Genomic DNA, 115,343 nt, shown 5'->3' on the forward strand with positions numbered 1-115,343 from the left:
GCGGAGCGTACTGAACCGGCGCAGGCGGCTTATCTGACGCTGTACACTATGCAACAGGTTGCGGCGCGCGGAACCGCCCGTGCGCTTGGCGCGAAGTTCCCGAGTGCAAACCTTGCGGCGAAAACCGGTACGACCAACAATCAGGTCGACAGCTGGTTTGCCGGTATCGACGGTAAAGAAGTGGCGATTACCTGGATTGGTCGCGATAACAACCAGACGACGAAACTGTACGGTTCTTCCGGTGCGATGCAGATCTATCGTCACTACCTGGAAAATCAGGCACCGATGCCGCTTAGTCTGACGCCGCCGGAAGATATCGCCCCGATGAATATCGACTCTGCCGGTAATTTCGTCTGTGACACCGGTAGCAGCAACTGGCGTACGCTGCCGGTGTGGACCACCGATGCAAATGCGCTTTGCCAGCAGCAACAGCAGCAACTGCAGCAGGTTCAGCAGCAGCAGCAACAAGAACAGCAGCAACAGCAAGAGCAGAAAGACAGCGACGGCGTAGCCGGCTGGATTAAGGATATGTTCGGTAAATAGCGTTGATCGCGGTGGTGGAAACGCCACCTTTACCCTCACCCTCACTGAGGCGGCGTTTTCGCCGCCTTTTTTTTCACCGGCAATCAGCCGGCAACCGCGTCCCTGCTGGATTTTTGTTGCAGAGCTTCCTTCGTTTCGCATATTATCCGAGCTGCATAATAATAATTATCGTTTACATTCCGCATTTAATGTTTAACCGGACGCGGCTCGCTGCTCCCGCCAATCTTGAAGATAATCATGCAATCTCAGCAACAACAGGACACAACCTTCCGGCTTGATAACGTCAGCTTCACCGTTCCTGGCCGTACGCTGTTACACCCTTTGTCACTGACCTTTCCTGCCGGAAAAGTCACCGGGCTGATCGGCCACAATGGTTCCGGTAAATCGACGCTACTCAAAATGCTTGGCCGCCATCACGCGGCCAGTGAGGGGCAGGTATTACTGAATAATACCGCGGTGGCTGAGTGGAACAGCAAAGCTTTTGCTCGCGAAGTCGCCTATCTGCCTCAACAGCTTCCGGCTGCCGAGGGCATGACGGTGCGTGAACTGGTGGCAATTGGTCGCTATCCCTGGCATGGCGCGTTGGGTCGTTACGGTGTGGAAGATCGTGAACGTGTCGAAGAGGCTATCGCGCTGGTGGGATTAAAACCTTTCGCGCAGCGGCTGGTAGACAGCCTCTCTGGCGGAGAGCGTCAGCGCGCGTGGATCGCCATGCTGGTGGCACAGAACAGCCGCTGCCTGTTGCTGGATGAGCCGACGTCGGCGCTGGATATCGCTCATCAGGTTGATGTGCTGGCGCTGATTCAGCGCTTAAGTCATCAGCGTGGCCTGACGGTGATTGCGGTGCTGCACGATATCAATATGGCGGCGCGCTACTGCGATTACCTGGTGGCGCTGCGTGGCGGTGAAGTCATTGCGCAGGGTGAACCTCAGGCGATTATGCAGGGTGACGTGCTGGAGAAGATTTACGGCATTCCTATGGGCATTCTGCCGCATCCGCAAGGCGGTGCGCCGGTGAGCTTTGTTTACTGATTACAGGATGTTCTGATGCCGGATAAACTTCGCCGCCGTTTATTAACCGCAATGGCGCTCTCCCCTGTATTACTCAATTTACCGGCTCGCGCCGGGCTTCCCGATATCCGACGCGTGGTTGCGCTGGAGTGGCTGCCGGTCGAGCTGATGATGGCGCTCGGCGTACCACCAATGGGCGTGGCGGAAATCCATAATTATCAGCTGTGGGTGGGTAAGCCGGAATTACCGGCCAATACTATCGATCTTGGATTACGCACCGAGCCTAACCTCGAGCTGCTGACGCAGCTTAAACCGTCATTAATTCTCTATTCTCAGGGTTATGGCCCGTCGCCGGATAAACTTGAGCGCATTGCGCCGGGGATAGGTTTCAGTTTCAACGAGGGTGATGGTAAACCGCTGACTTCCGCTCGTCACTCGCTGATAAAGCTGGCAAAGGAGCTGGGTATCGAATCCCGCGGCCATCAGCATCTGGCAGAATTTGATCGCTTTATGCTGCAAATGCGCGCCAGACTGGCTCCTCGGGCCACTAAACCGCTACTGTTGATGTCGATTCTCGACACTCGCCATGCGATTGTGTTTGGCAAAGGCAGCCTGTTTCAGGAAGTGCTTGATGAGCTGGGCATTGAAAATGCCTGGCAAGGCGAAACTAATTTCTGGGGCAGCGCGGTAATTGGGATTGAGCGGCTGGCAACGATTAAAGATGCCGATGCCATCTGTTTCGACCACGGCAACGACCTGATGATGGAGCAAGTCACCTCGACCGCGCTGTGGCGCTCTTTACCGTTTGTTCGCCAGCAGCGTTTTAAGCGGGTACCGGCGGTGTGGTTCTATGGCGCAACGCTGACTGCTCAGCATTTCTGTCATACCCTCGACAGTGCGCTGGAGGCGTCATGACATCACGCAAATTGTTCCCGGTTACGCTGCTGGCGGGCCTGTTTATTCTCACGCTGGTGTTAACTCTATATAACCTCGCCAGCCATCTGCCGATGGCGCAATGGCGGATGGCGCTGCGCCAGCCGGATATCGATAACCTCGATCAGATGCTGTTTCATTACAGCCTGCTGCCGAGGCTGGCAATCTCGTTGCTGGTTGGTGCAGGGCTTGGACTGGCCGGTTTGCTGTTCCAGCAGGTATTGCGTAATCCACTGGCAGAACCGACGACTCTCGGCGTGGCCTCCGGAGCGCAGCTGGGGATTACCGTTGTTACATTGTGGAGCTTGCCGGGTGGGTTGTTAACGCAGCAAATGGCCGCAATGGGCGGTGCGATTCTGATCGGGCTGGTGGTGTTCGGTATTGCGTGGGGCAAGCGTCTGTCACCGGTCACGCTGATTCTCGCCGGGCTGGTGATGAGTCTGTACTGTGGTGCGGTCAATCAGATCATCGCCATCTTCAATCATGATCAACTGCAAAATATGTTTTTGTGGGGCACCGGTGCATTAAATCAACAGGACTGGAGCAACGTCATCACGCTGTGGCCAAGATTGCTGCTTGCCTTTGCGCTGGCGCTTCTGCTGCTGCGCCCGATGACGCTGATGGGTCTGGATGACGGCGTAGCGAAAAATCTCGGTCTGGCATTGTCTCTGGCGCGGTTAGCCGCGCTGCTGCTGGCGATTCTGCTTAGCGCTCAGCTGGTAAATACGGTAGGGATTGTTGGATTTATCGGCCTGTTTGCGCCACTGCTGGCGCGGATGCTGGGTGCGCGCCGTCTGATTAGCCGTCTGCTGTTGGCACCGTTGATTGGTGCGCTGCTGTTGTGGCTGGCGGATCAAAGCGTCAGCTGGCTGACCGATGTCTGGCGTGAGGTTTCGACCGGTACCGCTACGGCGGTGATTGGTGCGCCGTTGTTGCTGTGGCTACTGCCACGGTTGCGTACCGGCTCGGTGCCGCCGGCAATGAATCAGGGCGATAATGTCCCTGTCGAGCGTCAGCAAGTGCTGTGGTGGGCACTGGCAGGCGTCGGCCTGCTGCTGCTGTTGATTGCCGTGGCGCTGTCGTTCGGGCGTGATGCCTGGGGCTGGGTATGGGCCAGTGGCGATCTCTGGCAGCAATTACAGCCGTGGCGCGCACCGCGCGTGGGCGCAGCACTGGCTGCCGGGATGATGCTTGGCGTGGCGGGCTGCGTGATTCAGCGACTGACCGGTAATCCCATGGCCAGCCCGGAGGTTTTAGGCATCAGTTCCGGTGCCGCCTTTGGCGTGGTGATGATGCTGTTTCTGGTGCCGGGCGATGCTTTTGGCTGGTTACTGCCTGCCGGCAGCATTGGTGCTGCGGTGACCCTGATGATCATTATGCTGGCTGCAGGGCGCGGGGGATTCTCTCCGGAGCGTATGCTGTTGGCGGGAATGGCGCTAAGCACCGCCTTTACCATGCTGCTGATGCTGTTGCTGGCCAGTGGCGATCCTCGCATGGCTAGCCTGCTGACGTGGATTTCCGGTTCGACTTACCAGGTCGATGGCCCTCAGGCGTTGCGGACTGGGGTGATTGCCGTGATATTGATTGCGCTGGCACCGTTAGCCACGCGCTGGCTGACTATTCTGCCGTTGGGGGGCGCGACAGCGCGTGCGGTCGGCATGGCATTAACGCCTTCGCGTCTGGCTTTATTACTGCTGGCGGCGGCGCTGACGGCGGCGGCAACGCTGACCATCGGCCCGCTGAGCTTTGTTGGCCTGATGGCCCCGCACATGGCACGAATGCTGGGTTTCCGTCGCGCGCTGCCGCAGCTGGTGATCACTGCGCTGTTAGGGGGAATACTCATGGTCTTTGCTGACTGGTGCGGACGGATGATGTCATTCCCGGATCAAATTCCGGCCGGGCTGTTGGCGACCTTCTTTGGCGCGCCTTACTTTGTTTATCTGCTGCGTAAGAGCCGCTAGATGGAGGTAGCGAAAACGGCTGCCCTCCCAATGGTTCGCGGAGTGTCAATCTTCAGCTAAGGCGACGAAAACGCCGCCTTAGCTGAAACACGGTAATGGACGATAACGCCGACCAGAATTACAGCTTAGCGAAGCTCCGCTGCGCAGCATCAATGGTATGCTGGATATCTTCTTCACTGTGAGCCAGTGACATAAAGCCGGCTTCAAATGCTGAAGGCGCGAGGTAAACGCCTTCTTCCAGCATCAGATGGAAGAATTTTTTAAAGCGCTCAACGTCGCATCGGGTGACATCCTGATAGCTGGTAACCGTTTCGGCATCGGTAAAGAACAGACCAAACATCCCACCTACGTGATTAACCACCAACGGAATATTTTCTGCTTTCGCGGCGGCCAGCAGACCGTCGGCCAGCTGGGTGGTCAGCGCGGTCAGCTTTTGATGCGTGCCGGGTTTGGCAATTTCACTCAGGCAGGCAAAGCCCGCAGCCATGGCGATTGGGTTTCCGGACAGCGTGCCTGCCTGGTAAACCGGACCTGTTGGTGCCAGCGCATCCATCACTTCACGACGGCCACCAAATGCGCCGACCGGCATACCGCCGCCGATGATTTTACCGAGGCAGGTCAGATCCGGCTTAACGCCATAATGTGCCTGTGCACCCGCCAGCGCCACGCGGAAACCGGTCATCACTTCATCAATAATCAGCAGCGCGCCGAACTCATCGCAAAGCGCACGCAGGCCAGGCAGGAAATCTGCCTGTGGCGGAATGCAGTTCATATTGCCGGCGACCGGCTCGACGATAATACAGGCAATATCCTGCGGATATTGTTCAAATGCCGCGCGTACCGAAGCGAGATCGTTATAGGTGCAGGTCAGGGTATGCTTAGCGAAATCAGCCGGTACGCCCGGAGAGTTAGGCTGGCCGAGAGTCAGCGCGCCGGAGCCCGCTTTGACTAACAGGCAGTCGGCGTGACCGTGATAGCAACCTTCGAATTTGATAATTTTATCGCGATGGGTGAAACCGCGTGCCAGACGAATGGCGCTCATGGTCGCTTCAGTGCCGGAGTTCACCATGCGTACCATATCCATGGTTGGCACCAGCTTACACACCAGCTCGGCCATTTTTACTTCCATCTCGGTCGGTGCGCCGAAGCTCAGGCCGCGTTCGGCCGCTTCGATAACCGCCTCGCGAATTGCCGGATGGTTATGACCCAGTACCATCGGTCCCCAGGATCCTACGTAGTCGACATAGGCTTTACCATCAGCATCATAAAGGTAAGCGCCGTTCGCTCGCTCGATGAAAAGCGGTACGCCGCCGACACCGGTGAATGCGCGCACCGGAGAGTTAACCCCACCGGGAATTAACTTTTGTGCCTGGGCATACAGGTTTTCAGACTTACTCATGGATCGGCTCCTGGATCGTACGTTAGAAAAAATCATTACCATTCTAAGGGAACATGGCGATCCGTTGAAAGGCAAGTCGCACGATTGATGTCATTGCTGATGATTTTGTTGTCTGAGCACAGAGTGCCAATACTTGATTGCGATACCAGGCTATTAGATAATAACAAAAGCTATGGTCAACGATATCTTTGGGTAGAATGACCTGACAGGCATCAGCCTGAACGCATTACTGGAGTATTTAAATGAGCGACGATGTAGCAGTACTGCCTCTGCAATTTACTGATGCAGCAGCCAGCAAGGTGAAAAACCTGATTTCCGATGAAGATAACCCGGACCTGAAACTGCGTGTGTATATTACCGGCGGTGGATGCAGCGGTTTCCAGTATGGTTTTACCTTCGATGATAAAATCAATGATGGTGATATGACCATTGAGAAGTCTGGTGTGTCGCTGGTGGTTGACCCGATGAGCCTGCAATACCTGGTTGGTGGCTCGGTTGACTACACCGAAGGCCTGGAAGGCTCACGTTTTATTGTGACCAACCCTAACGCTAAAACCACCTGCGGCTGTGGTTCATCTTTCAGTATCTAAGCTGAAAAAAAAAGGGCGAATAATGCTTCGCCCTTTCTGCTTACCATTCCACGGTGATCAGCCGTTGTTCCTGCTGAGTTTTCGCATCCTTGCTTAACACGCTTTCGCTCACCTTAGGTTGTGCCGATGCACGTTGTCCGCAATCAATTTGCGGCCGGGTTTGACTATCACTGGCAGGGCTGTTCACCTGGCAAGGTGAAGCGATGGTTAACCGTACGCCAATACTGCCACTGGTGGTGGCGGCACTGAGTGTGTTAACCATCAACATGCCGGTGGCCAGAATAATGGCCTTCATGTTACTGAGTTTCCTGATGTATATGGCGCGCAAACACGCACCTGAAAGCGTCAGGAGATAACAACATCTCTTAACGGTACTGATTTAATAACGGCAGGTTTTGCTGTTTCTTTAGCCGGATTTTCCGGTCTTAACCGAACAGCTTTTTAATGTTGCAATGCTGCGCAGAGCTGCTCAGCAGCAAGGATTATACGCGGACCCGCGCGGCTGAACCAGTCATCATCTAATGCGATAACCGGAACGGCAAGTTGGGGCTGCCAGAATTGCGCTACCGCCGCGCTGCTTTTGGCATTGCCAGCGATCACTATAGCTTGCGGATGGCGCATCAGCACTTGCTCGCGACTGACCTGTGGCCAGGGTACTTTACTGTCGGCAAAAATATTGTTACCGCCGCACAGCTGCAAAATTTGGTTTTGTAATGTTGCCTGTGACGCAGTAAACAGCGGTTGCAGGCCAAACTGTAAAAATACCGTTTTCTGCTGTGGCTGTGGCTGCGGATAGCGTTGGCGCAGTGCAGTAAAGCGCGCCTGCAGCTGGTCGGCATGCTGTTGTGCCTGCTGCGGATCACTGCTCCACGGTGCCAGCTGCCGGATGGCCGCGATCACCGCCTCGATGGTTTGCGGATCCAGCCAGACGATGTTGATCCCTAAAGCCTGCAGCTGGGCAATCTGCCGCTGCGGATTGCCGCCGCGCCATGCCAGCACCACATCCGGCTTAAGCGCCAGAATGCGCTCAATGTTGATTCCCTGCCAGTTGGCAACCTGCTCAATCTGACGTGCCTCGACGGGATAATCGGAGTATGCACTGACGGCCACCGGCGTAATACCGGCAGCAAAAGCCAGCTCGGTGAGATGTGGAGCCAGCGTAATAACCCGGGGAGCGGTTGCTGCCAATACTGCAACAGGCAGCATCAGCAGCATCAGCAGGGTGATAATCCGCTTAGCCACGCAGATTATTCAGCAGGGTTTCTACCATCAGTGAAGACTGTTGTGCAGCCACCACCAGGAATTCATCAAAGCTCAGATGAGATTCCTGATCGGCTACGTCTGAAATGGCGCGGATCACCACAAACGGCGTGTTGAATTGATGGCACACATGGCCGATAGCCGTTGCTTCCATTTCCACCGCAATGGCCTGCGGGAATGTGCTGCGAATGCGCGCCAGCGGTTCGGCACCATTAATAAAGGCATCACCACTGACGACCAGCCCACGCACCGCGTTTAGATTCAGCTCGGCGATGCAGCTTTCAGCAGCGGCAATCAGTTTCTCATCGGCGGTAAAGGCTGCCGGGCAACCAGCCATCTGACCAAACTCGTAGCCGAAAGCGGTGACGTCAGCATCGTGATAGCGCACTTCGTCAGAAACTACGATGTCGCCAACTTTCAGCGTCGGTGCCAGACCGCCAGCGGAGCCGGTATTGATGACGAAGTCAGGTTTACACAGCTCAAGCAGCAGAGCGGTGCCCATCGCGGCCGACACTTTGCCGATGCCAGATTTCAGCAGCGCCACTTCAACGCCATTCAGTGTGCCGGTATAGATCTCACAACCAGCCAGCGTCAGCGTTTGACGGTTCTCAATCTTGTCACGCAGCAAGGTAACTTCCTGCTCCATTGCCCCAATGATGCCTGCTTTCATAGTGATACTCGCTAATATGGTGGAATTAATCGCTTAAACTGATGCATAGTTTAACATGGTTGGATTCAATGTATTCACGCATCAGGTGAGGGGATTTATGGCAGAGATTAATTTCAGGAAGAAAATCAGTTTTCAGCGGCCATACAATAACCATGACGAACCGGTGGGTGAATATAATATTACCCGCCACTTTGAAAGCGATCGTGGGCGGATTATTAACTCTGCCGCTATTCGCCGCTTGCAGCAGAAAACCCAGGTGTTTCCGCTGGAACGTAATGCTGCCGTGCGTTCGCGCCTGACGCATTCGCTGGAAGTTCAGCAGACCGGGCGCTATATCGCCAAAGAGATTATTGAGACGCTGAAATTGAGCGGTGGGCTGGAGAAATATGGTTTAGCCGATTTTGCCGGGGCGTTTGAGAGTCTGGTTGAGATGTCCTGTCTGCTGCATGACGTGGGTAATCCACCGTTTGGCCATTTTGGTGAATCGGCGATAAACGACTGGTTTGACGATAATTTACCCGCTGAGCTGGTCGATGCGCAGGTTGCAGGCGTATTCAGTGATGAGCAAATGAAAGCATTTAGCCAGCTGAATGGCATCATCCGTCAGGATCTCTGCCATTTCGAAGGTAATGCGCAGGCTATCCGGCTGGTGCACACGCTGCTGCAACTGAATCTTACTTATTCTCAGGTCGCCTGTATTTTAAAATATACCGCTCCCGCCTGGTGGCAGGGCGATAAGCCGGCTGAATTTACCACACTGATGAAAAAGCCCGGCTTTTATCTGTCGGAGCAGGATTATATTGCCGAGCTGCGAGCCGCTACGCAAATTGATGAACACCATCGGTTTCCGCTGACTTATATAATGGAAGCCGCTGACGATATCTCTTATTGCATTGCCGATTTGGATGATGCGGTGGAAAAAGATATCTTTAATGTCGACGCGCTGTATGAATATCTTGAACAGGCGTGGGGTAAAGCAAAACCCGATGATGCTTTTAGCCGAACGGTGGGTTATGCATGGGCGTCGGCAAATGGCAACGGGCGTTTTCGCAGTCAGAGCGATCAGTTTTTTATGTCGTTACGCGTCAGCGTGCAGAATGTATTAGTCAGCTATGCGGTTAAACGCTTTATTGAAAACCTTGAGGCTATCTTTGCCGGAAACTTTAATCATGCATTGTTAGAGGATGACGGTGAAGAAGGGCGACTGCTGGCAATTTTCAAAGCGGTAGCCCGCAAGCATGTATTTAATCATTCGGAAGTGGAACAACTGGAGTTGCAGGGATATCGGGTGATGAAGGGCCTGCTGGATATCTATAAGCCCTTGCTGGAGCTGAACTACGAAGATTTTACCACGCTGGTGAATGACGACTTTCTTAAAGGCCGCCCGATTGAAACGCGCTTGTTTCATAAACTTTCCGGAAAGCACCGAAAAGCCTACCAGCAAAAAATGCGCACTATCACGGTGGAACATAACTATCAGCGGCTGTTATGGGAACGTTATTATCGCGCCCGCCTGATGCAGGATTATATTAGTGGTATGACCGATCTGTATGCGTGGGATGAATATCGTCGACTGATGGCGGTGGAATAAGGCTGGGCTGACGAGTTTTGTAAAGATGAGGAATAAATATTTACCATTTCCAAACACTTAAACATGAACTTCGCGCTAAAAAATAAATCTTATCACCGTGACCACAGCAATGGTCTGCATCATTGTCAGAGACGAGAACAAGATAAATGAAAAAAACAACCTTAGCATTAAGCGCGTTGGCTCTGAGCCTGAGTATGGCGATGAGTCCGGTAACCGCTTCGGCCGCTGAAACGGCCTCTTCCTCCACTCAGCAATTGCCAAGCCTGGCACCAATGCTGGAAAAAGTCATGCCTTCGGTCGTCAGCATTAATGTTGAAGGTGTGACAACCGTGCGTACCCCGCGTATGCCACAGCAATTCCAGCAGTTCTTTGGCGGGAACTCACCGTTTTGCCAGGACGGTTCACCTTTCCAGGGTTCACCTATGTGTCAGGATGGTGGACAAAATGGCCAGGGCGGGCAGAGTGGTGGCAACGCACAGCAAGAGAAATTCCGCTCACTTGGCTCCGGCGTAGTCATTGACGCAGCGAAAGGCTATGTGGTGACCAACAATCACGTAGTGGATAACGCGACTAAAATTCAGGTGCAAATCAGTGACGGGCGCAAATATGAAGCCAAAGTGATCGGTAAAGATCCGCGTTCGGATATCGCGCTGATTCAACTGCAGGACTTTAAAAACCTGACGGCAATCAAAATGGCGGACTCCGACGACCTGCGGGTTGGCGATTATACCGTGGCGATTGGTAACCCGTACGGTCTGGGTGAAACCGTGACTTCCGGTATCGTGTCGGCGCTGGGTCGTAGCGGCCTGAATGTCGAAAACTACGAGAACTTTATCCAGACCGATGCGGCGATCAACCGGGGTAACTCCGGCGGTGCGCTGGTTAATCTGAACGGTGAGCTGATCGGAATTAATACCGCGATCCTTGCGCCGGACGGCGGCAATATCGGTATTGGGTTTGCCATCCCAAGTAATATGGTGAAAAACCTGACGTCTCAGATGGTGGAATATGGCCAGGTGAAACGTGGTGAGCTGGGCATTCTCGGCACCGAACTGAACTCTGAGCTGGCGAAAGCGATGAAAGTTGACGCTCAGCGTGGTGCCTTCGTCAGCCAGGTAATGCCAAATTCATCCGCAGCCAAAGCCGGTATTAAAGCGGGTGATGTGATTGTTTCATTAAATAAAAAACCAATCTCCAGCTTCTCGGCGCTGCGTGCGCAGGTCGGTACGCTGCCGGTCGGTTCAAAAATGGAACTTGGCATACTGCGTGATGGCAAAACGGTAACGGTGAATGTTGAACTGCAGCAGAGTACGCAGACTAAAGTTGATTCCGGCACTATTTATACCGGTATTGAAGGGGCGGACCTGAGCAATGTCGAAGGTGATGGTCATAAAGGCGTTAAAGTTGACAGCGTGAAGCCGGGTACTGCGGCAGCGCGCGTTGGCCTGAAAAAGGATGATGTGATCCTTGGCGTTAATCAGCAGGCGGTAGCCAATCTGGGTGAATTACGTAAGATCCTTGACAGCAAGCCTTCGGTACTGGCGCTGAATATTCAGCGTGGTGATGCTTCTATCTATCTGGTTATGCAGTAAACCCTGTTCGTGCCGGTGCCTTGTGCACCGGCACGATCTTTCTGCTCTTATTCCCCGCTTTTTCTGCCTCATTTGTGATACCCACCGCAATTTTCGCAACTGCTGCCCTGCTCTGTGCATCTGCACAATGTTTCGCGCCATTCTCCCGGCTATGCTGATTATCCCTATGCTTTGCAGGAGTGTTTGATGGCCACCTATCATCTGGATGCACGTCTGGCCCAGGAGATCGTTGCACGCACCATGAAAATTATTGACAGCAATGTCAATGTGATGGATGCACGCGGTCGTATCGTCGGCAGCGGCGATCGTGAACGCATTGGGGAAATGCACGAGGGAGCCTTGCTGGCGCTCTCGCAGGCGCGAGTGGTGGACATCGATGATGCAGTGGCGAAACATCTGCATGGCGTACGGCCGGGAATTAACCTGCCGCTGCGCATCGACGGCGACATTGTCGGGGTGATCGGCCTGACCGGCGATCCGCAGGCGTTACGTCACTATGGTGAACTGGTTTGTATGACCGCAGAGATGATGCTGGAGCAAGCACGCTTACTGCATATGCTGGCTCAGGACAGCCGCCTGCGTGAAGAGCTGGTGCTTAATCTGATACGCAGTGAGACCCTGTCGCCAGCCCTGATGGACTGGGCACAGCGGTTGGGGATTGACCTTCAGCAGCCGCGCGTGGTGGCGGTGGTAGAAGTTGACAGCGGCCAGCTCGGCGTCGATAGCGCGATGTCCGAGTTACAGCAGCTCCAAACGCTGCTGACCACGCCGGAGCGCGATAATCTGATTGCGATTGTCTCACTCACCGAAATGGTGGTACTGAAACCGGCGCTGAATGCCCACGGCCGCTACGACCAGGAAGATCACCGGCGGCGGGTTGAGCAGCTGTTGTCACGTATGAAAGAGAGTGGTCATTTGCGCATCCGCATCGCATTAGGTAACTATTTTACCGGTGAGGGCAGCATTGCGCGATCGTACCGTACGGCACACACCACGATGTTAGTGGGTAAACAACGGATGCCCGATCAGCGCAGCTATTTCTATCAGGATCTGGTGCTGCCGGTGCTGCTGGATAGTTTGCGCGGTGGCTGGCAGGCCAACGAACTGTCGCGTCCACTGGCGAGATTAAAAACGCTGGATAATAACGGCCTGCTGCGCCGCACGCTGATTTCCTGGTTCAGCCATAACGTGCAGCCATCGGCTACGGCAAAAGCGCTGTTTATCCACCGAAATACGCTGGAGTATCGTCTGAATCGTATATCAGAGCTGACCGGGCTGAATCTGAGTAACTTTGATGACCGGCTGCTGCTGTATGTGGCGCTGCAACTGGATGAGCAGCCGTAACCGGGGGCGATTACGGCATGAAACGGGCAGAGAGAATTCCGCCCGCGGAGCAAATCAACGACCGTTACGGGTAAGCTTTTCGAGGTCAGATTCGATCTCGGTGATCTTGTTTGAGACCACACTTTCCAGATGACGCAGATCGTCAAGGATCTTACGTTTCAGATCGACTTCAACCTGGTCACGCTGACAAATCTGATCGAGCTCGTCGATCACATAACGCAGGTTAGGGCTGATTTCCATAATTTCTTTGTAGCCCTGGCCCAGGCTGTCACCGACCACTGCTTTACGCTGACGCGGATATTTAAACTTCACGCTCTTGGCGAAAAACTCACCTTTGTCTTTACGGAAATAGATTTTCAGGATGTCGTTATTGGCTTCCTGACGCAGGCTGTAACGGTCAATATCTTCAGGGTTGGCGATGCCCAGACTTTTCAAATTATCATACATAACAATAGTTTCCTTTATAAGTTGGTGTCGATCCGGCTGCGCGTCGTGAATACTGCGTTGTGCAGTGCTCGCAATCCTCATGGACTTCAGTCCACTGCGGTTGCTGCGCGCTTACGCTTTGTCTTCACTTAGCTCATTCGTCTCGTACTCATGCGATCAATATAGTCGTAATGGTCGAAACGGCAGAAACAGTTATCGAAAGAGTGGTCATTAACTGGCGCGGATTATCGCTTGAAATGTGAGCAAGATCACCTGTTAATTCATCACGCGAAACAGGTTTTGAGACGGGGAAGTGTAAAGATAAGATTACGGACCACGGCGGTGGTCCGTAACAGTCAAACTTAGTCGATGGTGCGCAGCAGTTCGTTGATGCCGGTTTTGCCAAGCGTTTTCGCGTCGACTTTCTTGACGATCACCGCACAGTACAGGCTGTAGCGGCCGTCTTTCGATGGCAGGTTACCGGAAACAACCACGGAACCAGCGGGTACGCGACCATAATGCACTTCGCCAGTTTCGCGATCGTAGATTTTGGTGCTCTGGCCGATGTAGACGCCCATTGAGATCACCGAGCCTTCTTCAACAATCACACCTTCAACGATTTCAGAGCGCGCGCCGATAAAGCAGTTATCTTCGATGATGGTTGGGTTAGCCTGCAATGGCTCCAGTACACCACCGATGCCCACGCCGCCGGACAGGTGAACGTTTTTACCGATCTGCGCGCAAGAGCCAACGGTTGCCCAGGTATCTACCATTGAGCCTTCATCAACATATGCGCCGATGTTGACATAAGAAGGCATCAGTACGGTGTTACGCGCGATAAATGCGCCCTGACGCACCGCAGCAGGCGGCACGACACGGAAGCCTTCTTTTTTGAAGCGGGCATCGTCGTAGTCAGCAAATTTCATCGGTACTTTGTCGTAAAAACGGCTTTCAGCGCCATCAATCACCTGATTGTCATTGATGCGGAACGACAGCAGTACCGCTTTCTTCAGCCACTGGTGCGTAACCCACTGACCGTCGATTTTTTCAGCAACGCGCAGCGCACCGCTGTCCAGCAGGCTGATAACCTGATTGACGGCTTCGCGAGTGGCGGTATCAGCGTTAGCTGGCGTAATGTCGGCACGGCGCTCGAACGCCGCTTCAATAACACTCTGTAATTGTTGCATTAAGTTACTTTTCCTGTATCAATTAATTCGCAGGGAAGCCGTGGTGAGCTCCCAATACCTGTTTAAGGCACGGACGGCAAAACGCCGCCCCTGCTGAGGGTAAAAAACAAATCTTCGTCACACTTTATCGTTTGGATTAAGTGCCTCTGTCAACCGTTGTTGCAATACATCGCGCAATTCGGCATCAAGTGCGCGACGATCGCTGTTTGCCAGAATAAATAAATCCTCAACCCGCTCACCGATGGTGCTGATCCTCGCGCCATGCAGCGACACGCCCAAATCGGAGAAGACTTCACCCACGCGTGCCAGCAGGCCAGGCTGATCGAGCGCGATCAGTTCAAGATAGGTTCGGCGATCGGTATGGGTCGGCAGGAAATTAACCGCGGTATCGACGTTAAAGTGTTTCAGCCTGGCAGGCTGACGGCGGGTGCGCGGCGGTACCCAGCGGGTCTGCGTAATCGCCTGTTCCAGCGCCTGGCTGATCATCAGGTGGCGATCCGGCGACAGCGGGCTGCCATCCGGCTCCAGCACGATAAAGGTATCCATCGCCATACCGTCACGGCTGGTAAAGATCTGCGCATCGTGCACGCTGAGGTTACGGCGGTCCAGCTCACCGGCGACCGCCGCAAACAGGTAAGGGCGGTCCGGGCTCCAGATAAAGATTTCTGTGCCGCCGCGCGTGGCTTGTGGGCTGACCAATACCAGCGGTTTTTTCAGATCGTGATTCATCAGATGGCGCGCATGCCAGGCCAGCTGATTCGGCGTATGACGCAGGAAGTAGTCGGCACGGCAGCGGCCCCAAATCTGATGCAGCGCCTCTTCGTCAATATTATCCATCCGCAGCAGCGCCAGCGCCTGTAAACGGTGATGACGCACCCGTTCGCGCAGGTCCGGGCTGTTTTCCATACCGCGGCGCAGCTGTTTCTCAGTGGCGAAAAACAGTTCACGCAACAGGCTCTGTTTCCAGCTGTTCCAAAGGTTTTCATTGGTTGCGCAGATATCCGCCACGGTCAGGCACACCAGATAACGCAGGCGATTTTCATTCTGCATCACCTCGGCAAACTGCTGGATAACGGTCGGATCCTGGATATCACGGCGCTGTGCGGTGACGGACATCAATAAGTGGTGACGAACCAGCCAGGCGACCAGCTGAGTTTCACGCGAGTTCAGGCCGTGCATTTCGGCAAATTCGAGCGCATCCTGCGCGCCCAAAATCGAGTGGTCGCCGCCACGTCCTTTGGCGATATCGTGAAACAGTGCGGCCATCAGCAGCAGCTCAAGTTGCGGCAGGCGCGGCCAGAGCTCAACGCACAGCGGATGTCGCGGACGGGTACTCTCGTCGGCAAAGCTTTCCAGCTTTTGCAGCACGCGAATGGTGTGTTCATCAACGGTGTACGCGTGGAACAGATCAAACTGCATCTGGCCGACAATATTGCTCCACTGCGGCATATAGGCCCACAGCACGCTGTGACGATGCATTGGCAACAGCGCCCGGCTGACCGCGCCGGGATGGCGCAAAATGGCGAGAAACAGTTTTCGCGCCTCGGGAATGGTACAGAGTGGCTCTTTCAGATGACGGCGCGCATGGCGCAACTGGCGTAGCGTGGTCGAATAGATACCGCTTATGTTCTGATTGCGCACCATGTTGTAAAACATGCGCATAATCGCTTCCGGCTGGCGCTCAAACAGCGTCTCATCACGCAGATCGATGAGGGTGCCGCGCAGCTGGAAGTCATCATCAATCGCCCGCGGTTTTTCATCCGGCCCGAGTGCCAGAATCGCTTCGTCAAACAGCTGCAACAGCATCTGATTCAGCTCACTGATGCGGCGGGTGACGCGATAGAAATCTTTCATCATGCGCTCTACCGGCTCGTTGCCTTCACCCTGATAGTTCAGTCGTTGAGCAACATTCAGCTGGCGGTCGAACAGCAGACGATTGTCATAGCGCGGTAATGTCAGGTGCAGCGCAAAGCGTATGCGCCACAGCAAACTCTGACACTCATTTAACTCGTTGCGTTCGGCCTCGGTTAAAAAACCAAAACCGACCATTTCATCCAGCGAAGTGGCACCAAAATGACGTCGGGCGACCCACAGTAAAGTGTGGATATCACGCAGGCCGCCGGGGCTGCTTTTGATGTCCGGCTCCAGGTTATAACTGGTGCCGTGATAGCGTTTGTGGCGCTCTTTTTGCTCTTCAATTTTGGCCGCGAAGAAGCAGGAAGAAGGCCAGAATCCGTCGCTGAATACATTCTTTTGCAATTCAAGGAAAAGCGCGACATCACCGATTAGCATGCGCGATTCGATCAGGTTGGTCGCGACCGTCAAATCGGAAAGCCCTTCCAGCAGGCACTCTTCCAGCGTGCGCACGCTGTGGCCCACTTCCAGCTTCAGATCCCACATCAGCGTCAGCAGCTCGCCGGTACGCAGTGCCGCCTCTTCAGACAGCGGCTTGCGGCTAAGAATCAGCACATCAATATCCGAGAGTGGGTGCAGCTCGCCGCGGCCATAGCCGCCGACGGCAACCAGTGCAATATCGGACATCGATTCGAAACCGTAAAAACGCCAAAGCCGACGTAGCAGACGATCGATAAACAGGGTGCGGGCATCGATTAAATCTTCCGCATTTTCACCGGCGTCAAAGGCGTCAGCCAGCTGCTGCTGAAAGGCATCCAGATGCTGTTTCAGTATCTCGCGGGTAAGTTGCTCATCATCCCAGCAGGCGGGGGAGTCTGACAGTCCGAAATTTAATTTTTCCGTCACGCTATTACTCATCTGCGCTCTCTCCTGGTGATGTCAACGGCACACGGCCTGCGGTTTCAGACATAAAAAAGCCGGCTACAGAGCCGGCCTTCGTTAACGCTGGGAAATGAAAGACCACTCAGCCTTCATTCACTAACACTTGTTCGATGGTGTCATCTTTGCGCAGGGTTAAAATTTCACAGCCGTTTTCTGTCACCACAATAGTATGCTCGTACTGTGCGGACAAGCTGCGATCTTTAGTTTTTACCGTCCAGCCATCTTTCATGCTGCGAATACGGTAATCACCGGCATTGACCATCGGTTCGATGGTGAAAGTCATACCCGCCTGCAGTACTACGCCGCCATCATCCGCGTCGTAGTGCAGCACCTGAGGCTCTTCATGGAAGCCTTTGCCGATGCCGTGCCCACAGTATTCGCGTACTACTGAGAAATCTTGCGCTTCGACAAACTTCTGAATTTCACGACCAAGCGTGCGCAGGCGAATACCGGGCTTCACCATCCGCAGTGACAGGTACAGGCTCTCCTGGGTCACGCGGCACAGACGCTCGCCCTGTATAGTGGGTTTGCCGACGATAAACATCTTCGAGGTATCGCCATGATACTCATCTTTGATCACGGTAACGTCGATATTGACGATATCGCCATCGCGCAGGATTTTGTCGTCGCTTGGAATGCCGTGGCACACCACTTCGTTAACCGAGATACAGACTGATTTCGGGAAGCCGTGATAGCCGAGGCAGGCAGACACCGCCTGCTGTTTGTTTACGATATGATCGTGGCAAATACGATCCAATTCAGCGGTGGTGACACCCGGTTTGACGTGCGGCTCAATCATTTCCAGCACTTCGGCTGCCAGACGGCCTGCAACGCGCATCTTTTCGATTTCTTCAGGGGTTTTTATTGAAATAGCCATTAAATTTTTTCCGCGAATGTCGTCATTTTCGACAATAATATAGGCTGCGCTGCGTAATTCTGGCGTGCACCAGCGCGCTGCATGACCTTAGTACTGTAATGTTAACAGCCTGCCCAGGCGCTGCCAAATGCAGTTTGTGGCGCGCCAGCGCTGACAACATTTATTGGCGTCAGGGGCTGGATTGTGGTATAAAGCGCGCCGACGATTCTATGTACGATGATGTCTGTTGTACGAGAAACGCATAAATCTCATTATGTGTAAATAACACACACGTATCGACACATACGCCGGGGTGCCTGCGAAGAGCGTTATCGCTGTTCAGGGTCGGTTGTATGGGATACGTGGAGGCCCAACCCCAAATAATCTATATAGAGGTAATCATGGCAACTGTTTCCATGCGCGACATGCTCAAGGCTGGTGTTCACTTCGGTCACCAGACCCGTTACTGGAACCCGAAAATGAAGCCATTCATCTTCGGTGCACGTAACAAAGTTCACATCATCAACCTTGAAAAAACTGTACCAATGTTCAACGACGCTCTGGCTGAACTGAACAAGATCTCTGCCCGTAAAGGTAAGATCCTGATCGTTGGTACTAAGCGCGCTGCAAGCGAAGCGGTAAAAGATGCTGCTCTGAGCTGCGACCAGTTCTTCGTTAACCATCGCTGGTTGGGTGGTATGCTGACCAACTGGAAAACCGTTCGTCAGTCCATCAAACGTCTGAAAGATCTGGAAACTCAGTCTCAGGACGGTACTTTCGAGAAGCTGACCAAGAAAGAAGCACTGATGCGTGGTCGTGAACTGGCCAAGCTGGAAAACAGCCTGGGCGGTATCAAAGACATGGGCGGCCTGCCAGACGCACTGTTTGTTGTTGATGCTGACCACGAACACATCGCAATCAAAGAAGCAAACAACCTGGGTATTCCGGTATTTGCTATCGTTGATACTAACTCTGATCCGGATGGCGTTGATTTCGTTATCCCTGGTAACGACGATGCGATCCGTGCTGTAAGTCTGTACCTGACCGCAGTGGCTACCACTGTGCGTGAAGGTCGTTCTCAGGATCTGGCTCAGCAAGCTGAAGAAACCTTCGCTGAAGCTGAGTAATAAGGCTAGCTCTTAATCGAGCCCTTAATACCAAAAAGCACCCGCAAGGGTGTCTGGTATAGTCAGATAGTGATCTGTAAGGGGCCCCTCAAGGCCCCTTTATTGTTTTAAGTCTGCCTTGCCGGGCGTCAGATTGGGCGAGGCGGAGTAAATCTCCTGCGAATTAAACACTGTTGCTACCTTGTGTACGCAGCAGGTTCACAGTTAACCGAGGAATTTAGAATGGCTGATATTACCGCTGCATTGGTAAAAGAACTGCGCGAGCGTACTGGCGCGGGCATGATGGATTGCAAAAAATCGCTGACCGAAGCGAATGGCGACATCGAGCTGGCGATCGAAAACATGCGTAAGTCTGGCGCAATCAAAGCTGCTAAAAAAGCGGGCAACGTTGCAGCTGATGGCGTGATCAAAACCAAAATCGTTGGCGACTACGCGGTGATTCTGGAAGTCAACTGCCAGACCGACTTCGTCGCAAAAGATGCTGGTTTCCAGGCGTTTGCTGACAAAGTTCTGGACGCAGCAACAGCTGACCGCATCACTGATATTGAAGTTCTGAAAGCGCAGTTCGAAGAAGAGCGCGTTGCACTGGTTGCTAAAATCGGTGAGAACATCAACATCCGTCGTGTTGCTGTACTGGAAGGCGAGCAGCTGGGTAGCTACCTGCACGGCGCACGTATCGGCGTACTGGTTTCTGCTAAAGGCGCTGATGAAGACCTGATCAAGCAGGTTGCAATGCACGTTGCAGCAAGCAAGCCTGAGTTTGTTAACCCAGAAGACGTGTCTGCTGACGTGGTTGAGAAAGAGTACCAGGTTCAGCTGGACATCGCTATGCAGTCTGGCAAACCAAAAGAAATCGCAGAGAAAATGGTTGAAGGCCGCATGAAGAAATTCACCGGCGAAGTTTCTCTGACTGGTCAGCCTTTCGTTATCGATCCAAGCAAAACCGTTGGTCAGGCACTGAAAGAAAAAGGTGCTTCCGTGGTTAACTTCATCCGCTTTGAAGTGGGCGAAGGCATCGAGAAAGTTGAAAACGACTTCGCAGCAGAAGTTGCGGCCATGTCCAAGCAGTAATCATGGTTATTAAGAACCGCCAGATGGCGGTTCTTTTTTTGCCCGTCGTCCCTGACGCCTTGCGGCATCACCCCTGACGAAGGGCAAAATAAGTTTTATCTGGTGATGTTTAGCACCACCTATTTTCAGTCTCATCCCAATAGCATTTTTATCTGGCTAAGCGGATGATACATCAGATTTACCTCTTCCAATTTGATGATAGCTTCCAGGAAAAAAGACCATGGCTACCAATGCAAAACCTGTATATCAACGTATTCTGCTTAAACTGAGCGGTGAAGCACTGCAAGGTGCTGAAGGTTTCGGTATCGATGCAAGCGTACTTGATCGAATGGCGCAAGAAGTTAAAGAGCTGGTCGAGCTCGGCATTCAGGTGGGCGTGGTGATCGGCGGTGGTAACCTGTTCCGTGGTGCCGGTCTGGCACAGGCTGGCATGAACCGTGTTGTTGGCGACCATATGGGAATGCTGGCAACCGTGATGAACGGCCTTGCAATGCGTGATGCGTTGCACCGTGCCTATGTCAATGCGCGCCTGATGTCAGCGATTCCACTGAATGGCGTGTGTGACAACTACAGCTGGGCTGAAGCTATCAGTTTATTACGTAACAATCGCGTAGTGATCTTCTCTGCCGGTACCGGTAATCCTTTCTTTACCACTGACTCTGCAGCTTGCCTGCGCGGCATCGAAATCGAAGCCGACGTGGTACTGAAAGCCACTAAAGTTGACGGCGTTTATTCTGCCGATCCGGTGAAGAACCCGGAAGCCGTTCTGCACGATCAACTGACTTATCAGGATGTGCTGGAGCGTGAACTGAAAGTGATGGATTTGGCGGCATTTACTCTGGCACGCGACCACTCGCTGCCTATCCGTGTGTTCAATATGAACAAGCCGGGTGCACTGCGTCGCGTGGTGATGGGTGAAAAAGAAGGCACGCTGATTACGCATTAATATCAGTCACAGCGTAAAATAGGGTATATTCTGTCGGTGCGATACGCTCCGTTCAGGATGTTTGCCAAAATAGTTCGGGTTGCTGCTAACGCCTGGCAAACCGAAGTATGATAGCTCTATCGACGATTATTTAACGGGTCTTAGCTGACTAAGGCCTGCCTGGTAACCAGAATCCAAGGGTTCCAACGTGATTAACGACATCAGAAAAGATGCAGACCAGCGCATGGAAAAATGCCTGGACGCATTCAAAAACCATATCAGCAAAATTCGCACCGGCCGTGCGTCACCGAGCATTCTCGACGGAATTATGGTTGAGTACTACGGTGCTGCTACTCCGCTGCGTCAGCTCGCCAACGTGACCGTTGAAGATTCACGTACGTTGAAAATTAACGTGTTTGACCGCTCTTTAAGTCAGGCCGTTGAGAAAGCGATTATGACCTCAGATTTAGGTCTGAACCCAAGTTCAGCTGGAACTGATATCCGTGTTCCACTGCCAGCACTGACTGAAGAGCGTCGTAAAGACCTGATCAAGGTCGTGCGTGGTGAAGCCGAGCAGGGTCGTGTTTCAGTGCGTAACGTGCGTCGTGATGCTAACGACAAAGTGAAAGCGCTGCTGAAAGACAAAGAGATCAGTGAAGACGAAGAGCGTCGTTCACAGGATGATATTCAGAAAATGACTGACGTCTATATCAAGAAAATTGATACAGCGCTGGCCGAAAAAGAAGCGGAGCTGATGGAATTCTGATTCCCGTCATGCACCGTTGAAACGCCGTACAGATTCCCGTTCAGACAGAATGGTGGGTCTGGCGGCGTTTTGCATTTTGATTATTATAGTTCATGCGGATCATCGCCACGCGCGCCACCGCTCTGCATGGAATGATATTGGGTATAACAGAGCAGCCTTATGAAGCAATTGACCATCCTCGGCTCGACCGGTTCAATCGGCACCAGCACCCTGGCAGTGGTGCGTGAAAATCCCCATTTGTTTGCCGTGAAGGCGCTGGTTGCCGGACGCAATGTCGAGCTGATGGCCGAGCAGTGTCAGGTTTTTCGTCCCGCTTATGCGGCGATGTCTGATGAAGCTTCCGCTCAGGCGCTACGCCAGCGTTTACAGCAGCTGAATGTCGCTACCGAGGTGTTCGCCGGTGAACAGGCAGCCTGCGAGCTGGCCGCGCTGGATGAGGTCGATCAGGTGATGGCGGCCATCGTCGGCGCTGCCGGTCTTTTACCCACTCTCGCCGCCATTCGCGCTGGTAAAACCATCCTGTTAGCCAATAAAGAGTCGCTGGTCACCTGTGGTCGACTGTTTATGGATGAGGTTCGTCACGCCAGCGCTCAATTGTTGCCGATTGATAGCGAACACAATGCCATTTTTCAGAGTTTGCCTGCTTCCATCCAGCAGCAGTTAGGTTACGCTGATCTCGGGGAAAATGGCATCGACAGCATTATCCTCACGGGATCGGGTGGTCCGTTTCGGGAAACGCCGCTGGCCGCGCTTGACAGCGTAACGCCGGATCAGGCGTGTGCACATCCGAACTGGTCGATGGGGCGTAAAATCTCCGTTGATTCGGCCACCATGATGAATAAAGGTTTGGAATACATTGAAGCCCGCTGGCTGTTTAACGCCACTGATGCCCAGATGGAAGTGATTTTGCACCCACAGTCGGTCATTCACTCCATGGTCCGTTACCGTGACGGCAGTGTGATAGCTCAATTGGGTTCACCAGATATGCGCACGCCAATTGCCCATGCGATGGCCTGGCCGCAACGCGTCAGCGCCGGTGTAACACCGCTGGACTTCACGCGTATGGGAGCACTCACTTTCGCCGAGCCAGATTTTACTCGCTATCCCTGCCTGAAACTGGCGATGGATGCCTGTGAAGCTGGACAGTCTGCGACCACTGCACTGAATGCGGCGAATGAAGTCGCTGTTGCAGCGTTCCTGAATACAGAGATTCGCTTCACCGATATTGCCGCACTGAACAGCGCGGTACTGGCGTCGCTTTCCTGTCAGGAGCCGCAGAGCGTTGAGGCGGTGATTGAGATCGACAAACTGGCGCGTGTTGCGGCAACCGAGTTGCTACCTCGCTTTACTGCCCGGCGTTAATTCAACGTTTTGCGGCGTCGCCATTTGTTAGCTGAAGCCGGAAATGGTATAGTCAGCGACTTCCGTTTGGCAGTTACGACCTGCGATAACGGCAGTGAGAGCCGTGTAAAACACGGCTTTTTTGCGCCAGCGTGCAAGGTATTCAGAAACCGTTGTATTTCTGATTAAAGGAAATAATTACGCGTTATGTCGTCCGAAAATCAATTACAAGCCGATGACCAGCTCGGGGCTGGCCCCCACCACGTGGCCATCATCATGGATGGCAACGGTCGCTGGGCAAAGAATCAAGGCAAATTGCGTATCTCTGGTCATAAAGCGGGAGTGAAATCGGTTCGTCGCGCCGTAAGCTTTGCCGTGAGCAACAAGCTCGATGCGCTCACGCTTTATGCCTTTAGTAGCGAAAACTGGAACCGTCCGCCGCAGGAAGTGATGGCGTTGATGGAGCTTTTCGTCTGGGCGCTCGACAGCGAAGTTAAAAGTCTGCATAAGCATAATGTTCGTTTGCGAATTATTGGTGACATCAGTCGCTTTAATTTACGCTTACAAGAGCGTATTCGCCGTGCTGAGGAACTTACTCAACAAAATAATGGACTAACGCTCAACATTGCCGCGAATTATGGCGGCCGTTGGGATATTATCCATGGCGTAAGACAAATTGCTGAACAGGTGCAGGAAGGATTACTTCGTCCCGATCAGATCGAGGAAGAGACCCTGGAGAAGCATCTTTGTCTTAGCAAGCTGGCGCCAGTGGATCTGGTAATAAGGACCGGGGGAGAACATCGCATCAGTAACTTCCTGCTGTGGCAAGTGGCCTACGCAGAGTTTTACTTTACTGATGTTCTTTGGCCTGATTTTGATGAACAAGTTTTTGAAGGTGCAATGAATGCTTTCTCACATCGAGAGCGTCGGTTTGGCGGCGCAGCACCTGGTAGCGCCTGAGCGCACTGGGGGTAACCTTTGCTGAAGTCTCGCTTGATTACAGCGTTCATACTGATTCCGGTGGTGATTGCCGCATTGTTCTTGCTGCCGCCGCTGGGCTTCATGATTACCACTCTGGTGGTATGCATGCTGGCCGCATGGGAATGGGGCCAGTTCGCGGGCTTTGCATCCCGTACTCAACGTATCTGGCTGGCCGTGCTTTGCGGCCTGCTGCTCGCCTTAATGATGCTGACGCTTCCGGTGTATCAGCACTCTGTGCAGTTACCTCAAATCAGTTTCTGGCTGTGGGCGTCGCTCGGCTGGTGGATTGTGGCGCTGGGATTAGTGCTGTTTTATCCGGCCTCCGCGGCGCTGTGGCGTCAGTCGCGCATTCTGCGATTAGTGTTTGGTATCCTGACGATTGTGCCTTTCTTCTGGGGCATGCTGGCATTGCGCCAGTATCATTATGATGTCGATCATTATGCAGGTGCCTGGTGGCTACTGTATGTGATGTTTCTGGTTTGGGGTGCAGATTCAGGCGCCTATATGTTTGGCCGCCTGTTTGGCAAACACAAGCTGGCACCCAAAGTGTCGCCAGGTAAAACCTGGGAAGGCTTCTTTGGTGGATTACTGACGTCAGCGCTGATCTCATGGTTGTTTGGCATGTGGGCACCGCTGGCTGTCCAGCCGGGCACCTTGTTAATCTGTTCAGTCACCGCGGCGTTAGCATCGGTACTGGGCGACCTGACAGAAAGTATGTTTAAACGCGAAGCAGGGATTAAAGACAGCGGAAATCTGATTCCGGGTCACGGTGGCATTCTTGACCGTATCGACAGTCTGACGGCCGCAGTGCCGGTATTTGCCTGTCTGCTGTTGCTGGTTTTCAGGAACCTTTAAGGGACGCAATTGCTATGTTGAGCATACTCTGGAGCCTGGCTGCCTTTATCGTTGCGCTGGGCGTGTTGATTACCGTCCACGAGTTCGGCCACTTCTGGGTCGCCCGTCGCTGTGGCGTAAAAGTTGAGCGCTTTTCTGTTGGCTTCGGTAAGGCGCTGTGGCGTCGCCGTGATAAGCAGGGCACCGAGTATGTGATTGCGCTGATCCCGTTGGGTGGCTACGTTAAGATGCTCGACGAGCGCGTCGAAAGCGTGCCGCCTGAGTTGCGCCATCAATCCTTCAATAACAAAACCGTGCTGCAGCGTGCATCTATTATTGCCGCTGGCCCACTGGCTAACTTTATTTTCGCTATCTTTGCTTACTGGCTGGTATTTATTCACGGCGTACCTGGCGTTCGCCCGGTGGTTGGTGAAATAGTAAGCGGTTCGGTAGCGGCAGAGGCGCAAATTGCGCCAGGTATGGAACTAAAAGCAGTAGACGGTATCGAAACGCCTGATTGGGATGCGGTTCGAATGGCGCTGGTGGCAAAAATCGGCGACGAGGAAACCACCGTTAGTGTTGCGCCGTTTGGCTCATCGCAATCAACGGAAAAAAAGCTCAATTTGCGTAACTGGCAATTCGAGCCTGATAAGCAAGATCCGGTGGTGTCACTGGGGATTCGTCCACGTGGGCCAGAGATAGAATCTGTGCTGGCAGAAGTGCAGTCTGGCTCACCTGCAAGTGAGGCAGGTTTGCAAGCTGGCGACAGGATCGTTAAAGTCGATGGTCAGCTGTTAGAGCAATGGCAGAGTTTTGTTACTCAGGTACGTAATAATCCGGGTAAAGACATTGCTTTAGACGTGGAGCGCCAGGGTGAAGTGGTCCGATTGACGCTGACCCCTGAAGCTAAGCCGGATAACAGTGCTGAAGGTTTTGCTGGGGTAATCCCGCGCATTGTTCCACTGCCGGATGAATATAAAACGGTGCGTCAGTATGGTCCGTTTGCGGCAATTGGTCAGGCCACGGATAAAACCTGGCAACTGATGAAGCTGACGGTCGGCATGCTTGGCAAGCTGATAACCGGTGATGTTAAGCTGAATAATCTGAGCGGGCCGATTTCGATCGCGCAGGGTGCCGGGATGTCAGCTGAGTACGGTGTGATCTATTATCTGATGTTCCTCGCGTTAATTAGCGTGAACCTCGGGATTATCAACCTGTTCCCATTACCGGTTTTAGATGGTGGTCATCTGCTCTTTCTGGCGATCGAAAAGATCAAAGGAGGACCGGTGTCCGAGCGAGTTCAGGACTTCAGTTATCGTATCGGCTCGATTTTGCTGGTGCTGTTAATGGGGCTTGCACTATTCAATGATTTCTCTCGCTTGTAGCCGCCGCAAGGCGCATGCAGGCTCGGGATGTGTTAGGAAGAACGCATAACAACGATGGCGATGAAAAAGTTGCTCATAGCGTCGCTGCTGTTTAGCAGCGCCACCGTATACGGTGCAGACGGGTTCGTAGTGCAGGACATTCATTTCGAAGGGCTGCAGCGAGTTGCCGTCGGTGCGGCCTTGCTTAGCATGCCTGTGCGCGTAGGGGATACGGTGTCTGACGATGACATCAGTAATACCATTCGCTCCCTGTTTGCGACCGGAAACTTCGAAGACGTTCAGGTCCTGCGTGACGGCACTACGCTGATCGTGCAGGTTAAAGAACGTCCGACCATTGCCAGCATCACTTTCTCCGGTAACAAAGCGGTGAAAGAAGACATGCTTAAGCAGAACCTGGAAGCCTCTGGTGTGCGCGTTGGCGAAGCGCTGGACCGCACCACTATCTCGACTATCGAGAAAGGTCTGGAGGATTTCTACTACAGCGTGGGTAAATACAGCGCCAGCGTAAAAGCTGTCGTTACGCCGTTGCCGCGTAACCGTGTCGATCTGAAACTGGTATTCACCGAAGGTGTTTCTGCCAAGATTCAGCAGATCAACGTGGTAGGCAATAAGGCGTTCAGCTCTGAAGAGCTGATCTCCCGCTTCCAGCTGCGCGACGAGGTGCCGTGGTGGAACGTGGTTGGCGATCGTAAATACCAGAAACAGAAACTGGCCGGTGACCTTGAGACCCTGCGCAGCTTCTATCTGGATCGCGGTTATGCACGCTTTAATATCGATTCGACTCAGGTCAGCCTGACGCCGGATAAAAAAGGCATTTATATCACCATCAACATTACTGAAGGCGATCAGTACAAGCTTTCTGGTGTGGTGGTGAACGGTAACCTGGCAGGTCACTCAGCTGAAATTGAGAGCATGACCAAAATCAATCCAGGTGAGCTGTACAACGGCGCGAAAGTGACCCGTATGGAAGACGACATCAAGAAAATGTTGGGTCGTTATGGCTATGCCTATCCACGCGTGGTGACTCAGCCAGAAATTAACGACGCTGATAAAACCGTTAAGCTGCACGTTAACGTTGATGCGGGCAACCGCTACTACGTGCGTAAAGTGCGTTTCGAAGGTAACGATACGTCGAAAGATTCCGTTCTGCGTCGCGAAATGCGCCAGATGGAAGGCGCATGGCTGGGCAGTGACCTGGTTGAGCAGGGCAAAGAGCGTCTGAACCGTACCGGCTATTTTGAAACCGTCGAAACCGACACCCAGCGTGTCCCGGGCTCACCGGATCAGGTCGATGTGGTATACAAAGTTAAAGAACGTAACACCGGTACCTTTAACTTCGGTGTCGGTTACGGTACGGAAAGTGGCGTCAGCTTCCAGGTGGGTGTTCAGCAGGAAAACTGGCTGGGTACCGGTAATACCGTGGGTATCAGCGGTACCAAGAACGATTACCAGACCTATGCTGAGTTCTCTCTGACCGATCCGTACTTTACCGTTGATGGTGTCAGCCTTGGTGGCCGCATCTTCTACAACGACTTTAAAGCGGATAACGCGGACCTGTCTGACTATACCAACACCAGTTATGGTGTTGACGGTACGCTGGGCTTCCCGATTAACGAAAACAACACCCTGCGTGTTGGTTTAGGTTACGTGCATAACGACCTGTCCGATATGCAACCGCAAATCGCGATGTGGCGTTATCTGGACTCTGTTGGCGAGAACCCTAACCGAACCCAGCGCAGTGAATACTCGGCTGATGACTTCACCTTTAACTATGGCTGGACGTATAACAACCTGGACCGTGGATTCTTCCCGACTTCAGGTAACCGTACAAACCTGAATGGTAAAGTCACTATCCCTGGTTCTGACAACAGCTTCTATAAAGTGACGCTGGACAGCCAGCAGTACATGCCGATCAACGACGATCGTACCTGGGTACTGTTAGGTCGTGGTCGTCTGGGCTACGGTGATGGCTTAAGCGGTAAAGAATTGCCGTTCTACGAAAACTTCTATGCCGGTGGTTCCAGCACCGTGCGTGGTTTCCGTTCGAACAACATCGGTCCGAAAGCGGCCTACTACAATAACAACTCGTCAACCTGTTCCGGCTCTCAGCCGATTTGTAACTCTGACGATGCGGTTGGTGGTAACGCGATGGCAGTCGCCAGCATGGAGCTGATTACGCCAACGCCATTCCTCAGTGAGAAGTATTCTAACTCGGTGCGTACATCGCTGTTCGTCGATGCCGGTACCGTTTGGGATACCAACTGGGAAAATACCGCCGAGACTCGCGCTGCAGGCGTGCCGGATTACAGCAAGCCTAACAACGTACGTGTGTCTGCCGGTCTGGCGCTGCAGTGGATGTCTCCACTCGGCCCGCTGGTGTTCTCCTACGCGCAGCCGGTTAAAAAGTATGAGGGAGATAAAGCAGAGCAGTTCCAGTTTAACATTGGTAAAACCTGGTAACTTCCTGCGCATGGAAGCGACTCAAGTGAGTATCGCGTTGTCACACGGCAGCCTCGTTGCTGCCGATGTCACGCAAAACATGTGTCTGTGACACGAACGGTGATGGTAAGGAGTTTATAGTGAAAAAGTTGTTGTGTGCCGCAGGTCTGGGTCTTGCTTTAGCTGTTTCAGCTGGCGCTCAGGCTGCTGACAAAATTGCAGTGGTAAACGTTTCCAGCATTTTCCAACAGTTACCGCAGCGTGCGACAGTTGCGAAACAGCTTGAAAATGAATTTAAAGGCCGCGCAAGCGAACTACAGAACCAGGAGCGTGATCTGCAAACTAAAATGCAGCGTCTGCAGCGTGACGGTTCAACCATGAAGGCCAGCGATCGCAGCCGCATGGAAAAAGACATTATGACGCAGCGCGAAGCGTTCTCCACGAAAGCTCAGGCTTTCGAGCAGGATAACCGTCGCCGTCAGAGTGAAGAACGTAACAAAATCCTGAGCCGTATTCAGGATGCAGTGAAGAAAGTGGCTGACAGCGAAGGTTACGACGTTGTTATCGATGCAAACGCGGTTGCGTATGCCTCTAATTCCAAAGACATCACTGCTGATGTACTGAAACAGGTTAAATAAGACATGTCTTCAATTCGACTGGCTGATTTAGCCCAGCAGTTGGATGCAGAATTGCACGGAGATGGCGATATCGCCATCTCCGGCATTGCTTCTATGCAATCCGCCCAAAACGGTCAGATCACTTTTTTAGCAAACAGCCGCTACCGCGAGCAGCTCGCAACCTGCCAGGCTTCAGCCGTGGTGCTGACGGAAGCGGATCTGGAGTGGTGCCAAAGCGCCGCGCTGATCGTAAAGAATCCGTATCTGACTTATGCCCGTATGGCGCAACTGTTGGATACCACGCCGCAACCGGCCAGTAATATTGCACCGAGCGCGGTTATTGATACTGCTGCGAAGCTCGGTAACAACGTCTCAGTGGGCGCAAATGCGGTCATCGAATCCGGCGTTGAGCTGGGTGACAATGTGGTGATTGGTGCCGGCTGTTTTATCGGTAAAAACACCCGCATCGGTGCTGGCACACGGCTTTGGGCCAATGTTTCTGTCTATCACGAAGTACGCATCGGTGAACAATGCCTGATCCAGTCGGGGACGGTGATTGGCGCAGATGGCTTCGGATACGCTAACGATCGCGGCAATTGGGTTAAAATCCCCCAGCTTGGCACCGTGATCATCGGCGATCGGGTAGAGATAGGTGCCTGTACCACTATCGACCGTGGTGCGTTGGATAACACTCAAATCGGCAATGGTGTTATCATTGATAACCAGTGCCAGATTGCACATAACGTTGTGATTGGCGACAATACCGCAGTTGCGGGTGGCGTTATCATGGCGGGCAGCCTGACTATCGGGCGCTACTGTATGATTGGTGGCGCAAGCGTAATTAATGGTCACATGGAAATTTGTGACAAAGTTACGGTCACTGGTATGGGAATGGTGATGCGACCAATCACTGAACCTGGGGTATACTCTTCAGGAATTCCGCTGCAACCCAACAAAACCTGGCGCAAAACTGCGGCGTTGGTGATGAACATCGATGAAATAAGCAAACGCTTAAAAGCCATCGAGCGCAAAGTCGACAAAGACTAAGCAAACATCCCGCGTCTGACCGGCTTTCATAATTAAAACATGCTAAGCAGGGAAAGCTACGCGCACGGAAACTGAATTTGCGGCCTGCGGACGATTCTGATCGTTGCAGGCCGTGTTATTGATGCCATCAGATTTTTTTTAGGACAGGAAGAGTATTTTGACTACTGAAACTCATACTCTGAAGATTGAAGAGATTTTAGAGCTGCTGCCGCACCGTTATCCTTTTTTGCTGGTAGATCGCGTACTGGATTTTGAAGAGCACAAGTATCTGCGTGCTGTGAAGAACGTATCTGTCAATGAACCGTTTTTCCAGGGGCATTTCCCTGGCAAGCCGATTTTTCCGGGCGTATTGATTCTGGAAGCGATGGCGCAGGCGACCGGTATTCTGGCGTTTAAAAGCGTTGGTAAACTGGAACCTGGCGAACTGTACTATTTTGCAGGCATCGACGAAGCACGCTTCAAACGCCCTGTGGTACCTGGCGATCAGATGATCATGGAAGTCACGTTCGAAAAAACCCGCCGTGGTCTGACGCGTTTTAAAGGCGTGGCAACCGTTGACGGTAAAATTGTCTGCGAAGCAACAATGATGTGTGCCCGCAGCCGGGAGGCATAATCCGTGATAGACCAAACCGCCGTAATCCATCCGAGTTCAATTGTTGAAGAGGGTGCCGTTATTGGCGCTCGCGTTCATATTGGCCCATTTTGCTTTATTGGCGCTAACGTTGAGATTGGTGAAGGCACCGTACTGAAATCGCATGTGGTGATTAATGGCCACACGCGCATTGGCAAAGATAATGAGATCTACCAGTTTGCTTCGATCGGTGAAGTAAATCAGGATCTCAAATATGCCGGTGAACCGACGCGTGTGGAAATTGGCGATCGCAACCGCATTCGCGAGAGCGTCACTATCCACCGTGGAACCACTCAGGGCGGTGACGTCACGAAAATTGGCAGCGATAACCTGCTGATGATCAATGCGCACATCGCGCATGACTGCGTGGTCGGTAACCGCTGTATTTTTGCCAATAATGCTACGCTCGGTGGCCATGTCACAGTCGATGATTTTGCGATTATCGGCGGCATGACGGCGGTTCATCAGTTCTGCATCATCGGTGCACACGTGATGGTCGGCGGTTGTTCCGGTGTGGCCCAGGATGTACCGCCATTTGTGATTGCGCAGGGTAACCACGCAACCCCTTATGGTATCAACATCGAAGGGCTTAAACGCCGTGGCTTCAGTAAAGAAGCGCTGCACGCGATTCGTAATGCCTACAAACTGCTGTATCGCAGTGGCCGCACGTTGGATGAAGTGAAGCCTGAAATTGCTGAGATTGCGCAGGCGCATCCTGAAGTGCAGCCCTTCTACGATTTCTTTGCGCGTTCAACGCGAGGTCTGATTCGTTAACTCATGCTAAAGCGTCCTTTAACGATTGCCCTTGTCGCCGGAGAAACCTCCGGCGATATTCTTGGTGCCGGATTGATCCGCGCGCTGAAAGAAAAACATCCTGACGCCCATTTCGTCGGCGTGGCTGGCCCGTTGATGCAGGCGGAAGGCTGTGAAGCCTGGTATGAAATGGAAGAGCTGGCGGTGATGGGCATCGTCGAGGTGGTAGGGCGTCTGCGCCGTCTGCTAAAGATCCGTCGCGATCTGACCCGGCGCTTTAGCGCATTGCGGCCTGATGTGTTTGTCGGCATCGATGCGCCTGACTTTAACATCACCCTTGAAGGGCGGCTAAAGCAGCGCGGAATCCGCACTATTCATTACGTCAGCCCGTCAGTCTGGGCGTGGCGACAAAAACGGGTTTTCAAAATCGGCAGATCAACCGACCTGGTGCTGGCATTTCTGCCATTTGAAAAAGCGTTTTATGACCGTTTTAATGTTCCTTGCCGCTTTATTGGCCATACCATGGCCGATGCGATGCCGTTGCAGCCGGATAAGCTTGCCGCACGTCAGACGCTGGGTATACGCGAGGATGCACGTTGTCTGGCGCTGCTGCCAGGCAGTCGCGGGGCGGAAGTGGAGATGCTTAGCGCCGATTTCCTGAAAACCGCGCAGTTACTGCGTAATAAGTGGCCGGATCTGGAAATTGTGGTGCCGCTGGTGAATGCTAAGCGTCGCGAACAGTTCGAGCGTATCAAAGCGGAAGTGGCCCCGGACTTGCCGATGCATTTGCTGGATGGTCATGGCCGTGAAGCTATGGTTGCCAGCGATGCTGCTCTGCTGGCATCGGGTACTGCGGCGCTGGAGTGTATGCTGGCGAAATGCCCGATGGTAGTAGGCTATCGCATGAAGCCGGTGACTTTCTGGCTGGCCGAACGGCTGGTGAAAACCGATTATGTCTCGTTGCCGAATTTGCTGGCCGGGCGTGAGCTGGTACCTGAACTGCTGCAGGATGAGTGTCAGCCAGAGAAACTGGCTGCAGCGCTGGAGCCGTTGCTGTCTGGCGGTGAAAAGCGTGATGCGCTGCTGGCGACCTTCCACGAGCTGCATCATCAAATCCGCTGGAATGCGGACCAACAAGCGGCAGAAGCCGTGCTGGAGTTGGCCAATGTCTGAGTTTATTTATCCACTGGCGCACTGTATCGCCGGTGTTGATGAAGTGGGGCGCGGCCCGCTGGTTGGCGCTGTAGTGACCGCTGCGGTGATCCTCGATCCGGCCAGGCCGATCGTCGGTTTAGCCGATTCGAAAAAGCTGTCAGAAAAGCGTCGGCTGGCATTGTACGATGAGATTAAAGCCAACGCGCTGGCGTGGAGTTTAGGCCGCGCCGAGCCGGAAGAGATCGACCAGCTTAATATCCTGCATGCCACCATGCTGGCGATGCAGCGTGCGGTGGCGGGTCTTTCACTGGTGCCGGATTACGTGCTGATTGACGGTAACCGCTGTCCGGCATTGCCGATGCCTGCGATGGCCGTGGTGAAAGGCGACAGCCTGGTCGCTGAAATCAGTGCTGCCTCAATCATTGCCAAAGTGACGCGTGACCGCGAGATGGCCGAGCTGGATGTGGAATTTCCGCAGTATGGTTTTGCTCAGCACAAAGGTTATCCGACCGCGCTGCATATGGAAAAACTGACGCAACACGGTGCCACCGTGCACCACCGCCGCAGTTTTGCGCCGGTGCGTAATGCGCTGCTGGATGCAGAAGTCAGAAATACACGGTAGCCCATAGCGGCTCCTCTACAAACATGTAGCGGCGGCGTTTTTAGCCGCCCGTGGCGCAACGACTCAAATTACCCGATTTAAGCATTAACCGGAGCTGGAAAGATTTATGGCTGAACCTCGTTTTATTCACCTGCGCGTTCATAGCGATTACTCCATGATTGATGGACTCGCCAAAACCGCTCCGTTGGTGAAAAAAACGGCGGCGCTCGGCATGCCTGCTGTCGCGATTACTGACTACACCAACCTGTGCGGTCTGGTGAAGTTCTACGGTGCGGCACATGGTGCCGGGGTTAAACCGATTATTGGTGCCGACTTTATGGTGTCCAGCGAGCTGATGGGCGATGAGCTGACCCATATTACCGTGCTGGCCGCCAACAACACCGGTTATCAGAATCTGACATTACTGATTTCCCGCGCCTATCAGCGTGGTTATGGCGTGGCCGGGCCGATTATCGATCGTGACTGGCTGGCCGATCTGCAGGAAGGATTGATACTGTTATCCGGTGGCCGCCGTGGTGATGTGGGTAAAAGCCTGCTGCGCGGTAATCCGGCGTTGGTGTCGCAGTGCCTGGAGTTTTATCAGCAACACTTTCCGAATCGCTACTATCTGGAACTGATCCGCACCGGCCGCCCGGATGAAGAGAGCTACCTGCATGCCGCCGTTGAGCTGGCAATTGCTGAAGGTATTCCGGTGGTGGCGACTAATGAAGTCTGCTTTATTAATGCAGAAGACTTCGATGCGCATGAAATCCGCGTGGCGATCCACGATGGTTTTACCCTCGACGATCCCAAACGTCCGCGTAACTACAGTCCTCAGCAATATTTGCGCAGCGAAGAGGAGATGTGCGAGCTGTTCTCGGACATTCCGGAAGCGCTGGAAAACAGCGTAGAAATTGCTAAGCGTTGTAACGTCACCATTCGTCTGGGCGAATACTTCCTGCCGCAATTCCCGACCGGCGAGATGACCACCGAAGATTTCCTGGTGCTGAAATCTAAAGAAGGTCTGGAAGAGCGTCTGGAATTCCTGTTCCCGGATCCGCAAGTACGCGCTGAAAAACGCGTGGAATATGATGACCGCCTCGATATCGAACTGAAAGTTATCAACCAGATGGGCTTCCCTGGTTACTTTCTGATCGTTATGGAGTTTATCCAGTGGTCGAAGGACAACGGCGTGCCGGTTGGCCCTGGTCGTGGTTCCGGTGCCGGTTCACTGGTGGCGTACGCCTTAAAAATTACCGACCTCGATCCGCTGGAGTTTGATCTGCTGTTCGAACGCTTCCTTAACCCGGAGCGTGTGTCGATGCCTGACTTTGACGTCGACTTCTGTATGGAGAAGCGCGATCAGGTGATTGAGCACGTGGCCGAGATGTATGGTCGCCAGGCGGTATCGCAGATTATTACCTTTGGTACTATGGCGGCGAAAGCGGTAATCCGCGACGTCGGTCGTGTACTGGGACACCCTTACGGTTTTGTCGATCGTATTTCGAAACTGGTGCCGCCCGATCCGGGCATGACGCTGGAAAAAGCCTTCGCCGCTGAACCGCAGTTGCCGGAAATCTATGAGGCGGATGAAGAGGTTAAAGCGCTGATTGATATGGCGCGTAAGCTGGAAGGGGTAACGCGTAACGCCGGTAAACACGCCGGTGGTGTGGTGATCGCACCGACGCAAATTACCGATTTTGCACCGCTGTACTGCGATGAAAACGGTAATCATCCGGTTACCCAGTTCGATAAAAATGACGTCGAGTATGCCGGGCTGGTGAAGTTTGACTTCCTTGGTCTGCGTACCCTGACCATCATCGACTGGGCATTGAAAATGATCAATGCCCGCCGTGAGAAGCAGGGTGAGCCGCCGATTGATATCGCTGCCATCCCGCTGGATGACAAGAAAAGCTTCGACATGCTACAGCGCTCGGAAACCACTGCGGTCTTCCAGCTTGAATCGCGCGGCATGAAAGATCTGATCAAACGCCTGAAGCCTGACTGCTTTGAAGATATGATCGCTCTGGTGGCACTCTTCCGCCCTGGTCCACTGCAGTCGGGAATGGTAGATAACTTTATAGACCGTAAGCATGGTCGCGAAGAGATTTCCTACCCGGATATTCAGTGGCAGCATGAGTCACTGAAGCCGGTACTGGAGCCAACCTACGGCATCATCCTGTATCAGGAACAGGTTATGCAGATTGCGCAGGTGCTGGCCGGATACAGCCTTGGCGGCGCGGATATGCTGCGTCGCGCAATGGGTAAAAAGAATCCGGTCGAGATGGCCAAACAGCGCGGTGGCTTCGAGGACGGAGCGAAATCTCGCGGCATTGATGGCGAACTGTCGGTTAAAATCTTCGATCTGGTAGAGAAGTTCGCCGGTTATGGCTTCAACAAGTCGCACTCCGCCGCGTATGCTTTAGTCTCTTACCAGACGCTGTGGCTGAAAGCGCACTATCCGGCTGAATTTATGGCGGCGGTAATGACCGCCGATATGGATAACACCGAAAAAGTGGTGTCGCTGGTGGACGAGTGCTGGCGCATGGGCTTAAAAATTCTGCCGCCGGATATTAACTCGGGCCTGTATCATTTCCACGTCAATAATGACGGCGAGATTGTTTACGGTATTGGCGCGATCAAAGGTGTGGGTGAAGGTCCGATCGAGGCGATCCTCGAAGCGCGTAATGAAGGCGGCTATTTCCGCGAGCTGTTTGATCTCTGCGCGCGCACTGATACTAAAAAAATTAACCGTCGGGTGCTGGAAAAGTTGATCATGTCCGGGGCGTTCGATCGCCTGGGGCCGCACCGTGCTGCGCTGATGAGCGCGCTGGGCGATGCGCTGAAAGCTGCCGATCAGCACGCCAAAGCCGAAGCTATCGGCCAGGCTGATATGTTTGGCGTGCTGGCCGAGGCGCCGGAGCAGGTGGAGAAATCCTATTCCGACGTCACGCCGTGGCCGGAACAGATTCAGCTGGACGGTGAGCGCGAAACGTTAGGGCTTTATCTCACCGGCCATCCGATCAATCAGTACCTGAAAGAAATTGAGCGCTATGTAGGTGGTACGCGCCTGAAAGACATGCACCCGACCGATCGTGGTAAGATCACCACGGCTGCCGGTCTGGTGGTGGCGGCCCGCGTAATGGTAACAAAACGCGGTAACCGTATTGGCATCTGCACGCTGGACGACCGTTCTGGTCGGCTGGAAGTGATGTTGTTCACAGATGCGTTAGATAAGTACCAGCAGCTGCTGGAGAAAGACCGTATCCTGATCGTCAGCGGACAAGTCAGCTTTGATGACTTCAGTGGTGGCCTTAAGATGACCGCCCGTGAACTGATGGACATCGACGAAGCACGCGAAAAATATGCACGCGGGCTTGCTATCTCGCTGACGGACAGGCAAATTGATGACCAGCTTTTGAACCGTCTCCGTCAATCCCTGGAACCCCATCGTTCGGGAACCATTCCGGTACATCTCTACTATCAGAGAGAGGATGCGCGGGCGAAGCTGCGCTTCGGTGCAGCGTGGCGTGTATCGCCCAGCGATCGTTTACTTAACGATCTACGTTCGTTGATAGGATCGGAGCAGGTGGAACTGGAGTTTGACTAAAACAGGAATATTATGAGTCTTAATTACCTGGATTTCGAACAGCCAATCGCAGAACTGGAAGCGAAGATTGATTCGCTTACTGCGGTTAGCCGTCAGGATGAAAAACTGGATATTAATCTGGATGAAGAAGTGCACCGTCTGCGCGAGAAAAGCGTTGAGCTGACACGTAAGATCTTCTCAGATTTGGGTGCCTGGCAGATCGCGCAGTTAGCGCGTCATCCGCTGCGTCCCTACACGCTGGACTATGTCCGTAACGTGTTTACCGACTTTGACGAGTTGGCAGGCGATCGCGCTTACGCCGATGATAAAGCGATTGTTGGCGGTATTGCTCGTCTGGACGGTCGTCCGGTGATGATCATTGGTCATCAGAAAGGCCGCGAAACCAAAGAGAAAATTCGTCGCAACTTCGGCATGCCGGCACCAGAAGGCTATCGCAAAGCGCTGCGCCTGATGGAGATGGCTGAGCGTTTCAAGATGCCGATCATCACGTTTATCGATACCCCAGGTGCTTACCCTGGCGTCGGTGCAGAAGAGCGCGGTCAGTCTGAAGCCATTGCACGTAATCTGCGTGAAATGTCAGGTCTGAAAGTGCCGGTCATCTGTACCGTTATCGGTGAGGGGGGGTCCGGTGGCGCACTGGCAATCGGTGTTGGCGACAAAGTGAATATGTTGCAGTACAGCACCTATTCAGTGATTTCACCGGAAGGCTGTGCGTCGATCCTGTGGAAAAGTGCCGATAAAGCCCCACTGGCTGCTGAAGCGATGGGAATTATTGCCCCGCGTCTGAAAGAGCTGAAACTGATCGACACGGTAATCCCGGAACCGCTGGGTGCTGCACACCGCAATCCGCTTGCTGTTGCAGAGTCACTGAAAGCGCAGCTGCTGGAAGATCTGGCCGATCTTGACGTGCTGAGCACTGAGGAGCTGCTGAACCGTCGTTATCAGCGCCTGATGAGCTACGGTTACGCATAAGCCATAAGCTTTTTCCCCTTTGATGGGGAGCAAGCCAGAGTGGGGGAAATGACTTACCAGCTAAGTCGTTTCCCCCATTTTTATTTTCCGCCATGGTATGGCGGCACAGAATGCCATTTCTGCAATCTGGTTCCTCATTCATATAGTCACCCCGATAAACTTATTGCTCAGCTAATTAACTGCGGATAGTATGCAGACGCTGCTGTTGATAATAATAATCATTGTCTTTTCGGGGTTAATAATGAAATACCTGTGGAATCGAATCACGCTGTTAATTGCCGCGCTGGCGTTAACGCACAACGTGCTGGCCGCCCCCTTTATTGTCGAGGACGTCAGCGGGCGCAAAGTTGAAATCAAATCCGAAGTTAAACGCGTTATTTTAGGCGAAGGGCGTCAGATCTATCTGCTGGCGGCCTTCGACACCGATGCGCCGTTTAAACGCGTCGTCGGCTGGCGTGATGATTTGCCTAAGGCCGACTTCGACAGCTATCAAATCTATGCCAAAAAGTATCCGCAAATCACTGCGCTGCCGACGTTTGGCGGCGCAAAAGATGGCAGTTTTAATGTTGAGCAGGCGCTGACGCTGAAACCCGATCTGGTGCTGATGAATCTCGAATCGAAAGCCGCTATCGATGAGGGTAAGTTAATCGAAAAACTGGACCGTCTGGGCATTCCGGTGGTGTTTATCGACTTTCGTGAAAAGCCGTTTGAAAATGCCGAAAAAAGTATTCATATCCTCGGCCAGCTGTTGAACAAACCCGAGCGGGCCAAAGAGATTATCGATTTTCGCCAGCAGCAGATCGACCTGGTGATTAATCGCCTGAAGGATTACCACGGCCCACGACCTAAAGTGATGATTGACCGTGCCGGTGGTTACGATGATGAGTGCTGCATGTCGTTCGGCAATGAAAACTTTGGCCGCATGGTTGAAGTGGCGGGTGGTGATAATATCGCTAAAAATCTGATTCCTGGCACCTTTGGTACGCTGAATCCGGAGCAGATTATCAGCGCGCGTCCTGATGTAGTGGTAGTAACCGGTGCCAACTGGAAAAACTATAACACCGCCAATGGTTGGGTTGGCGTAGGGCCGGGGGCTGATTTGACGGTCGCACGCCAGCGCTTGCAGGCGCTGATGCAGCGTTCGGCATTTAAAACGCTACCGGTTGCCAGCAATGGTAATGCCCACGCTATCTGGCATCAGTTTTATGACAGCCCGTATCAGTTTGTTGCGATACAGGCGCTGGCTAAATGGATGCATCCTGAGCTGTTTAAAGATATCGATCCGGATGCGACTTTCCGCACCTTCCATCAGCGTTTCCTGCCAGTAGATTATCAGCCAGGCTACTGGGTGACCCTGCCAGCGAAATAAGTTTCAGCGGGCTGGTGATGATGCCAGCCCGCAACACACGCTTACAGCCCGCTACGCTTTATCTGCCTTAAATCAGCCATCTGACTAACCTGATCCGCTATGCTTATTCATTGCATTAATTTCACCAGGAGGTGTGCATTGAATATCATCGCGATTATGGGGCCGCATGAGGTTTTTTATAAAGACCAGCCAATCCGCGAGCTTCACGACGCGTTAACCACGCAGGGATTCCAGCTGATCTATCCGAAAAATGCCGACGATCTGCTTAAGCTGATTGAGCATAATCCGCGTATTTGTGGCGTTATTTTTGACTGGGATGAGTACAGTCTTGATCTGTGCAGCGAAATCAATCAACTGAATGAATATCTGCCGCTGTATGCTTTTATCAATACCCACTCGCAGCTTGACGTCAGTATTAATGAAATGCGTATGGCGCTGTGGTTCTTTGAATATGCGCTGAATGCAGCGGATGAAATCGCCCAACGCATTCGTCAGTACACCAATGAGTATATTGATGCGATTACCCCGCCTTTAACCCGTGCGCTGTTTACCTATGTGAAAGAGGGTAAATATACCTTTTGTACTCCCGGCCATATGGCAGGTACTGCATTTCAGAAAAGCCCGGTCGGGACGCTTTTCTACGATTTCTTTGGTGCCAATACGCTGAAAGCGGATATTTCTATCTCGGTGACCGAGCTGGGTTCGCTGCTCGATCACACCGGCCCGCATCTGGAGGCTGAAGAGTATGTGGCGCGCACCTTTGGTGCTGAACAAAGTTACATGGTGACTAACGGCACCTCGACCTCCAACAAAATAGTCGGCATGTATGCGGCAGCGGCAGGCAGTACGGTTTTAATCGATCGTAATTGCCATAAATCACTGACTCATTTGTTGATGATGAGCGATCTGGTGCCGATCTGGCTGAAGCCAACGCGTAACCCGCTGGGTATTCTCGGCGGCATTCCCAAACATGAGTTCACCAAAGAGAGCATTGCGTTAAAAGTGGCGCAAACTGAGCATGCCAGCTGGCCGGTGCACGCGGTGATCACCAACTCCACTTACGACGGCCTGCTGTATAACACCCAGTACATCAAAGAAACGCTGGATGTGCCGTCGATTCATTTTGACTCGGCCTGGGTGCCCTATACCAATTTTCATCCAATTTATGCCGGAAAAAGTGGCATGAGTGGGGAGCGCACGCCGGGAAAAGTGATTTATGAAACTCAGTCGACGCACAAACTGCTGGCGGCATTCTCGCAGGCTTCGCTGATTCATATTAAAGGCGATTACGACGAGCAGACCTTTAACGAAGCCTACATGATGCATACCACTACGTCGCCCAACTACTCGATTGTCGCCTCAATAGAAACGGCGGCGGCCATGTTACGTGGAAATCCTGGCAAACGGCTGATTAACCGCTCGGTAGAGCGCGCGCTGCATTTTCGCCGCGAGGTGCAGCGCCTGCGCGAGGAGTGTGATGGCTGGTTCTTCGATATCTGGCAACCGGAAGCGGTGGATGAAGCTGAGTGCTGGCCGATTGAGCCGGGTGACGACTGGCACGGCTTTACCGATGCCGATCGCGACCATATGTATCTCGACCCGATTAAAGTGACGATTCTGACACCGGGCATGAACGAGCAGGGCGTAATGGCCGATGAAGGCATTCCTGCCGCGCTGGTGGCGAAATTTCTTGATGAACGCGGCGTAGTGGTTGAGAAAACCGGGCCTTATAATTTGCTGTTTCTGTTCAGTATTGGCATCGATAAAACCAAAGCGATGAGTCTGCTGCGCGGGTTGACCGAGTTTAAACGCAGCTACGATCTTAATCTGCGGGTGAAGAATATGCTGCCGGACCTGTATGCCGAAGATCCTGACTTTTACCGCAATATGCGCATCCAGACGCTGGCGCAGGGCATCCATACGCTGATTCGTCAGCACGATTTACCGCGCCTGATGCTGCAGGCTTTTGATGTGCTGCCGGAAATGAAAATGACGCCGCATCAGATGTTTCAGCAGCAGGTAAAAGGTAACGTGGAAACGGTCGATATCAGCGAGCTGCCAGGGCGGGTTTCCGCCAATATGATCCTGCCGTATCCGCCTGGCGTACCGCTGGTGATGCCAGGCGAAATGATCACCGAGGCCAGCCGCCCGGTGCTCGACTTTCTGCTAATGCTCTGCACCATTGGCGAACACTATCCGGGTTTTGAAACCGATATTCATGGCGCAACGCTGACTGAAGACGGAAGTTATCGCGTTCGGGTGTTGAAAACTGAGCTTCCGGAAGAGTTCCGGAATTAGTCCCCTTGTTGCCAGCATCGTGCGCAGGTAAGGTGCTGGCAACATGGATTAATTAAGGAGTACAGATGCTGGGTCTGAAGCAGGTTCATCATATTGCTATCATTGCCACTGACTACGCACGCAGCAAGGCGTTCTACTGCGATATTCTCGGTTTTACGCTGATTGCGGAAGATTATCGTGCCGCGCGCCACTCGTGGAAGGGGGACCTGGCACTTAACGGGCAATATACCCTTGAGCTGTTCTCCTTTCCGCAGCCACCGGCGCGCGTCAGTCACCCTGAAGCCTGTGGCCTGCGCCACCTCGCATTCAGCGTCGATGATATCGAAAACGCGTTTACGTTTCTGGCTGCTAACGGGGTGAATTGCGAACCGCTGCGCGTTGATCCGCTGACCGGTAAACGCTTTACCTTTTTTAACGACCCTGATGGTTTGCCGCTGGAACTGTATCAGGCGTAGAATAGCCGCTTATTTACACCGGTTTCTCTGAGGTTGTCACCATCGCTATGCCACTGCTTGACAGTATTAACGCCCAGCTTGCCGGGCATCAGCGCCTGCTGGTGGCCTACAGCGGTGGGCTGGATTCGACGGTATTACTGCATCTGCTGGTACAGCTGGCTAACACTTCTCCCGGCTGGCAACTGCGCGCCATTCACATCCACCACGGCCTGAGTCCTAATGCCGATCGGTGGAGCCAGCATTGTCAGCAACAGTGTGACCGCTGGCAGCTGCCGCTGATTATCGAGCAGGTAACGGTAGACGCCCGCGAAAAAGGCATTGAAGCAGCGGCACGTGCCGCGCGCTACGCGGCTTTCCGTCGTCACTTGCAGCCTGGTGAAGCATTGCTGAGCGCGCAGCATCTTGACGATCAGTGTGAAACATTGCTGCTGGCATTAAAGCGCGGCAGTGGCCCGGCCGGATTAGCAGCGATGCCTGCACAGCTGTGGCTGGGGGAAAATCCGTTGCTGAGGCCGTTGCTGGCGCAAAGTCGTCAACAGCTGGAGCAGTGGGCTGAACAACATCAGCTGAGCTGGATTGAAGACGAGAGTAACCAGGACACGCGTTACGATCGTAACTTTCTGCGTCAGCAGGTGCTGCCATTGCTGAATCAGCGCTGGCCGCATTTTGCCGCCGCGACTGCGCGTAGCGCCGCACTTTGTGGTGAGCAGGAGCAGTTACTGGATGAATTGCTGGCTGAATCACTGGCGACGCTGATTCAGCCGGACGGCTCGCTGCACATTGAACCGCTGCAATCGCTGAGCGAGCCACGGCGCTGTGCGCTGTTACGCCGCTGGATTGCCGGGCAGGGCGGTCTGATGCCGTCGCGCGATGCGCTACAGCGAATCTGGCGTGAAGTCATTAACAGTCGTGAAGATGCGGCACCGCGCATACAGCTGGGCGATCATGAAATTCGGCGTTATCGGCAGGCAATTTACTGGCTGCCACTGCGGCCATCATTACGTGACACGGTGGTGGTCTGGCAACGTCCGTGGCAACCGCTACAGCTGCCGCATCAGCTGGGTACGGTTGCGGTTGATCCGCAGGGGGTCGCGCTGCGCCAGCCGCTTGCCGATGAAGCCGTGACTATCCGTTTTTATGCCCGTGGCGAGGTGCATATTGTCGGGCGTGCCGGTGGACGTGCGATCAAAAAACTGTGGCAGGAGTTTGCCATTCCGGTATGGCAGCGTGAGCAGACGCCGCTGCTGTTTTATGGCGAGCAGCTGATTGCCGCTCTTGGAGTATTTGTCACCCGCGCCGGAAGCGCAGAGCATCAGCCTGGCTGGCGAGTCAGCTGGCAGCAATATAATAATAGAGAGCAATGATGAACAAGTTAGTTTTGGCACTGATACTGGCGTCAGTCAGCGTGCCGGCATTGGCCGATGGCGATGTGAATGCCGGTCAGCAGAAATCGGCAGCCTGTGCGGCATGCCATGGCGCGCAGGGAAAAGCGAAACCAGAGCTTTATCCCAATCTGGCCGGGCAGCATGCTGCTTATCTGGCGCAGGCGCTGCGGGCGTATAAAAAAGGCGATCGCAGTGGTGGACAGGCGGAAGTGATGAGGGCGTTTGTGGCGGGATTAAGCGAGCAGGATATCGACGATCTGGCGGCTTACTATGGCAGTCAGCAGCCGTAAAATGACAGGGGCGGAATAAATTCCGCCCGCAGGGTTAGTCAGACTCGCTGACCACAACCACTCCCAACTCTGGGTGGCTAAAGCTGGCAATATGATCCAGTCGCAGTTCGCGCTGTTCGCCAGCCTGGTCTATCGCCAGATACTCAACGTTTTTGCGCGAAACCATATCTTTGGCCTTCGCGCTCAGTTGATCGCCGTTTTTCAGTTCCAGCGTCAGCATCCAGTGGTTTTGGCAGGCGAGTTCAAGGTTGTCGTAATCATCACAATTGATCGGTTTGTACGCTTCATTCGTCAACATAATCGCTCACCAATAAGTTTGCAGCAGCATAAGCCGCTTGTTCCCTGACAGAAGAGTTTAGCTCACTATTTGCCGCTATCTCGTCCAGTGCTTTTAACGCACAGCCTATCGCGTCCGGCACGTATCCCAGATCGCCACTGCCAATTTCGGCATATTTGCGGCGAACTAATTCACAATACTTTTGCACATGCACCTCCTTCAGAGCATAACTCTCTGGCTCATAAGCGACTATAGCACAGGCTTTTACGTGAAATCAGCCCACGGCAGGGTGATTTGCTGTCGCAGCGCGTTACAATGCGCTATCTGACTAATAAGGGATCCCATGGCACTTAAAGCAACGATTTACAAAGCCAACGTCAATGTCGCGGATATGGATCGCAACGTATTCATCGACAGCAGCCTGACGCTGGCGCGTCATCCATCCGAAACGGAAGAGCGACTGATGCTGCGTCTGCTGGCCTGGCTATGCCATGCCAGTGAGCGTCTGCAGTTTACCCGTGGGCTCAGCGCCGAAGATGAGCCGGAAATCTGGCGGATGAACGACCATAACGGTATTGAAGAGTGGATTGATTTAGGCTTGCCGGAAGAGAAGCGCATCAAAAAAGCCTGCAACCGCTCGGCAAATGTTTATTTATATTGTTATAACTCGCGAGCGGCGCAGGTCTGGTGGCAGCAGCATCAGACTAAGCTTTCGCAACAGTCTAACCTGACGGTGCGATATATTGACGATCAGCAGCTCAGCGCACTTGTCGCTTTTGCCGCGCGCAATATGACGCTACAGGCCACGTTACAGGACGGCACTATCTGGCTTTCTGATGAGCAAAACCATCTGGAAGTGCGTTTTACCGACTGGCTGATTGACGGCAAAGCGCCATGATTGTGTTGTCACGCAACGCTACCATCAGTGATGCAGAAATTGAGCTTACCGCCATTCGCGCGCAGGGCGCGGGTGGGCAGCATGTTAATAAGAGTTCCACGGCGATTCACTTACGCTTTGATATCCACGCATCGTCGCTGCCTGAGTTTTATAAACAGCGGTTGCTGGCGGCCAGCCATCATCTGATCACGCCGGATGGGGTGGTGATCATCAAGGCGCAGGAGCATCGCAGCCAGGAGTTAAACCGTGAGGCTGCGCTAAAGCGACTGGAAAACCTGATTAATGAGTTAACCGTGGTGGAAAAAACGCGGCGAGCCACGCGTCCGACGCTGGCATCGAAAAAACGCCGTCTGGAAGGTAAAGCACGTAAAGCGTCGACAAAGTCGTTGCGCGGGAAGGTTCGCGGCGACTAAAGGATAATGTGGGGAACGGGCGGCGATACCAGAACGCCGCCCGTGGGGAAGATTACTTCGCCAGCTCAGCCACGAGGAAATCAACGATCTCGCTGGTTTTGATCATGCGTTTCTCACCTTCACGACGCGCTTTGTACTCAATCTCTTCGCTGTCGAGGTTACGATCGCCAATCACGATGGTGTGCGGCACGCCAATCAGTTCCATATCGGCAAACATCACGCCCGGACGCTCTTTACGGTCGTCCAGAATCACCTCGATGCCTTTGCCACGCAGCGTGTTGTACAGCTCTTCCGCCACTTCTTTTACGCGGAAAGATTTGTGCATGTTCATTGGCAGAATTGCCACCTGGAACGGTGCCAGCGCCGCTGGCCAGATAATGCCGCGCTCATCATGGTTCTGCTCAATGGCTGCCGCCACGATACGGGTGATACCGATTCCGTAACAACCCATGGTCAGAATCTGGTTACGTCCGTCTTCACCCTGTACTGAGGCTTTCATCGCTTCAGAGTACTTGGTGCCCAGCTGGAAGATATGACCAACTTCGATACCGCGTTTGATCAACAGAGTACCTTTACCATCCGGGCTGGCATCACCTTCTACCACGTTACGGATATCTGCAACCTGCGCTTCTGGCAGATCGCGCAGCCAGTTGATGCCGACAAAATGCTTGCCGTCAACGTTGGCGCCGGCGCTGAAATCACTCATTTTCGCCACGGTACGGTCAGCAATGACCGGTAATTTCAGACCGACCGGACCGAGTGAGCCAGGACCGGCACCGACAGCGGCACGAATTTCTTCTTCGCTGGCAAATGTTAAAGGTGCGGCAACGATATCAATCTTCTCTGCTTTGATTTCGTTCAGCTCATGATCGCCACGTACCAGCAGCGCAACCAGCGTGTGACCGCTCTCTTTGGTTGCTTTTACCAGCAGGGTTTTCACGGTTTTTTCAATTGGCAGATTAAACTGCTCAACCAGCGCGGCGATGGTTTTAGCATCAGGTGTGTCGATCTCGCGCAGCGCTTCGCCCGCTGCCGGACGCTCGCCCTGTGGCGCAACCGCTTCAGCCAGTTCGATATTGGCCGCGAACTCTGACTCGGTAGAAAACACGATATCGTCTTCGCCGCTCTGTGCCAGTACCTGGAATTCGTGAGACGCGCTACCACCAATCGAACCGGTATCCGCCTGCACCGCGCGGAAATCGAGACCCATACGGCTGAAGCTCTGGCTGTAGGCGCGATACATCACTTCATAGGTTTCCTGAAGAGATTCCTGCGAGGTGTGGAAAGAGTAGGCATCTTTCATCACAAACTCACGTGAGCGCATTACGCCGAAACGTGGACGCACTTCGTCACGGAATTTGGTCTGGATCTGGAACAGATTCAACGGTAGCTGCTTATAAGAGCTAAGCTCGTTACGAATCAGGTCAGTCACCACCTCTTCGTGAGTAGGACCGAGCACAAAAGGGCGTTCGCCACGATCGACAAAACGCAGCAGCTCAGGACCATACTGCTCCCAACGACCGCTCTCCTGCCATAAGTCGGCGGGTTGCACCACCGGCATAGAGATCTCAATGGCACCGGCGTTATTCATTTCGTCGCGCACGATGTTTTCGACTTTTTTCAGTACGCGCAAACCGGTGGGCAACCAGGTATATAAACCGGATGCCAGCTTGCGGATCATCCCGGCGCGCAGCATCAGCTGGTGGCTGATCACTTCCGCATCGGCAGGGGTCTCTTTCTGAGTGGAGAGCAGGTATTGAGTAGTACGCATGTTGTTACGGTTCCAATTAAACGGAAAACTATCGAAAAAAACTGCCTGAAACGCTGGTGGCTAGTGTACCAGCGTGTCTGAATCCTCAAAAGAGAGAGGGCAATAAATTAGCGTGGATCGACGGCAATGACCTCAGTTCCCAACGCGGTGATGCGCCAGCGCACATTAAATGCCAGCAGCCAGGCGGCATATTCACGATCGGGCTCTTCACCTTTACGGTAAGCTGGTCGCGGATCCTGTGCCAGCACCTGAGTAATAAAGCGCTCAAGTTGAGGATAATGCTGCTGTTGTTGCGCGATTTGTGCCTGCGCCGCAGGCGAAAAACTTACCGGCATATCGGCAGGCGGCGCGTGCTGGGCAAAACCTGCGCGCGCATCGGGCAGCGCCTCGGCAAAGGGTAAATAGGGCTTAATATCGACAACAGGCGTGCCATCGACCAGGTCGAGGCTGCCAAGCTTGAGAATCACGCTGTTTTTATCACAGCGGATATCAAGCAGTTCGACCAGCGACATGCCAATCGGATTTGGACGAAAAGTTGAGCGGGTGGCAAATACTCCCATTCGGGCATTGCCGCCAAGCCGTGGAGGTCTCACGGTCGGACGCCAACCACCTTCCATCGTCTGGTGAAAAATAAACAGTAACCACAAATGGCTGAAGGCTTCGAGACCGCGCACCGCTTCCGCTTGATTATAAGGCGCCAGCAAATGCAGTTCGCCGCCGCCGTCCTGAATCAGGCCGGGCTGGCGGGGAACCGCAAATTTTTCCTTCCAGGGGGAGCGGATTACACCGATTTGCTCGAAGGAAAATTGGCTCATTGATCGGAAACTTTCAGCGCTGAACCCTGACAAATCGCCTGACGATAACAGCCTGGCGCACCGGTGACAATTTCACACTTGTGCAGCAGAACCGCGTTGGCTTTCATACCCGACGCACGAATCTGCATTCTTTTACGCGCCGTATTGATATTGGCAGGCGAGTCCTGATTACTGCTTTGGCAGTCATCGCCGGATACTTCGCCTAAATCACGGAACGGCTTGCTGACCAGGTCCTCAGCATTGGTATACAGTTTTACTGGCGCTGGACGAGGAGCGGGTTTGGCGCGCACCGGTTCAGACTGCGTCGATTGCGTGGTTGAGCCGCTAACCGGTTCTGGAGATTTGTGCAGCATTGAACACCCTGTCAGCGACAGCGCTAACAAACAGAGCGGTAGAACACGCATGGGACCATCCTCATGTTTTTGAAAGAGGCGTTATTGAAGCAAGCTATGGTTGAAATGACAAGCAATCAAGCGGGATGAGGCAGGTATTACCAGTAAAAAAAAGGGCGACGTTGCCGTCGCCCTCTGTCAGGGAGCAATCAGGCGGTAGAATTACCAGCCTTTAACTGCGCCACCGTTAAAGATTTTGTTAGCGGCTTCATAGACTTCGTCCGACTGATACGCCTGGACAAATTTCTTCACGTTTTCCGCGTCTTTATTATCTTCGCGTGCAACCAGCAGGTTAACGTAAGGAGAATCTTTATCTTCTACGAAGATGCCGTCTTTAGCGGGGGTCAGGCCAATCTGGCTGGCATAAGTGGTGTTGATGACCGCCAGCGCAATCTGCTGATCGTCCAGAGAACGAGGCAGCTGAGGAGCTTCCAGCTCAACCAACTTCAGTTTTTTCGGGTTCTCAGTCACGTCCAGTACGGTTGGCAGCAGACCAACACCGTCTTTCAGTTTGATCAGGCCCTGTTGCTGCAGTAACAGCAGGGTACGACCAAGGTTAGTCGGATCGTTAGGAATCGCGACCTGCGCACCGTCTTTCAGCTCATCCAGAGATTTAATTTTCTTGGAATAACCAGCAATAGGATAAACAAAGCTATTACCTACCGGCACCAGCTTGTAACCGCGATCTTTAATCTGCTGATCGAGATAAGGTTTGTGCTGGAAAGCGTTAAGGTCAATATCCCCTTTGCTCAACGCTTCGTTTGGCAGTACATAGTCGTTGAAGGTCACCAGCTCAACGTCAAGGCCATACTTCTCTTTAGCGACTTTTTGGGCAATTTCAGCAACCTGCTGCTCTGCACCAACAATCACACCCACTTTAATATGGTTAGGATCTTTCTCTTCCTGACCGCATCCAACCAACGCCAGTGAACCGATCAGCGCACCCACAGCGGCAAGAGTTTTAAATTTAAAAGACATATCCTTTCCTTCAAAATGAAATTAATGTTGCTTGTTTATTTATGGGTGACGGCGCGAACAATGCGATCACCACAGAACTGAATCAAATACACCAAAATCACCAACAATACTAATACCGTATTCATTACTGTTGCGTTGTATCCGATATAACCGTACTGATAACCAATCTGGCCAAGACCGCCGGCACCGACTGCACCGCCCATTGCCGAGTAACCAACCAGGGTAATCAGCGTGATGGTGGCAGCATTAACCAGACCCGGCAGCGCTTCAGGCAGCAGCACTTTACGGATAATCTGTAACGGCGTAGCGCCCATTGCACGTGAGGCTTCGATCAGGCCGGTTGGCAGTTCCAGCAGGGCATTCTCCACCATACGGGCGATAAATGGCGCTGCGCCCACGGTCAGTGGCACGATGGCCGCCTGCAGGCCGATAGAGGTGCCAACCACCATGCGGGTAAAGGGAATCATCCATACCAGCAGGATAATAAAAGGAATTGAACGGAAGATGTTAACCAGCGCAGAAAGCACGCGGTACAGCTTGCCATTCTCCATGATCTGGCCCGGGCGAGTCACATACAGCAGTACGCCGAACGGCAGGCCAATCACAAAACCGAAAAAGCCGGAGACAAAGGTCATCATCAGGGTTTCCCAAATGCCCCGGCCCAGTAACCACATCATTGCCTCAGACATAACCTAATACCTCAACTTTCACGTGATGTTCTTTCAGGAACGCGATGGCGGCCTGGGTGTCCGCGTCGTTACCGTCCATTTCAGCCAGCATAATGCCGAACTTGACGCCCCCGGCGTAGTCCATCTGCGCGCTGATAATATTGTTATTAACGTTAAAACGGCGAGCGGCTTCTGAGAGCAAAGGCGCATCAACCGATTTACCGGTAAACTCGAGGCGTAATAAAGGTACGCTATCAGTTTTGGCTTCAGGCGTCAGGCGATCAAGATAATCCTGAGGAATATCAAGATGCAGTGTCGACTGAATAAACTGCTGTGCCAGAGGGGTTTTCGGATGAGAGAACACTTCACTGACGCTGTCTTTTTCTATTAACTCGCCATTGCTGATCACTGCAACCTGATCGCAGATGCGCTTTACCACATCCATTTCATGGGTGATCAGCAGAATAGTGATGCCAAGACGACGGTTAATGTCTTTCAGCAGTTCCAGAATCGAACGGGTTGTGGCCGGATCAAGCGCGCTGGTGGCTTCATCGCATAGCAGTACTTTAGGATTACTGGCCAGCGCACGGGCAATTGCCACACGCTGTTTCTGACCACCGGACAGATTGGCAGGCCAGACATCTCTTTTCTCTGAAAGGCCAACCAGCTCCAGTAATTCAGTGACCCGTTTTTTGATCTGCTCGCGCGACAGATTACCCAGCTCCAGCGGCAGGGCGATATTACCAGCCACGGTACGAGAGTTCAGCAGGTTAAAATGCTGAAAAATCATGCCAATCTGGCGGCGCGCCTGAGTCAACTGGCTTTCTGATAACTGAGTCAGCTCCTGGCCGTCTACCAGAACGCTACCGGAAGTAGGACGTTCGAGGAGGTTAACGCAGCGGATGAGTGTACTTTTACCGGCACCTGATGCGCCGATAACGCCATATATTTGTCCGGCAGGAACGTGCAGGCTGACGTCAGACAGCGCTGTAATGGTGCGTGAACCCTGCTGGAACACTTTTGTGATATTTGAAAGTTTTATCATTGATCTATTTATTATCGTGGTGAAAAGTTGTCCGTGGTACTTGTCTGGTGTCAATCATCGCAACCGCGAAATTTGATCGGATGTTAAGGCATCCAGACGTCTAAATCAATCGAAGTCATTCAAACTGAGATTCTCTCTTTTATTGCAATCATGCGATACTGTGCAGCAAATTTAGTAGCAGGAGTTTCTACGTGGCAGAGCTTGTACCCGCAATTTTCCTCGATCGTGACGGCACCATAAATGTCGATCACGGCTATGTCCATGAAATCGATGATTTCCAGTTTATTGATGGCGTAATCGACGCCATGCGTGAACTGAAAAAAATGGGCTTCGCTCTGGTACTGGTCACTAACCAGTCGGGTATCGCTCGCGGTAAGTTTAGCGAAGATCAGTTTATGCAACTGACCGAGTGGATGGACTGGTCACTGGCCGACCGTGAAGTTGATCTCGATGGCATCTATTTCTGCCCTCATCATCCGGAAGCTATAGAAGAAACGTATCGTCAAAGTTGCGATTGCCGTAAACCGCAACCGGGTATGCTGCTCTCAGCACAGCAAGAGCTCAATATCGATTTGGCGTCTTCTTATATAGTAGGTGATAAAATTGATGACTTACTGGCAGGTAAAGCGGCCGGAGTAGGTAAAAAGGTACTGGTTCGTAGCGGAAAGCCCGTCACCGCTGAAGGTGAAGCAGAGGCGGATTGGGTGATTAATAGCCTTGCAGAGCTGCCTGAACGCATTAAACAGGGTTAAAAAACAGCATTTCGTACGAAGTTGCGGCAACCAGTAAAAAAGTTGAGATTTGTGCTTGCTATCCCCGGCGGCGTCTCTATAATGCGCCTCCATCGACACGGAACAACGGCTTACCAGCCACGGTGTTGAGAGGTTCAGGAAGTTCTGAATCGCCGGAGAAAAACTTCTGAAAAAGAGGTTGACTCTGAAGGAGGAAAGCGTAATATACGCCACCTCGCAACAGCAAGCCAAATCGCTGATTGCACTGCTCTTTAACAATTTATCAGACAATCTGTGTGGGCACTCGCAGGGTTGATATCGCAAACCATCCTCGGATGGAAAAAATTTGAAATATCAAGTCTCAAGAGTGACTACTATATTCATTACGAATAACAGTTTTAATTCTTTGAGCATCAAGCTTTTTAATTGAAGAGTTTGATCATGGCTCAGATTGAACGCTGGCGGCAGGCCTAACACATGCAAGTCGAACGGTAGCACAGGGGAGCTTGCTCCCCGGGTGACGAGTGGCGGACGGGTGAGTAATGTCTGGGGATCTGCCCGATGGAGGGGGATAACTACTGGAAACGGTAGCTAATACCGCATAACGTCGCAAGACCAAAGTGGGGGACCTTCGGGCCTCACACCATCGGATGAACCCAGATGGGATTAGCTAGTAGGTGGGGTAACGGCTCACCTAGGCGACGATCCCTAGCTGGTCTGAGAGGATGACCAGCCACACTGGAACTGAGACACGGTCCAGACTCCTACGGGAGGCAGCAGTGGGGAATATTGCACAATGGGCGCAAGCCTGATGCAGCCATGCCGCGTGTATGAAGAAGGCCTTCGGGTTGTAAAGTACTTTCAGCGGGGAGGAAGGGGTGAGGGTTAATAACCTTCGTCATTGACGTTACCCGCAGAAGAAGCACCGGCTAACTCCGTGCCAGCAGCCGCGGTAATACGGAGGGTGCAAGCGTTAATCGGAATTACTGGGCGTAAAGCGCACGCAGGCGGTTTGTTAAGTCAGATGTGAAATCCCCGGGCTCAACCTGGGAACTGCATTTGAAACTGGCAAGCTTGAGTCTCGTAGAGGGGGGTAGAATTCCAGGTGTAGCGGTGAAATGCGTAGAGATCTGGAGGAATACCGGTGGCGAAGGCGGCCCCCTGGACGAAGACTGACGCTCAGGTGCGAAAGCGTGGGGAGCAAACAGGATTAGATACCCTGGTAGTCCACGCCGTAAACGATGTCGACTTGGAGGTTGTGCCCTTGAGGCGTGGCTTCCGGAGCTAACGCGTTAAGTCGACCGCCTGGGGAGTACGGCCGCAAGGTTAAAACTCAAATGAATTGACGGGGGCCCGCACAAGCGGTGGAGCATGTGGTTTAATTCGATGCAACGCGAAGAACCTTACCTGGCCTTGACATCCACGGAATTCGGCAGAGATGCCTTAGTGCCTTCGGGAACCGTGAGACAGGTGCTGCATGGCTGTCGTCAGCTCGTGTTGTGAAATGTTGGGTTAAGTCCCGCAACGAGCGCAACCCTTATCCTTTGTTGCCAGCGAGTAATGTCGGGAACTCAAAGGAGACTGCCGGTGATAAACCGGAGGAAGGTGGGGATGACGTCAAGTCATCATGGCCCTTACGGCCAGGGCTACACACGTGCTACAATGGCGCATACAAAGAGAAGCGACCTCGCGAGAGCAAGCGGACCTCATAAAGTGCGTCGTAGTCCGGATCGGAGTCTGCAACTCGACTCCGTGAAGTCGGAATCGCTAGTAATCGTAGATCAGAATGCTACGGTGAATACGTTCCCGGGCCTTGTACACACCGCCCGTCACACCATGGGAGTGGGTTGCAAAAGAAGTAGGTAGCTTAACCTTCGGGAGGGCGCTTACCACTTTGTGATTCATGACTGGGGTGAAGTCGTAACAAGGTAACCGTAGGGGAACCTGCGGTTGGATCACCTCCTTACCTATGTGAAGATACCCGCGTAGTGCCCACACAGATTGTCTGATGAAAAAGTAACGAGCAGAAAAAACCTCTACAGGCTTGTAGCTCAGGTGGTTAGAGCGCACCCCTGATAAGGGTGAGGTCGGTGGTTCAAGTCCACTCAGGCCTACCAAATTTGTACTCATGCTGCGTTGTTCGGCTGGCTCGCATAGTGAACTATGCGTCGCAACCTCACGCCTTGCCTGAGCACAAATTAGCATTCGTGTTTTTAACGAGTGTGACTCCTGGTGAGTGGTAGTAGATGGTCTCTGCAGTAACTGTATGGGGCTATAGCTCAGCTGGGAGAGCGCCTGCCTTGCACGCAGGAGGTCAGCGGTTCGATCCCGCTTAGCTCCACCATACTGTTTACTCAAAAAATACTTCAGAGCAAACCGGCAACGGTGTGCTGCGAAGTATTATGCTCTTTAACAATCCGGAACAAGCTGAAAATTGAAACGACGCGTCGTCTCATTTCTCCGTAATAAGAAATGAATCGCGATGTGTTCGAGTCTCTCAAATGCTTACAGCCGCAGTGGAAACACTTGTGGGTTGTGAGGTTAAGCGACTAAGCGTACACGGTGGATGCCCTGGCAGTCAGAGGCGATGAAGGGCGTGCTAATCTGCGATAAGCGACGGTAAGCCGATATGAGGCGCTACAACCGTCGATACCCGAATGGGGAAACCCAATGCAATTCGTTGCATTATCATTAAGTGAATACATAGCTTAATGAGGCGAACCTGGGGAACTGAAACATCTAAGTACCCAGAGGAAAAGAAATCAACCGAGATTCCCCCAGTAGCGGCGAGCGAACGGGGAACAGCCCAGAACCTGAATCAGTTTGTGCAGCAGTGGAAGCCTCTGGAAAGTGGCGCGATACAGGGTGATAGCCCCGTACACGAAGCTGCACTTGTTGTGAGTTCGATGAGTAGGGCGGGACACGTGACATCCTGTCTGAATATGGGGGGACCATCCTCCAAGGCTAAATACTCCTGACTGACCGATAGTGAACCAGTACCGTGAGGGAAAGGCGAAAAGAACCCCGGCGAGGGGAGTGAAACAGAACCTGAAACCGTGTACGTACAAGCAGTGGGAGCCTTGATTTATCAGGGTGACTGCGTACCTTTTGTATAATGGGTCAGCGACTTATATTCTGTAGCAAGGTTAACCGTATAGGGGAGCCGCAGGGAAACCGAGTCTTAACTGGGCGTTAAGTTGCAGGGTATAGACCCGAAACCCGGTGATCTAGCCATGGGCAGGTTGAAGGTTGGGTAACACTAACTGGAGGACCGAACCGACTAATGTTGAAAAATTAGCGGATGACTTGTGGCTGGGGGTGAAAGGCCAATCAAACCGGGAGATAGCTGGTTCTCCCCGAAAGCTATTTAGGTAGCGCCTCGTGAACTCATCTCCGGGGGTAGAGCACTGTTTCGGCTAGGGGGCCATCCCGGCTTACCAACCCGATGCAAACTGCGAATACCGGAGAATGTTATCACGGGAGACACACGGCGGGTGCTAACGTCCGTCGTGAAGAGGGAAACAACCCAGACCGCCAGCTAAGGTCCCAAAGTCATGGTTAAGTGGGAAACGATGTGGGAAGGCACAGACAGCCAGGATGTTGGCTTAGAAGCAGCCATCATTTAAAGAAAGCGTAATAGCTCACTGGTCGAGTCGGCCTGCGCGGAAGATGTAACGGGGCTAAACCATGCACCGAAGCTGCGGCAGCGACACTATGTGTTGTTGGGTAGGGGAGCGTTCTGTAAGCCGTCGAAGGTGGACTGTGAGGTCTGCTGGAGGTATCAGAAGTGCGAATGCTGACATAAGTAACGATAAAGCGGGTGAAAAGCCCGCTCGCCGGAAGACCAAGGGTTCCTGTCCAACGTTAATCGGGGCAGGGTGAGTCGACCCCTAAGGCGAGGCTGAAAAGCGTAGTCGATGGGAAACAGGTTAATATTCCTGTACTTGGTGTTACTGCGAAGGGGGGACGGAGAAGGCTAGGTTATCCGGGCGACGGTTGTCCCGGTTTAAGCGTGTAGGCTTGCATTCCAGGCAAATCCGGAATGCTTTAAGGCTGAGGCGTGATGACGAGCCACCACGGTGGTGAAGTAACTGATGCCATGCTTCCAGGAAAAGCCTCTAAGCTCCAGGTAACACGAAATCGTACCCCAAACCGACACAGGTGGTCAGGTAGAGAATACCAAGGCGCTTGAGAGAACTCGGGTGAAGGAACTAGGCAAAATGGTGCCGTAACTTCGGGAGAAGGCACGCTGGCGCGTAGGTGAAGGGACTTGCTCCCGGAGCTGAAGCCAGTCGAAGATACCAGCTGGCTGCAACTGTTTATTAAAAACACAGCACTGTGCAAACACGAAAGTGGACGTATACGGTGTGACGCCTGCCCGGTGCCGGAAGGTTAATTGATGGGGTTATCCGCAAGGAGAAGCTCTTGATCGAAGCCCCGGTAAACGGCGGCCGTAACTATAACGGTCCTAAGGTAGCGAAATTCCTTGTCGGGTAAGTTCCGACCTGCACGAATGGCGTAATGATGGCCAGGCTGTCTCCACCCGAGACTCAGTGAAATTGAACTCGCTGTGAAGATGCAGTGTACCCGCGGCAAGACGGAAAGACCCCGTGAACCTTTACTACAGCTTGACACTGAACATTGAGCCTTGATGTGTAGGATAGGTGGGAGGCTTTGAAGCGTGGACGCCAGTCTGCGTGGAGCCAACCTTGAAATACCACCCTTTAATGTTTGATGTTCTAACCTGGCGCCGTAATCCGGCGTGGGGACAGTGTCTGGTGGGTAGTTTGACTGGGGCGGTCTCCTCCTAAAGAGTAACGGAGGAGCACGAAGGTCAGCTAATCACGGTCGGACATCGTGAGGTTAGTGCAATGGCATAAGCTGGCTTGACTGCGAGAGTGACGGCTCGAGCAGGTGCGAAAGCAGGTCATAGTGATCCGGTGGTTCTGAATGGAAGGGCCATCGCTCAACGGATAAAAGGTACTCCGGGGATAACAGGCTGATACCGCCCAAGAGTTCATATCGACGGCGGTGTTTGGCACCTCGATGTCGGCTCATCACATCCTGGGGCTGAAGTAGGTCCCAAGGGTACGGCTGTTCGCCGTTTAAAGTGGTACGCGAGCTGGGTTTAGAACGTCGTGAGACAGTTCGGTCCCTATCTGCCGTGGGCGCTGGAGAATTGAGAGGGGCTGCTCCTAGTACGAGAGGACCGGAGTGGACGCATCACTGGTGTTCGGGTTGTCATGCCAATGGCATTGCCCGGTAGCTAAATGCGGAAAAGATAAGCGCTGAAAGCATCTAAGCGCGAAACTTGCCTCGAGATGAATTCTCCCTGACTCCTTGAGGGTCCTGAAGGGACGTTGAAGACTACGACGTTGATAGGCCGGGTGTGTAAGCGCAGCGATGCGTTGAGCTAACCGGTACTAATGACCCGTGAGGCTTAACCTTACAACGCCAGAAGTGTTTTTGGTGGTTGTGTGTGAGAGAACCATCAATATTCAGCTTGTTCGAAACGGATTGATTCGCGTGGCCCGCAGGGCGGCGTGGATAACAGAATTTGCCTGGCGGCTTTAGCGCGGTGGTCCCACCTGACCCCATGCCGAACTCAGAAGTGAAACGCCGTAGCGCCGATGGTAGTGTGGGGTCTCCCCATGCGAGAGTAGGGAACTGCCAGGCATCAAATTAGTACCATTTCCCGTGACGCGGAAGTGAGAGAAACACCTGAAGTCAGACGATAAGTCTGGAATCAGTACAGAATCGGTGGAGCGGTAGTTCAGTTGGTTAGAATACCTGCCTGTCACGCAGGGGGTCGCGGGTTCGAGCCCCGTCCGTTCCGCCACTTATTACGATAGCCCTGAGCATAAGCTCAGGGCTTTTTCGTATGCACAGAAAACAACTATTATTGCCAAAGTCAGACGGTTTTAGCCCACTTGATGACTGTTCAAAATCTATTTCACTCCATTAAATTCCCCATCTTAACTTATCCCCACTTCTGCAATCGCGGTGGTTAAACCACTCAAGTCGTATTACTCACAATAAAATCCGGATTATAAGTTCTAAGCTGGCAGCAAATAAATCGATATCCGTGCTCTGATTAATGTGAAAGCAATCACATAATCAGTAAGAGATTATTCATCAGCGATTACCTGAAAGACGGGATATCGATCACACAAATAATTATCTTATAAAACAATAAGTTACAGAAAAATAGTCAAAATATAGCGCCAAAATAAGTGATTTGAATCACAAAATTGAATCAATTTAAACGCTGTCAATCCCTGCCAGTGAGCGAATTCGTTTCATAAATGTGACAAGGTTCAAAAAAATTAATTATGGCATCTTTAACATCATTCACACATTAAACGCTGAGTGATTATCTGAGGTCTGCCATGAAAATAGGATTAGTTTTAAGTGGTGGTGATGTCAGTGGGATGAATAACTTTCTATTTCAGATTAACAGAATGACAGAATCTGAAATTGTAGTTTTTGATGGCGGTATTAATGGCCTGATCGCTAACCGCTGCAAAGAGATATCACGCCGGGACCTGGTGGATTTATCAATCTCTTCTGTACCGTTAATATCCTCCGGCCGTAAAGAAGATAAGTGTAAAAAATCTGACTATGAAAAAATCGTCAAAAATATCCGTCAAAAAAAGTTAGATTGTTTGATTATGGCTGGAGGAGATGGATCTTTTCAGTTTTTAAAAGTACTGAGTAATTATGGTGTGAACTGCTACGGCGTCGGCATGACAATTGACAATGACATTATCGGCAATAGTTATACGATTGGATTTTCCACTGCGTGTGAGCAGGTTATCAGCGAAGTGGAGAAACTACGCAATACCGGACGTGGCTTGCCGGGGCGTATATTTATGATTGAATTATTGGGCGGTTACTGTGGTGAACTGACTTTACAGGCTGCACTAAAAAGTAATTCAGACATAGCGTTGATCCCCGAATCACCATGGGATATTGATGTTTTGGCTGACAGGATTAAACGTAAAATCGACAGCCAGAATAGCGTGATTATCTTATGCTCTGAAGGATATACCAAAGAGTATACTCCCGGCTTTCAGGGGGCGATCGATACCATGATAGGCAAACTTGAGCATAAGATTGGTATCAGAATCAGAAAAACCATTCTTGGCTATGGTCTACGTAACGGCACGCCGACCGGCGAAGAGATAATACAAGGCGCTATTCTGGCAGAAGAAGTGGTCAGGTGTATTAATAGCGGTCTGACGAATAAGATTATTGTTATTAATAATAATAATAAAGCAATACCGATCGACCTTGAAAATTCCGACAAACGTTTAGTGAACAAAGAGAGCAATCTCTACAAACTGGCTAAAGTAAATAACCTTATCTGAGGTGTGAATATGCTTAAAGTACTCTGCGTGTGTGGTTGTGGTCTGGGCTCTAGTTTTGCTATTGAAATGAGCGCAAAATCTGTTTTACAAAAATTATGTATTGATGCTGATATCGATCACACCACGGTATCAGAAGCATCATCCTATAAATATGACATTATTCTTACCCAAAAAATGTTCGCCGATATTCTGACATCAGATGCGAGTGAAGAAGAGAAAAGAAGGGTAATCATATTAAATAAACTCACTGATAAAAAAGAAATAGAAGAAAAAATCCTCGCTTATATGAATTCAAACTGACAATGAGGTGGTAAGTGGACGCAATTATTCATTTTATCGTGAAAGACTTTCTCGGCCAGGCTTCAATACTTATTGCTTTAATCGCTATGCTGGGTCTTATCCTGCAAAAAAAATCTGTCGGTAAAACGGTAGAGGGGACTTTTAAAACTCTGCTTGGTTTTTTGATCATGATGGCCGGTATTAATATCATCGTCGCGGCCTTAACATTCCTGAACGATATCTTTACCAGTGGTTTTGGTATGCAGGGATACATCACGGATGTGGCGGCAATTGCCGGAGTGGCAAATCGTGAGCTTGGATCAGAGGTCGCACTGACGTTACTGGTGATTTTTGCTGTTAACATCATTATTGCGCGTATTACTCCGTTCAAATATATCTTTCTCACCGGTCAGGCATTGTTGTGGATGGCGACCATCGGCACAGTGATTGGCTATAAGGCCGGGCTGACAGGTGCAACGCTGATTCTTACCGGCGGCATCTTCGGGGGCATTATGGCGGTATTGATGCCAGCCATTGCCCAGCCAATCGTTCGCAAGATCACCGATTCTGATGATGTTGCCCTTGGGCACTTCTGCACCATCGGCTATCTGGTTCAGGCGGCTGTAGCTCGCGCCATTGGTAAGAACTCCCGTTCGACTGAAGATCTGGAACTGCCGGATAACTTCAAGTTCTTGCAGGATACCTATTTATCAATGGCGGTCATTATGGTGCCGATGTATATCATTCCTGCTATTTTTGCCGGACCGGAATATATTGCGCAATTCTCGGGCGAAACCAACTACATCATGTATTCATTTATGCAGTCGATGCAGTTTGTTGCCGGAGTATTTGTTCTCTATAGCGGCGTACGTTTACTGCTCAACGAGCTGGTACCGGCGTTCAGAGGAATTGCGATGCGGCTGGTCCCAAATGCAAAACCTGCGCTCGATTGCCCGGTGCTGTTCCCTTATGCACCTAACGCGGTAATTGTTGGTTTCCTTGCCACCACTGTTGGTTCGATTATCGGCATGATTGTGTTCCCGATGTTCGGTCTCGCGATGATTCTGCCCGGACTGCTGACTAACTTCTTCGCTGGCGGAGCGGCCGGAGTATTTGGTAATGCGATGGGAGGACGTAAAGGGGCGATTATTGGTGGCGTGGTGCATGGACTCTTTATCACCTTGTTACCGGCAATGCTGGTTCCGTTACTGGAAACCTTCGGTTTTAAAGGCGTCACCTTTAGTGATTCTGATGTTATCGGAACCGGACTGGTTCTCGGTCATGCTTTCCAGAATGACTGGCCATTCGTTATCGGGTTTATTGCCTTCGTAATACTGATTGTCTGGTTCTCTAACCGAAAGCTAAGTAAATAATTTTTCATATTACTGACGGATATTGCCAGCAGGAAAATTCGATAAAGATATGAGGAGAATTTATGTTTGCAAAGTTAAAGCAGCTGTTTAATCCCGAAAATTCCGCAGCAGAGCAGGATAACAATCATGAAGCGGAATTAATTTCAGCTGAATTAATTCAGCTTGAGTCAGGCTTACAGCATAACCCTGCTGATAATATGATTCAGAAGACATTAATGGTGAAATACAATCAAGCAGTAAAGGTCTATTCAGCTAATAAACAATACCGTAACCGGGTTGATGACCTGTTCGTCAAAATGGATGAGCTAAGGAATATCATACGCAGAAATATATGAGGTGATATGAGTATTAAAGCGTTCCTTTCACAGAACAAGACAATTCAGGTCGGAATGGACGCCGACTCATGGGGTGATGTTATTCAGCAAGCGGCAAAGCCATTAATTAGTGGTGGCTTTATCACTCCCGACTATCCACAGGCCGTAATTAATAACACTATCGAATATGGCGCTTACTATGTTTTTGATGAAGGTATTGCTATTCCTCATGCCAGACCCGAGTGTGGAGTAATCAGCGATTGTTTCAGTATGGTGACGCTCACCAGACCGATGTCAATTAATGGTAGCGATCCTGTGGATATTATCGTCATGTTTGGTGGTGTTAATAGCGACTCCCATATAACTGAGGGAATTGCTTCGATAGTCGGCCTTCTGGAGCAGGAGGAAACGTTATCGCAAATCAGACGAGCCACAACAATTGATGAAATTCTTGGGTTACTATGAAAATACTGATTTTAGTTAATGGTATACCGGCATCAGGTAAAAGTTCTGTTGCCAATAAACTGGCTGCTCACTTTAATTTTCCTGTGCTAAGTATCGATGAAATTAAAGAGCCTTTTATGGTTCAGTTTTCCGAGATTATTGACAGGAAATTAAATCGAAAACTTGGCTATGCCGCTTATGAAGCGATGTTCAATATCGTTAAGAGCTCCCCGCCTGATTCGGTATTTGTGATGGATGCCTGGTTTGGTTTTCGGGAAAAAACGATATTAGAAGATTATTTAGCGATCAGTGGCTGCCAGCGCGTACTGGAAGTCTGGAATAAGATCTCACCTGAGCGGGTTGCGCAACGTTATAAAAATCGTTGTGGTTGCCGTTTAAAAGGACATCCGGGTGAAGAATATATTCCTGAACTAATTTCACTGGCGAAAGAAGCACTGCCGATGGCATTCGGTGACGTCTACACCCTTGATCAGGATAAAGAGTGTAGCGATGAAAATCTGATTGCATGGATAAAAGACCGTCTTAATTAATTCTGATTTTCCATAAATTATCTCTGTATGAGGAGTTAACTAATGAACAAAATGACAACAGCAGAACGTCGTGGTTATCAAATGATTTGCGATGCTACAGGTTCAATGATGGTTGTAGCCTGCGATCAACGTGGTGGCATGCGCACGCTGTTAGCGGCAACGCCGGAAGAACAAGCTGGGATCAGTAATGAGACCCTGGGGCATACTAAATACGATATTACCCAATATCTGGCCGCCGAAGCGGGCTGCGTATTGGTTGATCCGATTTGTGCGGTGCCTGGCATTATTGATGAAGGAGTAGTGCCGCGTAATACCGGGCTGCTGGTTGGTCTTGATGCTTCCGGCTGGGATACTTCGCCACAAGGGTATCGTATCTCTAAAATGGTGGAAGGCATTAATGCGCGTAAGGTGCGCGAGTTGGGAGCCACCGGCGGCAAGATTATGATCTATTTGCGCACGGATACGCCTGCGGCTAACAGCGCTAACTTACAGACACTGCGCGATGTGATTGCCGATTTTGCCCGTGAAGATCTGTTCCTGGTGGTGGAGTTCCTGACCTATCCTCTGGAAAACGAAAGTAAGGAAGAGTACCAGCGCAAGATCCCACAGCTGATTCAGGATGGTTGCCAGGCCTGTATCGACTGTGGAGCCAAGGTATTGAAAATCCCTTATCCAGGAACTGAAGAAGCCTGCGCCAGAGTGACGGAAATTTGTGGTGATATTCCCTGGGCGGTGCTGTCTGCCGGGGTCGATCACAGCACGTTCCTGAAACAGGTAGATATTTCGCTCAGCAATGGTGCTTCAGGGGTGATCGCCGGTCGTTCACTATGGAAAGACTGTATCTCTCTTGACCGCGAGGTTTCCCGTGAGAAGCTCTCTTCGATTGCAGTATCCCGCTTACGGGATATCCAGCAGCTGTTGATAAAATACAGGCAACAGCGGATTAGCGCCTGATTCGTGGATGTGAGCCTGACCTGCCGTGGTCAGGCTATTTTTGCATTTGTTTACTCTTAGTTGCCATGAAATCAGCCGTGCTCATTGAAACTGCGTCTTAAAGCCCCTATAACTGAAAGACAGGACAGAACACTCAGCAGTGATTACGGGGACAGGCGAGAAAGTGCGGAAGAAAACCTATGCCATGAGATACGTTGCAGGCCAGCCAGCGGAGCGAATTTTTCCGCCGGGCGCAATGCTGCATGTAGGTCAGGCACTCCCGCCCGGTGAGCCGTTACCGACCAATAACCGGCTGCGCGTGCTGGTGTGGAATATTTTTAAACAGCAGCGCGCCGACTGGTTATCGGTACTGCAAAACTTTGGTAAAGATGCACATCTGGTGCTGTTGCAGGAAGCACAAACTACGCCGGAACTGGTACAGTTTGCCACCACCCATTATCTCGCTGCCGATCAGGTTCCCGCTTTTGTCCTGCCCCAGCATCCCTCTGGCGTAATGACGCTGGCCGCGGCACATCCAATCTATTGCTGCCCGCTGCGTGAGCGCGAACCGTTGCTGCGGTTGTCAAAGTCCGCGCTGGTTACCGCCTATCCATTGCCCACAGGGGAAATGCTGATGGTGGTGAATATCCATGCGGTTAATTTTAGTTTTGGTGTTGATGTCTATAGTAAACAGCTGGGCCCAATTGGTGAGCAGATCCTGCATCATAAAGGGCCGGTGATTATGGCCGGTGATTTTAACGCCTGGAGCCGTCAGCGTATGAATGCGTTGTATCGTTTTGCCCGCGAGATGACGCTGCGAGAAGTTCGTTTTACCGACGATCACCGGCGCAAAGCCTTTGGCCGGCCACTCGATTTTGTTTTCTACCGTGGAATGAATGTCGCAGAGGCTTCCGTCCTGGTTACCCGCGCATCCGATCATAATCCGCTACTCGTTGAATTCCATCCCGGCAAGCCTGAGCTTCTCTGAGGATGATTCGGGCCTGCCGTCAGGGCAGGCCGGTCACGTCTGCCCTGTTTTTAGAACAAACCAAAAACAGAGGAAACAGAGATATGGCAACGCAAAGTCACCACAACAACGTTGAGAAACAGTTTGGCGAACGTGCCAGTGCATACCTGAGCAGTGCGGTGCATGCCAGTGGCCGTGACCTGCAGCGGCTGGCTGAGCGCCTGTCAGCCACCCCACAGGCGCGGGTGCTTGACCTGGGATGCGGAGCCGGGCATGCCAGCTTTATCGCCGCTGAGCAGGTAAAGGAGGTGGTGGCTTATGACCTTTCGTCACAAATGCTGGATGTGGTAACCCAAGCGGCGCAGGAGCGTGGTTTAGCACATCTGACTACTCAGCAGGGATATGCCGAATCATTACCATTTGCCGACGGCGAGTTCGATATTGTGATTAGCCGTTACTCTGCGCATCACTGGCATGATGTCGGCCAGGCACTGCGGGAAACGAAGCGAGTGCTGAAACCGGGTGGCAGGGTAATTTTTATGGATGTCAGTGCGCCTGGTAGCGCGGTACTTGATATCTGGCTGCAAACGACAGAAGCACTGCGCGACACCTCTCATGTACGCAACTACTCTCCGGGTGAATGGCTGACGATGTTCACTGAAGCCGGTCTGGCGATCGCTGGTATTCTGCAGGATCGTTTGCAGCTGGAGTTCTCCAGTTGGATTGCGCGGATGCGCACGCCTGAAACGCTGGTTGCCGCCATACGCGCTTATCAACAATCCGCCTCCGACGAAGTGAAGCGCTATTATGCTTTAGAAGATGATGGCAGCTTCAGTTCTGATATTATTTTTATCGAAGCTTATAAGCCGTAGGGATGTTTACAGCGTGCGCGCCTGAAGTCAGGCACAAAAAAGCCACTCGGTTGAGTGGCTTTTTATTGGGTATAACGGAACAATTTAGCTATCAGGCGTGTTGCTGTTTTTAACAAACAGCGTCAGCTTATCGCCGGGCTGAATGTTTTTCGCATCACTGAGTACAGTATTCCAGCGCATCACATCTTTGGCGTTAACGCCGTGACGTTTAGCAATGCTGCTAAGGGAATCCCCTTTCCGTACCTGATAAGTGATACTGCTGTTATTAGCCAGTTCGGTGCCTTTGCTACTGCCTGTGCTTAACGTCTGACCCGGTTTAATATTTGCGCCGCGCAAATTGTTCGCGCGCTGCAAATCTTTTACCGAAACGCCCAGTCGCTTCGCGATGCCAGATAAGGTGTCGCCGGAACGAACCTTGTAGCCACCGACATTGCTGCTGTTATCCGCCACCAGGGTGGGTTGAACCGCAGCGATGTCACCTGTCGCCAGTGAGTTACGCAATGTGGCAACATTCGACTTTGGCACCATAATATAATGGGGACCGTTTGGCGCTGTTGTTCCGCGTTTGTAACCCGTATTGAAGCTTTTCAGCTTGTTCAGTGACATGCCTGCCATCTCGGCAGCCTGTGTCAGTTCAATCTGCTGTCCTACTTCCACACGCGCCAATGCACGGCTTTCGTTCGGGGTCGGCAGTTTGATACCGTAACGCTTACTGTTCTTCAGGATTTCACCCAAAGCCAGCATTTTCGGCACATAGACCGTGGTTTCGCGTGGTAACGATAAATTCCAGAAGTCGGTCGGTTTCCCGCGCGCTTTATTCTGTTTTACCGCTTTCATAACGCGGCCTTCACCACTGTTATAGGCTGCAACGGTCAGTAACCAGTCGCCGCCAAACATGTCGTTAAGGCGCTCCATCATATCCAGCGCAACCTTGGTAGATGCGACGATGTCACGTCGACCGTCATACCACTGGTTTTGTTTCAAACCATAATTACGCCCCGTAGCCGGAACAATCTGCCAGATGCCTGCGGCATTGGCGGATGACGTAGCGTGGGGGTCAAAAGCGCTCTCCACTATGGGTAGCAGTACCAGTTCCATCGGCATATTACGTTTTTTAATCTGCTCGACAATCCAGTACATATACGGCTCTGCCCGTAATGTTACATCGTGGAGATAGCTCTTGTTCTTCAGGTACTTCTGTTTTTGGTCACGGATCCGGGAATTTTCCGGAACCTCCATCTTCAGCTCGTCACTAATGAAATTCCAAAGATCCTGGTCTTCTGCGAGGCGGGTTCCATCATCCTGCCAACGCGGAGACAACATCCGATCTGAGTACTTTCCGTTTTCACCTTGACCTGCCGAAGACAGACTCTGTGCATGCTGTTCTGGGATGTTGGCATCATGCCTTGACGCCTGGCAACCCACCAGCAAGACTGAGGCGAGTAATATCGCTTTAGCCTTCATGTGTGTGTCAATAGTTTGCTTAAAAGACGAGCAATCATACGTGGTCAGTCTGCACAACACAACCAGAATATCAAAAACCGTCTTTCAACTCGCGTAAACGCGCAAATACCTGCCACTGAGGTTGTGGAGCACAATCAAAACCTAAAACTTCTTGCAAATCAGTGTCTTCTGTTCTTAAAAATAAATTAATTTTACGCTCCAGAGCCAGTTTTGTTGGCAATGTAATGCGATTTTCGGCGCGTAACTCCTTAATTTGCTGGCAATAGCGTGCAATTTCACTATCTGTTGGCAAAATCGCCTGCGCAAACTTCAAATTGGATAATGTATATTCATGTGCGCAGCAAACCAGTGTGTCGTCAGGTAATTTGCTAAGTTTCTGAAAAGAATTAAACATTTGCTCTGGTGAACCTTCGAATAGCCGTCCGCAACCGCCAGAAAACATCGTGTCGCCACAGAAAAGGTAAGGCGAACTGAAATATGAGATATGTCCTAAAGTATGGCCCGGGGTAAAAATCACGCTAAATTCGCGTCCCAAAATAGTGAAGCGATCTCCCTCACCAACAATGTTGGCAGCTCCTTTATCTTGTGTCTCCTGCGGGCCATACACCACCAGTTGAGGCCAGATTTCGAGAAGTTTTTTTACGCCGCCAACGTGATCGTGGTGGTGGTGAGTGAGCAAAATGGCTACCGGCTGCCAGTGATTTTGTTGTACCGCTGCGATAACCGGAGCCGCTTCGCCCGGGTCAACAATCAGGCAGTGACCGCTTTCATCATTTAGCGTCCAGATGTAATTGTCCTGGAGTGCGGGAATGCTGGTAAGATTCATAGACACCTCTCGAAGGCCGTAAAGGAATGAAGATGGTAAAGCATGAAGCCCGCTAAAACACGCCAAATTCTTAATGCGCCAGACTCCTGGGCGGATATGCCCTGGGGCGACTATTTTCGTGACGCGCTTTCACATCATTTGCAGCCTTGCCTCGCTAAGCTGTATGGCTTTCATCTGCTAAAAATTGGCAACCTCAGTGCTGAAATTGATACCCAGTCCTGCGCGATTTCACATCAGGTAAATGTCGGCAAGCAGGGGGAGCGGTTACAGGTGATTGCCGATCCGATGCGCCTGCCGTTTGAGTCAAAATCGGTTGATGCCTGCTTACTGGCGCATACGCTGGCATGGAGCAGCGATCCGCACTGCATTTTACGCGAAGTTGACCGGATATTAATTGATGATGGCTGGATGATTATCAGCGGTTTCAATCCGTTCAGCCTGTTGGGGATCGGTAAAGCTATTCCGGGATTACATCGTCGTGCGCCGTGGAGCGGGCGCATGTTTAGTCAGATGCGCCTGCTGGACTGGTTGAGTCTGCTGAACTATGAAGTGATACACCGCACCCGATTTCAGGTGGTGCCGTGGAACCGACAGGGGGGGAAAATGATCAGCGCACACTTACCGGCTCTTGGCTGTCTGAATATTGTGGTGGCCCGCAAGCGAACCTTTCCGCTAACCATGACGCCAGCGAAAAAGCAGACCAGCAAAGCGCATCTCCGGCCCGCGGTCTCTGCCACCACCCGACAGTTTCGTGACAGCAAAGATCACGACTCCTGCTGATAACCGACATCGTCAAATGCCGGGCTACCGGCTGCGCTACGGGCCAGCTCGTCGCAGCGTTCATTTTCCGGATGCCCGGCGTGGCCTTTAACCCATTCCCATTTGATATCATGGTGGCTTAACGCGCTGTCGAGCCGTTTCCACAGATCGACATTTTTAACCGGTTTTTTATCGGCGGTTTTCCAGCCACGCTTTTTCCAGTTATGAATCCAGCTGGTAATGCCCTGGCGCACATACTGACTGTCAGTGCTGAGCGTAACGGTGCACGGCTGGGTTAATGCCTCCAGCGCGACAATCGCAGCCATCATTTCCATACGATTGTTGGTGGTCAGGTGATAGCCGGCGCTGAAAGTTTTTTCATGCTGCCCATAGCGCAAAATCGCGCCGTAACCGCCGGGACCTGGATTACCGAGGCAGGAACCGTCGGTGAAAATTTCTACCTGTTTACGCATCTCTGGTAAACTTCCCTCTGACAAAACGCCAAGTCTGACATAAACGAGCCCTATGAGCACAGCAATTACACGCCAGATCGTACTCGATACGGAAACCACCGGTATGAACATGATCGGTGTTCACTATGAAGGTCACCGTATTATTGAAATCGGTGCTGTCGAGGTGGTCAATCGCCGCCTGACCGGCAACAATTTCCATATGTATTTAAAGCCAGATCGGCTGGTGGACCCGGAAGCATTTGGCGTTCACGGTATTGCCGATGAGTTTCTTGCCGACAAGCCAACCTTCAGTGAAATTGCCGACGAGTTTCTCGAGTATATCCGCGGCGCGGAACTGGTGATTCATAATGCGTCGTTTGATATCGGCTTTATGGATTACGAATTCAGCAAGCTGAAGCGTGACATCCCGAAAACCGATACCTTCTGTCAGGTGACCGATAGCCTGTTGATGGCGCGCAAGATGTTCCCTGGCAAGCGTAACAGCCTGGATGCGCTCTGCTCGCGCTACGACATCGATAACAGTAAACGAACGCTGCACGGCGCACTGCTCGATGCCGAGATCCTTGCTGACGTGTTCCTGATAATGACCGGCGGCCAGACCTCGCTGTCATTTTCGCAGGAAGGCGAGCGCCAGGAAGCCGATGGCAGCGAAAGTATTCAGCGTATTGCGCGCCCACTTTCGGCACTGCGCGTGTTGCAAGCCAGTGATGAAGAAGTGATGGCGCATGAACAGCGGCTGGATTTAGTGATGAAGAAGGGCGGCAGCTGCCTGTGGCGGGCATAAGTGTCTCATAATGCGCTAAAAAAGCAGCGCAACGATGAAAAAAACATCAAACGAATAGTTATCTGCTAAAAAGCGTTGACGGAAAATTGCGGTGCCATTAATATTCGCCTCGTTCCCGACGGGGAACAAAGCGCGGAGCGGTAGTTCAGTTGGTTAGAATACCTGCCTGTCACGCAGGGGGTCGCGGGTTCGAGCCCCGTCCGTTCCGCCAACATTCAGAAAGCCTGATTCAGAAATGAATCAGGCTTTCGTCGTTTTAGTCCTTCTGCAATATCATCTTAGCGCCTCAGCCCGATACCGGCGCACGTTCATCACGCACAATCCAGCGATAGCAAATCCCGCTTAACAGCACGCCAATAAACCCGCTAAAGTTGGCGATCGCATGCAGCGATGGCGTAAAGCTGATCGCGAGGCCACCATCCACCGCTGACCGTAAGCTATGTCCCTCTGAAAGAACTTTGCCATGGTGTTTGTGTGGGTATTGTGCTAGATTACCCGGCCAGTGGGTATATTTTTACTGGCACTGCACCATTAATTTTATCTCCCACCATGTCGTAACAGCAAAGCCGCATTACATTTTATGAAGAAACACCTGAATAATAACTAGTGCTGGAAAATTTCACAGCTTAATAATATCGACAAAGCCACTGCATATTGGCGTGCACCTGCGCTGCTAAGTTTGAAGAAAATTGCTCACTGGGCATCGTACGTAAGTAGTTAAAATATCGCAATAATATTACTGTTTGACAATTTTATTTCTTAGAATCAGCGTAAAGGAATTATGTATGAAGTTTAGGAAAAATATATTAACGCTATTTATCATTTCCAGTTTTTATGTTTCTACCACAGTCGCTGCCGATCTGGATGGATACGGAAATGAAACGCCTGACGCGGATAATACGGGTTTTAATTATCCTGACAAATTTAATGATACCAATCCCTATATCGATTATGAAAACGGTTCGTTAATTGGTCCAAATAGCACGGTGCAAAACCCGATTCCTGTTTACAGCACCATTGGCGAGGAGGCATCCAGTTACAGAGATAATTTTAATGCTGAAGGCATTACTTCGCCTCAGGCCTACAACTTCGAGGGAAATAACTTAATCTCTACGCCTGAGGACCGCTCTGCGATTTCTGCCGGCGGCAGTAATACCACCATCGTTTTTTATAAAAATAACGCGAACTATATCTCTCTGGCGGCCACTGACGGGGCGACGCTTTTGGTCGACAGTAACAGCGCTTCCGGGGCCATCATTGACAATGATAACGCCTTTATTTTATTGAAAAATAACTATGCGAATGATGCGACTATAACCAACAAAAATCAGAGCACGATGGTTATTGACGGTAATGCGGTAAACGGCGCTGGTTTGATCAACGACAGCTCGCGTATGGATATCTATCACAACAATGCCGTCGGCGTAACGATCGACAACCTTAACGGTGCATCCCTGACGGCGCTCGGCAATAATATCTCCGACTCAGTAATTAACAATGGGGCGGACGCGACATTTACTATCGGTGACTGCAATAGCAGCGTTTGCGCCGATACTGTCGGGACAACCGCGCAGAACATCACGCTCAATAATGATGGCCAATTCAATCTTTCCGGGGATATAGATTTAAGTGGCTCTGATGTGAATAATCAGGGCAACATCTACGGTACCAGCATTCTGAATCTGACCGGTTCAACAATCAAAAATAGTGGCACTTTCGACCTCGCTGGCGACATTAATCTTGATAATTCAACTGTCAATAACGACGGTGATTTCTTATTGTCTGATGCTACCGTAAATATGACGGACACCAGGATGGAAAATGCCGGTGCACTTACGCTCAGCAACGTAGTTATAACCGGTGGGGCCGTAGAAAACACCGGCACCATTACTCTGAACGGCACCAATAAAGCCAGTATGGATGTGACTAACAGCGCGGAGATGCTGATTAGTGAAAACAGCAGTATCGATATTCAGAATAGTGAATTTATCAACGAAGAATCTGGTCGTGTCAGTTTTTATAACGGCTCTGATATCACTGGCGATATTACTAACCGTGGTCGTATACAGCTCGTTAGCCAAAATGATGACCCGGTACATAGCACGCTTAACGGCGATATCGCTAATTACGGGTTACTCTCATTAGCCTCATCCGAGCGCAGCGTTGGCAATACGCTGACCATCAATGGCAATTATACGGGCTACAGCGGTTCACAGATTATGATGAATAGCGTGCTCAACGACGATAGCTCGACAACTGACAAGCTTCACATAGCCGGAAACGCCGCGGGTGAAAGCGCCGTTTATATTAACAATATTGGCGGTCATGGCGCGCAAACCATTGAGGGACTTAATGTTATTACCGTCGACGGCATCTCTGACGCGCAATTTACTCAGGGGGGAAGGATTGTCGCTGGGGCTTATGATTACTCTCTGGTAAAAGCGGCTAATAACAGCGGTAACTGGTATTTGACCAGCAAAGACAACACGCCGGTTGCCCCGACAGACCCTGTTGATCCGAGCACCCCGGCACCGACAGATCCTGTTGAACCAAGCAACCCGACGGATCCTGCTGACCCGACTACGCCGGTGGAACCGGAAAAACCGAGCGAACCGTCCACCCCGCCGGTAGATCCTGCGCCGTCAGTGAGCCGGGAGCGTCCGGAGGCCGGCAGCTACATTGCGAATATTGCGGCCGCAAATACTTTGTTCAACACGCGGCTTGAAGATCGCAGTGGCGAAACGCATTATCGCGATCTGCTTACCGGCGAACAAAAAACCACCTCGTTGTGGATGCGTAATGAAGGGGGGCATAATCGCTGGCGCAGCGGTTCGGGTCAGCTGAAAACGCAAAGTAACCGTTATGTTCTGCAGTTAGGGGGCGATCTTGGAAAATGGACGCTCAACGGTTCAGACAGTCTGAGCCTTGGCGCTATGGTGGGCTACGCGAACAGCAAAAGCAGAACGCACTCTTCGCTGACCGGCTATGGCTCCAAAGGCAGCGTTAATGGTTATAGCGCAGGGCTGTACAGTACCTGGTATGCCGATGCGCAAACTAAAACCGGCATGTACGTTGATACATGGCTCCAATATAACTGGTTCGACAACTCGGTTAAAGGCGATGGATTGTCCTCGGAATACTATCATTCCAGAGGTATCACGGCCTCCGTTGAAACCGGCTATACGTTAAAAATTCGTGACTTTACACCGTCCACTGGTACTGAACGAAGCTGGTATGTTCAGCCTCAGGCACAGATTATGTGGATGGGTGTAAAAGCCAAAAATCATACTGAAATGAATGGCACGCAGGTAAAAAGCGAAGGCGATGGTAATGTGCAGACCCGGTTAGGGGTAAAAACTTACCTGAGCGGCCGCGCCAGCCAGGATGCGCAGCGCGATCGTTTGTTCCAGCCTTTTATTGAGGCGAACTGGATACATAATACGGAAACCTTTGCTGCCCGGATGGATGATCGCACGGTTAATCAGGCTGGTGCGCGTAATATGGGAGAAGTCCGCGTGGGCGTTGAGGGAACCGTCACCAACAATCTGAATATCTGGGGTAATGTTGGAACCCGCATTGGCGACAAAGGCTATAGCGATAATGCCGCCATGCTGGGAGTCAAATATAGCTTCTGATACACCGTAAAGCGGCCATTTATGCATAAGCAAAACGGTCGCTTACCCAAGACTTCTGCGGACGTCTTTTGTTAACGGGGGCAGTGGCGTTTATCTTCGTTATGCGCCCCCTGTTTCACACAGAAGTTCGTTCCGCCAACATTCAGAAGGCCTGATTCAGAAATGAATCAGGCCTTCGTCGTTTTAGTCCTTCTGCAATATCATCTTAGCGCCTAAGCCCGATACCGGCGCACGTTCATCACGTGCAATCCAGCGATAGCAAATCCCGCTTAACAGCACGCCAATAAACCAGCTAAAGTTGGCGATCGCATGCAGCGATGGCGTAAAGCTGATCGCCAGGCCAATAGCCACCGCCGGCAGCAGCGCCGCAATCGCTTTCGGGTTAAAGCCTCCGCGATACCAATATTTGCCTTTTGGCGTCGCATCAAACAGGTCATCTGTCGAAATGGTTCCGCGCTTAATCAGATAGAAATCTACCAGCAAAATTCCAAACAGCGGCCCGATAAACGCCCCCAGCACGTCCAGCGTGTAGTGAATCAGCTCAGGTGACTGGAACAGGTTCCACGGAGTCAACAGTACCGAACCGACCGCTGCAATCATGCCGCCGGTACGGAAGCTGATTTTCTGCGGCGAACAGTTTGAGAAATCAAAAGCCGGAGAGACGAAATTCGCCACGATGTTAATGCCGATGGTGGCAGTGATCATTGTCAGCAGGCCAATTGCCACTGCCAGATCGTTACCCACCATACTGACGGTTTCGATAGGATCGGTGATCATTTTGCCAAACAGTGACTGAGTTCCCGAGACAATCACGACCGTCACCAGCGAAAACAGCAGGAAGTTAAACGGTAACCCCCAGCGGTTACCGCGGCGAATTTCACCCATGCTTTTGCCGTAGCGCGCGAAGTCACCAAAGTTAAGCAGCGGGCCGGAGAAATAAGAGACCACCAGTGCCGTAGCGGTCAGCATTTGCCAACTCTGTTCACCGATGCTCAGTTGCTTGCTCGCCAGCGTAAAGGAGATACCGTCGAAGCCAGTCTGGTACACAATCCAGCCCGCCAGTGCCACCATCACCACATACACCGCCGGGCCGGCGACATCGATAAAGCGTTTAATCGCGTTCATTCCATGCCAGAACACCATCGCCTGTAGCAGCCACATAATGCCAAAGCAGATCCAGCCAAGTTGCGACAACCCGAGCCAGGCGCTTTGGGTCATTGGCGTCAGCGCTGGCCAGAACTTCAGCAGCACCAGCATCAGCGCATTGGCCGCCAGCCAGGTCTGAATGCCGTACCAGGCAAACGCGATCAGGCCGCGAATCACCGCCGGAATATTGGCACCAAATACGCCAAATGCCTGCCGACAAATTACCGCATAGGGTACGCCAGCCATCTGACTCGGTTTCGCCACCAGATTGGCACAAAGCTGGACGATACAAATGCCGACCAGCAGACAAAGCAGTACCTGCCAGCTGGCCAGCCCAAGAGTGAAGAAGCTGGCGGCGACCACATAGCCTCCCATACTGTGTACATCCGACATCCAGAAGGAAAAGATGTTGTACCAGCTCCAGCTCTGATTGCGCGTCGGGGCCAGATCCTCGTTACACAGCCGTGGACTGTAGCTGGCGTGGGCTTCGGTTGCCGACGCCGGGTTAACACGTTGACTATTTGGCATGAAACCTGCTCCTCTCAATTCATTCAATAACAAACTGCGTTAATGAGGCATTGCAGGAATCAGGCCAGAAATTGATTTGTTGTATACAACAATTGGATTTCATGTATACGATTCCTGTATTCAATGACATTAACCGGAGTCGGTAATGAAGAGTGAAAACGGCCTGAAAACCGCTTCAGACCTGAATGATAAAGATGAGCCGATCTATCAGGCATTGATGACGGCGATTGTTGAGCATCAGCTGCCGCCAGGCAGCAAATTACCGGAAGAGGCGCTGTCGGAGGTGTTTGGCGTCAGTCGCACCGGGATTCGCAAAGTGCTGCAACGCCTCGCGGCGGTGCAAATGATCACCCTGACGCCCAAACGTGGTGCACAGGTGGCGACGCCGACGGTCGAAGAGGCGCAGGATATCTTTCGCAGTCGCTCAATTATTGAGTGTGCCAATTTGCCCTTCGTGCTGGAGCATTGTCAGCCACCTCACCTGGCGGCACTGGAAAAGCTGATACACCAGGAGCAGCAGGCACATGAGGATCATGATGGCCCGGCGGCTATTCGCCTTTCGGCGGCTTTTCATATTCAGTTGCAGGCCATTTCCGGCAATCAGGTGCTGGCCGAAATGGTGACGCGACTGACCCAGCGTTCGTCTTTAGTGGTCGCCGCATACGGTGCACCCTGGCAGCAAGGCTGCCGCTGTAACGATCATCAGAAACTGGTTGATCTGCTGCGTAAAAGAGCGCTTCAGCCGCTAACCGAGGCTTTACAGCAACATTTCGCCCATATTGTGGCAAGCCTGCACTTTGAACGCAGTGGTGAAACTTTACCGGACTTCGTCCGCCTTTTTACTGCGCAGGGGGCGCGTTAATGATGCAAAAACAGATTATTCAGGTGATTAACCCCAATACCAGCCTGGCAATGACGGAAACCATTGCCGTGGCGGCGCGTGCGGTAGCGGCAGCCAATACTGAAATTGTTGCGGTGTCTCCTTCGCACGGGCTGCCTTCGATTGAGGGCCATTTCGATGAAGCGATTGCCACGGTTGGCGTGCTGGAACAGATCAAACTGGGGCGTGAACAGGGCGTCAGTGGCCATGTGATTGCCTGCTTCGGCGATCCGGGGCTGTTGGCTGCACGTGAACTGGCCTGCGGGCCGGTGGTGGGTATTGCGGAAGCCGCAATGCATATGGCAACGCTGGTCGCCACACGCTTCTCGATCGTCACCACCTTACCGCGCACGCTGGTGATTGCCCGTCATTTATTGCGCCAGTATGGCTTTGAACATCACTGCGCAGCGCTGCATGCGATCGATTTACCGGTGCTGGCGCTGGAAGATGGCAGCGGAATTGCACAAGAGAAAGTTCGCGCGCGTTGTATACAGGCAAAACGCGAAGACGGCAGTGGTGCCATCGTGCTGGGATGCGGCGGTATGGCCACGCTGGCGCAGGAGCTGACGCACGAGCTGGGACTGCCGGTTATCGATGGCGTCGGCGCAGCGGTAAAAATGGTTGAATCGCTGGTGGCGCTGGGGTTATCAACCAGCAAATATGGCGACCTCGACTACCCGAGGAAAAAAGCCGCAACCGGTGCTTTTCAGCATCTTAACTGAGTGGATGATTCGGCTCGACGACAGGAAATCTGATAATGAATGATGCGGTAGAAAAGAAAGAATATAGCTTCAATATAAACTATCCGCGCGACCTGCGTGGATATGCCGGTAAGCCACCGCACGCGGCATGGCCGGGCGAGGCGCGTATTGCGGTGCAGTTTGTCCTCAATTATGAAGAGGGCGCGGAAAATAATGTGCTGCACGGTGATGCCGGATCGGAGCAGTTTTTATCAGATATTATTGGCGCGGCCAGCTATCCCGAACGGCATATGTCAATGGATTCGCTGTATGAATACGGCTCGCGCGCCGGTTTCTGGCGTATTCATAATGAGTTCCAGAAACGTGGTTTGCCGCTGAGTGTTTTTGGCGTGGCGATGGCGCTGGCGCGTCACCCGGAAATCGTCGAGGCCATCAAACAGGCTGATTACGATGTGGTCAGCCACGGCTGGCGCTGGATCCACTATCAGGCAATGGATGCCAAAAGCGAGCGCCAGCATATGCAGCAGGCGATTGATGTGTTAACCGATTTGTTCGGTAAAGCGCCGACTGGCTGGTATACCGGCCGTGACAGTCCTAACACCCGGCGGCTGGTGGTTGAGCAGGGCGGTTTTACTTATGACAGCGACTATTATGGCGACGATCTGCCGTTCTGGACGCAGGTGACCTGTCAGGATGGTTCAGTGAAACCCCATCTGATCATTCCCTACACGCTGGAAACGAACGATATGCGCTTTGCGACGCCGCAGGGCTTTAATAACACCGAGCAGTTTTATACCTATCTGAAAGACAGCTTTGACGTGCTGTATGAAGAGGGCGAGAGCGCACCGAAAATGATGTCTATCGGTATGCACTGCCGCCTGTTGGGGCGTCCTGGGCGATTCAGAGCGTTACAGCGCTTTCTCGATTACATCCAGCAGCATGAGAAGGTGTGGATCTGTACCCGCCAGCAGATTGCTGAGCACTGGATTAAAACGCATCCGCTGGCGTAGCGGAAACTTATACGGGCGGCTTAACCCTTTTGTCGCCCGTTACGGTGAAGACCAGGATAGCTTCGTTAGGTCATTAAACTCACCTGTGCCGCCACAATCCGCCAGCCAGCGGGTAACTTCACCCAACTCTGCTGCTGGCGACCAATCTTGTCGCTACCCACGCGGGTAAATTCGGTACTGCACACCGCGTAATCTTCACCAAAGGTGGTGATGACCGTATTGCGTAACTGACGATCAAGACCGGCGGAGGGACGCGCGGCGCGAAAAGCGCGGATCTGCTCAATCCCGTATAAATTCTCACCGGCACCCAACCGCACGGTGCGGTCGTCGTGCCAGAACAGTTCATCCAGCACCGCCGTATCATTGCCAACCAGCGCCTGTTCATAACGGTAAAATGCCGCGGTGACTTCGGCGACAACCGCCGGACGGTTAATCTCTTCACTCTTCATTTTATCTGCTCACTGTAGCGGCTTTTGCGATAACCAGACCCTGCTGTTCCAGCGCACGTGCGGCGCGCAGAGCCATCTCTTCTTTAAACGGTGCGGCAATCAGCTGCAGACCAATCGGTAATCCCCCGGCGGTTTGCAGCGGTACGGTAGTGACCGGCAAGCCGAGGAAGGAGATCGGCTGCGTCAGCATGCCCATGCTGGCACGCGTTGGCAGATCTGTCCCGTTGATATGCATCGTCTCCTGGCCAATAGTGGTGGCGCTGCAGGGCGTAGCGGGGGCAATCAGCACATCAAATTGTGCAAACAGCGGCAGAACCTGCTGCTGGAAATGACGGCGGAAACGTTGGGCCTGAATATACCAGGCGGCCGGGATCATGGCGCCAGCCAGCAGGCGTTCGCGTGATAGTGGCTCAAAGCGTTCCGGGGTGGCACGCAGTGCCGGTAGATAATGATTACCGCCTTCCGACGCGCTAATCAGAAACGCGGAAGAGCGGGCGATTTCGGCATCGGCGAATGTCACCTCATCACTGGCGTTCAGTGCGCGTGCTGCCGTCGCCACTGCGCTGCGGGCATCGTCATTACACCACTGCTGGAAATAGCCGCCGAGCACGCCGCAGCGCAATCCGTCCTGCCCTTTGTTCAGTGCGGCCAGTGTCGGTTGCGGCGGCTGATTGGCCTGGAAAGCATCAGCGGAATCGTGACCCTGTAAGGCGTCATAGATCAATGCCAGGTCTGCCGTGCTGCGGGCAAACGGGCCAATATGATCGAGGCTGGCTACAAACGGATGGCTGCCGCTGCGCGACAGGCGGCCAAAGGTCGGTTTCAATCCCAGAACGCCACACAGTGAGGCAGGGACTCTGATTGAACCATTAGTATCCGTGCCGAGCGAGAAATGCACCAGTCCGGCAGCCACTGCTGCGGCTGAACCACCCGACGAGCCTCCGGCGATCCGGGTGAGATCACGCGGATTGCGCGTCGCACCGTAGTGGCTATTTTCGGTGGTAAAACCGTAAGCGTAGGCATCCATATTCAGCATGCCAGAAAGCATTGCGCCAGATTGTGCCAGTTTGTTCACTGCCCAGGCATCCTCTCGCGCCGCAGGGCGATCGCGGAACAGGCTGGCTCCGGCCAGCGTGCTGTAACCCGCGACATCAAACAGATTTTTAACCGCATACGGCACCGCCGCCAGTGGCGGTAACGGCTGACCGTTACGGCGCTGCCTGTCGATAACATCGGCTTCCTGCCACATGCGGTCGGCGGTGATTTCCGTCCAGGCGTTAAGTGCCGGATTGTGCTGTTCAATTGCGCTCAGCGTATGTTGAGCAATTTCACGCGCGCTGAGATCGCCGCTCGTCAGCGCGTTTTGGAGTTGAGCAATGCTCAGTTCTGCCAGATTCATGCCTGATAAACTCCCGCCACTTCCAGTCGATCGTCGAGGGGATAAGCCATCAGCGGTGCCGACATCGCGGCAATACGACTGAATTGGCTTTGCAGCTCGGCACGGCGTGCATCGTCCAGTTCCAGCGCCAGCAGCTGTTCCATTTGCGCCAGATAAGCGGCCCAGTCAGAGGTACTCGTCATCATCTTCTCCTGTTAAAAACCGGCAGCGCTGCCGTTGCTGCGTGGGTCGAATGCCCCCTCCAGCATGCCGTTGTTATGCCGCACAATGGCGCCCGCATGGCCGACGGCTTCACTGAAATCCGGCAGAATTTCCACTTCATGGCCCAGTGCGCGCAGGGTAGCGACGGTTTCAGCGGAAAAGCGGCCCTCCAGTTTCAACGAGTCGGATGCCTGCCCCCAGGTGCGGCCCAGCAGCCAGCGCGGTGCGCTGATCGCCTGCTGGAGCGGTAAGCCCTGCACCACGTGACGATTAAAAATTGCCGCCTGAGTTTGCGGCTGACCGTCGCCGCCCATTGAGCCATACACCAGCGTGCGACCATCATGCAGCCGGGCTGCCGCCGGATTAAGGGTATGGAAAGGCTGTTTTCCCGGTGCCAGTGCCAGCAGATGATCGGGTTGCAGGCTAAAGGCCGCACCACGGTTCTGCCAGGTAATACCGGTATCCGGCAACACCACACCGCTGCCAAATTCGTGATAGATACTCTGAATAAATGACACCGCCAGCCCGCTGCTGTCCATTACCCCCATCCACACCGTATCGCCAGGCCCGCGCCCGGTTCCCCACGGCGCGGCTTTGGCGTCGTCAACTTGCGCCGCCATGGTGGCGAGGCGATCGGCATCCAGCAGCGACTGCATCTCTTCAGTGATATGGCGCGGATCGGTGATGTATTGATCGCGCAGGCTGAATGCCAGTTTGGTGGCTTCAACAATGCGATGTACGGTTTGCGCATCATCGGCTTCGGCCATATTCAGCCGATCGGTGATGCCAAGGATTGCCAGCGATACCAGTCCCTGAGTCGGCGGCGTCATATTGTAGATTTCGCCCTGCTGATGTGAAACGCGCAGCGGCGTACGGCGCTTCGCCTGATGGTTGTGCAGATCTTCCAGCGTGATCGGCATGCCGAGCCGCGACATCTCCAGCGCCAGCTTAGTGGCCAGTGGGCCACGGTAGAAGCTGTCCAGCCCGTCGAGGGTCAGCGCACTAAGCGTATTCGCCAGATCCGGCTGAGTAAAACGACTGCCGGCGCGTGGTGCTTCACCGTCAGGCAAAAAGGTGCGGGCAAAACCCGGTTGATTGACCAGTTCGCTCAATTTGCTCTGCGTGGCCGAGGCCTGCGACTGGGTAACCGGAATACCGTCGGCGGCATAGCGAATCGCATCGGCCAGCAGTCGGGCAACCGGCTGTTGCGCACCGCCCAGCTCTTTCGACAGCTTCAGCGCTTCCGCCCAGCCGCTAACGGTACCGGCCACCGTCAGCGCCGCTTTAGGACCGCGATGCGGAATGACTTTTTCATCGCTGTAGTAATCGAAGTGTGCCAGCGATCCGGCCGCGCCACTGGCATCAATGGCTATCGGCTCGCCTTTGGGTGGCATAATCAGCCAGAAGCCGTCACCGCCGAGGCCATTCATATGCGGGTAAACGACGGCGATAGTCGCGGCAGCGGCAACCATTGCTTCAATGGCATTGCCGCCTTCGCGCAGCACCGCCAGTGCACTTTCACTCGCCAGATGGTGAGGTGCCACCGCCATACCCAGCGGGGCCATATTACTTTGAATCATCTGTGGCTCTTTTTTTTTCGGATAACAGAGAGCTACAGTGAAGCAAGAGATGTTCCAGTTTTCCAAATTTTTCGTCAGCGGCGCTGAGGCTGATTTGGAGTATGCTATGTTCAGTGAAACGAAAGTTACAAGAGATCGCCATGAAACAGCTTGATGAACGCCTGAAAAGCCATTACCCGCAGTTGTCGCCGCAGGAGCAGCGCATTGCGGACTTTGTCTTTGATCATTTTGACGATCTTATCAGCTATAACAGTGCGGAACTGGCGCGTCTCAGCGGGGTATCGAAAGCCACCGTCAGCCGGTTGTTTAAGCGGTTAGGCTATGAAAAATATAAAGATATGCGCGATGAACTGCGCACTTTACGTCAGAGCGGCATGCCGTTAACCGATAATCGTGATGCGGTGCAGGGCAATACGCTGTTAGCCCGCCACTATAAGCAGGAGATGGCCAATCTGACGCAGTGGGTCAACAGTATTGATGCGACACAGTTTGGTGAAATTGTGCAGGCCCTGGCGCAGGGTAAGCGGATATTTATTGTCGGCCTGCGTAATGCCTATCCGGTGGCATTGCACCTGCGTCAGCAGCTGATACAGGCGCGTTCGCAGGTGTATCTGCTACCTCAGCCGGGGCAGACACTGGCGGAAGAGCTGGTGGATATTACGCCGCAGGATGTGGTGGTGGTGGTGGCATTTCGCCGCCGTCCGCGCATTATCAAGCCGATGCTGCAGCAATTACAGCAGGATAACATTCCGGTATTGCTGATATGTGAACCGCAGGCGCAGGGTGTAATTGCGCTGTCCCGCTGGCAGCTGTGCGCCTCGCTGGACAGCGTTTCCGCCTTCGACAGTTACGGTTCGGCGATGAGCGTGGTCAACCTGCTGGCCAATGCCTTGCTGCACGAATTATTGTCGCAGGGACGTCAGCGCATCCATCAGATTGCCGACCTTTATCAGCATATGGACGAGCTGGAACAACGATAACAGGGCACCATTTTGGTGCCTTGCCTCTTTTTGGTTCATTCTTCCGTTAGCTTTTCTGCGTATTTTCTTACTTACTCTTCATCTAAATCTGCTGGTTAGCTAAATCCTGCCGTCGCTGCGTCGTTGGCACATTAGTTGCAGAATGCATTTACAAGAATCTTTTGTTTCATGATTAACTAACCGGGGTATGATGATGAAAAAAGTATTGATGGCGGCAATGGGCGCAGCGCTGATGTTAAGTCAGGTCACGCAGGTAATGGCCGATCAGTTGCAGGACATCCAGAAACGCGGCGTACTGCGCGTAGCAGTGCCGCAGGATTTCCCGCCGTTTGGTTCAGTCGGTACTGATTTGCAGCCGCAGGGCTACGACATCGATATGGCGAAATACCTCGCAAAACAGATGAAACTTAAGTTGCAGCTGGTACCGGTTACCAGTGCCAACCGCGTGCCGTATTTGCAGACTGACAAAGTCGACCTGGTGATCTCCAGCATGGGAAAAAATGCTGAGCGTGAAAGAGTGATCGATTTCACCCGCGCTTATGCACCGTTCTTCCTCGGGGTGTTTGGCCCGAAAGATACCGCGCTGAAAGATGCTGCTGAGCTGAACGGCAAGTCGATCGGCGTTACCCGCGGCGCGGTGGAAGATATGGTGTTAAGCGAAGTGGCACCGAAGCAGGCACAGGTTAAACGTTACGAAGATAACAATACCACGCTGTCCGCTTATCTCTCTGGCCAGGTGCAGTATGTCGCGACCGGGAACCTGGTGGTTGCCGCAATTTCACGCCAGAACGCGGATAAAGCGCCGGTGGCGAAATTTATGTTGAAGGATTCCCCGTGTTTTATCGGCCTGCGTAAAAACCAGCCGGCGCTGAAAGAGAAAATTAACGCGCTGATTGAGCAGGCAGAAGCAGATAAGACGTTGAATGGCATGTCGGAACTGTGGCTGAAAGCCCCTCTGCCAGCCAACTTAGGCGCGTAAGGACGGGAAGATGATCGGACAACTCGACTTTGCCGCGCTGTGGCCCTACTGGCCGGAACTGCTGTCCGGTCTGTGGGTGACCATCCAGCTCACCGTGCTGGCAACTATCGGCGGCGTGGGGCTGGGCATTTTCGGCGCGGCGCTGCGCAGCGGCAAACCTTGCTGGCTGAGCCGTATCTGGGGGCTGTACGTAGAGCTGATTCGCAATACCCCGTTTGTGGTTCAGCTGTTTTTTATCGTTTTTGGCCTGCCGAATATGGGGGTGAAACTCACCGCTGGCGAGGCCGCGCTGCTGGCGATGCTGATTAATCTTGGCGCCTACAGTACCGAGATTATTCGCGCAGGCATTCAGGTGACGCCAAAAGGGCAGTGGGAAGCCGGACGCGTTCTGGGCCTCAGCCGCTCGCAGACTTTTTTTCGCGTGGTGCTGCCGCCGTCGCTAAAACGCATTTATCCGGCGCTGGTCAGCCAGTGCATTATCGTGATGCTCGGCTCGTCAGTGGTGTCGCAGGTCTCCTATGAAGAGCTGACCTTTTCCGCGAACCTGATTCAGTCGCGGACCTTTTTAAGTTTTGAAGTCTACCTGGTCGCCACGCTGATGTATCTGGCGCTGTCGATTGCCATGCGTCAGATACTGCTGGCCGCAGGGCGTAAATGGTTTGGAGAGCAGCCATGATGACCACTTTTACCGACTGGGACATCCTGCGCAATCTGCTGCTGGCAGCGCGCTGGACCATCCTGCTGTCACTGACAGCTTTTATTGGCGGCACGCTGGTGACCATACCGCTGCTGCTGGTGCGTTTAACCGGTCGCCGCTGGCCGCTGCGTATTATTCGCGGCTACGTTGAACTGTTTCAGGGCACGCCGCTGCTGATGCAGCTGTTTCTGGCGTTTTTTGGTGTGGCACTGTTTGGCATTGATGTGTCGCCGTGGACCGCCGCCTCGCTGGCACTGACGCTGTATACCAGCGCGTTTCTGCTTGATATCTGGTACGGCAGCATTAAGGCGCTACCAAAAGGTCAGTGGGAAGCCTCGCGCTGTCTCGGGCTGAGTTTCGGTCAGACATTGTTTCGGGTGATTGCGCCGCAGGCGGTGCGAATTGGCATTGCGCCGACCGTCGGCTTTGCGGTGCAGGTGATTAAAGGCACCGCGCTGGCGTCGATTATCGGTTTTATCGAGCTGACCAAAGCCGGAACCATCCTGAACAACGTGACGTATCAGCCATTTAAAGTCTTCGGGTTGGTGGCGCTGGGCTACTTCCTGATGTGTTATCCGCTGTCTCGCTACAGCCAGTATCTGGAGAAGAAATTTAATGCCGCTCATCACCATTAATCAGGTGCAGAAATATTACGGGCAGAACCACGTGTTAAAAGGCGTGGATCTGGATATCGAAATGGGTGAGGTGATCTCGATTATTGGCCGTAGTGGTTCAGGTAAAAGCACGCTGCTGCGCTGCATCAACGGGCTGGAAGGTTATCAGGAAGGCAGCATCAAGCTGGGTGGTATCACCATTAGCGACCGGGATTCGCAGGCGCGCGAAATCAGCCGATCAGTCGGCATGGTATTCCAGAGTTTTAACCTGTTTCCGCATATGACCGCACTGGAAAACGTGATGCTGGCACCGCGTTGGGTACTGAAAAAGCGCCCGGACGAGTGTCGCCAGCTGGCGGTGCAGATGCTGGAAAAGGTCGGTCTTGGCGACCGTATCGATTACTACCCGGCCAATTTATCCGGTGGTCAGCAGCAGCGAGTGGCGATTGCCCGGGCGCTGGCGATGACGCCGAAGGTACTGCTGTGTGATGAAATTACCTCCGCGCTGGATCCTGAACTGGTCGGTGAAGTGCTTAAGGTGCTGGAGCAGCTGGCGAAAGAGGGCATGACGCTGATTCTGGTCACGCACGAAATGAATTTTGCCCGCGAAGTCGGTGATCGCGTGGTGTTTATGCACCAAGGGCGGGTATGGGAGCAGGGCGACAGCCGTAAGGTTTTCGCTGATCCACAGACAGCCGAATTAAAACAGTTTATCTCCTCGGTGCGCGGTCTGAGCTAACGCATCAGGAACATTCAATAAGGAACCTAATATGGACATCACTCACTACCCACAAATCAATCCGCCACAGCGACTGCTGATGGGGCCAGGCCCGATCAATGCCGATCCCCGCGTGCTGCGTGCGATGTCGAGCCAACTGATTGGCCAGTATGACCCGGCGATGACTCACTATATGAATGAAGTGATGGCGCTGTATCGCGCGGTATTCCGCACCGAGAACCCATGGACGCTGCTGATTGATGGGACTTCGCGTGCCGGTATCGAAGCGATTCTGCTGTCGGCGATCCGGCCAGGTGACAAGGTGCTGGTGCCGGTATTTGGCCGTTTTGGCCATCTGCTGTGTGAAATTGCCCGCCGCTGCCGCGCGGAAGTGCACACTATCGAAGTTCCGTGGGGAGAAGTGTTTACCCCGGATCAGATTGAAGATGCGATTAAGCGCGTGCGCCCGCGTCTGCTGCTGACAGTGCAGGGTGATACCTCAACTACCATGCTGCAGCCGCTGGAAAATCTCGGTGAGATCTGCCGCAAATATGACGTGCTGTTTTATACCGATGCCACCGCATCATTCGGTGGTAATCCGCTGGAAACCGATGCCTGGGGGCTGGATGCGGTATCGGCCGGAATGCAGAAATGTCTGGGCGGCCCGTCGGGCACCTCGCCGATCACCCTCAGTCCGCAGATGGAGGCGGTGATCCGCAAACGTAAATGCGTCGAGGAGGGGATCCGCACCGCCGACCATCAGAATGGCGACGATGAGATGATCTGGTCCAACTATTTTGATCTCGGCATGATCATGGATTACTGGGGGCCGGAACGTCTTAATCACCATACCGAAGCCACCACCGCGCTGTTCGGCGCCCGCGAGTGTGCACGATTAATCCTGCAGGAAGGGCTGGATAACGGTATTGCCCGCCATAAATTGCATGGTGATGCGATGCTGGCCGGTATTCAGGGCATGGGGCTGGAAACCTTTGGCGATCTGTCGCACAAGATGAATAACGTGCTGGGCGTAGTCATTCCACAAGGGGTGAATGGCGATCTGGCTCGTAAGCTGATGCTGGAAGATTTCGGCATTGAGATCGGCACTTCGTTTGGTCCGCTGGTGGGTAAAGTGTGGCGCATCGGCACCATGGGTTATAACGCGCGCAAGGATTGCGTATTGCAAACGCTGGCGGCGCTGGAAGCGGTGCTGAATCACCTCGGCTTTAACACCACCCAGGGTGCGGCAATGCAGGCAGCATGGGATAGCTACAGTAACGGGAGCCGCTGATGAGTGACTGCCTGATGAATGCAAGCGACGCCGGGCTGGCGGCCAGTCGGGTAATGGCGCGCTGCGATGCGTTGGCCGAAATCAGCGAGAGCACCGGTAAGCTAACGCGCGTCTACCTGTCGCCGGAGCATATGCGTGCCAACGCGCTGGTGGGTGAATGGATGAAGGCAGCGGGCATGCAGGTCTGGCAGGACAGCGTCGGCAATATTTGCGGTCGTTACGAAGCGGCGGAAGCTGGCGCACCCGCGCTGCTGCTGGGCTCGCATCTTGATACGGTGCGTAATGCTGGCCGTTACGACGGCATGCTTGGCGTGCTGACCGCCATCGAAACCGTTCAGTATCTGCATCAACACCAGCTGCGTTTACCGCTGGCGATTGAGATTGTCGGTTTTGGTGATGAAGAGGGCACGCGCTTTGGCATTACCCTGCTCGGCAGTCGTGGCATCACCGGCAGCTGGCCGCAAAGCTGGGTGTCACATCCGGACGGCAACAGTATTACCGTGGCTGAAGCGCTGGCTGATGTCGGGCTGAATGCTGCGAATATTTCGCAAGCGGCGCGTGACGTGAATGCAATTGTTGCCTATCTGGAGCTGCACATTGAGCAGGGGCCATGTCTGGAACAAGCCGATCTGGCATTAGGTGTGGTCACCGCCATTAACGGTGCGCGCCGGCTAAACTGCCGCTTTACTGGCGAAGCGGGTCACGCCGGCACCGTGCCGATGAATCAGCGCAAAGATGCGCTGGCCGCCGCCGCCGAGTGGATGCTGTATATCGAAACCAGCACGCCAGAACATCATCCGCAGCTGGTGGCGACCGTCGGTAGCCTGCAGTGCTCGCCTGGCGCGGTCAATGTTATTCCGGGTGAGGTTGATCTGACGCTGGATGTGCGCGGGCCGGAAGACCAGCCGCTGGCGGAACTGCTGTCTGCTCTGCTGACGCAGGCGGAGGCTATTGCGCTGCGTCGTGGGCTGAAGTTTCATGCCGAAGAGTATTACCGTATTGGCGCTACCCGCTGCGACGCTGGGCTGCAGTCGACAATAACCCAGGCGGTAACGCAGGTGCAGGGCCGCAGTTTATCGCTGCCGAGCGGAGCCGGGCACGATGCGATTGCGATAGCCGAACGCTGGCCGGTCGGCATGCTGTTTGTGCGTTGCGATCGCGGTATCAGCCACCATCCGGCAGAATCGGTTACCAGCAGTGATGTTGCCAAAGCGGTCCAGGCCTATCTGCAAGTGGTTCACAATGTGGCCTGTCAAGGCGATGTTCTCCGCGCCAGTGCCGGAAATTTGCATCAGGAGAACAGATGACACTCGACCAATTTAACCAATTTAACGCCGCCGATGCCCACGCCGCAATCGCCCACTGCGTCGCGATTCCCGGCTGGAGCAGCGCACTGCTGGCCGCTCGTCCTTATGCTTCACTGGATGCGTTACTGGATTATGCCGATGCGCTTGCCAGCCGCTGGAACAGCGCCGACCTGCTTGAGGCGCTTTCGGCCCATCCTCGCATTGGCGAGCGTGCCAAAGGCGAAGGCAAAGAGGCCGCGCTGTCTCGCCAGGAGCAGTCATCGGTCAATCATCACGATCTGCAACTGCAACAGGCGTTGCGCAGCGGTAATGCCGCCTATGAACAGCGCTTTGGTCAGGTGTTTCTGATTCGTGCCAAAGGGCGTACTGGCGAGCAGATGCTGGCAGAACTGCAGCGTCGACTGGCGAATGAACCCTTGCAGGAGCAGCAGGAAGCGCTAATCCAGCTGCGAGAAATCACTCAGCTGCGTCTTCGGGAGAGTTTTCAATGAGCACGATTACCACACACGTCCTTGATACTGCGCTCGGCAAACCGGCCAGCGGCGTGGCCATTTTGCTGGAGCAACAGTGCGCAGACGGCTGGCAGTCTCTGGCGCAGGGACAGACCGACAGCGATGGACGCATTAAAGCGTTAACGCCTGAGCCACTGGCCGCGGGGCATTATCGGCTGACGGCGGCAATCGGTGACTACTTCACCGCCAGTGGGCGTGATGCGTTGTATATCAGCGCGCAAATTGATTTCGTTATCCCGGCAAGCGGCAGCCACTACCATCTGCCGTTTCTGATTTCACCGTGGTCGTGGTCCACTTATCGCGGCTCCTGAAATCGATTATCAGTCCAGCGGTGGCATTCTCGCCGCGCGTGCTAATCATCGCAACGGGAGTCGGAAACGCTCCCCTACAGTTATGTTGAGGTCATCCACCATGAGTCTCACTCGCGTCAGGCCTGAAGACACGCGTTACCCGGCAGGAAAAACTTTCGCCTGGGGACTGCAACACGTATTGACCATGTACGGAGGCATTATTGCGCCGCCACTGATCATTGGCTCCGCCGCTGGCCTGCATGCCAGCGAGATTGGCATGCTGGTAACCGCCGCGCTGTTTGTCAGTGGCTTTGCCACCCTGCTGCAAGCGTTAGGTCTGCCTGGCTTTGGTTCGCGGCTGCCGCTGGTGCAGGGTGTCTCTTTTGCCGGTGTGGCGACCATGGTGACGATTGTCAGCGGCGGCGGCGGGCTGCCGGTGGTATTTGGTGCGGTGATAGCTTCTTCGCTGATTGGCTTACTGATTGCGCCGTTCTTCGCCCATATCATTCGTTTTTTTCCGCCGGTGGTGACCGGTACGGTGATCACCATTATTGGCCTGTCGTTAATGCCGGTTGCGGCGCGTTGGGCGATGGGCGGCAATGCGAAAGCTGCCGACTGGGGCGCACCGTCCAATATTGGCCTGGCGGCGCTGACGCTGGCGGTGATCCTGCTGCTGAATAAGCTCGGCAATGGCGGACTAAAACGGCTGGCGATATTACTGGCGATGCTGGTGGGTACGCTGTTTGCGGTTATCAGCGGCAAAACCGATTTCTCGGCGGTGATGCAGGGGGATTTTGTCGCGCTGCCTGGCGTGATGAGTTTTGGCCTGCCGGTATTTGATCTCGCCGCTATTCTGTCGATGCTGCTGATCGTGCTGGTGTTATTAACCGAAACCACAGCCGGATTAATTGCCGTCAGCGAAATTGTCGAAACCGAGATTGACGGTAAGCGGATAGCCAGTGGGCTTCGCGCCGACATGCTGACCAGCGCGCTGGCGCCGCTGTTTAACTCTTTCCCGCAGAGCGCTTTTGCACAGAATATCGGACTGGTGGCGATGACCGGTATCAAGAGCCGCTATGTCGTGGCGGCGGGTGGAGTTATTTTAGTGATCCTTGGTCTGCTGCCGGTTCTGGGGCGGGTGGTGGCCTGTATTCCGATGCCGGTATTGGGTGGGGCTGGAGTGGTGCTGTTTGGCACCGTGGCCGCCAGTGGTATTCGTACTCTGGCAAAAGTCGACTATAAAGATAATATGAACCTGGTCATTGTCGCCACCTCAATCGCCTTCGGTATGATCCCTATCGTGATGCCAGCATTTTATGACCAGTTTCCGGGGTGGGTGCGCACGTTATTACATTCCGGCATCAGCGCCGCTTGCCTGGTTTCTGTCAGCCTGAATATCCTGTTTAACTGCCTGAAACGCGGCGAGACCATCAGCATACGCTCTTAATTAACACTGTCCGGGGCGAAAAATCAATTTTCCCCCGATCATTACGCATCTCCGTTATAGTTATGGCTAAATAAATCTCAGTCTATTTTGCCACTATATGGAATTTATCGCTTTATTATCCCCAATTGCTGTCCATTATTACTGGCCTTTTCTGGCACTCTGACACTTTTCTGATTGAAAACTAAGGTGGATATAATAATTTATCTTAGTTGCCTGTACCGCTAACAGAAGGGGATCGCTGATTTGCATCAGGCGAATTTGTTGACATAATTGCCCGGTAGCAAAAGTTATTCAGGCCAAACCAGCGGAAGAAATAATGGAAAGCACGCGGTGATATAATATGGTAATAAACTATAAGCCTTATATTTAGTGTGATTCATTATTATTTATGGAAAATACACTTCAGCGGTCCTCCCCCCCCCCTTTGGGCAGCTGCTGTGCTATTGATTACCGTATAACCAGGGCAGATGCAGTAGGCTTTAAAATAATAACTAATGTGCAGGGAGCGCGCTCCCTGCCAATTAATTCAGCTATAAACGAAAGGCATCGGCATCGCGCCAGGCTGGAAACTTTTCACGATATTCACGCAAATTTTCCAGTGACAGCTCTGCATCCAGTCGCGCGGGCTGATGAGGCTCAGCAGTCGCCAGCAGTTCACCCTGCGGGCTGATGATGCGGCTGTCACCGCTGTACTGATGATGATTACCGTCACTACCGGTTCGATTACAACCCGCAATATACGCCTGATTCTCAATAGCACGCGCCAGCAGCAGTGACTGCCAGTGTAACGCGCGTGCGGCTGGCCAGTTGGCAACATACAGCGCCAGGTCATAATCATTTTGATTACGTGAGAACACCGGAAAACGCAGGTCGTAGCAGATCTGTGGCAAAATACGCCAGCCGCGCCATTCAACAATCATACGACGATCGCCAGCCTGATAGTGATGATGTTCATCCGCCATACGAAACAGATGACGCTTATCATAGCTGTGCAGCGTGCCATTAGGCTCAACCAGCATAAAACGGTTAACCGCCCCTGTTGCAGTCTGAATTGCCGCACTGCCACCAACCATTGCATGGGTCGACTTAGCCTGCGCCTGTAACCACTCAAGCACGCGTGCCTGAGGCAGTGAACGCTGCGCCGCTTCCATGGCGAAACCAGTGGTAAACATCTCCGGCAGAATAATCAGGTCGCGTTGCTTAATATCCGCCAGCAGGCTGGCGAAGTGGCGCAAATTCGCTTCGCCATCCATCCACACCAGCGGCTGTTGCAGTAGCGTGAGTTTTAGAGTTGACACAGTCGCTCCGCAGCAGCGTCCAGCGTGGCTTCCTGTTTGGCGAAGCACAGGCGGATCAGTTTATGAGGAAATTCATCAGCGCAGAATACCGACAGCGGAATCGCGGCCACGCCAACTTCTTTTGTCAGCCACTGGCAGAAACTGACGTCATCAAGATCGGAAATGGCGCTGTAATCAGCCAGCAAGAAATAGGTACCTTCGCATGGCAGGATCTCCAGGCGGCTGTCAGCCAGCGCCTGCACAAAACGGTCACGCCGCGCACGGTAGAACGCCGGCAGCTCACGATAGTGTTCCGGCTCAGCACGCAGCATATCGGCGATGGCCAGTTGGGCCGGAGTATTGACTGCAAAGGTCAGATATTGATGCACTTTACGAATTTCTGCACTGATCGCCGCTGGTGCCACGCAATAACCGACTTTCCAGCCGGTCATATGGAAGGTTTTACCGAATGAAGAGACGGCAACCGCCCGCTGACGCAGCTGGGGATGCGCCAGCACGCTGACGTGGCCCTCTGCGGCAAAACAGATGTGCTCGTACACTTCATCACTCAGCACATAAATTTCCTGCTCAGCAATCGCTTCCCACAGCGCGGCAAAATCGCTTTTCAGCCAGACGCTGGCGGAAGGATTATGCGGCGTATTGAGGATGACCAGCCGTGTACGCTCCGACAGCAGTGAGGCAAACTGTTGCCAGTCAACCTTGAATCCCGGTGGTTGCAGCGCGATGCGCTTCATCACGCCGCCGGCCAGCGTCACCGCAGGTGCATAGCTGTCGTAGCTCGGATCGAAGCAGATCACTTCATCACCTGGCCGCACCAGTGCGGTAATCGCGGCATACAATGCTTCCGTCGCTCCGGCGGTGACGGTGATATCGCTGTTGGCGTCAGGCTTGTGGCCATAAAGCTCAGCGGTTTTATCAGCAATGGCTTCACGCAGCGGCTGCACACCCGTCATCGGCGCATACTGGTTGGCGCCCTGGCTGACATGATATGCCAGCCGCTCCTGCAAAAAACGTGGGCCGTCAAAATCCGGAAAACCCTGCGACAGGTTAATCGCCTGATACTGCTGCGCCAGTGCGCTCATTTGCGAGAAAATAGTGGTGCCGAGTGCCGGAAGTTTGCTTTCGGGAATCAAGGGTGTCTGACTCATGGCTGGTTGACCTTTCGGGCTGATGTCTGTGAGGTTAAAGCTGGATTATTGCCACTATAGCATAGTGAATTGGCCTGACGCCTCAGGTTAGCGGGACAACGGCAAAGCCGATTCTGAGGGATTATCCTCAGCCCTATAAAACCGCATCTAAGGGGGATCGACTTAAGTTAGTACTAATCCGATAGGTTTTGATGGCGTGTCAGGGTTAAATGACAGGAGAAAACATCATTTTTTAGGAATAACATTAAATTAATTCGTTAGTGCAGTATGTTTGAAGTGTTTTCTCTATCAGGGCAACTTACCCTTTATCCAGTTATTTCCAGCGAGATACCCTCATCTTTATCAGGAATGAGTGGTTTTCCAGCTTTTCATGAATAATTTAATGCATAGCAGGATAATTAATAACTGACTTCCTTTTGCATTGAGTGCGCCAGGTTAATAGTTATAGTTTAAACCTTCTGATTTTACTCTTATGTTATTACCTAATGATGTTAAAGGATTAAGAACAGTAGAGTCCTGTTCTGATGAATGTCAGGGGAGAATAATCAGAAAAAAAATATCGCAATGACATTTAATTTTTTATGGGTGATCTCTAACTCCTTTATTTGATTGGGTAAAGTAAATCTTTATGCGGAAGGCAGGTGACATTATTATTGTTAAATACACGCTGTTGAGGCTTCATTTATTTTTCTGAACAATGCGCGATTATGGTGTTAAATTTACAGTAATAATCATTTTGCGATACTATGTTTTTAGTTATTTGATATTTATAGATTTTATGGCTGTTATTTTTATTTTGGTTGGTGTTTTATGTTGTATTGAGTGGTGGGGTGGGGGTTATTATTATTTTTATGTGCTTGTGTGATTTTTTTTCTTTGCCTCGCGAAGCAAGTGTGTGAATATGACGCCCCGTCAATCATGATGAAAATATGATTGTGGGTTTAGATACTTCAATATAATCGTTCTGTGAAATGGAAGCTCAAATATTACTTATAACATTGGCTATTAATAAGCCCGATGTTTTGCGTCTGGATTTCTGTAGTTTGGAAAGTCAGGGCGATAAGCAATGTAATGGCTATTATTAAATAAGGAAATTTAAAAAATGAAATTGAATGCAATTATGCTGGCAACAGCAATGACTCTGGTTACCTCTTCTGTTGCTTATGCAGCTGGTCAGGGAAGTGGCACTGTGACTTTCGAGGGCGATATTGTTAATGCGCCATGCAGTATTTCTCCAGGAACGACCGACCAGACTATTGCGATGGGTCAGGTCAGTAACAGGGTGCTGACCACTGTTGGAGAATCCACGCCGCAGCCTTTTAACATCGAACTGCAGGGTTGTGATGTTAACACCACCAATGATCAAATTACCTTTACCTTTAATGGACTGGCCGATCCAGCCAATGCCAATTTATTTGCTCTGAATGGTACCGCAAGCGGCGCGGGTATCAGACTGGTTGACCCAGCTGGTAAGGATATTAAACCGCATACTGCTACCGCTCCGCTCAATCTGGGCAATGGTAATGCCACGCTGACATTTAATGCCTCACTCAAACACAGCAATGCTTCAGCCGCTGTGGTTCCAGGACGCTTTAATAGTACTGTGAACTTCGAAGTCGCTTACCAGTAAAATTTAATGAGGATGTCATACTGGCATCCTCATTATTTCTGATTGGCGAGAACGAACTTAGCCAGATTAATCGCGGGCAGGAGAAGTTAATGAATAAAGTAAATTACTTTATTTAAGTTTTCCCTTAACTGCTTTGTGATTCTTTCTGACGGAAACGGACTTTTAATGATGTTCATGGATTTAGAATGACTGAGTTCATTATGTTTTTTTTTCGCAAGCGAAGAATAGTAAATCTGATTGTTTTAAGTTCAGCATTTAGCGGTTTTCCTGTTTACTCCGTTACTGAATTTAATACTGAAGTGCTGGCGACAGGAAAACGTAGCAAAGTAGATCTTTCTCGTTTTTCCGAGCCGCATTCAGTTTTACCCGGCAGTTATTTGCTGGAAATTAAAATAAATCAACAAACGTTCCCTCAACGCACAATTCAGTACTTAACTGATGCAAACAACCCAGGGCAACCGCGGGTCTGTCTGCCACCAGACCTGATTAAGCAAATGGCACTGAAGCCGGAAGCGGCTAAACAAATTACGCTTTGGTACAACGACGCTTGTGCTGATATCAGCGCATTGCCCGGAATTACGGTATCCAACCGCATAGGTCGCGGTGTGCTGGAGATAACCGTACCCCAGGCATGGATGAAATATTCCGACTCGAACTGGACGCCACCAGAGCAGTGGGATAACGGTCTGCCGGGTATTCTGCTGGATTACAATATCAATGCGTTAACCAGCCGCCAGCAGGACAGCAGTATTACCGCGGATAGCCTTACCAGCTACGGTACGCTGGGCAGTAATGCCGGCCCGTGGCGGCTACGAGCTGATTATCAGGCCAGTCTTCAACGTCAGGGCAGCCAGCACAATACGGATTCATCGCTGACTCAGGTTTATGCCTGGCGCGCTTTGCCTGAGTACGCGGCAAAAGTGATGGTTGGAGAGGCATATCTCAACTCAGCGGTTTTCGACAGCTTCCGTTACACCGGGGCGAGTGTCGCCAGCGATGAACGGATGTTGCCGCCAAAGCTGCGCGGCTATGCACCCGAAGTGCGCGGTATCGCGAGAAGTAATGCCAAAGTGACCGTCTCACAACAGGGACGTACCTTGTATGAAACCACCGTGCCGGCAGGCCCTTTTGTGATTCAGGATCTGAGCAGTTCGGTACAAGGGCGGCTCGAGGTTAAAGTAGAAGAACAAGATGGCTCAATATCCAGTTTTCAGATTGATACAGCGACCATTCCTTACCTGACGCGTCCCGGCTATGTGCGTTATAACGTGGCGCTGGGCCAACCTTCCACGCCTGATCATCAACTTCGCGGGCCGATTTTTTCCTCCAGTGATTTTTCCTGGGGGATAACGAATGCCTGGTCGCTGTTTGGTGGAGCATTGATTGGCGGCGACTATAACGCTGCCTCATTAGGCCTGGGGCGTGATTTAAATGTGTTTGGTGCGTTATCAGCAGATGTGACTCAGTCTTATGCACGTTTGCCAAATGCCCCTGTAGCCACTGGCAAATCATTTCGTCTGAATTATGCCAAACGTTTTGAAGAATTAAACAGCCAGATCACGTTTGCTGGTTATCGATTTTCGCAACGTAATTTTATGAATATGCAGCAGTTTTTGCAGGCAAATTACCGTGACGAAATGTTTACGCGCCAGGATAAAGAGCTTTATACCCTCACTGCCAATAAAACGTTTATGGCAGATGACAGTGCACAGGCAATAACGGTTTATCTGAGTTATTCGCACCAGACTTACTGGGATTCCCGCTCGGTCAATCGTTACGGGCTTTCTGCCAGCAGAATGTTCAATCTGGCGGGAATTAGTGGCATCAGCGCATCGTTATCCGCTTATCGCAGTGATTATCAGGGGCGTACTGACGACAGCGCAATGTTAAACGTTACGCTGCCGCTGGGCGATCATCGACGTATCGGTTATAGCCTTCAGACCAACAATAATGAAATTACCCAGAGTGCTTCCGTGGATGATTTCAGCGACTTAAATAACAGCTGGCAGCTGCGGGCCGGCCACAATCAGACGGGCAAGCTCATGTCGAGCGCCTGGTACTCCCACTCTGCACCTTCCGGCACATTGAATGCCAATGTTGGCTGGCAACAGGATAGTTATACCTCGCTGGGCGCGACCCTGCGGGGCGGCGTAACTGCCACCCGACACGGCATTGCTGCTCATCAGAATAGCGGTAATGGCGGCAGCCGATTGATGCTGGATACCGATGGTGTCGCCGGAGTACCGATTAATAATGGGCGCGCGTACAGCAATCGTTATGGTCTGGCGGTGATCTCTGACGTCAGCAGCTACTACAACGTTGATACACGTATTGATGTCAACCAGTTGAGTGATGATGTTGAAGCAACCCGTGCGGTAGTGCAAAGCACGTTGACCGAGGGGGCGATTGGCTACCGTCACTTTGAAGTGGTTCAGGGATATAAAGTGCTTGCCACCATTCGCCTGGACGACGGCAGTGAGCCGCCATTTGGCGCCACAATAATGACAGCAAAAGGCCGCGAGGCGGCGTTAGTCAACGAAAAAGGCGTGGCGTATCTGACCGGCATCAAGCCCGGAGAGAAACTGACACTTTTCTGGCAGGGCCAACCGCAATGCACCCTTAGCCTGCCTGCAAGCGAAAAGCCTCTTACCCGGCTGTTACTGCCCTGTAATGCACTTTAAATGAAATCACACCCGTGGGAGTCAAATTGTATGATGAAGTCGGTAAACCTCAATTTAATCGCCGCAGGCTTGCTGTGGGGAACTGTGATTCCACATGCCAGCGCAGCTATAACATTGGATCGTACCCGCGTTATATATGTTAGCGATCAGAAGTCTATCAGTATAAATATTACCAATGAGAATAAACAATATCCTTTCCTTGCCCAGGCGTGGCTGGATGATGCTCAGTTACAGTCCATTGACGGCCCATTGATGGTTCTGCCGCCTATTCAGCGCGTTGAGCCGGGTGAAAGTAGCGTGGTGCGGATAACTCAGCTCCCTGAGGCCAGCCAATTGCCGCAGGATCGTGAGTCGCTGTTCTATTTTAATCTGCGAGAAATACCGCCAAAAAGTGAGCAGCCCAATTCTTTACAGCTGGCACTACAGACCAAAATTAAAGTGTTCTATCGACCAAAAGCGATTGTGGCAGCGAAAGATGCAGTGTGGCAGGAGAAGCTGGTATTCCGTCAGACCAGTACAGGTTTGATTGTGGAAAATCCGACACCGTTTTACGTCACGTTGCTTAATATGAAGCAAACAACCAAAAAGTCGGAAGGGGAAAAGGTTGATGAATTTAAAGCGCTAATGATAGCGCCGAACTCATCAGAAACCCTGGCGCTACCCAATTTAAAGCTTAGCAGCTTTACGGTGAGTTATATCAACGATCATGGTGGTTACCCGCAGTTACATTTTACCTGCAGTAACCAACTTTGCCGCGTTACGCCAGCCAGTAAAAAGTAAAAGGATAAACTTATGGGAATTTCTGGCTTGAGAATAAACAAAATTAAATCTGACTGGGGCACAGGGCGGCTGATATTTATTCTACTGTGTTTTCTGGGTGTCAGTTTTAAAACGCAGGCACTGGAATGCTATATGAATGTGCCTGGTGGTACAACGGAAGAAGTTGTGGATATAGGTACGCTGAAGGTACCGGCTACCTTGCCAGTCGGCAGCCGGTTATGGACCTCAGAAGAGAGGACCCGTACCGTGGTTTGTAAGGCATACGAAAATGTTCCTGCGGAATATGTCTATTTTTATCCAACGCCGAACCAGCCTGTTTTCGCGCCGGGGATTAAGATGGGGATTATATATAACGGTGCCGATTTGGGGATCAATAATAATAAGAAGCGAACAGATATATATGCCAATAAGGACAATTGGACGACCGCGACTATCAGATTTCAAATTTATCTTGAAAAAAGCGGAACTATCAATCCCGTTACCACAGACAGGGTGCAAGCTTTACAGTTGGATGGTGAATATGGAATTAATAATCAACCGGGTAAGAACTACAGCTTCTTTTTAACCGGCATGACGAAAATTGAGGTTATTCAATGCGCGGTATCAATCAATCTGGATAATCCCTCAGGCGTGAATTTTGGCACCTTGCCAGTTTGGGCGGCAGGTAAAGGGGAAATCGTTCGGAAAGATTTTAACCTGAGCATCAGCAAAAACAGTTGCTCTGAAGATTTTCAACTGGATGCCGACTTCACTGTAGTCAATGGCAGCCTGCTGGATGCTACCGGTCTGAATATGGATAACGGTTCGGTTATGCGCATCCGTGATAACAGCAATCCAAAGTGGATTGAATATAATCAGTTTCAGCCTTTTGCCGATATGACGGGGCGTGATTCTGTGTCCAAGAATTATTCTGCGGTGTTAGAAGCGACAGCAGATGGTCAGGAAGGCGATTTTAGTAAGAGCCTAATCTTGCGAATTAACTATCTGTAATGGAGCCAGGATGAAACATTTATTGATTAGCGCGATCCTGTTCAACATGGGAACTGTTCTTTCGCCGGCTGCATTTGCCGCCGATCTACAGATAGACTTTAGCGGTAGCGTTGTCGCCACTCCCTGTAATATCGATCCTGCGTCGCAGGCTCAGAAAGTGAACATCGGCTCGGTGGTCGATAAAATTATTTATCGCGATGGTCACACTGCGCAAATACCGTTCGAGATTAAACTTACTGGTTGTTCCACCAATGTAAGACAATCGGTTAATGTCACATTTACCGGTACGGAAGATCCTGTTTTGCCCGGAAAACTAATAATTAATAAAGGCGATAATGGTGTGGCACTGGCATTGTTTGACGAAAATAATGCCGCGCTGAATCTGGGAACTGCCACAGCTCCGATCGGGTTACAGACCGGTGAAACTATCCTCTCATTTTCCGCGAATGTGATCGGGCATCCGGACGCTATTCGCGATAAAACGGTGACGGCAGGGGCATTTAGTTCAGTGGCTAACTTTGAGCTTAGTTATAATTAGGGATAGTTTTCGGTGACAGTAAACATTACGCGAGTGACAGGTTGTATTCTGGCAGGGTATTTATTGATTGCTATGCATATCCACTGGCCGAATCGTGGTGGTAGCGGTTTTTATCTGCCCTGGAATATGGTTGGAATCATAGTGATGATGCTGGTGATAATAATTACCATGCGATTCTCTGGTTCCCCTCTATTCTCTTCGCGGCTATTTTCCGCTTTGTTAGTTGGCGGGGTGATTTTGCTGTTGCCCGCGCTGTGGAGTGCAGAACCGTGGCTTAGCGAAGTGATGCCGCGCCAGCTGGGATTACTGAGCGGTATATTGTTCTACTTTGCTTTGTTGCAAATTCCGCTCGATCATCGCTGGCGTCAGCGGCTGCTTTTATTGCTTCTGACAGCCGTTTTCATTGAAGCTATTTTAGGGCTGGTACAATATATTCTGCTGCAAAATTACAGTGGCAGCTGGATGGGATTTGATACGAACTATACCCGGCCCTACGGTATTTTCCAGCAGGTTAATGTGATGGCCAGTTTTATGGCATCCGGCCTGGCGCTGGCGCTCTGTTTGCTGGGGCGCAGGCAAACCAAAGGCCGCATCAGTCAGGGATTGATTGCTGGCGTGCTGGTACTGGCGCCGCTGCTTTTAATGATGATTCTCTCACGCGTGGGGTTGCTGGCAGCAATCTTACTGACACCCTTGCAGTTGATCATATTGTGGCATAGTCACCCACGCCGCATGATGTATGCCCTGGCGCTGATCGCCAGCGGCGTGCTCTGCGGTGTGGTACTGATGCTGCTTAATGGTGCCGCGCGTGAAGTGACTTCAGCAGCGCCAGTGCTGTACCGGCTAATTTACTGGCAGGAAGCACTGCGGATGATTGCTGAGCGTCCATGGCTTGGATGGGGCTATGGGCACTTTGAGCATGATTTTATTAATCATTTCAATATTAATTACAATATTGAGAGCGTCTCCCATCCGCACAATGAATTGCTGTATTGGGGAGTTGAAGGTGGCCTGTTAAGCCTGACAGGGATTGCCGTCATCACTTGGGGCGGCTGGTTATTGCTGCGCCGTATGCGTCCTCGCTTGCTTCGCCCGGGAGTATGGCTGGCAACGCTGCCGATTTTGCTGCATATGATGTTGGAATATCCGCTGTATCAGTCTGCCGCTCATGCTGTAATGCTATTGTTGCTGCTGCGGGTGTGTGATGTTCGCCGTCAAAATGAGATGCCATTGCAAATCCAGCCGCTTCTGCGCATTGGGATCGGTGCCATCGCCGCGTTGTTAATGCTGTATATGCTGAACGGTTTGCACAGCTCATTAATTATTACCGCAGTAGAAAAAACGGGTTTGCAGCAGTTTGACGCGATGTCAAAGGTGATGACTCCAACCCCCTGGCAAGCTCGTTACGACTTTGATGTTCAGCTTCACCAGATGATGAATTACTCGCAAACTCAGGATCCTGAGATTTTGCAGGGATATCAGCGTTGGGCGGAGAATGAAATCCGCGTGCGGCCCGATGCCAATACCTACTTTAACTTAATTCAGATCAGTAGAGTGTTGAATCAGTTAACACGCGCCGCGCAGTTAAAGCGGCAGGCTCAGAAATTATATCCGCAAGACAGTCGTTTCTGGTAACACGGTTAAGCGACATCGCTTTTTCTCGCTTCATTTCATCAAAGCCCGATGTTAGTATTTGGCAATCAAGACGCTTAGACGTCTAAATATCAAAAAGTATACTACCGCAACTCCCTGAAAAATAAGGAAAGGCATGACGGTTTTAGCGCAATTAGACCAGCTGGTTGAGGCCTGCCACTGGATCGGTGCCAAGGGCTGGGCACCGGCAACCGGTGGCAATATGTCTGTTCGCCAGGATGAAAGCAGCTGCTTACTCAGTGAATCGGGCAAGGACAAAGGCAGTATGACCCGCGATGATTTTATTCAGGTTGAAATCGCCACTAACCGGGTACCATCCGGGCGTAAGCCGTCGGCGGAAACCGGCCTGCATACTTTGATTTATCGCCTGTTTCCTGAGGCCGGGGCGGTTTTGCATACCCATACCGTCAATTCTACCGTGCTGTCACGGGTTGAGAAGGGCGCGGCGCTGGTGCTACAGGGCTATGAAATGCAAAAAACGCTTGCCGGTCAGCAGTCACATCTCGACAGCGTCTCGATTGCACTGTTCGATAACGATCAGGATATTGATGGGCTGGCAAAACGTATTGAGCAGTTTGCCCAGAACAATCCGCTGCGCTACGGCTTTCTGCTGCGCGGCCACGGTTTGACCTGCTGGGGCAAAGACGTCAACGAGGCTAAGCGCCATCTTGAAGGGCTGGAGTTCCTGTTTTTATGTGAGATGCAACGCCGTCTGCTGGAGGCCAAATGATTCGTGCGATTGTCACCGATATTGAAGGCACGACCAGCGATATTCGCTTTGTCCATAACGTACTGTTTCCTTATGCCCGTCAGCATCTGCAAAGCTTTATTGTGCAGAACCAGCAACAGCCAGCAGTCAGCAGCACGTTAAACGATCTGCGTCAGGAGATTGCTCAGCCCGAAGCCAGCATCAAGCAGCTAACTGAGACGCTGTTTTCCTTTATGGATGAAGATCGTAAATCCACCGCGCTGAAAGCGCTGCAGGGGATGATCTGGCGTGAGGGCTATCTGAATGGCGATTTTAAAGGCCATCTCTATCCGGACGTCCTGCCCGCCTTTAAACAGTGGCAATCACAGGGCATTGCACTTTACGTTTATTCATCCGGTTCGGTTGCTGCGCAGAAATTGTTATTTGGATATAGCGACGAAGGTGATATTACTTCGCTATTCAGCGGCTATTTCGATACCCATGTTGGCGCTAAGCGCGAAGTCGACGCCTATCGTAATATCGCCAGCCAGATCGATCTTCCCGCCAGTGAACTGCTGTTCTTATCCGATATCCATCAGGAACTGGATGCCGCACAGCAGGCAGGCTGGCACACCGTGCAGTTAATTCGCGGCGAGGCGGATGCAGAGAGCATCCATCGTCAGGTAAACCGTTTTGATCAGATCAACCTGGAGCTGTTTTCCTTATGAGTGCACTGACTATATTCACCGATACCGAAGCCACGCAGCCGGTGTGGCACAGTACTGATGCTGAAGAAATTCGTCAGCAGCTGAACGCCAAAGAAGTGCGCTTCGAGCGCTGGGAAGCCGATCGCGATCTGGGTGAAAATCCCGATGCAGAAACGGTGATCAATGCTTATCAGCATGCGATCGATCGGCTGGTGGCTGAAAAGGGCTATCAGAGTTGGGATGTGATCAGTATGCGTGCGGATAACCCGCAGAAAGAGGTGCTGCGCACCAAGTTTCTTTCCGAGCATACCCATGGCGAAGATGAAGTGCGTTTTTTTGTTGAGGGGGCGGGGCTGTTCTGTCTGCATCTCGACGGTAAGATCTACCAGATCCTGTGTGAGAAGAACGATCTGATCTCGGTGCCGGCCGGAACGCCGCACTGGTTTGATATGGGTTCCTCGCCGCACTTTACCGCGATTCGTATTTTCGATAATGCCGAAGGCTGGATCGCTAATTTTACCGGCGACAATATTGCTGACGCCTATCCACGCCTGCCTTAATATTTCGGGCGGCATTTTCGCCGCCCGTGCCGCTGGCTAACCGCGCGGCTGAAAAATTCCGTCAGTAACCTGCGCTGGCGTCACCACACCGGTATCCAGTATCCAGCCGCTAATCAGCGCCGCAGGCGTGACGTCAAACGCCGGGTTATAGACGCTGGCATTTTCTGGTGCCCACTGCACATCACCAAAACTGCCAGCGACGCCGGTAACTTCACGCGCATCACGCTGCTCAATGGGAATCGCCGCGCCGTCAGGGCACTGGCTGTCGAGTGTGGTATGCGGTGCCGCGACATAGAACGGAATGCGGTGATAGTGCGCCAGCACCGCCAGACTGTAAGTGCCTATCTTATTCGCCACATCGCCGTTAGCGGCAATGCGGTCGGCACCGACCCAGACAGCATCAACCTGTTGTTGCGCCATCAGGCTGGCCGCCATCGAATCACAAATCAGCTGATAAGGCACCCCCAGCTCACCCAGTTCCCAGGCGGTAAGACGGCCGCCCTGTAACAGCGGACGGGTTTCATCGACCCAGACATTTGCCACTTTGCCCTGCTGATGGGCAAGCGCAATCACGCCTAACGCCGTGCCGACACCAGCAGTGGCTAATCCGCCGGTATTGCAGTGCGTCAGCAGGCGACTGCCGGATTTAATCAGCGCGTTACCGGCCTCGGCGATGCTGTTGCACAGCGCTTTATCCTCTTCCACCAGGCGTAATGCTTCAAAGCTCAGGGCAGTAACGAAATTCTTCTGCGCCAGCGCCTGTTTCATACGATCAAGATTATTCATCAGGTTCACCGCCGTCGGCCGTGATGCACGCAGCACTTCCAGCGCGTCTGCCAGCTGGTTTTGTGGCATGCCACCTTCTGCCAGCAAAGCCAGCAGCAGGCTGGCAGACAGGCCGATCAGCGGAGCGCCACGTACGCGCAGCGCCTTGATATGGCCGACCAGCGTGGCAACGTCGGGCGTCGGGCACCAGATCTTTTGTTGCGGCAGCGCCTGTTGGTCAAGGATCCAAAGCTGATTGTCACGGACTTGTAAGCTGGTAGTGCTGAGTGTCTGCATGTGATTTAAATCCCTGTTGCGTTAATGCTGCATATTGTGCCAACATGCAAAGCGGATGTATAGACGTCTGAACGGCTTGTTCTGATTATAAAAGTATAAAAAGTGTTGAGAGGAAGAAGGCAATGTCGCAATACCGTACGTTCACTGCCACCGATGCTGTGGAATATGCCCGACAATTTGGCGGTCTGAGCGATCCCGCTTCGCTGGTGGACGCACAGGAAATTGGCGATGGTAACCTTAACCTGGTGTTCAAGATTTTCGATAACGCAGGGCAGAGCCGGATTATCGTTAAGCAGGCGCTGCCTTATGTGCGCTGCGTAGGCGAATCCTGGCCGCTGACGCTGGACCGTGCGCGGCTGGAAGCGGAAACGTTGCAGGTGCACGGTAGTTTCTGTCCGCAGCACACCGTCAAAATTCTCCATTTCGATACCGATCTCGCGGTTATGGTGATGGAAGATCTCTCTGATCATGCCATCTGGCGCGGTGAGTTGGTTAAAGGCAGTTATTATCCGCAGGCGGCAAAACAGCTGGGTGAATATCTGGCGCAGACATTGTTCCACACTTCTGATTTCTTCCAGCACCCGCACGCCAAAAAAGCCGATGTGATCCGGTTTACCAATCCCGAGCTGTGCGAAATGACTGAGGATCTGTTCTTTAACGATCCCTATCAGGTGCATGAACGTAATGCTTATCCGCCATCGCTGGAGGAGTATGTTGCCACGCTGCGGGATGATGCCGAGCTGAGAATAGCCGTCGCCGGGCTAAAACATCGTTTTCTGTCGCAGGCGGAAGCGCTGCTGCACGGTGATATCCACAGCGGCTCGATCTTTGTTACGCAGGAAAGCCTGAAAGCCATTGATGCTGAATTTGGTTTCTATGGCCCGATTGGCTTTGACGTAGGCACTGCGTTGGGCAATCTGCTGATTAACTACTGCGCGTTGCCGGGCCTGCTGGCTGCGCGTGAAGCGGCGGCGGGTCGCGAACAGCGCTTAACCGATGTGCGTGAAGTGTGGCAGGCGTTTACCGCACGTTTCCTCGCGCTGGCGGCAGAGAAAACCCGCGACCAGGCTCTGGCGTATCCGGGCTATGCCGAGGCGTTTTTGCAGAAGGTATTGCAGGACACGATTGGATTTTGTGGTACTGAACTGATTCGTCGTACCGTTGGTATCTCTCAAGTGGCGGATATCAAGAACATCGATCACCAGCCGATGCGTGAAGAGTGTTTACGTCATGCGATTAGCTTAGGTAAAACGCTGATTCTGGCGGCACCTCACGTGCAGGATATTGATGCACTGATTGCCCGGATTCGTCAGAACGGTTGATTGGGGTACATATAATTAAAACGGGCGGCGGGAACGCCGCCCTGGAGGAGTATTTACGCCGCCTCAATCTTTCTCGCCGGTTTTTCTTCCTTTAGCGGCTGAGTCGCCAGCGCTTCGGCGTCAAAGTCATCGACGTTAATCGAGCGCAGACGGCTCTGCTCCGCACGATTCAGCGTTTGCGCTTCCTGTTCATTGATCCAGCCTTCCTGCAAACCACGTGTTGCCAGTTTATCCAGCCGGGTAAACGACAGATTTTTCTTCAGCTGTTTGCACAGGCGGTCGTGAATCACTTCTGCCGCCATCACATCCTGCAACGCCTCTTCCAGCTGACCTGCCGGGTTATTTTCACCAGGCGTCAGATACTGACCCCGGCCTAAACGGCTGCGTGTCGCCGACGGCAGTTGCAGAATTCGCGCCAGTTTATGATCGAGACGATCAGACGGGGCGCGACAGTGACGGCCGGTCGGGAAAATCACCACGCGCAGCACGCCAGCCACCAGACGATTCGGGAAGTTGCGCAGCAAGTCATCAATGGCGATCTCTGCCTGATTCAGTGCATCCTGCACGCCCCAGTGCACCAGCGGCAGATCCGCTTCGTTGCGACCTTCATCTTCATAGCGTTTCAGCGCCGCCGAAGCCAGATACAGCTGACTGAGAATATCGCCCAGTCGCGCCGAAATTCGTTCACGACGTTTCAGACTGCCGCCCAGCACCGACATCGATATATCCGACAGTAACGCAAGGTTGGCGCTGATGCGGTTCAGATGCTGATAGTAACGGCGGGTGGCGTCGCGGGTCGGCGTTTTACTGGTGCGCCCGCCGGTCAGGCCCAGCCACAGGCTGCGCATTTTATTACTGCCAACGTGACCAATATGGCTGAACAGTGCGCGATCAAAAGCATTAACGTCATTGCTCTGCGCCGCCGCCATTTCCTGCAATACATACGGATGACAGCGAATCGCCCCCTGGCCAAAGATAATCATACTGCGGGTCAGGATATTGGCACCTTCAACGGTAATCGCAATCGGTGCGCCCTGATAAGCGCGGGCGAGGAAATTACCGCTGCCGAGCATAATGCCTTTGCCACCGGCGATATCCATGGCATCGACAATGGCGCGCTGACCGCGATGAGTACAGTGATATTTAACAATCGCCGACAGCACCGCCGGTTTTTCTCCCAGCACGATGCCATAAGTAATCAGCGATGCCGCCGCGTCCATCACGTAAGCATTACCGGCGATGCGCGCTAATGGCTCTTCAATCCCTTCCATTTTGCCGATGGGCAGTTTGAACTGACGACGAATATGCGCGTAAGCACCTATTGCCAGCGCGATAGTTTTTACGCTACCGGTTGAGTTGGAGGGCAGGGTAATACCGCGACCGACGGACAGGCATTCCACCAGCATGCGCCAGCCCTGGCCGGCCATTTTTGGCCCACCGATGATGTAATCGATCGGAACGAAAATATCCCGGCCCTGCGTCGGACCGTTCTGGAACGGCACGTTAAGCGGGAAGTGGCGACGGCCAATTTCCACACCCGGCGTGCTGGTCGGAATCAGCGCACAGGTAATGCCCAGATCTTCGCTGTCACCCAGCAGATGTTGCGGATCCGACAGTTTGAACGCCAATCCCAGCACGGTAGCAATAGGTGCCAGCGTAATATAGCGCTTGTTCCAGGTCAGGCGCATGCCCAGCACCTGTTGGCCCTGCCAGTCGCCCATGCAGACCACGCCGATATCGGGAATCGCGCCGGCATCGGAGCCCGCTTCCGGGCTGGTCAGGGCAAAGCATGGAATCTCCTGACCGCGCGCCAGCCGTGGCAGATAGTGATCTTTCTGCTCTTCAGTACCGTAATGCTGCAGCAATTCGCCCGGGCCGAGTGAGTTCGGCACGCCAACGGTAATCGCCAGAATACCCGATATCCCGGCCAGTTTTTGCAGTACCTGCGCCTGGGCGTAAGCGGAAAATTCCAGCCCGCCATACTCTTTTTGGATGATCATGGCGAAGAAGCGATGTTCTTTCAGATACGCCCACAGCTCCGGCGGCAGATCGGCCATCTCATGGGTGATCTGAAAGTCATTGGCCATACGGCAGGCTTCGGCTACCGGACCATCAAGGAATGCCTGCTCGGCTTCCGTCAGGCGCGGCTGCGGATAATTGTGCAGTTTTTCCCAGTCAGGATTGCCGCGAAACAGATCGCCTTCCCACCAGGTGGTACCGGCATCAATGGCTTCTTTTTCAGTGCGCGACATGGGTGGCATGACTTTCTGAAAAGTTTGCAGCATCGGTTTAGAGAACATCGCCCGGCGTACCGACAGCAGATTAAACGGCAGCAGGATAAGTACCAGTGGCACCAGTAGCCATGGCGTCCAGAGTGATAACATCGCCATAGCCGCCGTCCACACCAGTAGAATCAGGCTACTGAGCATCAGATTTACGCGGTGATAGAAGAGTGCGCCTGTCAGCACAATCGTCGCGATAATACTGAGAACCATCATAATGAACCGCTCCGTAAGTAGTAAGAGGTCTGACCTGTTGAAACCGTTACTACAGGTTTAGAGCAGATAAGGTTTGTTAGCAATGTGTTTACATAATAATTACAACCTGGCTCACACTCCGGCCGCATCAAAAGTCAAAGCTGCCGCTAGTGCTGCGCGATGCTTTTCGCTTACCCCCCATTCCGGTAAACTTGGCGCTGACTCTCTTTCCTCCAAAGGACATCCCTATGTACCAGGATATTATTCGTTCAGAGCTAAATGAAGCCGCCGATACCCTTAATAAATTTCTGAGCGACGATGCCAACATCCATGCCATTCAGCGTGCAGCGGTGCTGCTGGCTGACTCCTTTAAAGCCGGTGGCAAAGTGCTCTCCTGCGGTAACGGCGGTTCACATTGCGATGCAATGCACTTCGCGGAAGAGCTGACCGGCCGTTATCGTGACAACCGTCCGGGCTACCCGGGGATTGCCATTTCTGACGTCAGTCATATCTCCTGCGTCAGCAATGACTTCGGTTATGATCACGTGTTCTCACGTTATATTGAAGCGGTAGGCCGCAGCGGTGATGTGCTGCTGGGTATTTCTACTTCCGGCAACTCTGCGAACGTGATCAAAGCGATTGAAGCGGCACGGGCGCAGGGGATGAAAGTGATCACCCTGACCGGCAAAGACGGCGGTAAAATGGCTGGATCAGCAGACGTGGAGATTCGCGTACCGCATTTCGGCTATGCTGACCGTATTCAGGAAATTCACATTAAAGTGATTCATATCCTGATTCTGTTAATTGAAAAAGAGATGGTCAAGTAAGCCACGCCTTTCCCCCGCCTGCGGGGGAATTTACTGATTTCGAGGTCATCACTATGTGCGAACTGCTCGGGATGAGCGCAAACGTCCCAACGGACATCTGCTTTAGCTTTACCGGCCTGGTGCAACGTGGTGGGGGGACCGGGCCGCATAAAGACGGTTGGGGAATTACCTTTTACGAAGGTAAAGGGTGCCGCACATTTAAAGATCCGCAGCCGAGTTATAATTCGCCGATTGCGCGGCTGGTGCAGGACTATCCAATTAAATCACACTCGGTAGTGGCGCATATTCGTCAGGCTAACCGCGGTGAAGTCTCGTTGGAAAATACCCATCCGTTTACCCGTGAGGTGTGGGGGCGCAACTGGACCTATGCTCATAATGGTCAGTTGAAAGGCTATCGCGGGCTGGAAACCGGTCAGTTCCGTCCGATTGGTGAGACCGACAGTGAGAAGGCATTCTGCTGGCTGCTGCATAAGCTGACCAGCCGTTATCCGCGTACGCCGGGCAACTGGCCGGCGGTATTTCGTTATATTGCTGAACTGGCGGCGGAACTGCGCGAGAAAGGCGTATTTAATATGCTGCTGTCGGATGGGCGTTATCTGATGGCGTTCTGCTCGACCAATCTGTTCTGGATCACCCGTCGTGCGCCGTTTGGCAAAGCCAAATTGCTCGATCAGGATGTGGAAATTGATTTTCAGAAGCAGACCACGCCAAATGACGTGGTCACAGTGATCGCGACACAGCCGCTAACCGGCAATGAAACCTGGAACAAAATTGAACCCGGAGAGTGGGTGCTATTTTGTCTTGGTGAGCGCGAAGAATGATCCAGATGGTGCTGACGGGTCGCTAATTATCGGGCTGCCATTCAGCACATATTTGCCAGAGTTTACGCTGACGTTGGGCGGCTGGCGATGCTCAACAAAATAGGCATATCCCGGCTGCAACTGCTTCCAGAACGCAGCAAAGTATGAGTTGCGATGGCGCTGCATATTACTTTCCGTCATGCGGAATGGATAAATACTGACGCTAATCTCTGACTGACCGTTTCGCAGTGCCGCATTGACGTAAGTAAAGATCTCATCCATATAGGCGTTTGTCATGGCATAGCAGCCGACTGACACGCAATCACCATGAATCATCAGATATTTACCGTCATAGCCCTGCTGACGATCGTACTCATTAGGAAAACCGATATTGATGGCGCGATAAAATCGACTGTCCGGTTTTAACTGGCGCTGGGTAACGGTGTAGAAACCTTCCGGGCTTTTAAAATCGCCCTGACGCTGCTTTGGGCCCAGCCCGCCGGAAAAATTACAGATGCGATAGCTATCCAGCAGGCGATATTCGTTGCCGATTTTTCCGTACAGTTCCAGCATCCGCTCTTCTTTGAAGATTTGCAGATAAACCGGCGTACCGATTAATTGTTTCTTTAACTCTTTGCTTACCGGAGCCAACGGCTGAACAGGTTCAGATACGGTGGCCATGCTGACGGCTGGCATAAAAATCATCGCAAACAGCAGTGCGATTTTGCCCATTCGTTTTCCCTTGAAATAGAGGGTTTGAAGTGCGACGTCTGGCGACGTCTGGTACATGCATTATCGGAAAAATCCGCTTTCGCTGCGCAACATTAACATTGTCTATTTTTTTATCAAGATGCTGACTGAGAATAATCCCGCCAGCTGTGAGACTTATCCCCTTTACGGCGGGTATTTCGGCCAATTGAATGGTTATCTTACCCACTTGAATCCTGTCTTTTTGACTGTATACTTATACAGTAATGCCGGAGGAGGGATATGCGTAAAATCATTCACGTTGATATGGACTGCTTTTTCGCTGCGGTCGAAATGCGCGACAATCCTGCTTTGCGTGATATCCCGATTGCCATTGGCGGTAGCCAGAAACAGCGCGGTGTTATCAGCACGGCCAATTATCCGGCACGTAAATACGGCGTCCACAGCGCCATGTCTACCGCGATGGCGCTGAAACTCTGCCCGCATCTGAAAGTTGTTCCTGGCCGCTTTGACGCTTATAAAGCCGCTTCCAGCCATATTCGTGAAATCTTCTCGCGTTACACTTCATTAATCGAGCCGCTGTCGCTGGATGAGGCGTACCTGGATGTCACCGACAGTGAGCATTGTCACGGCTCTGCCACCTTAATGGCGCGGGAAATTCGGCAGAGTATTGAGCGTGAGCTTAATCTCACCGCTTCGGCCGGTATCGCGCCGATTAAATTCCTTGCCAAAATCGCTTCGGATTTAAATAAGCCCAATGGCCAGTTTGTGATTACTCCGGAACAGATGCCGGCATTTTTACAGACCTTGCCGCTGGTTAAAATTCCCGGCGTGGGGAAAGTGACGGCAAAGAAGCTGGAAGAGCAGGGGCTTTACAGCTGCGCTGATGTGCAAAAAAGCGACCTGGCGATGCTGCTCAAACGTTTTGGTAAATTTGGTCGGGTACTGTGGGAGCGCAGTAACGGGATTGACGATCGCGAAGTGATTACCGAGCGCGAGCGTAAGTCGCTGGGGGTTGAGCGCACCCTATCGGAAGATATTCACAGCTGGGAAGCCTGTCTGAAGATCCTCGATTATCTGTACGAAGAGCTGGAGCGTCGGCTGACGGCGATTAAACCGGATCGACATATTGCGCGGCAGGGCATTAAACTGAAATTCAGTGATTTTCAACTGACCACCCAGGAGCATGTCTGGCCGGTTCTGAATAAAGATGATCTTATCGGTCTGGCAAAAAAAACCTGGGACGAACGCCGCGGTGGACGTGGCGTGCGGCTGGTGGGCGTGCATGTCACTTTACTTGATCCGCAGCTGGAGCGTCAGCTGTTACTGGGGTTGTAAGATTAAAGGCAATCCCTGTCAGTATCCATTTCATAAATAGCAGTGATAGTTTTTGCCAGATTGCCAGAGATCAAGGTCAGAGCCGACAATAGTATTGATACTTAGCAATTCTATTAATTATCAGGATTACTTTATGTAAACCGTTCTCCATTTCATTCAGAAGAGAGAAACCGCAATGAGCAAAAAAGGCCTCACCACCGCTGCAGGCGCACCGGTTGCCGATAATAATAATTCGATGACCGCCGGACGTCGCGGCCCAATGCTGTTACAGGACGTTTGGTTTCTGGAAAAGCTGGCACACTTTGACCGCGAAGTGATTCCTGAGCGTCGTATGCATGCGAAAGGTTCCGGCGCTTATGGCACCTTTACCGTCACTCATGATATTACCCGCTTTACCCGCGCAAAAATTTTCTCTGATATTGGTAAAAAAACCGACCTGTTTATCCGTTTTTCAACCGTTGCGGGTGAACGCGGCGGTGCTGATGCAGAGCGAGATATTCGTGGCTTCTCACTGAAATTCTATACTGAAGAAGGTAACTGGGATCTGGTCGGGAATAATACCCCGGTATTTTATCTGCGCGATCCGCTGAAATTCCCCGATCTGAATCACGTGGTAAAACGCGATCCACGCACCAACTTGCGTAACCCGACGTATAAATGGGATTTCTTCTCTCAACTGCCTGAATCGCTGCATCAGCTGACCATCGACGCCAGCGATCGCGGATTGCCGAGCTCTTATCGTCATGTCCACGGTTTCGGTAGCCACACTTACAGCTTTATCAACGATCGGCAGGAACGCTTCTGGGTTAAATTCCATATGAAATGCCAGCAAGGCATTCAGAACCTGATGGACGATGAAGCCGAGCAGTTAATCGGTAAAGACCGTGAAAGTTCACAACGCGATCTGTATGACGCTATCGAAGCCGGTAATTTCCCGCGCTGGAAGTTTTATATTCAGGTGATGCCGGAAGCCGAAGCTTCGCAAACGCCGTACAATCCTTTTGATCTGACCAAAGTATGGCCGCACGGTGATTATCCGTTGATTGAAGTGGGTGAGTTTGAGCTGAACCGTAATCCGGAAAACTACTTTGCTGAGGTTGAGCAGGTGGCAATGAGTCCGGCAAATGTGGTGCCGGGCATTGGTTTCTCTCCAGACCGCATGTTGCAGGGTCGCCTGTTCTCTTATGGTGATGCGCATCGTTACCGTTTAGGGGTGAATCATCATCAGATTCCGGTCAATGCACCGCGCTGCCCGTTCCATAATTACCATCGTGATGGCGCAATGCGCATTGACGGTAACAGCGGTAATGGCGCCACTTATGAGCCAAACAGCTTTAACGTCTTTCAGGAGCAGCCGGACTTTAGTGAACCACCACTGTCGCTGGAAGGTGCTGCCGATCACTGGAATCATCGCGAAGATGAAGACTACTTCTCGCAGCCACGCGCGTTGTTCAATCTGCTGAGCGATGAGGAGCATCAGCGTATGTTCCAGCGTATCGCGGGTGAACTGAGTCAGGTGCCGGAGTTTATTCAACAACGCCAGATTGCGCTGTTCAGACAGGTCGATGAGGCCTACGGAGCGGGTGTCGAGCAGGCGTTAAGTCAGCTGAAATAATCTACAGGGCGGCGTTTTCGCCGCCCGCAGTTTTCATTACTTCGCAGGGATTACGCGCAGCAGTTCGGTCAGCAGCGTCCAGTACAGGCCAACGCTTTCGATATGCACTTGCTCATCCGGCGAATGCGGACCGGTGATTGTCGGGCCAATAGAAACCATATCCATTTCCGGGTAAGGCTTCTTAAACAGGCCACACTCCAGACCGGCGTGAATCACCTGAATGTTAGGCGTGCGGTTAAACAGCTTCTCATAGGTTTCACGCACCAGCGCCATCACTGGCGAGCTGGCATCAGGCTGCCAGCCCGGATAACCGCCTTTTGGTGCCGTTTTCGCACCGGCCAGTTCACCAAGTGAAGTCAGCATTTCAACCACGTAATCTTTGCCGCTGTCGATCAGCGAGCGAATCAGACAGATGATTTCAGCTTCGTTATCATTGATTGATACCACGCCGAGGTTCAGCGAAGTTTCCACCACGCCTTTCATCACGTCGGAATTGCGGATTACGCCGTTTGGCGTGCTGTTCAGCAGCGCAAGGAAACGGTCACGGCTGCTGTTGGTCAGCGCCTGAGATTCGCTGGCCAGCGGTTCAATCAGCACATTAACATTCTTCTCTTTGGCGCTCAGTTCATTTTGCAGCGTGGCGAGGAAGCCGGTTGCCGCCGCTTTCAGCGCATCGACTTGATCTGCTGCCACTGCCAGTGTGGCAAAGGCTTCACGCGGAATCGCGTTACGCAGCGTGCCGCCGGTGAAGTCGATAAGACGCAGATCCAGCGCTTTCTGAGTAGCCAGAAAACGCGCCAGCAGTTTGTTGGCGTTACCGAGGCCGACATGAATATCGCAACCTGAGTGACCACCTTTCAGACCTTTTACCGTCAGCTTCAGCGTCTCGTAGCCGGCCGGAATAGCTTCACGCTCAACCGGCAGAGTGGTAATGAAATCGATGCCGCCTGCGCAGCCCATATAGATTTCACCTTCCTCTTCGGAATCGGTATTGATCAGGATATCGGCTTGCAGCCAGCCAGCCTGCAGACCAAATGCACCGTCCATGCCGGCTTCTTCAGTCATGGTCAGCAGCACTTCCAGTGGACCATGCTCGACGCTGTCATCGGCCAGCACCGCCAGCGCAGAGGCCATTCCGATGCCGTTATCTGCACCCAGCGTAGTACCGCGCGCTTTCACCCACTCGCCATCAACCCATGGCTGGATCGGATCTTTGGTGAAGTCGTGTACCGTGTCGTTATTTTTCTGCGGCACCATATCCAGGTGCGCCTGTAACGCCACCGGCTTGCGGTTTTCCATTCCCGGCGTGGCCGGTTTACGGATCAGAATATTGCCCACTTTATCGCGGTCAACCCAGAAGCCTTTCTCTTTGGCCCAGGACAGAATATGTTCGGCCAGCGCTTCTTCATGATAAGAGGGATGAGGAATAGAGCAGATTTTGGCAAAAATATCCCACAGCGGCTGTGGTGATAGTTGAGACAGTTCAGACACGATAAGTCTCCTGTTTCGGCAACCGGTTAACCGGTGCGTCGCAAAGTTTCCAGTAAAAGATCGCCGTCAGCGAATCTGACGTGATATGCCAGAGAATACCACCGTTTACCGGGGCTTGCGTAATCAGGCGCGGCAAAAAGCTCCAACCAGCTGCACAGGTGCTGGTTTTTAGTGCTCCAGATCCTTATAATCTCGCGCAACCTTTTCCCACTGCATACTTTTTAAGCCAAGATAGTTGGCCGGGATTCCTTTTATGAGCGAAAAATACGTCGTTACCTGGGACATGTTACAGATCCATGCCCGTAAACTGGCTCAGCGCCTGCTTCCTGTGGAACAATGGAAAGGCATCATCGCGGTCAGCCGCGGCGGTCTGGTTCCTGCATCCCTGTTAGCCCGTGAACTGAACATCCGTTACGTTGATACCGTATGTATCTCCAGCTATGACCACGATAATCAGCGCGAAATGAAAGTGCTGAAACGCGCAGAAGGCGATGGCGAAGGCTTTATCGTGATTGACGACCTGGTCGATACCGGCGGCACCGCGCAGGCAATCCGTGATATGTATCCAAAAGCGCGCTTTGTTACCATCTTCGCTAAACCAGCCGGTCGTCCGCTGGTTGACGATTATGTGGTCGACATTCCGCAAGATACCTGGATCGAGCAGCCGTGGGATATGGGCGTGATGTACATCCCGCCAATCGTTAAAGGTTAATCCTCTGCTTTAATGATCCACATTAAAACAACGCCCGGTTTTACCGGGCGTTGTTGTTTATGCCTGTCGCGTGTTGACTGTCACCAGGCTAAACTGGACTTCCGTCACGCCGTGCAGGAAGGAAAGTGTCACCATGACTTCGAAAAATCTCAGTGAAGAACTGTTCAAGCCGCGCTTTAAGCATCCTGAAACCTCCTCGCTGGTGAAACGCCGTCATCACCCTACATCAGATGTGCATTCGACGCTGGATGGTGAAAGCCATGCTGGCTGGTATCGCATGATTAACCGCCTGATGTGGGCATGGCGCGGTTTGCCGTTACAGGAGATCAGTGAAGTGCTGGCGCGC

105 protein-coding genes, 4 tRNA genes and 3 rRNA genes (2 of these 112 cut by a window edge) are annotated in these 115,343 nt (G+C 52.5%); 81 read left to right on the plus strand and 31 right to left on the minus strand.

Going from position 1 to position 115,343, the window contains the following annotated elements; genetic code table 11:
- The 4 genes from mrcB to fhuB all read left to right on the plus strand — a co-directional run.
- Positions 1-543 carry the final stretch of a bifunctional glycosyl transferase/transpeptidase gene (gene mrcB, locus RIN69_RS04465; protein ID WP_313857600.1) on the plus strand. It extends 1,974 nt beyond the left edge of the window, so the window shows 543 of its 2,517 coding nt (coding positions 1,975-2,517); the start codon falls outside the window, past its left edge; the stop codon is at positions 541-543.
- 237 nt (positions 544-780) lie between these two features.
- Positions 781-1,575, plus strand: a complete 795-nt coding sequence (gene fhuC, locus RIN69_RS04470; RefSeq protein WP_313855836.1) for a Fe3+-hydroxamate ABC transporter ATP-binding protein FhuC — start codon at positions 781-783, stop codon at positions 1,573-1,575.
- A 15-nt stretch (positions 1,576-1,590) separates the two neighbouring features.
- A complete protein-coding gene (gene fhuD / locus RIN69_RS04475) occupies positions 1,591-2,469 on the plus strand; it encodes a Fe(3+)-hydroxamate ABC transporter substrate-binding protein FhuD (protein ID WP_313855837.1) in 879 nt (292 codons plus the stop codon).
- Positions 2,466-4,448: a Fe(3+)-hydroxamate ABC transporter permease FhuB gene (gene fhuB / locus RIN69_RS04480; RefSeq protein ID WP_313855838.1), complete on the plus strand. Its 1,983-nt coding sequence runs from the start codon at positions 2,466-2,468 to the stop codon at positions 4,446-4,448. The genes fhuD and fhuB overlap by 4 nt, the downstream gene beginning before the upstream one ends.
- A gap of 118 nt (positions 4,449-4,566) precedes the next feature.
- On the opposite strand, the gene hemL is transcribed toward fhuB, so the two are convergent.
- Positions 4,567-5,847, minus strand: a complete 1,281-nt coding sequence (gene hemL, locus RIN69_RS04485) for a glutamate-1-semialdehyde 2,1-aminomutase (RefSeq protein WP_313855839.1) — start codon at positions 5,845-5,847, stop codon at positions 4,567-4,569.
- A 242-nt stretch (positions 5,848-6,089) separates the two neighbouring features.
- On the opposite strand from hemL, the gene erpA reads away from it, so the two are divergent.
- Positions 6,090-6,437, plus strand: coding sequence for an iron-sulfur cluster insertion protein ErpA (gene erpA, locus RIN69_RS04490; protein WP_313855841.1), 348 nt, complete (start codon positions 6,090-6,092; stop codon positions 6,435-6,437).
- Between the two features lie 40 nt (positions 6,438-6,477).
- Here erpA and RIN69_RS04495 read toward each other — a convergent pair whose 3' ends face one another.
- From RIN69_RS04495 to mtnN, 3 genes are all read right to left on the minus strand, one after another.
- A complete protein-coding gene (locus RIN69_RS04495; protein WP_313855842.1) occupies positions 6,478-6,732 on the minus strand; it encodes a hypothetical protein in 255 nt (84 codons plus the stop codon).
- A gap of 146 nt (positions 6,733-6,878) precedes the next feature.
- On the minus strand, positions 6,879-7,679 hold the full coding sequence (btuF, locus tag RIN69_RS04500) for a vitamin B12 ABC transporter substrate-binding protein BtuF (protein WP_313855844.1): 801 nt from the start codon (positions 7,677-7,679) through the stop codon (positions 6,879-6,881).
- Positions 7,672-8,367 (minus strand): 5'-methylthioadenosine/S-adenosylhomocysteine nucleosidase, encoded by a 696-nt coding sequence (gene mtnN, locus RIN69_RS04505; protein WP_313855845.1) that lies wholly within the window; start codon positions 8,365-8,367, stop codon positions 7,672-7,674. The genes btuF and mtnN overlap by 8 nt, the downstream gene beginning before the upstream one ends.
- Before the next feature lie 97 nt (positions 8,368-8,464).
- On the opposite strand from mtnN, the gene dgt reads away from it, so the two are divergent.
- From dgt to RIN69_RS04520, 3 genes are all read left to right on the plus strand, one after another.
- Entirely contained in the window at positions 8,465-9,958 is a 1,494-nt protein-coding gene (gene dgt, locus RIN69_RS04510; RefSeq protein WP_313855847.1) for a dGTPase, read from the plus strand.
- 146 nt (positions 9,959-10,104) lie between these two features.
- Positions 10,105-11,550: a serine endoprotease DegP gene (degP, locus tag RIN69_RS04515; protein ID WP_313855849.1), complete on the plus strand. Its 1,446-nt coding sequence runs from the start codon at positions 10,105-10,107 to the stop codon at positions 11,548-11,550.
- A gap of 186 nt (positions 11,551-11,736) precedes the next feature.
- Positions 11,737-12,894, plus strand: a complete 1,158-nt coding sequence (locus tag RIN69_RS04520) for a CdaR family transcriptional regulator (RefSeq protein ID WP_313855851.1) — start codon at positions 11,737-11,739, stop codon at positions 12,892-12,894.
- A gap of 54 nt (positions 12,895-12,948) precedes the next feature.
- Here RIN69_RS04520 and RIN69_RS04525 read toward each other — a convergent pair whose 3' ends face one another.
- The 4 genes from RIN69_RS04525 to map all read right to left on the minus strand — a co-directional run bounded on the left by RIN69_RS04525 (position 12,949) and on the right by map (position 18,180).
- Positions 12,949-13,341 (minus strand): DUF3461 family protein, encoded by a 393-nt coding sequence (locus RIN69_RS04525; RefSeq protein WP_313855852.1) that lies wholly within the window; start codon positions 13,339-13,341, stop codon positions 12,949-12,951.
- 341 nt (positions 13,342-13,682) lie between these two features.
- Positions 13,683-14,507, minus strand: a complete 825-nt coding sequence (gene dapD / locus RIN69_RS04530) for a 2,3,4,5-tetrahydropyridine-2,6-dicarboxylate N-succinyltransferase (RefSeq protein WP_313855854.1) — start codon at positions 14,505-14,507, stop codon at positions 13,683-13,685.
- A 117-nt stretch (positions 14,508-14,624) separates the two neighbouring features.
- Complete coding sequence (gene glnD, locus RIN69_RS04535; protein ID WP_313855856.1) at positions 14,625-17,279, minus strand: bifunctional uridylyltransferase/uridylyl-removing protein GlnD; 2,655 nt, start codon at positions 17,277-17,279, stop codon at positions 14,625-14,627.
- Positions 17,280-17,385: 106 nt separating this feature from the next.
- A complete protein-coding gene (map, locus tag RIN69_RS04540; protein ID WP_313855857.1) occupies positions 17,386-18,180 on the minus strand; it encodes a type I methionyl aminopeptidase in 795 nt (264 codons plus the stop codon).
- Between the two features lie 380 nt (positions 18,181-18,560).
- Between map and rpsB the strand changes: the two genes are divergently transcribed.
- The 22 genes from rpsB (at position 18,561) to RIN69_RS04650 (ending at position 44,211) form a co-directional block, all read left to right on the plus strand.
- Positions 18,561-19,286 carry a 30S ribosomal protein S2 gene (gene rpsB / locus RIN69_RS04545; RefSeq protein WP_313855858.1) on the plus strand — a complete coding sequence of 242 codons (726 nt, stop codon included), beginning with the start codon at positions 18,561-18,563 and terminating at the stop codon, positions 19,284-19,286.
- Positions 19,287-19,508: 222 nt separating this feature from the next.
- Positions 19,509-20,357, plus strand: a complete 849-nt coding sequence (tsf, locus tag RIN69_RS04550; RefSeq protein WP_313855859.1) for a translation elongation factor Ts — start codon at positions 19,509-19,511, stop codon at positions 20,355-20,357.
- 220 nt (positions 20,358-20,577) lie between these two features.
- Positions 20,578-21,303, plus strand: a complete 726-nt coding sequence (pyrH, locus tag RIN69_RS04555; RefSeq protein ID WP_313855860.1) for a UMP kinase — start codon at positions 20,578-20,580, stop codon at positions 21,301-21,303.
- A gap of 187 nt (positions 21,304-21,490) precedes the next feature.
- A complete protein-coding gene (gene frr / locus RIN69_RS04560; protein ID WP_313855861.1) occupies positions 21,491-22,048 on the plus strand; it encodes a ribosome recycling factor in 558 nt (185 codons plus the stop codon).
- Between the two features lie 159 nt (positions 22,049-22,207).
- On the plus strand, positions 22,208-23,410 hold the full coding sequence (gene ispC / locus RIN69_RS04565; RefSeq protein ID WP_313855862.1) for a 1-deoxy-D-xylulose-5-phosphate reductoisomerase: 1,203 nt from the start codon (positions 22,208-22,210) through the stop codon (positions 23,408-23,410).
- Positions 23,411-23,596: 186 nt separating this feature from the next.
- A complete protein-coding gene (gene ispU / locus RIN69_RS04570; RefSeq protein WP_313855863.1) occupies positions 23,597-24,349 on the plus strand; it encodes a (2E,6E)-farnesyl-diphosphate-specific ditrans,polycis-undecaprenyl-diphosphate synthase in 753 nt (250 codons plus the stop codon).
- An 18-nt stretch (positions 24,350-24,367) separates the two neighbouring features.
- Positions 24,368-25,225, plus strand: a complete 858-nt coding sequence (gene cdsA / locus RIN69_RS04575) for a phosphatidate cytidylyltransferase (RefSeq protein ID WP_313855864.1) — start codon at positions 24,368-24,370, stop codon at positions 25,223-25,225.
- Positions 25,226-25,239: 14 nt separating this feature from the next.
- Entirely contained in the window at positions 25,240-26,589 is a 1,350-nt protein-coding gene (rseP, locus tag RIN69_RS04580; RefSeq protein ID WP_313855867.1) for a sigma E protease regulator RseP, read from the plus strand.
- A gap of 54 nt (positions 26,590-26,643) precedes the next feature.
- Complete coding sequence (gene bamA, locus RIN69_RS04585; RefSeq protein ID WP_313855870.1) at positions 26,644-29,049, plus strand: outer membrane protein assembly factor BamA; 2,406 nt, start codon at positions 26,644-26,646, stop codon at positions 29,047-29,049.
- A 119-nt stretch (positions 29,050-29,168) separates the two neighbouring features.
- Entirely contained in the window at positions 29,169-29,666 is a 498-nt protein-coding gene (gene skp, locus RIN69_RS04590) for a molecular chaperone Skp (RefSeq protein WP_313855873.1), read from the plus strand.
- A 3-nt stretch (positions 29,667-29,669) separates the two neighbouring features.
- On the plus strand, positions 29,670-30,692 hold the full coding sequence (gene lpxD / locus RIN69_RS04595; RefSeq protein ID WP_313855875.1) for a UDP-3-O-(3-hydroxymyristoyl)glucosamine N-acyltransferase: 1,023 nt from the start codon (positions 29,670-29,672) through the stop codon (positions 30,690-30,692).
- A 157-nt stretch (positions 30,693-30,849) separates the two neighbouring features.
- A complete protein-coding gene (gene fabZ, locus RIN69_RS04600) occupies positions 30,850-31,305 on the plus strand; it encodes a 3-hydroxyacyl-ACP dehydratase FabZ (RefSeq protein ID WP_007893924.1) in 456 nt (151 codons plus the stop codon).
- Positions 31,306-31,308: 3 nt separating this feature from the next.
- On the plus strand, positions 31,309-32,097 hold the full coding sequence (gene lpxA, locus RIN69_RS04605) for an acyl-ACP--UDP-N-acetylglucosamine O-acyltransferase (RefSeq protein ID WP_313855877.1): 789 nt from the start codon (positions 31,309-31,311) through the stop codon (positions 32,095-32,097).
- A gap of 3 nt (positions 32,098-32,100) precedes the next feature.
- Positions 32,101-33,249, plus strand: coding sequence for a lipid-A-disaccharide synthase (gene lpxB / locus RIN69_RS04610; RefSeq protein ID WP_313855879.1), 1,149 nt, complete (start codon positions 32,101-32,103; stop codon positions 33,247-33,249).
- Entirely contained in the window at positions 33,242-33,853 is a 612-nt protein-coding gene (gene rnhB, locus RIN69_RS04615) for a ribonuclease HII (RefSeq protein ID WP_313855881.1), read from the plus strand. Before lpxB ends, rnhB begins: the two co-directional genes overlap by 8 nt.
- 106 nt (positions 33,854-33,959) lie before the next feature.
- Positions 33,960-37,442, plus strand: coding sequence for a DNA polymerase III subunit alpha (dnaE, locus tag RIN69_RS04620; RefSeq protein ID WP_313855882.1), 3,483 nt, complete (start codon positions 33,960-33,962; stop codon positions 37,440-37,442).
- Between the two features lie 12 nt (positions 37,443-37,454).
- Positions 37,455-38,414: an acetyl-CoA carboxylase carboxyl transferase subunit alpha gene (accA, locus tag RIN69_RS04625; protein ID WP_313855883.1), complete on the plus strand. Its 960-nt coding sequence runs from the start codon at positions 37,455-37,457 to the stop codon at positions 38,412-38,414.
- Between the two features lie 241 nt (positions 38,415-38,655).
- On the plus strand, positions 38,656-39,783 hold the full coding sequence (locus tag RIN69_RS04630) for an ABC transporter substrate-binding protein (RefSeq protein WP_313855884.1): 1,128 nt from the start codon (positions 38,656-38,658) through the stop codon (positions 39,781-39,783).
- Between the two features lie 138 nt (positions 39,784-39,921).
- Positions 39,922-42,081, plus strand: coding sequence for a lysine decarboxylase LdcC (locus RIN69_RS04635; RefSeq protein ID WP_313855885.1), 2,160 nt, complete (start codon positions 39,922-39,924; stop codon positions 42,079-42,081).
- Positions 42,082-42,146: 65 nt separating this feature from the next.
- Positions 42,147-42,536 carry a VOC family protein gene (locus RIN69_RS04640; protein WP_313855886.1) on the plus strand — a complete coding sequence of 130 codons (390 nt, stop codon included), beginning with the start codon at positions 42,147-42,149 and terminating at the stop codon, positions 42,534-42,536.
- A gap of 47 nt (positions 42,537-42,583) precedes the next feature.
- Positions 42,584-43,900, plus strand: coding sequence for a tRNA lysidine(34) synthetase TilS (tilS, locus tag RIN69_RS04645; protein ID WP_313855887.1), 1,317 nt, complete (start codon positions 42,584-42,586; stop codon positions 43,898-43,900).
- Positions 43,897-44,211: a c-type cytochrome gene (locus RIN69_RS04650; protein ID WP_313855889.1), complete on the plus strand. Its 315-nt coding sequence runs from the start codon at positions 43,897-43,899 to the stop codon at positions 44,209-44,211. The genes tilS and RIN69_RS04650 overlap by 4 nt, the downstream gene beginning before the upstream one ends.
- 34 nt (positions 44,212-44,245) lie before the next feature.
- On the opposite strand, the gene rof is transcribed toward RIN69_RS04650, so the two are convergent.
- The gene (gene rof / locus RIN69_RS04655; RefSeq protein WP_313855891.1) at positions 44,246-44,509 is read right to left on the minus strand and encodes a Rho-binding antiterminator; all 264 of its coding nucleotides are present in this window, start codon (positions 44,507-44,509) and stop codon (positions 44,246-44,248) included.
- A complete protein-coding gene (locus RIN69_RS04660; RefSeq protein ID WP_313855892.1) occupies positions 44,496-44,696 on the minus strand; it encodes a YaeP family protein in 201 nt (66 codons plus the stop codon). Before RIN69_RS04660 ends, rof begins: the two co-directional genes overlap by 14 nt.
- Positions 44,697-44,831: 135 nt before the next feature.
- Between RIN69_RS04660 and RIN69_RS04665 the strand changes: the two genes are divergently transcribed.
- A complete protein-coding gene (locus RIN69_RS04665) occupies positions 44,832-45,386 on the plus strand; it encodes a YaeQ family protein (RefSeq protein ID WP_313855893.1) in 555 nt (184 codons plus the stop codon).
- A complete protein-coding gene (gene arfB, locus RIN69_RS04670) occupies positions 45,383-45,799 on the plus strand; it encodes an alternative ribosome rescue aminoacyl-tRNA hydrolase ArfB (RefSeq protein WP_313855894.1) in 417 nt (138 codons plus the stop codon). Before RIN69_RS04665 ends, arfB begins: the two co-directional genes overlap by 4 nt.
- Positions 45,800-45,851: 52 nt before the next feature.
- Here arfB and proS read toward each other — a convergent pair whose 3' ends face one another.
- The 6 genes from proS to metN form a co-directional block, all read right to left on the minus strand.
- On the minus strand, positions 45,852-47,570 hold the full coding sequence (proS, locus tag RIN69_RS04675) for a proline--tRNA ligase (protein WP_313855895.1): 1,719 nt from the start codon (positions 47,568-47,570) through the stop codon (positions 45,852-45,854).
- A gap of 107 nt (positions 47,571-47,677) precedes the next feature.
- The gene (gene tsaA / locus RIN69_RS04680; protein ID WP_313855897.1) at positions 47,678-48,385 is read right to left on the minus strand and encodes a tRNA (N6-threonylcarbamoyladenosine(37)-N6)-methyltransferase TrmO; all 708 of its coding nucleotides are present in this window, start codon (positions 48,383-48,385) and stop codon (positions 47,678-47,680) included.
- The gene (gene rcsF / locus RIN69_RS04685) at positions 48,382-48,789 is read right to left on the minus strand and encodes an Rcs stress response system protein RcsF (protein ID WP_313855899.1); all 408 of its coding nucleotides are present in this window, start codon (positions 48,787-48,789) and stop codon (positions 48,382-48,384) included. Before rcsF ends, tsaA begins: the two co-directional genes overlap by 4 nt.
- A 150-nt stretch (positions 48,790-48,939) precedes the next feature.
- Entirely contained in the window at positions 48,940-49,755 is an 816-nt protein-coding gene (locus RIN69_RS04690; RefSeq protein WP_313855901.1) for a MetQ/NlpA family lipoprotein, read from the minus strand.
- Between the two features lie 35 nt (positions 49,756-49,790).
- Positions 49,791-50,444, minus strand: coding sequence for a methionine ABC transporter permease MetI (locus RIN69_RS04695; protein WP_313855902.1), 654 nt, complete (start codon positions 50,442-50,444; stop codon positions 49,791-49,793).
- Positions 50,437-51,468, minus strand: a complete 1,032-nt coding sequence (metN, locus tag RIN69_RS04700; RefSeq protein ID WP_313855903.1) for a methionine ABC transporter ATP-binding protein MetN — start codon at positions 51,466-51,468, stop codon at positions 50,437-50,439. Before metN ends, RIN69_RS04695 begins: the two co-directional genes overlap by 8 nt.
- 191 nt (positions 51,469-51,659) lie before the next feature.
- On the opposite strand from metN, the gene gmhB reads away from it, so the two are divergent.
- From gmhB to RIN69_RS04780, 16 genes are all read left to right on the plus strand, one after another.
- On the plus strand, positions 51,660-52,220 hold the full coding sequence (gmhB, locus tag RIN69_RS04705; protein WP_313855904.1) for a D-glycero-beta-D-manno-heptose 1,7-bisphosphate 7-phosphatase: 561 nt from the start codon (positions 51,660-51,662) through the stop codon (positions 52,218-52,220).
- A 402-nt stretch (positions 52,221-52,622) separates the two neighbouring features.
- Positions 52,623-54,165 (plus strand): 16S ribosomal RNA (locus tag RIN69_RS04710).
- Between the two features lie 74 nt (positions 54,166-54,239).
- Positions 54,240-54,316 (plus strand) — tRNA-Ile (locus RIN69_RS04715).
- Between the two features lie 151 nt (positions 54,317-54,467).
- Positions 54,468-54,543: transfer RNA gene (locus tag RIN69_RS04720), tRNA-Ala, on the plus strand.
- Positions 54,544-54,738: 195 nt separating this feature from the next.
- A 23S ribosomal RNA gene (locus RIN69_RS04725) occupies positions 54,739-57,647 on the plus strand.
- A 112-nt stretch (positions 57,648-57,759) separates the two neighbouring features.
- Positions 57,760-57,875 (plus strand): 5S ribosomal RNA (rrf, locus tag RIN69_RS04730).
- Together the 16S, 23S and 5S rRNA genes with 3 tRNA genes alongside form the textbook arrangement of a ribosomal RNA operon.
- Before the next feature lie 86 nt (positions 57,876-57,961).
- Positions 57,962-58,038: transfer RNA gene (locus RIN69_RS04735), tRNA-Asp, on the plus strand.
- A gap of 550 nt (positions 58,039-58,588) precedes the next feature.
- Positions 58,589-59,569: a 6-phosphofructokinase gene (locus RIN69_RS04740; RefSeq protein WP_313855905.1), complete on the plus strand. Its 981-nt coding sequence runs from the start codon at positions 58,589-58,591 to the stop codon at positions 59,567-59,569.
- Positions 59,570-59,578: 9 nt separating this feature from the next.
- Positions 59,579-59,869 carry a PTS sugar transporter subunit IIB gene (locus RIN69_RS04745; protein WP_313855907.1) on the plus strand — a complete coding sequence of 97 codons (291 nt, stop codon included), beginning with the start codon at positions 59,579-59,581 and terminating at the stop codon, positions 59,867-59,869.
- A gap of 14 nt (positions 59,870-59,883) precedes the next feature.
- Positions 59,884-61,221 carry a PTS sugar transporter subunit IIC gene (locus RIN69_RS04750; protein WP_313855908.1) on the plus strand — a complete coding sequence of 446 codons (1,338 nt, stop codon included), beginning with the start codon at positions 59,884-59,886 and terminating at the stop codon, positions 61,219-61,221.
- 62 nt (positions 61,222-61,283) lie between these two features.
- Positions 61,284-61,556, plus strand: a complete 273-nt coding sequence (locus tag RIN69_RS04755) for a hypothetical protein (RefSeq protein ID WP_313855909.1) — start codon at positions 61,284-61,286, stop codon at positions 61,554-61,556.
- A gap of 6 nt (positions 61,557-61,562) precedes the next feature.
- Positions 61,563-62,000 carry a PTS sugar transporter subunit IIA gene (locus RIN69_RS04760; protein WP_313855910.1) on the plus strand — a complete coding sequence of 146 codons (438 nt, stop codon included), beginning with the start codon at positions 61,563-61,565 and terminating at the stop codon, positions 61,998-62,000.
- Positions 61,997-62,530, plus strand: a complete 534-nt coding sequence (locus RIN69_RS04765) for an AAA family ATPase (protein ID WP_313855911.1) — start codon at positions 61,997-61,999, stop codon at positions 62,528-62,530. The genes RIN69_RS04760 and RIN69_RS04765 overlap by 4 nt, the downstream gene beginning before the upstream one ends.
- A gap of 42 nt (positions 62,531-62,572) precedes the next feature.
- Entirely contained in the window at positions 62,573-63,484 is a 912-nt protein-coding gene (locus RIN69_RS04770; RefSeq protein WP_313855912.1) for a tagatose-bisphosphate aldolase, read from the plus strand.
- A 163-nt stretch (positions 63,485-63,647) separates the two neighbouring features.
- On the plus strand, positions 63,648-64,451 hold the full coding sequence (locus RIN69_RS04775) for an endonuclease/exonuclease/phosphatase family protein (RefSeq protein ID WP_313855913.1): 804 nt from the start codon (positions 63,648-63,650) through the stop codon (positions 64,449-64,451).
- Positions 64,452-64,534: 83 nt separating this feature from the next.
- Complete coding sequence (locus RIN69_RS04780; RefSeq protein WP_313855915.1) at positions 64,535-65,302, plus strand: class I SAM-dependent methyltransferase; 768 nt, start codon at positions 64,535-64,537, stop codon at positions 65,300-65,302.
- Positions 65,303-65,386: 84 nt separating this feature from the next.
- Here RIN69_RS04780 and mltD read toward each other — a convergent pair whose 3' ends face one another.
- Both mltD and gloB read right to left on the minus strand, forming a co-directional pair.
- A complete protein-coding gene (gene mltD / locus RIN69_RS04785; protein WP_313855917.1) occupies positions 65,387-66,766 on the minus strand; it encodes a murein transglycosylase D in 1,380 nt (459 codons plus the stop codon).
- A 70-nt stretch (positions 66,767-66,836) separates the two neighbouring features.
- Complete coding sequence (gene gloB / locus RIN69_RS04790; protein ID WP_313855918.1) at positions 66,837-67,592, minus strand: hydroxyacylglutathione hydrolase; 756 nt, start codon at positions 67,590-67,592, stop codon at positions 66,837-66,839.
- A gap of 42 nt (positions 67,593-67,634) precedes the next feature.
- Here gloB and RIN69_RS04795 point away from each other — a divergent pair, with 42 nt between their 5' ends.
- A complete protein-coding gene (locus RIN69_RS04795) occupies positions 67,635-68,372 on the plus strand; it encodes a methyltransferase domain-containing protein (RefSeq protein WP_313855920.1) in 738 nt (245 codons plus the stop codon).
- Here RIN69_RS04795 and rnhA read toward each other — a convergent pair.
- Complete coding sequence (rnhA, locus tag RIN69_RS04800; protein WP_162231030.1) at positions 68,357-68,923, minus strand: ribonuclease HI; 567 nt, start codon at positions 68,921-68,923, stop codon at positions 68,357-68,359. The genes RIN69_RS04795 and rnhA overlap by 16 nt on opposite strands.
- Here rnhA and dnaQ point away from each other — a divergent pair.
- Together dnaQ and RIN69_RS04810 are read left to right on the plus strand one after the other, a co-directional pair.
- Positions 68,877-69,608, plus strand: coding sequence for a DNA polymerase III subunit epsilon (dnaQ, locus tag RIN69_RS04805; protein ID WP_313855922.1), 732 nt, complete (start codon positions 68,877-68,879; stop codon positions 69,606-69,608). The two genes, rnhA and dnaQ, sit on opposite strands and share 47 nt — an antisense overlap.
- A gap of 134 nt (positions 69,609-69,742) precedes the next feature.
- A tRNA-Asp gene (locus tag RIN69_RS04810) sits at positions 69,743-69,819 on the plus strand.
- Positions 69,820-69,894: 75 nt separating this feature from the next.
- Here the strand turns inward: RIN69_RS04810 and RIN69_RS04815 are convergent.
- A complete protein-coding gene (locus tag RIN69_RS04815; RefSeq protein ID WP_313855923.1) occupies positions 69,895-70,032 on the minus strand; it encodes a hypothetical protein in 138 nt (45 codons plus the stop codon).
- A 361-nt stretch (positions 70,033-70,393) separates the two neighbouring features.
- Between RIN69_RS04815 and RIN69_RS04820 the strand changes: the two genes are divergently transcribed.
- Positions 70,394-73,243, plus strand: a complete 2,850-nt coding sequence (locus tag RIN69_RS04820; RefSeq protein ID WP_313855924.1) for an autotransporter outer membrane beta-barrel domain-containing protein — start codon at positions 70,394-70,396, stop codon at positions 73,241-73,243.
- A gap of 183 nt (positions 73,244-73,426) precedes the next feature.
- Here RIN69_RS04820 and RIN69_RS04825 read toward each other — a convergent pair whose 3' ends face one another.
- A complete protein-coding gene (locus tag RIN69_RS04825) occupies positions 73,427-74,917 on the minus strand; it encodes an NCS1 family nucleobase:cation symporter-1 (RefSeq protein ID WP_313855925.1) in 1,491 nt (496 codons plus the stop codon).
- Between the two features lie 145 nt (positions 74,918-75,062).
- Here RIN69_RS04825 and RIN69_RS04830 point away from each other — a divergent pair, with 145 nt between their 5' ends.
- Genes RIN69_RS04830 through puuE form a run of 3 tightly spaced genes read left to right on the plus strand, consistent with a single transcriptional unit; the run spans position 75,063 to position 77,508 of the window.
- Positions 75,063-75,779, plus strand: coding sequence for a GntR family transcriptional regulator (locus RIN69_RS04830; RefSeq protein WP_313855926.1), 717 nt, complete (start codon positions 75,063-75,065; stop codon positions 75,777-75,779).
- A gap of 2 nt (positions 75,780-75,781) precedes the next feature.
- The gene (gene hpxA / locus RIN69_RS04835) at positions 75,782-76,519 is read left to right on the plus strand and encodes an allantoin racemase (RefSeq protein WP_390902529.1); all 738 of its coding nucleotides are present in this window, start codon (positions 75,782-75,784) and stop codon (positions 76,517-76,519) included.
- 35 nt (positions 76,520-76,554) lie between these two features.
- Entirely contained in the window at positions 76,555-77,508 is a 954-nt protein-coding gene (gene puuE / locus RIN69_RS04840; RefSeq protein WP_313855929.1) for an allantoinase PuuE, read from the plus strand.
- A 65-nt stretch (positions 77,509-77,573) separates the two neighbouring features.
- Here puuE and hpxZ read toward each other — a convergent pair whose 3' ends face one another.
- Genes hpxZ through RIN69_RS04860 form a run of 4 tightly spaced genes read right to left on the minus strand, consistent with a single transcriptional unit; the run spans position 77,574 to position 81,137 of the window.
- Positions 77,574-77,957: an oxalurate catabolism protein HpxZ gene (gene hpxZ / locus RIN69_RS04845; protein WP_313855930.1), complete on the minus strand. Its 384-nt coding sequence runs from the start codon at positions 77,955-77,957 to the stop codon at positions 77,574-77,576.
- Between the two features lies 1 nt (position 77,958).
- Positions 77,959-79,356, minus strand: a complete 1,398-nt coding sequence (locus RIN69_RS04850; protein WP_313855931.1) for an AtzE family amidohydrolase — start codon at positions 79,354-79,356, stop codon at positions 77,959-77,961.
- Positions 79,353-79,541, minus strand: a complete 189-nt coding sequence (gene hpxX / locus RIN69_RS04855) for an oxalurate catabolism protein HpxX (RefSeq protein WP_313855932.1) — start codon at positions 79,539-79,541, stop codon at positions 79,353-79,355. Before hpxX ends, RIN69_RS04850 begins: the two co-directional genes overlap by 4 nt.
- Before the next feature lie 9 nt (positions 79,542-79,550).
- A complete protein-coding gene (locus tag RIN69_RS04860; RefSeq protein ID WP_313855933.1) occupies positions 79,551-81,137 on the minus strand; it encodes a gamma-glutamyltransferase family protein in 1,587 nt (528 codons plus the stop codon).
- 140 nt (positions 81,138-81,277) lie between these two features.
- Between RIN69_RS04860 and hpxU the strand changes: the two genes are divergently transcribed.
- From hpxU to RIN69_RS04910, 10 genes are all read left to right on the plus strand, one after another.
- Positions 81,278-82,117 (plus strand): MurR/RpiR family transcriptional regulator HpxU, encoded by an 840-nt coding sequence (gene hpxU, locus RIN69_RS04865; protein WP_313855935.1) that lies wholly within the window; start codon positions 81,278-81,280, stop codon positions 82,115-82,117.
- A 193-nt stretch (positions 82,118-82,310) separates the two neighbouring features.
- Positions 82,311-83,096 (plus strand): transporter substrate-binding domain-containing protein, encoded by a 786-nt coding sequence (locus RIN69_RS04870; RefSeq protein WP_313857602.1) that lies wholly within the window; start codon positions 82,311-82,313, stop codon positions 83,094-83,096.
- A 10-nt stretch (positions 83,097-83,106) separates the two neighbouring features.
- Complete coding sequence (locus RIN69_RS04875) at positions 83,107-83,772, plus strand: amino acid ABC transporter permease (RefSeq protein WP_313855936.1); 666 nt, start codon at positions 83,107-83,109, stop codon at positions 83,770-83,772.
- On the plus strand, positions 83,769-84,428 hold the full coding sequence (locus RIN69_RS04880) for an amino acid ABC transporter permease (RefSeq protein WP_313855937.1): 660 nt from the start codon (positions 83,769-83,771) through the stop codon (positions 84,426-84,428). Before RIN69_RS04875 ends, RIN69_RS04880 begins: the two co-directional genes overlap by 4 nt.
- Positions 84,409-85,146, plus strand: coding sequence for an amino acid ABC transporter ATP-binding protein (locus tag RIN69_RS04885; protein ID WP_313855939.1), 738 nt, complete (start codon positions 84,409-84,411; stop codon positions 85,144-85,146). Before RIN69_RS04880 ends, RIN69_RS04885 begins: the two co-directional genes overlap by 20 nt.
- A 31-nt stretch (positions 85,147-85,177) precedes the next feature.
- On the plus strand, positions 85,178-86,416 hold the full coding sequence (locus RIN69_RS04890) for a pyridoxal-phosphate-dependent aminotransferase family protein (RefSeq protein WP_313855940.1): 1,239 nt from the start codon (positions 85,178-85,180) through the stop codon (positions 86,414-86,416).
- Positions 86,416-87,723 carry an allantoate amidohydrolase gene (gene hpxK / locus RIN69_RS04895; RefSeq protein ID WP_313855941.1) on the plus strand — a complete coding sequence of 436 codons (1,308 nt, stop codon included), beginning with the start codon at positions 86,416-86,418 and terminating at the stop codon, positions 87,721-87,723. The genes RIN69_RS04890 and hpxK overlap by 1 nt, the downstream gene beginning before the upstream one ends.
- Positions 87,720-88,214: a 2-oxo-4-hydroxy-4-carboxy-5-ureidoimidazoline decarboxylase gene (uraD, locus tag RIN69_RS04900; RefSeq protein ID WP_313855942.1), complete on the plus strand. Its 495-nt coding sequence runs from the start codon at positions 87,720-87,722 to the stop codon at positions 88,212-88,214. Before hpxK ends, uraD begins: the two co-directional genes overlap by 4 nt.
- Positions 88,211-88,546 (plus strand): hydroxyisourate hydrolase, encoded by a 336-nt coding sequence (gene uraH / locus RIN69_RS04905; RefSeq protein ID WP_313855944.1) that lies wholly within the window; start codon positions 88,211-88,213, stop codon positions 88,544-88,546. The genes uraD and uraH overlap by 4 nt, the downstream gene beginning before the upstream one ends.
- 100 nt (positions 88,547-88,646) lie before the next feature.
- Positions 88,647-89,972 (plus strand): nucleobase:cation symporter-2 family protein, encoded by a 1,326-nt coding sequence (locus tag RIN69_RS04910; protein WP_313855946.1) that lies wholly within the window; start codon positions 88,647-88,649, stop codon positions 89,970-89,972.
- Between the two features lie 530 nt (positions 89,973-90,502).
- Here RIN69_RS04910 and RIN69_RS04915 read toward each other — a convergent pair.
- Positions 90,503-91,270: an amidohydrolase gene (locus tag RIN69_RS04915; protein WP_313855949.1), complete on the minus strand. Its 768-nt coding sequence runs from the start codon at positions 91,268-91,270 to the stop codon at positions 90,503-90,505.
- Complete coding sequence (locus RIN69_RS04920; RefSeq protein WP_313855950.1) at positions 91,258-92,418, minus strand: pyridoxal phosphate-dependent aminotransferase; 1,161 nt, start codon at positions 92,416-92,418, stop codon at positions 91,258-91,260. Before RIN69_RS04920 ends, RIN69_RS04915 begins: the two co-directional genes overlap by 13 nt.
- A 1,102-nt stretch (positions 92,419-93,520) precedes the next feature.
- Here RIN69_RS04920 and RIN69_RS04925 point away from each other — a divergent pair.
- The 9 genes from RIN69_RS04925 (at position 93,521) to RIN69_RS04965 (ending at position 102,645) form a co-directional block, all read left to right on the plus strand.
- Positions 93,521-94,048, plus strand: a complete 528-nt coding sequence (locus RIN69_RS04925) for a fimbrial protein (protein WP_313855951.1) — start codon at positions 93,521-93,523, stop codon at positions 94,046-94,048.
- A gap of 185 nt (positions 94,049-94,233) precedes the next feature.
- Positions 94,234-96,729 (plus strand): fimbria/pilus outer membrane usher protein, encoded by a 2,496-nt coding sequence (locus RIN69_RS04930; RefSeq protein ID WP_390902498.1) that lies wholly within the window; start codon positions 94,234-94,236, stop codon positions 96,727-96,729.
- Between the two features lie 33 nt (positions 96,730-96,762).
- Positions 96,763-97,509: a fimbrial biogenesis chaperone gene (locus RIN69_RS04935; RefSeq protein WP_313857604.1), complete on the plus strand. Its 747-nt coding sequence runs from the start codon at positions 96,763-96,765 to the stop codon at positions 97,507-97,509.
- Positions 97,510-97,521: 12 nt separating this feature from the next.
- Entirely contained in the window at positions 97,522-98,499 is a 978-nt protein-coding gene (locus RIN69_RS04940; protein WP_313855953.1) for a fimbrial protein, read from the plus strand.
- A gap of 10 nt (positions 98,500-98,509) precedes the next feature.
- Positions 98,510-99,037: a fimbrial protein gene (locus RIN69_RS04945; RefSeq protein ID WP_313855955.1), complete on the plus strand. Its 528-nt coding sequence runs from the start codon at positions 98,510-98,512 to the stop codon at positions 99,035-99,037.
- A 12-nt stretch (positions 99,038-99,049) separates the two neighbouring features.
- Entirely contained in the window at positions 99,050-100,672 is a 1,623-nt protein-coding gene (locus RIN69_RS04950) for a PglL family O-oligosaccharyltransferase (protein ID WP_313855957.1), read from the plus strand.
- Between the two features lie 133 nt (positions 100,673-100,805).
- The gene (locus RIN69_RS04955; RefSeq protein ID WP_313855958.1) at positions 100,806-101,420 is read left to right on the plus strand and encodes a methylthioribulose 1-phosphate dehydratase; all 615 of its coding nucleotides are present in this window, start codon (positions 100,806-100,808) and stop codon (positions 101,418-101,420) included.
- Complete coding sequence (mtnC, locus tag RIN69_RS04960) at positions 101,417-102,106, plus strand: acireductone synthase (RefSeq protein WP_313855959.1); 690 nt, start codon at positions 101,417-101,419, stop codon at positions 102,104-102,106. Before RIN69_RS04955 ends, mtnC begins: the two co-directional genes overlap by 4 nt.
- Complete coding sequence (locus tag RIN69_RS04965) at positions 102,103-102,645, plus strand: 1,2-dihydroxy-3-keto-5-methylthiopentene dioxygenase (RefSeq protein ID WP_313855962.1); 543 nt, start codon at positions 102,103-102,105, stop codon at positions 102,643-102,645. The genes mtnC and RIN69_RS04965 overlap by 4 nt, the downstream gene beginning before the upstream one ends.
- 36 nt (positions 102,646-102,681) lie before the next feature.
- Here the strand turns inward: RIN69_RS04965 and mtnA are convergent, their stop codons facing one another.
- On the minus strand, positions 102,682-103,707 hold the full coding sequence (gene mtnA / locus RIN69_RS04970; protein WP_313855963.1) for an S-methyl-5-thioribose-1-phosphate isomerase: 1,026 nt from the start codon (positions 103,705-103,707) through the stop codon (positions 102,682-102,684).
- Between the two features lie 122 nt (positions 103,708-103,829).
- Here mtnA and mtnK point away from each other — a divergent pair, with 122 nt between their 5' ends.
- The gene (gene mtnK, locus RIN69_RS04975) at positions 103,830-105,029 is read left to right on the plus strand and encodes an S-methyl-5-thioribose kinase (protein ID WP_313855965.1); all 1,200 of its coding nucleotides are present in this window, start codon (positions 103,830-103,832) and stop codon (positions 105,027-105,029) included.
- A gap of 53 nt (positions 105,030-105,082) precedes the next feature.
- On the opposite strand, the gene fadE is transcribed toward mtnK, so the two are convergent.
- Positions 105,083-107,527 (minus strand): acyl-CoA dehydrogenase FadE, encoded by a 2,445-nt coding sequence (gene fadE / locus RIN69_RS04980; protein ID WP_313855966.1) that lies wholly within the window; start codon positions 107,525-107,527, stop codon positions 105,083-105,085.
- A gap of 227 nt (positions 107,528-107,754) precedes the next feature.
- Here fadE and lpcA point away from each other — a divergent pair, with 227 nt between their 5' ends.
- Both lpcA and RIN69_RS04990 read left to right on the plus strand, forming a co-directional pair.
- On the plus strand, positions 107,755-108,333 hold the full coding sequence (lpcA, locus tag RIN69_RS04985; protein WP_313855968.1) for a D-sedoheptulose 7-phosphate isomerase: 579 nt from the start codon (positions 107,755-107,757) through the stop codon (positions 108,331-108,333).
- 53 nt (positions 108,334-108,386) lie between these two features.
- Positions 108,387-109,154 (plus strand): class II glutamine amidotransferase, encoded by a 768-nt coding sequence (locus RIN69_RS04990; protein WP_313855969.1) that lies wholly within the window; start codon positions 108,387-108,389, stop codon positions 109,152-109,154.
- On the opposite strand, the gene dpaA is transcribed toward RIN69_RS04990, so the two are convergent.
- Positions 109,125-109,865: a peptidoglycan meso-diaminopimelic acid protein amidase gene (dpaA, locus tag RIN69_RS04995; protein ID WP_313855971.1), complete on the minus strand. Its 741-nt coding sequence runs from the start codon at positions 109,863-109,865 to the stop codon at positions 109,125-109,127. The two genes, RIN69_RS04990 and dpaA, sit on opposite strands and share 30 nt — an antisense overlap.
- A 258-nt stretch (positions 109,866-110,123) precedes the next feature.
- Here dpaA and dinB point away from each other — a divergent pair, with 258 nt between their 5' ends.
- Both dinB and RIN69_RS05005 read left to right on the plus strand, forming a co-directional pair.
- Positions 110,124-111,179, plus strand: coding sequence for a DNA polymerase IV (gene dinB / locus RIN69_RS05000; protein ID WP_313855972.1), 1,056 nt, complete (start codon positions 110,124-110,126; stop codon positions 111,177-111,179).
- A gap of 175 nt (positions 111,180-111,354) precedes the next feature.
- Positions 111,355-112,794, plus strand: a complete 1,440-nt coding sequence (locus RIN69_RS05005) for a catalase (RefSeq protein WP_313855974.1) — start codon at positions 111,355-111,357, stop codon at positions 112,792-112,794.
- A gap of 36 nt (positions 112,795-112,830) precedes the next feature.
- On the opposite strand, the gene pepD is transcribed toward RIN69_RS05005, so the two are convergent.
- A complete protein-coding gene (gene pepD, locus RIN69_RS05010; protein WP_313855978.1) occupies positions 112,831-114,285 on the minus strand; it encodes a beta-Ala-His dipeptidase in 1,455 nt (484 codons plus the stop codon).
- Positions 114,286-114,538: 253 nt separating this feature from the next.
- Here pepD and gpt point away from each other — a divergent pair, with 253 nt between their 5' ends.
- The gene (gene gpt, locus RIN69_RS05015; RefSeq protein ID WP_313855979.1) at positions 114,539-114,997 is read left to right on the plus strand and encodes a xanthine phosphoribosyltransferase; all 459 of its coding nucleotides are present in this window, start codon (positions 114,539-114,541) and stop codon (positions 114,995-114,997) included.
- A gap of 133 nt (positions 114,998-115,130) precedes the next feature.
- Positions 115,131-115,343 carry the start of an esterase FrsA gene (gene frsA, locus RIN69_RS05020; protein WP_313855980.1) on the plus strand. It continues 1,035 nt past the right edge of the window, so 213 of the gene's 1,248 nt are visible here — the first part of the coding sequence; the start codon lies at positions 115,131-115,133; the stop codon falls past the right edge of the window.

Origin of the sequence: Winslowiella toletana, assembly GCF_032164335.1 — a bacterium.
GTDB classification, from domain to species: domain Bacteria; phylum Pseudomonadota; class Gammaproteobacteria; order Enterobacterales; family Enterobacteriaceae; genus Erwinia; species Erwinia toletana_A.

Excerpts from the sequence above, each read along its gene's own strand:
- fhuC (WP_313855836.1), top strand. The coding sequence starts at position 781 with ATGCAATCTCAGCAACAACAGGACACAACCTTCCGGCTTGATAACGTC.
- fhuD (WP_313855837.1), top strand. The coding sequence starts at position 1,591 with ATGCCGGATAAACTTCGCCGCCGTTTATTAACCGCAATGGCGCTCTCC.
- fhuB (WP_313855838.1), top strand. The coding sequence starts at position 2,466 with ATGACATCACGCAAATTGTTCCCGGTTACGCTGCTGGCGGGCCTGTTT.
- hemL (WP_313855839.1), bottom strand. The coding sequence starts at position 5,847 with ATGAGTAAGTCTGAAAACCTGTATGCCCAGGCACAAAAGTTAATTCCC.
- erpA (WP_313855841.1), top strand. The coding sequence starts at position 6,090 with ATGAGCGACGATGTAGCAGTACTGCCTCTGCAATTTACTGATGCAGCA.
- RIN69_RS04495 (WP_313855842.1), bottom strand. The coding sequence starts at position 6,732 with ATGAAGGCCATTATTCTGGCCACCGGCATGTTGATGGTTAACACACTC.
- mtnN (WP_313855845.1), bottom strand. The coding sequence starts at position 8,367 with ATGAAAGCAGGCATCATTGGGGCAATGGAGCAGGAAGTTACCTTGCTG.
- dgt (WP_313855847.1), top strand. The coding sequence starts at position 8,465 with ATGGCAGAGATTAATTTCAGGAAGAAAATCAGTTTTCAGCGGCCATAC.
- degP (WP_313855849.1), top strand. The coding sequence starts at position 10,105 with ATGAAAAAAACAACCTTAGCATTAAGCGCGTTGGCTCTGAGCCTGAGT.
- RIN69_RS04520 (WP_313855851.1), top strand. The coding sequence starts at position 11,737 with ATGGCCACCTATCATCTGGATGCACGTCTGGCCCAGGAGATCGTTGCA.
- RIN69_RS04525 (WP_313855852.1), bottom strand. The coding sequence starts at position 13,341 with ATGTATGATAATTTGAAAAGTCTGGGCATCGCCAACCCTGAAGATATT.
- dapD (WP_313855854.1), bottom strand. The coding sequence starts at position 14,507 with ATGCAACAATTACAGAGTGTTATTGAAGCGGCGTTCGAGCGCCGTGCC.
- glnD (WP_313855856.1), bottom strand. The coding sequence starts at position 17,279 with ATGAGTAATAGCGTGACGGAAAAATTAAATTTCGGACTGTCAGACTCC.
- map (WP_313855857.1), bottom strand. The coding sequence starts at position 18,180 with ATGGCTATTTCAATAAAAACCCCTGAAGAAATCGAAAAGATGCGCGTT.
- rpsB (WP_313855858.1), top strand. The coding sequence starts at position 18,561 with ATGGCAACTGTTTCCATGCGCGACATGCTCAAGGCTGGTGTTCACTTC.
- tsf (WP_313855859.1), top strand. The coding sequence starts at position 19,509 with ATGGCTGATATTACCGCTGCATTGGTAAAAGAACTGCGCGAGCGTACT.
- pyrH (WP_313855860.1), top strand. The coding sequence starts at position 20,578 with ATGGCTACCAATGCAAAACCTGTATATCAACGTATTCTGCTTAAACTG.
- ispC (WP_313855862.1), top strand. The coding sequence starts at position 22,208 with ATGAAGCAATTGACCATCCTCGGCTCGACCGGTTCAATCGGCACCAGC.
- ispU (WP_313855863.1), top strand. The coding sequence starts at position 23,597 with ATGTCGTCCGAAAATCAATTACAAGCCGATGACCAGCTCGGGGCTGGC.
- rseP (WP_313855867.1), top strand. The coding sequence starts at position 25,240 with ATGTTGAGCATACTCTGGAGCCTGGCTGCCTTTATCGTTGCGCTGGGC.
- bamA (WP_313855870.1), top strand. The coding sequence starts at position 26,644 with ATGGCGATGAAAAAGTTGCTCATAGCGTCGCTGCTGTTTAGCAGCGCC.
- lpxD (WP_313855875.1), top strand. The coding sequence starts at position 29,670 with ATGTCTTCAATTCGACTGGCTGATTTAGCCCAGCAGTTGGATGCAGAA.
- lpxB (WP_313855879.1), top strand. The coding sequence starts at position 32,101 with ATGCTAAAGCGTCCTTTAACGATTGCCCTTGTCGCCGGAGAAACCTCC.
- rnhB (WP_313855881.1), top strand. The coding sequence starts at position 33,242 with ATGTCTGAGTTTATTTATCCACTGGCGCACTGTATCGCCGGTGTTGAT.
- dnaE (WP_313855882.1), top strand. The coding sequence starts at position 33,960 with ATGGCTGAACCTCGTTTTATTCACCTGCGCGTTCATAGCGATTACTCC.
- accA (WP_313855883.1), top strand. The coding sequence starts at position 37,455 with ATGAGTCTTAATTACCTGGATTTCGAACAGCCAATCGCAGAACTGGAA.
- RIN69_RS04630 (WP_313855884.1), top strand. The coding sequence starts at position 38,656 with ATGAAATACCTGTGGAATCGAATCACGCTGTTAATTGCCGCGCTGGCG.
- RIN69_RS04640 (WP_313855886.1), top strand. The coding sequence starts at position 42,147 with ATGCTGGGTCTGAAGCAGGTTCATCATATTGCTATCATTGCCACTGAC.
- tilS (WP_313855887.1), top strand. The coding sequence starts at position 42,584 with ATGCCACTGCTTGACAGTATTAACGCCCAGCTTGCCGGGCATCAGCGC.
- RIN69_RS04650 (WP_313855889.1), top strand. The coding sequence starts at position 43,897 with ATGATGAACAAGTTAGTTTTGGCACTGATACTGGCGTCAGTCAGCGTG.
- rof (WP_313855891.1), bottom strand. The coding sequence starts at position 44,509 with ATGTTGACGAATGAAGCGTACAAACCGATCAATTGTGATGATTACGAC.
- RIN69_RS04665 (WP_313855893.1), top strand. The coding sequence starts at position 44,832 with ATGGCACTTAAAGCAACGATTTACAAAGCCAACGTCAATGTCGCGGAT.
- arfB (WP_313855894.1), top strand. The coding sequence starts at position 45,383 with ATGATTGTGTTGTCACGCAACGCTACCATCAGTGATGCAGAAATTGAG.
- proS (WP_313855895.1), bottom strand. The coding sequence starts at position 47,570 with ATGCGTACTACTCAATACCTGCTCTCCACTCAGAAAGAGACCCCTGCC.
- tsaA (WP_313855897.1), bottom strand. The coding sequence starts at position 48,385 with ATGAGCCAATTTTCCTTCGAGCAAATCGGTGTAATCCGCTCCCCCTGG.
- rcsF (WP_313855899.1), bottom strand. The coding sequence starts at position 48,789 with ATGCGTGTTCTACCGCTCTGTTTGTTAGCGCTGTCGCTGACAGGGTGT.
- RIN69_RS04690 (WP_313855901.1), bottom strand. The coding sequence starts at position 49,755 with ATGTCTTTTAAATTTAAAACTCTTGCCGCTGTGGGTGCGCTGATCGGT.
- RIN69_RS04695 (WP_313855902.1), bottom strand. The coding sequence starts at position 50,444 with ATGTCTGAGGCAATGATGTGGTTACTGGGCCGGGGCATTTGGGAAACC.
- metN (WP_313855903.1), bottom strand. The coding sequence starts at position 51,468 with ATGATAAAACTTTCAAATATCACAAAAGTGTTCCAGCAGGGTTCACGC.
- RIN69_RS04740 (WP_313855905.1), top strand. The coding sequence starts at position 58,589 with ATGAAAATAGGATTAGTTTTAAGTGGTGGTGATGTCAGTGGGATGAAT.
- RIN69_RS04745 (WP_313855907.1), top strand. The coding sequence starts at position 59,579 with ATGCTTAAAGTACTCTGCGTGTGTGGTTGTGGTCTGGGCTCTAGTTTT.
- RIN69_RS04755 (WP_313855909.1), top strand. The coding sequence starts at position 61,284 with ATGTTTGCAAAGTTAAAGCAGCTGTTTAATCCCGAAAATTCCGCAGCA.
- RIN69_RS04760 (WP_313855910.1), top strand. The coding sequence starts at position 61,563 with ATGAGTATTAAAGCGTTCCTTTCACAGAACAAGACAATTCAGGTCGGA.
- RIN69_RS04765 (WP_313855911.1), top strand. The coding sequence starts at position 61,997 with ATGAAAATACTGATTTTAGTTAATGGTATACCGGCATCAGGTAAAAGT.
- RIN69_RS04770 (WP_313855912.1), top strand. The coding sequence starts at position 62,573 with ATGAACAAAATGACAACAGCAGAACGTCGTGGTTATCAAATGATTTGC.
- RIN69_RS04780 (WP_313855915.1), top strand. The coding sequence starts at position 64,535 with ATGGCAACGCAAAGTCACCACAACAACGTTGAGAAACAGTTTGGCGAA.
- mltD (WP_313855917.1), bottom strand. The coding sequence starts at position 66,766 with ATGAAGGCTAAAGCGATATTACTCGCCTCAGTCTTGCTGGTGGGTTGC.
- gloB (WP_313855918.1), bottom strand. The coding sequence starts at position 67,592 with ATGAATCTTACCAGCATTCCCGCACTCCAGGACAATTACATCTGGACG.
- RIN69_RS04795 (WP_313855920.1), top strand. The coding sequence starts at position 67,635 with ATGAAGCCCGCTAAAACACGCCAAATTCTTAATGCGCCAGACTCCTGG.
- dnaQ (WP_313855922.1), top strand. The coding sequence starts at position 68,877 with ATGAGCACAGCAATTACACGCCAGATCGTACTCGATACGGAAACCACC.
- RIN69_RS04820 (WP_313855924.1), top strand. The coding sequence starts at position 70,394 with ATGAAGTTTAGGAAAAATATATTAACGCTATTTATCATTTCCAGTTTT.
- RIN69_RS04825 (WP_313855925.1), bottom strand. The coding sequence starts at position 74,917 with ATGCCAAATAGTCAACGTGTTAACCCGGCGTCGGCAACCGAAGCCCAC.
- RIN69_RS04830 (WP_313855926.1), top strand. The coding sequence starts at position 75,063 with ATGAAGAGTGAAAACGGCCTGAAAACCGCTTCAGACCTGAATGATAAA.
- hpxA (WP_390902529.1), top strand. The coding sequence starts at position 75,782 with ATGCAAAAACAGATTATTCAGGTGATTAACCCCAATACCAGCCTGGCA.
- puuE (WP_313855929.1), top strand. The coding sequence starts at position 76,555 with ATGAATGATGCGGTAGAAAAGAAAGAATATAGCTTCAATATAAACTAT.
- hpxZ (WP_313855930.1), bottom strand. The coding sequence starts at position 77,957 with ATGAAGAGTGAAGAGATTAACCGTCCGGCGGTTGTCGCCGAAGTCACC.
- RIN69_RS04850 (WP_313855931.1), bottom strand. The coding sequence starts at position 79,356 with ATGAATCTGGCAGAACTGAGCATTGCTCAACTCCAAAACGCGCTGACG.
- hpxX (WP_313855932.1), bottom strand. The coding sequence starts at position 79,541 with ATGATGACGAGTACCTCTGACTGGGCCGCTTATCTGGCGCAAATGGAA.
- RIN69_RS04860 (WP_313855933.1), bottom strand. The coding sequence starts at position 81,137 with ATGATTCAAAGTAATATGGCCCCGCTGGGTATGGCGGTGGCACCTCAC.
- hpxU (WP_313855935.1), top strand. The coding sequence starts at position 81,278 with ATGAAACAGCTTGATGAACGCCTGAAAAGCCATTACCCGCAGTTGTCG.
- RIN69_RS04870 (WP_313857602.1), top strand. The coding sequence starts at position 82,311 with ATGAAAAAAGTATTGATGGCGGCAATGGGCGCAGCGCTGATGTTAAGT.
- RIN69_RS04875 (WP_313855936.1), top strand. The coding sequence starts at position 83,107 with ATGATCGGACAACTCGACTTTGCCGCGCTGTGGCCCTACTGGCCGGAA.
- RIN69_RS04880 (WP_313855937.1), top strand. The coding sequence starts at position 83,769 with ATGATGACCACTTTTACCGACTGGGACATCCTGCGCAATCTGCTGCTG.
- RIN69_RS04885 (WP_313855939.1), top strand. The coding sequence starts at position 84,409 with ATGCCGCTCATCACCATTAATCAGGTGCAGAAATATTACGGGCAGAAC.
- RIN69_RS04890 (WP_313855940.1), top strand. The coding sequence starts at position 85,178 with ATGGACATCACTCACTACCCACAAATCAATCCGCCACAGCGACTGCTG.
- hpxK (WP_313855941.1), top strand. The coding sequence starts at position 86,416 with ATGAGTGACTGCCTGATGAATGCAAGCGACGCCGGGCTGGCGGCCAGT.
- uraD (WP_313855942.1), top strand. The coding sequence starts at position 87,720 with ATGACACTCGACCAATTTAACCAATTTAACGCCGCCGATGCCCACGCC.
- uraH (WP_313855944.1), top strand. The coding sequence starts at position 88,211 with ATGAGCACGATTACCACACACGTCCTTGATACTGCGCTCGGCAAACCG.
- RIN69_RS04910 (WP_313855946.1), top strand. The coding sequence starts at position 88,647 with ATGAGTCTCACTCGCGTCAGGCCTGAAGACACGCGTTACCCGGCAGGA.
- RIN69_RS04920 (WP_313855950.1), bottom strand. The coding sequence starts at position 92,418 with ATGAGTCAGACACCCTTGATTCCCGAAAGCAAACTTCCGGCACTCGGC.
- RIN69_RS04925 (WP_313855951.1), top strand. The coding sequence starts at position 93,521 with ATGAAATTGAATGCAATTATGCTGGCAACAGCAATGACTCTGGTTACC.
- RIN69_RS04930 (WP_390902498.1), top strand. The coding sequence starts at position 94,234 with ATGACTGAGTTCATTATGTTTTTTTTTCGCAAGCGAAGAATAGTAAAT.
- RIN69_RS04935 (WP_313857604.1), top strand. The coding sequence starts at position 96,763 with ATGAAGTCGGTAAACCTCAATTTAATCGCCGCAGGCTTGCTGTGGGGA.
- RIN69_RS04940 (WP_313855953.1), top strand. The coding sequence starts at position 97,522 with ATGGGAATTTCTGGCTTGAGAATAAACAAAATTAAATCTGACTGGGGC.
- RIN69_RS04945 (WP_313855955.1), top strand. The coding sequence starts at position 98,510 with ATGAAACATTTATTGATTAGCGCGATCCTGTTCAACATGGGAACTGTT.
- RIN69_RS04955 (WP_313855958.1), top strand. The coding sequence starts at position 100,806 with ATGACGGTTTTAGCGCAATTAGACCAGCTGGTTGAGGCCTGCCACTGG.
- mtnC (WP_313855959.1), top strand. The coding sequence starts at position 101,417 with ATGATTCGTGCGATTGTCACCGATATTGAAGGCACGACCAGCGATATT.
- RIN69_RS04965 (WP_313855962.1), top strand. The coding sequence starts at position 102,103 with ATGAGTGCACTGACTATATTCACCGATACCGAAGCCACGCAGCCGGTG.
- mtnA (WP_313855963.1), bottom strand. The coding sequence starts at position 103,707 with ATGCAGACACTCAGCACTACCAGCTTACAAGTCCGTGACAATCAGCTT.
- mtnK (WP_313855965.1), top strand. The coding sequence starts at position 103,830 with ATGTCGCAATACCGTACGTTCACTGCCACCGATGCTGTGGAATATGCC.
- fadE (WP_313855966.1), bottom strand. The coding sequence starts at position 107,527 with ATGATGGTTCTCAGTATTATCGCGACGATTGTGCTGACAGGCGCACTC.
- lpcA (WP_313855968.1), top strand. The coding sequence starts at position 107,755 with ATGTACCAGGATATTATTCGTTCAGAGCTAAATGAAGCCGCCGATACC.
- RIN69_RS04990 (WP_313855969.1), top strand. The coding sequence starts at position 108,387 with ATGTGCGAACTGCTCGGGATGAGCGCAAACGTCCCAACGGACATCTGC.
- dpaA (WP_313855971.1), bottom strand. The coding sequence starts at position 109,865 with ATGGGCAAAATCGCACTGCTGTTTGCGATGATTTTTATGCCAGCCGTC.
- dinB (WP_313855972.1), top strand. The coding sequence starts at position 110,124 with ATGCGTAAAATCATTCACGTTGATATGGACTGCTTTTTCGCTGCGGTC.
- RIN69_RS05005 (WP_313855974.1), top strand. The coding sequence starts at position 111,355 with ATGAGCAAAAAAGGCCTCACCACCGCTGCAGGCGCACCGGTTGCCGAT.
- gpt (WP_313855979.1), top strand. The coding sequence starts at position 114,539 with ATGAGCGAAAAATACGTCGTTACCTGGGACATGTTACAGATCCATGCC.